The following is a 115,014-nucleotide window of genomic DNA, read 5'->3' as shown; positions in this document are numbered from 1 at the left end:
TCGTCAACACTTATTTTCACAAATCTGTCATATCAGTCAAAAACGCCCCTAAAAGCAAAGGCCGCCCCCTAGGGGGCGGCCTTTAATACCCTTCTACTTATTACAAGCTAGGGAAGGCGAACTGCGAGGCTTCATGGCTGGCACGCTGCGGCCAGCGCTGAGTGATCGCCTTGCGACGGGTATAGAAGCGCACGCCGTCCGGACCGTAGGCATGCAGGTCGCCAAACAGCGAACGCTTCCAACCACCGAAGCTGTGGTAAGCCACAGGTACCGGCAGCGGTACGTTGACGCCCACCATCCCGACTTCGATCTCGTCACAGAACAGACGCGCCGCTTCACCGTCACGGGTAAAGATGCAGGTACCGTTGCCATACTCGTGATCGTTGATCAGTTGCATGGCCTCTTCCAGACTGTTCACCCGCACGACGCACAGCACCGGCCCGAAGATCTCTTCTTTATAGATACGCATTTCCGGGGTGACGTTATCGAACAGGCAGCCACCAAGGAAGAAGCCTTCTTCATGCCCCGGCACGCTCAGGCCACGGCCGTCGACTACCAGCTTCGCGCCCGCCTTCACACCATCCTCGACATAACCGCTGACCTTGTCCCGCGCCTGACCTGTGACCAGCGGCCCCATGTCCAGGCCACAGGAAGTGCCGGCACCAATTTTCAGCGCCTTGATCTGCGGTACCAGCTTGGCTACCAACGCATCGGCCACCTGGTCGCCGACACACACGGCAACCGAGATCGCCATGCAGCGCTCGCCGCAGGAACCGTAGGCCGCGCCCATCAGGGCACTGACCGCGTTATCCAGGTCGGCATCCGGCATCAGCACGGCGTGGTTCTTCGCCCCGCCCAGCGCCTGCACGCGTTTGCCGCGCTTGGTGCCTTCGGCGTAGATGTATTCGGCAATCGGCGTCGAACCGACGAAGCTCAGTGCCTTGACCTCCGGCGCTTCGATCAGCGCGTCCACCGCGGTCTTGTCGCCGTGCACCACACTCAGCACGCCTTTCGGCAGGCCGGCTTCCAGCAGCAGCTGGGCGATCAGCAGGGTCGAGCTCGGGTCACGCTCGGATGGCTTGAGGATGAAGCAGTTGCCGCAGACGATCGCCAGCGGATACATCCACAGCGGCACCATCGCCGGGAAGTTGAACGGGGTGATGCCGGCAACCACGCCCAGCGGCTGGAAGTCGGACCAGGCATCGATGTTCGGGCCGACGTTGCGGCTGTACTCGCCCTTGAGGATTTCTGGAGCGGCACAGGCGAACTCGACGTTTTCAATACCACGCTTGAGCTCACCGGCGGCGTCTTCCAGGGTCTTGCCGTGTTCTTCGCTGATCAACTGGGCGATGCGCGATTCATTCTGCTCCAGCAGTTGCTTGAAGCGGAACATCACCTGGGCACGCTTGGCCGGCGGTGTGTTGCGCCAGGCCGGGAAGGCCGCCTTGGCGGCATCGATGGCGCTCTGGATAGTTTCGCGGCTGGCCAGCGGCAGCTTGTGGATCGCCTGACCGGTGGACGGGTTGAACACATCGACCGCGCGACCGCTCTCGGTCACCAGTTCACCATTGATCAAATGCGGGATAACGCTCATCGGGGAACTCCTGAAGTTGTCCACAGGCGCCCGCCCAGGGGCGCCTGCTGTTGGTACTTATATAGAGGGAGGAATCAGTCGAGCTTGTTCAGCACTTCGCCGACGGCATCGAACAGACGGTCCAGATCCTGCGGCTTGCTGTTGAAGGTCGGGCCGAACTGCAGGGTGTCACCGCCGAAACGTACGTAGAAACCGGCTTTCCACAGGGCCATGCCCGCTTCGAACGGACGCACGATGGCGTCGCCATCCCGTGGGGCAATCTGGATGGCACCGGCCAGGCCGTAGTTACGGATGTCGATGACGTTCTTCGTGCCCTTGATGCCGTGCAGTGCCTTCTCGAAATGCGGCGCCACCTCAGCGACGCTCTGCACCAGGTTTTCCTTCTGCAGCAGATCCAGTGCCGCCAGGCCGGCCGCACAGGCCACCGGGTGCGCCGAGTAGGTGTAGCCGTGGGGGAATTCCACTGCGTATTCAGGAGTCGGCTGATTCATGAAGGTCTGGTAGATCTCGGAGCTGGCAATCACCGCGCCCATCGGAATCGCGCCGTTGGTGACTTGCTTGGCGATGCACATCAGGTCCGGGGTCACGCCAAAGCTGTCGGCACCGAACATCTTGCCGGTACGACCGAAACCGGTGATCACTTCGTCGAACACCAGCAGGATGTTGTGCTGGTCGCAGATTTCCCGCAGGCGCTTGAGGTAACCCTGTGGCGGCACCAGCACGCCAGCGGAACCGGCCAGAGGCTCGACGAACACCGCGGCGATGTTGGAGGCGTCATGCAGTTCGATCAGCTTGAGCAGCTCGTCGGCCAGGGCGATACCGCCCTGCTCCGGAATGCCACGGGAGAACGCGTTGCTTGCCAGCAGGGTGTGCGGCAGGTGGTCGACATCCATCATCGCCTGGCCGAACAGTTTACGGTTGCCATTGACCCCGCCGAGGCTGGTGCCGGCAATGTTCACGCCGTGGTAGCCACGGGCACGGCCGATCATTTTGGTCTTGGTCGACTGGCCTTTCAGGCGCCAGTAGGCACGCACCATTTTCACCGCGGTATCGGCGCATTCGGAACCGGAGTCGGTGAAGAACACATGGTTCAGGTTGCCCGGGGTCAGCGCGGTGATTTTCTCGGCCAGCCGGAACGACAGCGGGTGACCATACTGGAAGCCCGGTGAGTAATCGAGGGTGCCCAATTGCTTGGCCACCGCTTCCTGGATTTCCTTGCGGGTGTGGCCGGCACCACAGGTCCACAGGCCGGACAGCGAGTCATAAACCTTGCGGCCCTTGTCGTCGACCAGCCAGCTGCCTTCGGCGGCGACGATCAGACGTGGATCGCGCTGGAAGTTGCGGTTGGCGGTGTAGGGCATCCAGTGAGCATCGAGCTTGAGCTGGCTGGCCAGGGAAGCTGGAGCGTTTTCATGCATGTTCATGGGGCAAAACCTCGCAGGGCAATAAGCGGCGCAGGGATCGGAAAGCGTTGTTGCAGCTAAGTTGCCACGGCTATAAAGTCGGTGAAATCCAACTTTTATAACCTTCAGGCAGTGGTTCACTAAACTATGAGCAGCCGTCGCGCCGACCCGCTGGCACAAGTCAGCGACTTTGATATCCGCCTGCTGCGGATCTTTCGCAGCGTGGTCGAGTGCGGTGGCTTCTCCGCCGCGGAAACCGTGCTCGGCATCGGTCGCTCGGCCATCAGCCAGCAGATGAGCGACCTCGAGCAACGCCTGGGCCTGCGCCTGTGCCAACGTGGACGCGCCGGCTTTTCACTGACCGAAGAAGGGCGCGAGGTGTATCAATCGGCCCTGCAGCTGTTGAGCGCCCTGGAAAGCTTTCGCACCGAGGTCAACGGCCTGCACCGCCACCTGCGTGGCGAACTGATCATCGGCCTGACCGACAACCTGGTCACCCTGCCCCACATGCGCATCACCCATGCCCTGGCTCAACTGAAGGAGCGCGGTCCGGACGTGCAGATCCAGATCCGCATGATTGCTCCCAACGAAGTCGAACAAGGGGTGCTCGACGGACGCCTGCATGTCGGCGTGGTGCCCCAGGCCAGCGCCTTGTCCGGGCTGGAATACCAGCCGCTGTACAGCGAACGCTCACTGCTTTACTGCGCCGTCGGCCATCCGCTGTTTTATGTCGACGACAAGCAACTGGATGATCGGCGCCTCAACGAACAGGACGCCATCGCCCCGACCTTCCGCCTGCCCGCCGAGATCCAGGCCCATTACCAGGCGCTCAATTGCACCGCCAGCGCTTCGGATCGTGAAGGCATGGCGTTCCTGATCCTCACCGGACGCTACATCGGTTACCTGCCGGACCACTACGCCAGCCTCTGGGTCCAGCAAGGGCGACTGCGCGCCCTCAAACCCGCTTCACGTTTTTATGACCTGAGCCTGGCATCGGTCACACGCAAGGGTCGTCGCCCCCATTTGGTGCTGGAAAGCTTCCTGGACAGCCTGGCGGCCACCCGCTGAAAAAACAGAAAATGCCATCAAAGCCCCACACTTATTGGCTTACAGCGGGGATAACTCACAATAACCTGAGCAGATGGACAGCTTTTTGCAGAGCACTAGGACCTTGAACCCTCAGCCCTGAGTTCCCAGTCCATGCAGCCAGACACCTCCAGCCAAAGCGATCTGATCTACGGTCTCGACGATCGCCCGAAACCCCTCGCCGCGATACTCGCCGCCCTGCAGCATGTGCTGGCGAGCTTCGTCGGCATCATCACCCCACCGCTGGTGATCGGCTCGACCCTGGGCCTGGGCGCCCACCTGCCCTACCTGATCAGCATGGCGCTGATGGTTTCCGGCGTCGGTACCTTCATCCAGGCGCGTCGGCCATTCGGGATCGGCGCGGGGATGATCTGCCTGCAAGGCACCAGCTTCGCCTTCCTCGGCGCGGTGCTGTCCGCGGGTTTTCTGGTCAAGCAACGGGGCGGCAGCCCGGAAGACATCCTGGCGATGATTTTCGGTGTGTGCTTTTTCGGCGCGGCGGTGCAGATCCTCCTGAGTCGCTTCATCGGCCAATTGCGCCGGGTCATCACCCCGCTGGTCACCGGCATCGTGATCACCCTGATCGGCGTCAGCCTGATCAAGGTCGGCATCACCGACCTGGGCGGTGGCTTCAATGCCGCGGACTTCGGCGCCCCCGGCAATCTGGCGCTGGGGCTGTTCGTGCTGTTGACGATCATCCTGCTGAACCGCTCGAACACGCCCTGGGTACGGCTGTCGGCGATCATCATCGGCCTGGCCCTGGGCAGCCTCGCCGCCTGGTTCAGCGGCAAGCTGGCGCCCCAGGCATTGCCCGACCTGCCGCTGATCAGTCTGCCGACACCCTTCCGCTTCGGTTTCAGCTTCGACTGGACGGCGTTCCTGCCCGTGGCACTGATCTACCTGATCAGCACCATCGAAACCGTCGGCGACCTGACCGCCAACTGCATGCTCGCCCGCCAGCCCATCAGCGGCCCTTCTTATATAAGCCGGCTCAAGGGCGGCATTCTCGGCGACGGCGTCAGTTGCATGATCGCCGCGACCTTCAGCGCCTTCCCCAACACCACCTTCGCCCAGAACAACGGGGTGATTCAGCTGACCGGCGTAGCCAGCCGCCATGTCGGCCTGTACATCGGCCTGTTGCTGTTTTGCCTGGGCCTGTTTCCATTGATCGGCGCGGTGCTGCAGCAAATCCCCAAGCCGGTGCTGGGCGGCGCCACCCTGGTGATGTTCGGCAGCGTCGCCGCAGCCGGCGTGCGCATCCTCGCCCAGGCGCCGCTGGACCGACGCAGCATGCTGATCATCGCCACCTCCTTCGGCGTCGGCCTGGGGATCGCGGCGCAACCGAACCTGCTGCATTTGTTGCCCAAGGTGGTGCAGAACCTGTTCGATTCGGCGATCACCAGCGGCGGCCTGACCGCGATCCTCATGTGCCTGTTGCTGCCGGAAGACCGGGCTGCGCTGCGTGACGCAAATCCGGCTCGCGAAAGCGACACCCTGGAACCGCTTTGAGGGTTTTCTGCCCATTAAGGCTTGTCTGAGGCCTGTGGGTGCGCTATCAACGCACTGCTTGCACCCACAGAACAGCTCGGAAACGCCTATGACCCTTGAAGTCCCAGCCCACGCCGGCCCTCAAACCGCCAAGCCCGCCAGCCGTATTCGCCAGAAAAACGAAGAAGCGATCATCAAGGCCGCCGAAGACGAGTTCGCCCGTCACGGTTTCAAAGGCACCAGCATGAACACCATCGCGCAGAATGCCGGCCTGCCCAAGGCCAACCTGCACTACTACTTCACCAACAAGCTTGGGCTGTATGTCGCGGTGTTGAGCAACATCCTCGAGTTGTGGGACAGCACCTTCAACACCCTGACCGCCGAGGACGATCCGGCCGAAGCGCTGACCCGCTACATCCGCGCCAAGATGGAGTTCTCCCGGCGCCAGCCCCAGGCCTCGCGGATCTTCGCCATGGAGATCATCAGCGGCGGCGAATGCCTCAGCGAATACTTCAGCCAGGATTATCGTGCCTGGTTCCAGGGGCGCGCCGCGGTGTTCCAGGCCTGGATCGACGCCGGCAAAATGGACCCGGTGGACCCGGTGCACCTGATCTTCCTGCTGTGGGGCAGCACCCAGCACTACGCCGACTTCGCCACCCAGATCTGCCGCGTCACCGGTCGCAGCAAGCTGACCAAGCAGGACATGGAAGACGCCGGCAACAACCTGATCCGCATCATCCTCAAGGGTTGCGGCCTCAAGCCTGCCTTATAAAGAACACAGCGCATGCCCTTTACCCTCGCCGGCCTTTGCGAATACCGCGAAGAGATTCGCAAAAGCCGCTTTATCGCCCTCGCCGCTCCGATCAACAGCGCGGCCGAGGCCCAAGCCTTTATCGAACAGCACAGCGATCTCAACGCCTCCCACAACTGCTGGGCCTGGAAATTCGCCGACCAATACCGCAGCAGCGACGATGGTGAGCCTGGCGGCACCGCCGGCCGGCCGATCCTCGCGGCCATCGAAGCCCAGGACTGCGATCAGGTCGCGGTGCTGGTGATTCGCTGGTACGGCGGCATTCAACTGGGCACCGGCGGCCTGGCCCGCGCCTATGGCGGCAGCGCCAACAAGTGCCTGCAAGGCGCCGAACGCATCGAGCTGGTCAGCCGGGTAGCCCTGCGTTGCGCCTGCAGCTTCAGCGAACTGGCCCTGGTCAAGCTGCGGGTCGCCGAACTCGGCGGGCTGCTGGTCAAGGAACAATTCACGGCCAACGGCGTGGAGCTGCAACTGGCCCTGGGCGAAAGCCAGATTGCCACCTTGCAAAGCCAGCTGGCCGACCTGAGTCGCGGGCGCATCCTCTTGCAGCGCTGAGTGCACCAACACCGCACTCACGTCTCGAAATCTTCCTGTGCACAGCGGCCCGGTGGATAGCCGACTTGCCCACACCTGCTGTGTACCCGGCTGTGGATAACCTGAGCACACTTGCCTGTAACCCTTTTGCAACGTGGCTTTGCGGCGGTTGTTCACTTTTCAGCCAATCGGCCGCCATAAATACATTTTTCAAGCTAAAACAGTAAGTTAGCTCTGTTTATCGCCTTTAGAAGAAAGCCACACAGTGCTTATGCCCGACCTTTGGGCTTGCGCACAAATACTGTGGAGCAAGCTGTGGATAACCCGTGCAAGGCTGCGCCAGCCGCCGATACGGCAAGGCTTGCAGGCTGCTGATCACTTTTCGACCAACCTTGCGTGGGCAAAACCGCCACCCTTTCAAACACCCTGCCCCGAACTGGTGCCAGGTGCCGGTGCAGTGGACGACCTGAAGGTGCACAAGACCGCGGTCCATCGCGGCCCGGACGCTTTCCTGACTCACTGGCCAGGAAATTGCTTTATCCACAGGCATAACGTTCAGCGACCCGAGTCCGTCATGCCCAACCCCGTTCCCATCCCCGATGCAACACCCCGCCTGCAACTGCGCAGGATCACCAAGCGTTATCCCGGTTGCCTGGCCAACGACGGGATCGACCTGAGCATCCAGCCCGGGGAAATCCATGCCCTGCTCGGTGAAAACGGCGCCGGCAAAAGCACCCTGATGAAGATCATCTACGGGGTGACCCAGGCCGACTCGGGCGAGCTGATCTGGCAAGGGCAGCGTCAGCTGATGCGCAATCCGGCCCAGGCGCGCAGCCTGGGGATCGGCATGGTGTTCCAGCATTTCTCGTTGTTCGAGACCCTGAGCGTGGCGCAGAACATTGCCTTGGCCATGGGCGCCGCGGCCGGTACGCCGAAGCAACTGGAGCCGAAGATTCGCCAGGTTTCGCAGCGCTACGGCATGGCCCTGGAGCCGGAACGCCTGGTGCACAGCCTGTCCATCGGCGAACGCCAGCGGGTGGAAATCATTCGCTGCCTGATGCAGGACATCCGCCTGCTGATCCTCGACGAACCGACCTCGGTGCTGACGCCCCAGGAAGCCGATGAGCTGTTCGTCACCCTGCGCCGCCTAGCCAGCGAGGGCTGCAGCATTCTGTTCATCAGCCACAAGCTCGGCGAAGTCCGCGCCCTGTGCCACAGCGCCACGGTACTGCGCGGCGGCCGGGTTGCCGGGCACTGCATACCGGCCGAATGCTCGGACCAGGAACTGGCGGGGCTGATGGTCGGCGAAGCCGCGGGCCTGATCACCGACTACCCGAAGGCCAGGGGCGGCGACGCCTTCCTGCAGGTCCAGAAGTTGTCCTGGCCCAATCCGGACCCGTTCGGCTGCTCGCTCAAGGACATCGACTTGGAGGTGCGCAGCGGGGAAATCGTCGGCATCGCCGGGGTCGCCGGCAACGGCCAGGATGAACTGCTGGCCCTGCTCAGCGGCGAACAGCGCCTTGATCGTGCCGCGGCTGCCACCTTGCGCTTCGCCGGTCAGTACGTCGCCCACCTACGCCCCGATACCCGCCGTGGGCTGGGACTGGCGTTCGTCCCGGCCGAGCGCCTGGGCCACGGCGCCGTGCCGGAACTGAGCCTGGCGGACAACGCCCTGTTGACCGCCTTCCAGCAAGGGCTGGTGAGCAAAGGCCTGATCCAGCGCGACAAGGTGCTGGCCCTGGCCGAAGACATCATCCGCCGCTTCGCGGTGAAAACCCCGGACAGCCAGACCGCCGCCCGCAGCCTGTCCGGCGGCAATCTGCAGAAATTCATCCTCGGCCGGGAAATCCTCCAGCACCCCAGGCTGCTGATCGCCGCGCACCCGACCTGGGGCGTCGACGTCGGCGCCGCCGCGACTATCCACCGGGCCTTGGTGGCCCTGCGCGATGCGGGGGCGGCGATCCTGGTGATCTCCGAAGACCTAGACGAACTGTTCCAGATCAGCGATCGCCTGGCGGCCCTGTGCAGCGGTCGCCTGTCGGCGCTCAAGGCCACCGCGGACACCAGCCCGGTCGAAGTCGGCGGCTGGATGGCCGGCCAGTTCGATGCCCCCGCCCACTCATCTGCTCAGCCGGCGTAACGGAGTTCTTTATTTATGCTGCTTTCCCTCGAACCCCGCGGCCAGCAATCGCGCCTGATGCTCTGGTGCTCGCCGCTGCTGGCTGCCGCCCTGACCCTGGGCTGCGGCTCGCTGCTGTTTGTCGCCCTGGGCCACGACCCGCTGGAAACCCTGCACACCTTGCTGATCGCCCCAATCAGCGACCTGTACGGCGTCTCCGAACTACTGGTCAAGGCACTGCCGATCCTGCTCTGCGCCCTCGGCCTGGCCGTGGCCTATCAGGCACGGATCTGGAACATCGGCGCCGAAGGCCAGTTGCTGCTCGGCGCCCTGGCCGGCAGCGCCCTGGCGGTGAACATCATCGACCTGCAAAGCCGCTGGGCGCTGGTGCTGATCCTGTTCACCGGCACCCTGGCCGGTGCCGCCTGGGCCGGGCTCACCGCCTGGTTGCGCACCCACTTCAACGCCAATGAAATCCTCACCAGCATCATGCTCAACTACATCGCCCTGAACCTGCTGCTGTATTGCGTGCACGGGCCGTTGAAAGACCCGGCCGGGTTCAACTTCCCCGAGTCGGCGATGTTCGGCGATGCCAGCCGCCTGCCGCTGCTCCTGGAAGATGGCCGGGTGCACGCCGGGGTGTATTTCGCCCTGCTGGCCCTGGTGGCGGTGTGGGTGCTGCTGCAAAAGAGCTTCGTCGGTTTCCAAATCAAGGTGCTGGGCCTGGACAAACGCGCCGCCGGCTTCGTCGGTTTTCGCGAGAGGCGCCTGATCTGGCTGGCGCTGCTGATCAGCGGTGGGCTGGCCGGCCTGGCCGGGGTGTGCGAAGTCACCGGCCCCATCGGCCAGCTGGTGCCCCAGGTGTCCCCCGGCTACGGCTATGCGGCGATCACCGTGGCCTTTCTCGGCCGCCTGCACCCCATCGGCATTCTGTTTTCCAGCCTGCTGATGGCGCTGCTGTACATCGGTGGCGAGAACGCGCAGATGAGCCTCAACCTGCCGCAAGCCATCACCCAGTTGTTCCAGGGCATGATGCTGTTCTTCCTGCTGGCCAGTGACGTGCTGATTCTCTATCGGCCGCGCCTGAACCTGCGTTGGGCACGTCGCGCCACCACCCCTTCCGTGCAGGCAGGAGCGCTGTGATGGACATCGATCTGTTGAGCAATATTTTCTACGCCATGATCCGCTGCGGCACGCCGCTGCTGCTGGTGGCCCTGGGCGAGCTGATCTGCGAGAAGAGCGGCGTCCTCAACCTCGGCCAGGAAGGCATGATGCTGTTTGGTGCGGCGATAGGTTTTATCGTCGCCCTGAGCAGCGGCAACCTGTGGCTCGGCGTGCTGCTGGCGATGCTCGCCGGGATGCTGCTGTCGGCGCTGTTCGCCCTGGTGGCGCTGGTGTTCAACGCCAATCAGGTGGCCACCGGCCTGGCCCTGACCATCTTTGGTGTCGGGCTGTCGAGTTTCGTCGGCGCCAGTTGGGTCGGTAAACCGCTGGCCGGATTCGAGCCCATGGCGATTCCGCTGCTGAGCGAGATCCCGCTGATCGGGCGCATGCTGTTTGCCCAGGACCTGCTGGTCTACCTGTCCTTTGCCCTGTTCGCCGGGGTGGCCTGGGTGATCCTGAAAAGCCGGGTCGGCCTGATCATCCAGGCGGTCGGCGAAAACCCCGATGCGGCCAGCGCCATGGGCCTGCCGGTGCTGCGGGTACGCACCCTGGCGGTGCTGTTCGGCGGCGCCATGGCCGGCTTGGCCGGGGCTTACCTGTCCCTGGCCTACACACCGATGTGGGCGGAAAACATGAGCGCCGGTCGCGGCTGGATCGCCCTGGCGCTGGTGGTGTTCGCCAGCTGGCGGGTGTGGCGCCTGCTGCTCGGCGCCTACCTGTTCGGCCTCGCCAGCATCCTGCATCTGGTGGCGCAAGGGCTGGGCCTGGCGATTCCCTCGAACCTGCTGGCGATGCTGCCGTATGCCGCGACCATCCTGGTGCTGGTACTGCTGTCCCGGGATGCGCTGCGCACCCGCCTGTATGCGCCGGTGTCGCTGGGGCAGCCGTGGCAGGCGGGGCGTTAGGCGGCGTCCATACGGACGTTATCGCGGGCAATCGAGCGTCGACCGGCCGCTCCTACAGAGGCTGATGGCTGGCGATGGGCTCCCGCTCACCCACCGGCCACAACTGCGCCGCCGCCCAGGCCAGTTCGAAAAACAGGATCACGCCGATCAAGGCCGTGCCGCCCTGGGCCAGGGCGTAGATCTGCCAGGTGGAGAACAGTAGCCGCCCGACAGCGTCGTAACGCCCGAAGGCCAGCTGCGGATCGCGAATGCGCAGCACCGACCAGACGCAGACGATCGAGCCCATCAGGTTGACCATCAGCATATGCATGGGCTCGAACGGCGGCAGTTCGCCGGGCAGGTTGAAGGCCTGACTCCACTGCTGCATCAGCCCGTGCAGGGCGAGAAAGCTCCAGGGAGTGACAAAGGCAGCAGTGACGATCAGGTCGTACCAACCGCTGGCCCGCACCAATTGACGGTATTGCGCTGTGCTCCACATAAAAGGCCGCTCCGGCTATTCAAGGAGCACACAGGCTAAAGCCTGGAGTATGCTCCAGGGTCAAGCCCTTCCGAGACTCCAGCATGCGCATCGGTGAACTTGCCCAGGCCTGCGCCGTCAGCCGCGACACCCTGCGTTTCTACGAGCAGCGCGGATTGATCGCGGCGCAACGCACCGCCAACGGCTATCGTGATTACCCCAGCGACATGGTGCAGCTGGTGCTCTACATCAAGACCGCGCAACGCCTGGGCTTCAGCCTCGGCGAGATTGGCAACAGCGTTGCCGCGCTGTGGCAGTCGAGCGATCCGGACAGCGCGGTGACGCAACTGCTGCAAGACAAACTGACGCTGATCGAGACCCGTATCAGCGAACTGGGCGAGTTGCGCCAGGAGCTGCAACAACGGCTCGGCCAGCGTTGCCCATTAAATCCATGATCTTCACTCATCAAGGAATTCCTGCATGTCTACGCCAAAAACCGCACTGATCATCGGCGCCTCCAGAGGCCTGGGCCTGGGCCTGGTGCAACGTCTGCTGGACGATGGCTGGCAGGTCACCGCCACCGTGCGCAACCCGCAAAAAGCCGAGGCGCTCAAGGCCCTGGGGCCGGTCCGCATCGAACAGCTGGACATGGACGATCAGCAGGCGGTGATCGCCCTGAACCAGAAGCTCAAAGGCGAAGTGTTCGACCTGCTGTTCGTCAACGCCGGGGTCAAGGGGCCGGACGACCAGACGCCGGGCAAGGCGACCCTGGCGGAAGTCGGCCAGCTGTTCTTCACCAACGCCGTGGCGCCGATCAACCTGGCCCAGCGTTTCGCCCCGCAGATCCGCCCGGACAGTGGTGTGCTGGCGTTCATGAGTTCGGTGCTGGGCAGCGTGACCATGCCCGACGCGCCGGAGCTGGCGCTGTACAAGGCCAGCAAGGCAGCGCTGAATTCCATGACCAACAGCTTCGTGACCCAGCTCGAGCAGAAGCTCACCGTGCTGTCGCTGCACCCGGGCTGGGTGAAAACCGACATGGGTGGCGAAGGCGCGGACATCGACGTCGAGACCAGCACCCGCGGCCTGATCGAGCAGATCAATGCCTATACCGGCAAGGGCGGGCACCATTTCGTGAACTACAGGGGCGAAACCATTCCTTGGTAAGCGGCGCCTGAAGGTATGCATCGCGGGCAAGCCTCGCTCCTACAGAGGACGAACTTGCCCGCGATAGACCGCAACGCGGTCTCGCCGTAAACTGCACCCGCGTCGATCCTGACGCCCCTGGATCAGCAGACAGGGCAACACTGAGCTGGCTAACCTGAACCCACTTTCAGAGGAGCCGGCCACCATGCCTGCGACCCGTACCTGGTTAAAAAATCCCCTCGCCATTTTCACTGGCAATGCCCTCGACGCCCGTGGCGGCCTGGTGCTGCAAGACAGCCTGATCGTCGAAGTGCTCGGCGCCGGCCAGCAACCTGCCCAGCCCTGTGGACAGGTCTTCGATGCCCGCGAGCATGTGCTGCTGCCGGGGCTGATCAACACCCATCACCACTTCTATCAGACCCTGACCCGCGCCTGGGCGCCGGTGGTCAACCAGCCGCTGTTTCCCTGGCTGAAAACCCTGTACCCGGTCTGGGCCCGGCTGACCCCGGAGAAACTCGCCCTGGCCAGTAAAGTGGCGTTGGCCGAATTGCTGCTGTCCGGCTGCACCACCGCCGCCGACCACCACTACCTGTTCCCCGAGGGCCTGGAAAACGCCATCGACGTGCAGGTGGCCAGCGTGCGCGAACTGGGCATGCGCGCCATGCTCACCCGCGGTTCCATGAGCCTCGGCGAAGCGGATGGCGGCCTGCCGCCGCAGCAGACCGTGCAACAGGGCGAGGTGATTCTCGCCGACAGCCAGCGGTTGATCGCCGACTACCACGAACGCGGCGCCGGCGCGCAGATCCAGATCGCCCTGGCGCCCTGCTCGCCGTTCTCGGTGACCCCGCAGATCATGGCGGCCAGCGCCGAACTGGCGGAAAAAGTCGACGTGCGCCTGCATACCCACCTGGCGGAAACCCTCGACGAGGAAGACTTCTGCCTGCAACGTTTCGGCCTGCGCACCGTGGACTACCTGGACAGCGTCGGCTGGCTCGGCCCGCGGACCTGGCTGGCCCACGGCATCCATTTCAACCCGGATGAAATTGCCCGCCTCGGCGCGGCCGGGACCGGCATCTGCCATTGCCCGAGTTCCAACATGCGCCTGGCCTCGGGCATCTGCCCAACCCTGGAGCTGACCGACGCCGGCGCGCCTGTGGGCCTGGGCGTGGATGGTTCGGCCTCGAACGACGCCTCCAACATGATTCTCGAAACCCGTCAGGCCCTGTACCTGCAGCGCCTGCGTTACGGTGCCGAGAAGATCACCCCGGAGTTGGTACTGGGCTGGGCCACCCAGGGTTCGGCACGGTTGCTGGGGCGCAACGATATCGGCGAACTGGCCGTGGGCAAGCAGGCCGACCTGGCGCTGTTCAAGCTCGATGAACTGCGCTTCTCCGGCAGCCATGATCCGTTGTCGGCGTTGCTGCTGTGCGGCGCGGACCGGGCGGACCGGGTGATGGTCGGCGGTCAGTGGCGGGTGATCGATGGGCAGGTCGAGGGCCTGGACCTGAAGGGGTTGATTGCCAATCACAGCCAGGCGGCCCGGCAGTTGATTAGCGGCGTCTGATCGAACGCCATCGCCGGCAAGCCTCGCTCCATGCATCTGCAGGAGCGAGGCTTGCCCGCGAAGCTTTTAAAGGCCCAGCAACGACAACATGATAAAGGTCGCGAACAGCACGAAGTGAGTCATGCCTTCGATGGCATTGGTCTCACCGTCGTTGAGGTTGATCGCGCTGACGATCAGGGTGATGAAGATCATCACGGTCTGCACCGGGGTCATCGCCATCTGGAACGGCTGGCCGGTGTAGAGCGCCATGGCTTCCATCACCGGCACCGTCAGGATCACCGTCGACAACGACGCCCCCAACGCAATATTGACCACCGACTGCATGCGATTGGCTAACGCTGCGCGCAGGGCCGTGAGAATTTCCGGCGCCGCGGAAATCGCCGCCACCAGGATCGCCGTGATCACCGGCGGCGCGCCTGTGCCTTCCAGCCCCAGGTCGAGGGTCTTGGACATCACCTCCGCCAAGGCGCCGATCAACACCACGCCGAACACCAGGGTGGCGATGGAAAACGCCAGGCTGACAGGCGCTGGCTGATCTTCCGTCGGTTCTTTCTTGCGGCGTTTTTCCGGGTAGCTGTAGCTGAAGAAGTAGCTGTGGGCGCCGACCTGCATGCGCAGGAACAGGGTGTACAACAGCACCATGGCGCCAATGGTGAAGGCCGAGTAGAGCTTCCATTTCGACTCGGGAATGAACTCCGGCACCACCATTGACACGCCCATGGCGGTGAGGATCATCACGCTGTAGGAACGGGCCGAGTCGTCGTTGTAGGCCTGTTCGCCATGCTTGATCCCGCCCATCAGCGCGGCCAGGCCGAGGATGCCGTTGATGTCGAGCATCACCGCCGAATAGATGGTGTCGCGTACCAGGGTCGGTGAGGCCTCGTTGCTCATCATGATCGCCAGGATCACCACTTCCACCAGGACCGCGGCGAGGGTCAGGATCATGGTGCCGTAGGGGTCGCCGACCTTCTCGGCCAGCAGCTCGGCGTGATGGGCGACGCGCATCGAGGCGGCGACGATGAAACCGATCAGCACCAACCCGCAGATCAGCGCCACGCCCTGGCCGCTGTTGAGCAGCGCATGCTCCAACGGATAGGCAACCAGCGCCGCGAGCAGCGCCAGCAACAGAAAACTTTCTTGCTTGAGTGAAGTGAACATTGCAGTCCTTTGACCGGATAAATCGAGCAGTAAGAGATGAGCTAAGGACTGCATGGAGTCACTAACGTTTCGTTACACCTTAGTGCACCAAGGGTTGGCATGGAGTGGGCGTGGCGCACTGGGTTGGCTCTTGGGCGGCCTTGAGATTGAGCGCGGGCAAGCCTCGCTCCTACAGGATTTACGCCATGCCGGATCCCGTGATCGCCGCGACTCTGTAGGAGCGAGGCTTGCCCGCGAAGGCCTCACCCCGGCCCCCGAAGATTTTGTTGTCCTGTTGGTCAGCTATTTGCATTGAGCCATTCCAGCCTCGCCCCACAACAAAATGGAGTCCGGATTCATGCATAAACGTCCGTTGCAAAAACTGCTGTGCGCCCTCACTGCGGCCATCGGTCTGAGCGTCTCGCTGAGTGCCAGCGCCGCCGATCCGTTGAAGGTCGGCTTCGTCTATATCGGCCCGATCGGCGACCACGGCTGGACCTATCAGCATGAACAGGGGCGCCTGGCGCTGGTGGAGAAATTCGGCGACCGGATCAAGACCAACTACGTGGAGAACGTCGCCGAAGGCGCCGACGCCGAGCGGGTGATCCGCAACATGGCCAAGGACCAGTACGACCTGATCTTCACCACCTCCTTCGGCTACATGAACCCGACCCTGAAAGTCGCCAAGCAGTTTCCCAAAACCACCTTCGAACACGCCACCGGCTACAAGCAGGACAAGAACCTCGGCACCTACCTGGCCCGCACCTATGAAGGTCGCTACGTCGGCGGCTTCCTCGCGGCGAAGATGACCAAGAGCAAGAAGGTCGGCTACATCGCCTCCTTCCCGATCCCGGAAGTGATCCGCGACATCAACGCCATCCAACTGGCCCTGAACAAATACAACCCGGGCACCGAGATCAAGGTGGTGTGGGTCAACTCCTGGTTCGACCCGGGCAAGGAAGCCGACGCCGCCAACGCCCTGATCGACCAGGGCGCCGACGTGATCTTCCAGCACACCGACAGCCCGGCGCCGATCCAGGCCGCCGAACGCCGTGGCGTGTATGCCGTGGGCTACGCCTCGGACATGGCCCACTTCGGGCCCAAAGCGGTGCTGACCTCCATCGTCAACAACTGGGGCCCGCACTACATCCAGGCCACCCAGGGCGTGCTCGAGCACAGCTGGAAATCCCAGGACTACTGGGGCGGCCTGAAGGAAGGCACGGTCCAATTGCCGATCAGCGACCTGGTGCCGGCCGAGGTCAAGCGTGAGGCCGAGCAGATCATCGCCGACATCAAGAGCGGCGCCTTCCACCCGTTCACCGGGCCGATCAAGGATCAGGCCGGCGTGGAAAAACTCGCCGCCGGGGTCAGCGCCAGCAATGCAGAGCTAGCGTCGATGAACTATTACGTGGAAGGCATGAAGGCCGACATTCCGAAATGACTCGCCTGTAGCCGCTGCCGCAGGCTGCGCCAAGGTCCGAAGGACCTTTGCTCGATCTCAAGAGCACGCCCCCTCCGGGGTCGATCGCAGCCTGCGGCAGCGGCTACAGGGCAGTGGCTACCTTGAGAGCATTTATATGAACCAGCTTCCAATCATCGACATCAGCCCGCTCTACGGCGACGACGCCCACGGCTGGAACAGCGTTGCCCAGCAGATCGACCGCGCCTGCCGCGAATGGGGTTTTTTCTATATCAAGGGCCACCCGATCACCTCCGCACGCATCGGCCAGTTACTCGACGCCGCCCGGCAGTTCTTCGCCCTGCCGGCCGCCGAGAAACTCAAGATCGATATCACCCAGACCCGCCACCATCGCGGCTACGGCGCGATCGCCACCGAGCAACTGGACCCGGACAAGCCCAGCGACCTCAAGGAAACCTTCGACATGGGCCTGCACCTGCCGGCCGAACATCCCGAGGTGCTCGCGGAAAAACCGCTGCGCGGCAGCAACCGGCACCCGGATATCGCCGGCTGGGAAACGTTGATGGAGCAGCACTACCTGGACATGCAGGCCCTGGCCCAAACCCTGCTGCGGGCCATGACCCTGGCCCTGGGCATCGAGCGCGACTTTTTCGACAGTCGCTTCAAGGAGCCGGTCAGCGTCCTGCGCCTGATCCATTACCCGCCGCGACACACCGCCAGCAGCGACGAGCAGCAAGGCGCCGGCGCCCACACCGACTACGGCTGCATCACCCTGCTCTACCAGGACAGCGCCGGCGGCCTGCAGGTGCGCAACGTCCAGGGCCAGTGGATCGACGCCCCGCCCATCGAAGGTACCTTCGTGGTCAACCTCGGCGACATGATGGCGCGCTGGAGCAACGATCGTTACCTGTCGACGCCGCACCGGGTGATCAGCCCGCTGGGGGTGGACCGCTACTCGATGCCGTTCTTCGCCGAGCCCCATCCGGATACCCGCATCGAATGCCTGCCCGGCTGCCAGGATGCCGAGCATCCGCCGAAGTACCCGGCCACCACCTGCGCCGAATTCCTCTTGTCGCGGTTTGCCGATACCTATGCCTATCGCCGGGAACTGCAAGCGTCCTGATCGCCCGGTTGGTCAGGTTTTGCCGAATAGTCCGCGTGCGCCTGTAGAATGCCAGCCCTTATGGGCGCGATGAAATCTGACGCGCCCGCGCAGCCCTGGGAAAACCTGGGGCCGGCGCCTGTCATCACACCTTGCGGTTGGCTTTTCGCCGCAGGATGATGGAGCGCAACACGTTCACGCAGCGCTCGACTGCACCTGATGAGATCACACCCATGTACGACTGGCTGAACGCCTTGCCCAAGGCCGAACTGCACCTGCACCTCGAAGGATCCCTCGAGCCCGAGCTGCTGTTCGCCCTGGCCGAACGCAACAAGATCGCCCTGCCCTGGAGCGATGTGGAAACCCTGCGCAAGGCTTATGCCTTCAACAACCTGCAAGAGTTCCTCGACCTGTACTACCAGGGCGCGGGCGTACTGCGCACCTCCCAGGATTTCTACGACCTGACCTGGGCCTACCTGCTGCGCTGCAAAGCGCAGAACGTCATCCACACCGAACCCTTCTTCGATCCGCAGACCCACACCGATCGCGGCATTCCTTTCGAAGTGGTGCTCAACGGCATCGCCAGCGCACTGAAGGATGGCGAGCAGCAACTGGGCATCACCAGCGGCCTGATCCTCAGCTTCCTGCGCCACCTGAGCGAAGACGAAGCGCAGAAAACCCTCGACCAGGCGCTGCCGTTCCGCGAAGCCTTTGTCGCGGTCGGCCTGGACAGTTCGGAAATGGGCCACCCGCCGAGCAAGTTCCAGCGGGTGTTCGATCGTGCCCGCAGCGAAGGTTTCCTCACTGTGGCCCACGCTGGTGAAGAAGGCCCGCCCGAGTACATCTGGGAAGCCCTCGACCTGCTGAAGATCCAGCGCATCGACCACGGCGTGCGCGCCTTCGAGGACGAGCGGCTGATGCAGCGCATCATCGACGAGCAGATCCCGCTGACCGTCTGCCCGCTGTCGAACACCAAGCTCTGCGTGTTCGATCACATGTCGCAGCACAACATCCTCGAGATGCTCGAGCGTGGAGTGAAGGTCACCGTGAACTCCGATGACCCGGCCTACTTCGGCGGCTACGTCACCGAGAATTTCCACGCCCTGTACACCCACCTGGGCATGACCCAGGATCAGGCCAAGCGCCTGGCGCAGAACAGCCTGGATGCGCGGCTGGTCAAGCCGTAAACCCCATCGCGGGCAACCTGCCCGCGATAACCCTGTAGCCGCTGCCGAAGGCTGCGAAAAGGCTCGAAGAGCCTTCCGAGGCTCTCAAGAGCGGCGCCCGCTACGCGGTCGATCGCAGCCTGCGGCAGCGGCTACGGGTCAAACGCCGACTTCGCTCAACTCCTCCAGCGTCTTGCCCCGGGTCTCCATCCCGAACAGCCAGACCACCGCCGCGGCGACCGCGAAACACAGCGCGCCCAGGGCGAACACCCCACCCTGCCCGGTCATCGGGAACACCACGCCGGTCACCAAAGGCCCGAGCAGCGAACCGATGCGCCCCACCGCCGAGGCGAACCCGGAACCGGTAGCCCGCGCCGAGGTGGGATACAACTCGGGCGTGTAGGTGTAGAGCACCGCCCACATGCCGAACAGGAAGAACTGCATCAACAGGCCGGAGCTGATCAACAGCGCCACGTTGCCGCCGAACACCGCGCTCTGCCCGTAGAAAAACGCCATGACCCCACCGCCCAGCAGGGTGATCACGCACACCGGCTTGCGCCCCCAGAGTTCCACCAGCCAGGCGGCCATGAGGAAGCCGGGAATCCCGCCGAGGGAAATCAGCACCGTGTAGTACACCGACTGGGTCACGGCGAAACCCGACTGCTGCAGCAAGGCACTGAGCCACGAGGTCAGGCCATAAAAACCCAGCAGGGCAAAGAACCACACGCTCCAGATCATCATCGTGCGTTGGCGATAGAGCGGCGACCAGATCTCGCGCAAGGCCGAGAAGAAATGCCCCGGCACGCTTTCCACCCGCGGCAGGCGCACCGGCTCGGGCAGATCCGCGCGCTGCAACGAGGCGCGGACCTTATCCTCGATCCGCCGCAGCACCTGGTCGGCATCGGCGTGCCGCCCGGCCTGCTCCAGCCAGCGGGGCGACTCGGGAATGAAGAAACGGATCGCCAGCACGAACACCGCCGGGATCGCCAGGACCAGGAAGATGTCGCGCCAGCCGATCAGTGGCAGCAGGAAGTAGGAGAGCACGCCCGCCGCGACGAAGCCCAGCGGCCAGAAGCCGTCCATCAAGGCGATATAGCGCCCGCGCCGCTTGGCCGGGATCATCTCCGACAACATCGACTGGGCAATGGGAAACTCCATGCCCATACCGATCCCCAGCAGCACCCGGAACAGGGTCAGGCTGTCCACCGTCTGCGCCGTGGAGCACAGGTAACTGGCGATGCCCCAGAGCACGATGCTCCACTGGAACACCGGCTTGCGCCCGAAGCGGTCGGCGAGCATGCCCGACAGTGATGCGCCGACCACCATGCCGAAGAAACTCGAACTGGCCAGCAGGCCGGCCTGGGCTGTGCTCAAGCCGAACTCGGCTTTGATCGAGCCGAGCAGGAAGGTCATCATCGCCAGGTCCATGGAGTCGAAGAAAAACGCCAGGGCGATGATGATGAAAATGACTCGGTGATAACCGCTGATGGGCAAGCGTTCCAGACGCTCCGCCGCACTGTATCCCTGACTTGCCATGCCCCGTCCCCCCGATTGAATGGTCTGCAATCGAGTGTGCAAGATCGACGCCGCCGCTCAGTGCTGGATACGACCTGCCCGCACCCTGCAACGACGCCGCCGGCCAGGGTCAGTGATCGGCGTGGGTGGGCTTGGGGTAGTGCACGGAAATTTCAGCGCAGCGCGCCTGCAACATGTCCCGCAGCAGCTTCACCGGTTTGCTCAGCTGCGCCCGATGGGCGCACAACAGGTTCAGCGGTGCCCGTTCGCAGCGCAGCTCCGGCATCAGCACCTTGAGCCGCCCGGCCAGCACATCGGCCGCCACGTCGAGCCAGGACTTGTAGGCAATGCCCCGCCCCGCCACCGCCCACAGGCGCACCACATCGGCATCGTCGCTGAAGCGATCGCCGCTGACCGTCAGGCCGACCTCGCGCTTGCCGTCATGGAAACTCCAGTGGTCGTGCACCCGGCTGCCGAGCATGTAGAGCAGGCAATTGTGCTGGGCCAGTTGCTCCAACTGACGCGGCTCGCCATGGCGGGCCAGGTAGTCGGGGGCGGCCACCAGCACCCGGCGGTTCTGCGGCGCGACCGGCAGGGCCACCAGGCTGGAGTCTTCCGGTTCGCCGTAACGCAGGGCGATGTCCACCGGTTGGCGAAACAGGTCGGCAATGCGGTCGCCCAGCAGCAGGCGCACCGTGAGTTTGGGATGCTCCAGCTGGAACTGGTCGAGCCAGGGCAACAACAGGTTGCGGCCGAAATCCGAAGGCGCGGACAGCTGGAGAACGCCGCTGACCTGGTCCTGCCCGCTGGCCAGCAGGCGCCGCCCTTCCTCCAAATTGCTCAGGGCCGCGCGGGCGTATTCAAGAAACCCTTCGCCCTCGGCGGTCAGGCGCAGGCTGCGGGTCGAACGCGCCAGCAGCCGGGCGCCGAGTTGCTGCTCGATACGCTTGAGGGCGGCGCTGGCCACCGCCGCCGACAGGTCCATGACCCGCGCCGCGGCGGACAGGCTGCCGAGGTCGGCGGCGCGCACGAACAATTGCAGGTCATCGAATCGCAGCATCTGGTTCACCGGGCATTATCAAAAAAATATTGAAAGAGACTGCTGTTTTAGCCGGTTTTATCTGCCAGGGAAATGGCCAATGATCAGCGCACTCTCACACCAGCCCGTCATAACCGCCCTGAAGGACACCGCCATGTCGCAAGCCTTTACAGCCATCGCCACCCTTGTCGCAAAGAGCGGCCAGCAGGCCCTGCTCAAACGCGAACTCACAGCCCTGGTGCAACCGAGCCGTGAAGAAGCCGGCTGCCAGTACTACAACCTGCACCAGGATGCCGAAGACCCAGGCACCTTTTATGTACTGGAGCGCTGGGACGATGAGGCGGCCCTGGAGTTTCACAACGCCACGGCGCACTTCCAGCATTTTCTCAGCCAGACCCGCGAAGCAATCGAGCATTTCGAAATCAAGCGCCTGCTGCTGATCCCCTGACCCAACCTTTATCTTCATCAGGAAAACTCACCATGAAAGCCATCGCCTACTACGCCTCCCTGCCGATCAACGATCCCCTGTCCCTGCAAGACATCGAACTGCCGGAACCAGTCGCCGGCCCGCGCGACCTGCTGGTGGAAGTCAAAGCCATCTCGGTCAACCCGGTGGACACCAAGGTCCGCCAGAACGTCCAGCCTGAAGGCGGCGCCGCCAAGGTGCTGGGCTGGGACGTGGCCGGGGTGGTCAAGGCGGTGGGCAGCGAAGTCAGCCTGTTCAAGGCCGGCGACAAGGTGTTCTACGCCGGCTCGATCGCCCGCGCCGGTGGCAACAGCGAACTGCATGTGGTGGACGAACGCATCGTCGGCCATATGCCCAAGAGCCTGGGTTTCGCCGAAGCCGCCGCCCTGCCGCTGACCGCGATCACCGCCTGGGAACTGCTGTTCGAGCGCCTGCAGATCGCCGAAGGCCAGGCCGATCAGCAACAGAGCCTGTTGATCGTCGGCGCGGCCGGCGGCGTCGGTTCGATCCTCACCCAACTGGCCAGCCAGCTCACCGGTCTCAAGGTCATAGGCACTGCCTCGCGCGCCGAAACCCAGGGCTGGGTGCGGGAGCTGGGCGCCGACCTGGTGATCGACCACAGCCAGCCATTGAGCCAGGAGCTGAAGAAGGCCGGCCAGGCCAGCGTCACCCATGTGGCCAGCCTGACCCAGACCGACGCGCACCTGGACGAACTGGTCGAGGCCCTCGCGCCACAGGGTCGGCTGGCGCTGATCGACGATCCGAAAACCCTCGACGTGACCAAGCTCAAGCGCAAGAGCCTGTCGCTGCACTGGGAGTTCATGTACACCCGCTCGCTGTTCGAGACCGCGGACATGCAGGAGCAGCACAAGCTGCTCAATCGAGTCGCCGAGCTGATCGATGCCGGCACCTTGAAGACCACCCTCGGCGAGCACTTCGGCACCATCAACGCGGCCAACCTGCGGCGTGCTCACGCCTTGCTGGAAAGCGGCAAGGCCAAAGGCAAGATCGTGCTGGAAGGGTTCTGAGGCAGGGATCGGACGGCGTCCTGCCGGCTCCGGAAAGGGGCAGGATGCCGTCAGTCCGACAGTTGATCCTTGTCATACTTGTGACCGTATTCGGGTCTACACTGGGGGCCTTTGCAGTGCAAATCTTTTACCCGAGGAGGTCAGCAATGAAGATCCTGATAAAAGAATTGGCAAAATCCCAAGGCACCCAATGGCAGGTTCAACTCGACCAACATGCGGTAACTTTCCGCAGCGAGGCCGAAGCCCGAGCCTTCGCCAATACGCTGGAAACGCGTTTGCACGCCCCCCATCGATTCCCCGAAAGCCAACAGCGCGCCGCCAGCTGATTACAGCTGAGCGGCTTGCAGCGCCCTGGCGTTCTGCAATTTCCGGGTGACCATCGCCAGCGTCACCACCAGAATCCCACACAGGCTGATGACCGTCGCCATCGGCACGGCGCTGCCGTCGTGCAGCACGCCCACCAGCGCCGCGGCGCCGGCCGCCACGCTGAACTGCAGGCAGCCGAGCATCGCCGAGGCACTGCCGGCCCGTGCGCCCTGACCGTTCATGGCACAGGCCGAGGCATTGGGAATGATGCAACCCAGGCTGGCGATGCAGATGAACAGCGGCACCAGCAGCGGCCAGAGTTGTGCCGGGTGCAACGAGCTGACAGCGAGCAGCGCCAGGCCACCCAGCAGATAGATCCACACCGTGCGCGCCAACAGGAACGCAGGACCGCGCTTGGCCAGCAATCGCGCATTGATCTGCGCCACCAGGATGAAGCCGCCGGCGTTGATCCCGAAGAACCAGCCGAAGTGCTCGGCCGGCACACCGTAGAGTTTGATAAAGACGAAAGGCGAACCGGCGATGTAGGCGAACATCCCGGCGATGGCAATGCCCCCGGTCAGGGCATGGCCGAGAAACACCCGGTCAGCCAGCAGCCGACCGTATTGGCGCAAAGCCCCGGACAACGGCTGGCGCGGCACCTGGGCCGGCAGGCTTTCCGGCAAGCCCAGCGCCACCGCCAGGCCGGCCAGGGCGCTGAACAGGGTCAGCATGATGAAGATCGACTGCCAGCCGTAGAGATTCACCAGCAGGCCGCCGAGCATCGGCGCCAGGATCGGCGCCAGGCCCATCACCAGCATCAGCTGGGAAAACACCTTGGCCGAACCCACCGCATCGCACTTGTCGCTGACCACCGCCCGGGAAATCACCATGCCCGCGCAGCCACCGAGCGCCTGGACGAAGCGCGCACCGATCAGCCATTCCAGGTTCGGCGCGTAGGCACAGGCCAGGGACGCCAGGGTGAACAGCCCCACCCCGACCAGCAACGGGATGCGCCGGCCAAAGCGGTCGGCCACGGGGCCGTAGGCCAACTGGCCGATGGACAGGCCGAGGAAGTAGGCCGCCAGGGTCAGCTGGACGTGTTTTTCATCGGTGCCAAAGGCCAGCGCCATCGCCGGGAACGCCGGCAGATAGAAGTCGATGGCCAGAGGACCGAAGGCGCTCAAGGCGCCGAGAATCAGGATTGTGCGAAGGTTCATCAGGCATCCAGGTGCGGGTCGGTCGGCAGTCCGACAGTTTATCCGCGCTTGGAGGCCTTGAACATTCCGATAGGTCGCTAACTATTAAAAAGACCAGGTAAATCCGTCAGGCCAGCTTGACCGCATAGCCTTCTTCGCTGATCAGGCTGATCACCTCGTCGGCGGACAAGCGGCTTTCCACACCCACTTCCCTGGCCCCGAGATCGACCTTGACGCTGGCCGCCGGATCCTTGCTCTGCACCGCCTGAGTGATGGCCCGGACGCAGTGACCGCAGGACATTCCTTCGACATTGAACACTTGCATGACGCTTCTCCTGTTGTGAGGGTTATCGCCAGTCTTGGCCTTGCCACCATGGCAAGGTCAAGTTCCGGATACATCTGCCGGGCTGGCAATAGTCCACGCGCTCGGCCAAGCTTCACCCTCAATGACACGACACTAGGAGATTCAGCCATGCGCTGGTCGGTTATCAGCCTGTTCAGCCTCCTCGGCCTGATCGCGGCCACCCCTTCGGTCAACGCCGCCGGCGAGGACTACGGCGTCCTGATCATTTCCCGGGAACGGCTGGAAGTTGCCACGTCCTGCGAAATCGGCCTGTACATCCAGGACCAGCTGGCGGGCCGGCTGTTCCAGGAACAAGCCACGTCCTTCAACCTGCCGCCGGGAAAAGTCTCGCTGCGCCTGAAACTGCTGCCGGGGCAGATGCCGGGCTGCAACCCGGGCATGCTCGCGCCGGGCTCCCAGGACATCAGCCTCAAGGCCGGCGACGTGCTGAAGTTCCGCATCGCCATGAGCCCGTCGGGCCTGCACCTCCAGCGTACCGGCCTGGGATATTGAGACACCGGGTCGTCGCCTGCGCCCTTTCCCTCCCCGGAACCGGCACGGGCGACGATCCGGGCTTCGCCCACCCCCGAGACAGATTGAAGCACCCCGCACCATGGCGCTTGACCTTGCCAGCATGGCAAGGTTGATCCTGTAGACAACCGTTTACAGGGAGTGTCAGTGATGTCCGAATCAACCACTTTTGACCTGCCGATTGCCGGCATGACCTGCGCCAGCTGCGCCGGGCGCGTGGAACGCGCCTTGAGCAAGGTCGCGGGCGCCATGGCCGTCAGCGTCAACCTCGCCACCGAACAGGCCCGTGTCCAGGCGCCCAGCGACAGCCTGCCGGCGCTGATGGCCGCCGTGCAGGATGCCGGCTACAGCGTGCCGGCCCATAGCCTGGAACTGAACATCGGCGGCATGACCTGCGCCTCCTGCGTCGGCCGCGTGGAACGTGCGCTGAGCAAGGTGGCCGGGGTCACCCGGGTCAGCGTCAACCAGGCCAACGAACGCGCGCACGTCGATCTGCTGGGCCAGGTCGATAGCGCCGACTTGATCGCCGCCATCGACAAGGCCGGCTACTCCGCCACCCTGTGGCAGGCCGAACACCCCGAGCGCGACGATCAGCAGCAACGCCTGCAGCGCGAACGCTGGTCCCTGGTGCTGGCGATCTTGCTGGCCCTGCCGCTGGTACTGCCCATGGTGGTGCAACCCTTTGGCCTGCACTGGATGCTGCCGGCCTGGGCGCAGTTCGTCCTGGCCACACCGGTGCAATTCATCTTCGGTGCGCGTTTTTATGTCGCCGCCTGGAAAGCCGTGCGCGCCGGTGCCGGCAACATGGACCTGCTGGTGGCCCTGGGCACCAGCGCCGGTTATGGCTTGAGCCTGTACCAGTGGGCCATCACCCCCGCCGGCGGCATGCCGCACCTGTACTTCGAGGCCTCGGCCGTGGTGATCGCCCTGGTGCTGCTGGGCAAGTACCTGGAAAGCCGCGCCAAGCGCCAGACCGCCAGCGCCATCCGCGCCCTCGAAGCCTTGCGCCCGGAACGGGCGATCCTGGTCGTCGATGGCCGTGAGCGGGACGTGGCGATCAGCACCCTGCGCCTGAATGACCTGGTGCTGGTCAAGCCCGGCGAGCGCTTCCCGGTGGACGGTGAAGTAGTCGAGGGCCAGAGCCATGCCGACGAAGCCCTGATCAGCGGCGAAAGCCTGCCGGTCCCTAAACAACCTGGCGACAAAGTCACCGGCGGCGCCATCAATGGCGAAGGCCGGCTGCTGGTGCGGACCCTGGCCCTCGGCGCAGAAACCGTACTGGCGCGCATCATCCGCCTGGTGGAAGACGCCCAGGCCGGCAAGGCGCCGATCCAGAAGCTGGTGGACCGGGTCAGCCAGGTGTTCGTGCCGGCGGTACTGGTGCTGGCCCTGGCGACGCTGATCGGCTGGTGGCTGTATGGCGCGCCGCTGGAAACCGCGCTGATCAATGCGGTCGCGGTACTGGTCATCGCCTGTCCCTGCGCGCTGGGGCTGGCCACGCCGACCGCTATCATGGCCGGCACCGGCGTCGCCGCCCGCCACGGGATCCTGATCAAGGACGCCGAGGCCCTGGAGCGCGCCCATGAAGTCAGCGCCGTGGTGTTCGACAAGACCGGCACCCTGACCTCCGGCACGCCGCGCATCGCCCACCTGGATGCGGTCGATGGCGACGAAGACCGCCTGCTGCAACTGGCCGGCGCCCTGCAACGCGGCAGCGAACACCCGCTGGCCAAGGCCGTTCTCGACCTGTGCGCCGAACGCCAGCTGGCGGTGGCCGATGTCAGCGCCAGCCAGTCCCTGACCGGTCGCGGCATCGCCGGCACCCTGGACGGCCGCCAACTGGCCCTGGGCAACCGGCGCCTGCTGGAAGAAAGCGGCTTGCAAGCCGGCGACCTGGCAGCCTCGGCCCAGGCCTGGGAAACCGAAGGCCGCACCCTGTCCTGGCTGATCGAACAACAGCCGCAACCCCGTGTACTGGGCCTGTTCGCGTTTGGCGACACCCTCAAGCCCGGCGCCCTGCAAGCGGTGCAACAACTGGGCGCGCGCCATATCGGCAGCCACCTGCTGACCGGCGACAACCGCGGCAGCGCCAAGGTGGTCGCCGAGGCCCTGGGCATCACCAACGTGCACGCCGAAGTGCTGCCGGCCGACAAGGCCGCCACGGTCGCCGAACTGAAAAAGACCGGCGTGGTGGCGATGGTCGGCGACGGCATCAACGACGCCCCGGCCCTGGCCGCCGCCGATATCGGCATCGCCATGGGCGGCGGTACCGATGTGGCGATGCACGCGGCGGGGATCACCCTGATGCGCGGCGACCCGCGACTGGTGCCGGCCGCCCTGGAGATCAGCCGCAAGACCTACGCGAAAATCCGCCAGAACCTGTTCTGGGCCTTCGTCTACAACCTGATCGGCATTCCGCTGGCGGCGTTCGGCCTGCTCAACCCGGTGCTGGCCGGAGCGGCCATGGCGCTGTCCAGCGTCAGCGTGGTGAGCAATGCGCTACTGTTGAAAACCTGGAAACCCAACGACCCGGAGGACGCCCGATGAACATCGGCCAAGCAGCCCGCAAGAGCGGCCTGAGCGCCAAGATGATCCGCTACTACGAGTCCATCGGCCTGCTCAGGCCGGCCCATCGCAGCGACAGCGGCTACCGCCTGTACGGTGACGACGACCTGCACAGCCTGGCCTTTATCAAGCGCTCGCGGGACCTGGGGTTTTCCCTAGAGGAAGTGGGCAAGCTGCTGACCCTGTGGCAAGACCGCCAGCGCGCCAGCGCCGATGTCAAAGCCCTGGCCCGCCAGCACATCGACGAGCTCAACCGGAAAATCGCCGAGCTGGCCGGGTTGCGCGACACCCTGCAGGATCTGGTAAAGCACTGCCACGGCGACCACCGCCCGGATTGTCCGATTCTCAAGGACCTTGCTTCGGGCGGGTGCTGCGCGTGATGTAGTCGCTGCCACAGGCTGTGATCGGCCTGAGCGGCATTCCGTGCGAAGAGGACGTGTTCTTCAAGATCGCTGGAAGGCTCTTCGAGCCTTATCGCAGCCTGCGGCAGCGGCTACGTGATTCACGGGCACAAAAAATCCGGCCAAGGCCGGATTTTTTGTGCCTGTGAATCACTGCATCCAGGGCGGAGGCGGTGGCTCCTCGGACTTGGTCGGTGACGCGTCGTCGGCCATGCGCATGGCCTGGCGCCGCTCCTCGTCCAGGCGCGCCGCCTCGATTTCCCGCAGCACGCCGCCAACATCCGCCAGTTCTTCCGGATCGTCGAACTCGCCGGTCAACACGCTGGCCGGGTGCAGGGTGCCGGCTTCGTACAGCGCCCACATCTCCTTGGCGTAACGGGTGCACTTGAGCTCCGGGGCAAAGCGCCCGAAGTAGGACGCCATGTTGCCGACATCCCGCTCCAGCATGCTGAAGGCGTGGTTGTTGCCCGCAGCATCCACCGCCTGGGGCAGGTCGATGATCACCGGGCCATCGGGGGTCAGCAGCACGTTGAACTCGGACAGGTCACCGTGCACCAGGCCGGTACACAGCATCAGCACGATCTGGGAAATCAGGAAGGCGTGATATTCGCGGGCCTGATCCGGCTCCAGCACCACGTCATTCAGGCGCGGCGCGGCATCGCCGTACTCATCCGCCACCAACTCCATCAGCAGCACGCCTTCGAGGAAGTCGAACGGCTTGGGCACCCGCACGCCGGCGTTGGCCAGGCGGAACAGCGCCGCCACTTCGGCGTTCTGCCAGGCGTCTTCGGCCTCCTTGCGGCCGAACTTGGACCCCTTGGCCATCGCGCGAGCCTGACGGCTGTTGCGCACCTTGCGGCCTTCCTGATACTCGGCCGCCTGACGAAAACTTCGTTTGTTCGCCTCCTTGTAAACCTTGGCGCAACGTAATTCGTTGCCGCAGCGCACCACATAAACAGCTGCTTCTTTACCACTCATGAGTGGGCGCAGCACCTCGTCGACCAGACCGTCCTCGATCAGGGGTTCAATGCGTTTTGGAGTCTTCATCAGCTTTTATCAGGGGTCCTTTATTACCAAACACGCGAATGTCACTCGTTATACGGCAATCCTCGCACCACGGGGAGAGGTTACCGACCTACGACAGTGCGGATGCACTCAATGTGCCAGGTCAACCCATCATATCGACAGGCTCGACCGACCAGGATCATAGCCGAGTGCTCACCATCTGCTCGTCGCCGAAAGCCAAGACACAGGAGACAGAAGCTGACGAGCGCTTCGCGCTCGATCGCGAGCAAGGGCTGCCCAACCCGGGCCCTCAGCGCTCGACAATCGCCGTCACACCCTGGCCACCGGCGGCGCAGATCGAAATCAGGCCACGTCCCTTCCCCGCCACCTCCAGCAGCTTCGCCAGGTTGGCGACAATGCGCCCGCCGGTGGCGGCGAACGGATGCCCGGCGGCCAGCGAACTGCCTTTGACATTCAGCCGGCTGCGGTCAATGGAACCCAAGGGCGCGTCCAGCCCCAGGCGGCTCTTGCAGTAATCCCCATCCTCCCAGGCCTTGAGCGTGCACAGCACCTGCGCGGCGAAAGCCTCATGGATTTCGTAGTAATCGAAGTCCTGCAGCGTCAGACCGTTGCGCGCCAGCAAGCGCGGCACCGCGTAGACCGGGGCCATCAGCAGCCCTTCCGCGCCGTGGACGAAGTCCACCGCCGCCGCCTCGCCGTCGCGCAAATAAGCCAGGATCGGCAAGCCACGTTCCTTCGCCCATTCCTCGCTGCCCAACAGCACCAGGGACGCGCCATCGGTCAGCGGCGTGGAGTTGCCCGCGGTCAGGGTGCCCTTGTCGCTGCGTTCGAACACTGGCTGCAGTGACGCCAGCTTTTCCAGGGTCAGGTCCGGACGCAGATTGTTGTCGCGGGTCAGGCCGAGAAAGGGAGTCATCAGATCGTCGTGCCAGCCCTCGGCATAGGCGGCGGCCATTTTCTGATGGCTCTCCAGCGCTAGTTGATCCTGCTCGTCGCGGGGAATGTTCCAGGTCTGTGCCATCAGCTCGCAGTGCTGGCCCATGGACAAGCCGGTACGCGGCTCGCCATTGCGCGGCAGTTCCGGCTTGAGGTGCTGGGGTCGCAGTTGCAGGAAGGTCTTGAGTTTGTCGCCCAGGGTCTTGCCGCGGTTGGCCTGCAGCAGGATCTTGCGCAGCCCTTCGTTGACCCCGATCGGTGCGTCCGAGGTGGTATCGACGCCGCCGGCAATGCCGCAGTCGATCTGCCCCAGGGCGATCTTGTTGGCCACCAGCAACGCCGCTTCCAGGCCGGTGCCGCAGGCTTGCTGGATATCGTAGGCCGGGGTGGTCGGCGACAGCCGCGAGCCGAGCACGCATTCGCGGGTCAGGTTGAAATCCCGGGAATGCTTGAGCACCGCGCCAGCGGCCACCTCGCCCATGCGCAGGCCGTGCAGGCGGTAGCGTTCGATCAGGCCTTCCAGGGCCGCGGTCAGCATCGCCTGGTTGCTCGCGGTGGCGTAAGGCCCATTGGAACGGGCAAAGGGGATGCGGTTGCCGCCGATAATCGCAACACGACGCAGCTGAGTCATGGAAAGCTCCCTATTCTGTGAATGGCACAACCGACAAGCGTAGGTTCTGTACGAAAAGTCGCCGAGCGGCGATCAGGCAAGGCAAAAACAGGCGAGGAAGCGGAGTGTAGGGGCCTACATGAGCATTCCGAGCCTGTTTTTAACGCAGCATGATCGACGCGCAGGCAGTTTACGTACAGAACCTAGGTTGTATCTCATGGATCGAACGACCTAAGGCCCCTCGTGGTCCACACTTTGAACCCCAGTTCCTGGAGAGTGTTCCATGTCAGATCGCTACATCGACTTCGCCAACTCGTCCATCGGCCACCGCCTGGTCGGGGCCCTTGGCCTGCCGTCGCCGGTGCGTCTGGAGCGCTGGCAGGCCGGCCGCATGCGTCCGGTCGAGGGGGCGCTGCTGATCGGCGGCGGCCCGCTGACCCAACAGGTCGGCACCATCGCCCCGCGGCTGACCGAGAGCATCTACAGCTACGGCACCGATCCGACCCTCGCCACCGCCTGGATTCCCGGCCACGGCCCCAGGCTCAAGGCCGTGGTGTTCGACGCCAGCGACCTCCTGCAGACCGACCAGCTCAAGCAATTGCGCGAATTTTTCCAGCCGCTGATGAAAAACCTCGAGCCCAGCGCACACCTGGTGATCCTCGGCCGCGCCCCGGAAACCCTCGGCGATCCGTTCGCCGCCAGCGCCCAGCGTGCCCTGGAGGGCTTCAGCCGTTCCCTGGCCAAGGAGCTGCGCAGCGGCGCCACCCTGCAATTGCTGTATGTCGGTGACGGTGCCGAAAGCCAGCTGGAAGGCGCGCTGCGCTTCTTCCTCTCGCCGAAAAGCGCTTACATCTCAGGCCAGGCGATCCGCCTGAACCCCTGCGCCACCCAGGTCCAGGACTGGACCCGGCCCCTGGCCGGCGCGCGAGCACTGGTCACCGGCGCGGCGCGCGGCATCGGCGCCTCGATCGCCGAGACCCTGGCCCGGGATGGCGCCCAGGTGGTGCTGCTGGACGTGCCCGCCGCCAAGACCGATCTCGAAGCCCTGGCCGCGCGCCTGGGCGGCCACGCGATCACCCTGGATATCTGCGCCGAAGACGCCGCGCCGCGACTGGTGGAACAGTTGCCGGACGGCATCGATATCCTGGTACACAACGCCGGGATCACCCGCGACAAGACCCTGGCCAACATGACTCCGGAATTCTGGGACGCGGTGCTGGCGGTCAACCTCAACGCCCCGCAGGTGCTGACCAAGGCGCTGCTGGACAGCGGCACCCTGCACGACAACGGCCGGGTGATCCTGCTGGCGTCCATCAGCGGCATCGCCGGCAATCGCGGGCAGACCAACTATGCGGCGAGCAAGGCCGGGCTGATCGGCCTGTCCCAGTCCTGGGCTCCGCTGCTGCGGGAGCGCGGCATCAGCATCAACGCGGTGGCCCCGGGTTTTATCGAAACCCAGATGACCGCGCACATTCCGTTCGCCCTGCGCGAGGCCGGGCGGCGCATGAGTTCGCTGGGGCAAGGCGGCCTGCCGCAGGACGTCGCCGAAGCCGTGGCCTGGCTCGGCCAGCCGGGCAGCGGCGCGGTCACCGGGCAAGCGCTGCGAATCTGTGGGCAAAGCGTATTGGGAGCCTGAACATGAGCCTGCAATGGAATGAGCTGGATACCCCGCCGAACCTGCCCGAGCTGTACTGGAAGGCCGCAACCCGCCGCAAAATCACCGGCACCGAGCTGCCTGAATATGGCCTGCGCCGCCAGGTGAGCGTGCAACCGGCGAAGCTTGCGGCCTATCGCCAGGTCTGCGGTTTTGCCGAGAACGGCCTGCTGCCGCCGACCTATCCCCACGTGCTGGCGTTCGCCCTGCAGATGCAATTACTGACCGCCAAGGACTTCCCCTTCCCGCTACTGGGGTTGATCCATCTGGCCAACCGCATTCGCATCCTGCGGCCCATGGGTGGGGTCGGCGACCTGAGGGTCGGGGTGCGTGTGGACAACTTGCAGCCCCATGCCAAAGGCGCGGTGTTCGATCTGTTGACCAGCGTCGACGACGCCCTCGGGCCTCTGTGGGAAGCACAAAGCCGGATGCTCTGTCGGGGCGTGAAACTGTCGGGCGAAGCCCAGGCGGAAGAGCCCCAGGGCGAGGCCAGCCTCAGCGAGCTGATGCGCTGGCAAGCTCCCGCCGATATCGGCCGGCGTTACGCCCGGGTATCCGGCGACTACAACCCGATTCACCTGAGCGCGGTGAGCGCCAGAATGTTCGGCTTCCCCCGGGCCATCGCCCACGGTCTGTGGAACAAGGCGCGAACCCTGGCGGCGTTGAGCGAGCATTTGCCGGCGGCCAATATCGAGATCGCCGTGGACTTCAGAAAGCCGGTGCGCCTGCCCAGCGAGGTGTGCCTGCTGGCAAGCGCCGCGGGTTCGAGCGGTGACCTGCGCCTGACCGGCACGGGCGACCTGGAGCATATGAGCGGGCATTGGCAACCGCTGGCCTGAGCCCGCTTCAACCGCGACGAATCAGGAACACCCCCGCCAGGATCAGCACCAGCCCGGCAATCTTGCCGAGGCTGATGGGTGCCTCGCGAAAACCCGCCCAACCGAAATGGTCCAGCGCCAGGGCCATGCCCAACTGCCCGGCGAGCACTAGAGCCATGAACAGCATGGCGCCGATCCGCGGGCCGGCGAAAGCCGCGGTGGCAATGAAAAACGCCCCCAGCAGGCCGCCGCACCAGTGCCACCAGGTCAGGCTTTTCAAGGCACTCAGGCCGGGCACTTCGCGCTGGGCCATGGCCAGGATCAGCAAGGCCGCAGTACCGACAAAAAACGAGATCAGCGCCGCCGCCAGCACGCTGGAAACCTGCTTGGCCAATTGACCGTTGATTCCCGCTTGCAGGGGTAGGAAAGCACCGGCAATCACCGGCAGGCAAAGCAGCCACCAGACAGGGGCAGGCATAAAGTTTCTCCATAAAAAAGCCAGGCTGCGGATTATAAGGCAAGTTGACGCCAAATCCGTGACGGGGCCGCCAGACAATTAATTGTATATATATAACTTTCGTCAAAGCGCCCAGAGACCCTGCAAATAAAAAACACAAAGCACTGATTAGCAAGGATTTAATAAAAACACTTCCTCCCACCACACCTTTGGTATTAGTCCCTCCGCAGGAACGAAAACAGCCGATATATAAGTTGTTAATACCAAGTTGAGAATGGTGAAAAAAAGTACTTGGACCTTTTATAGCGACAACGGACGAAAACATCTCCAGCAACAGAACTGGGGAGTTATCGAAAACAACAAAACGTTGTAACAGGTGCAAGGAATCTCACTCATGAAAACTCAAGTCTGGTTGAAAACAAGCACAGCACTGGCCCTGATCCTGGCCCTTGGCCTGACCGGCTGCAGCAGCGGCGGTGGCGGTCACAAGAGCAGCTCCGGCAGCTCCTCGCCTGACAGCGCGGCAGGTACCGACAGCGGTGCCGGTGGTTCTGGCGGGTCCGGCGACGGTTCGGGCGGTACTGGCGGAACCGGTGGCGGTACCGCAGGCACAGGCGGAACCGACGGAACAGGTGGTGGCACCGCAGGCACAGGCGGGACCGGTGGAATTGGCGGCGGTACGGGTGGCACAGGTGGGACCGGCGGCGGCACTGCAGGGACGGGTGGCACAGGTGGCGGTACAGGTGGAGGTGGCGGCACCGATCCGACCAACCCAACGGATCCGACCGACCCGACTACACCTAGCACCACCCCGTTGGTCACCTCGACCCTGGTGTCTGACCTCGGTACCACCATCAGCGGCGTCGGTGATGGTGTCAGCACCCTCAGCAGCGCGCTGGCCCCACTTCCAGTAGTCGGTGGTGTACTGCAAAGCGCGGTGAACACCACCGGCAATGTGGTCGACACCCTAGGCGATGGCCTGACCAACGGCCTCGGCCAACTGGGCAGCGATCCACTGGCCTTGAGCAAGACCACGGCCATAGTCGGCAACGTGGTGACAGATGTCGGCGGTGGCGTCTCGGACCTCAGCGGCAAATTGAGCACCGCGACCAGCAGCATTCCCCTGGTCGGCGGTGTGGTCACCAAAGTGGCCCCGGTACTCGATGGCGTCGGTGACAAGGTCACCATGCTGGGCAACACCCTGACCGGTGTCACCAGCAGCGGTCCGTTGGGCTCGCTGACCAACAGTGTGGGCAACAATGCCCTGGTCCCGATAGTGACTTTGACCGAAGGCCTGACCGGCAAGGTGGCCAGTGCCACAGGTCTGAGCGCCCCGGTCGGCGGCCTGATCGACAAGGTGGCGACGACCGTCGACGGCCTGGGCGACAAGGTCACCGTCGCCGGTAATGGCAATCCATTGACCAACACCCTGGGCGGCACCCTGAACAACGTTGCCACCACTCTTGGCGATACCGGGGGCCTGGCTACCACGACCGCTCCGGGCACCGGTGGCGGAACCATCGGCGGCGCCGGCCTGCTGGAAACCGTCGGCGGTGCGGTGGTCAACCTGGGTAACGGCTTGAATGCCGGCAACACCAATACAGTGGTCAGTGCCGCGGGTGTAAGTGGAGCCTCGGTCGGCAACGTAGTGGCCTCGGTGGGTGGCGCCCTGGGCGGCACCGGTGTGGCCAATGTCGGCGCCACTGCGCCACTGGCCGGCGTCGGCGCCACGGTCGGTGCGGCGTTGAACCCGGTCACCACTACCGTCACCGGCCTGACCCAGCAAGTAGGCGCCACAACCGGAGTGGACAGCCCCGTCGCTGGTCTGCTCACCCAGGTAGGCGGCGCCGTCAGCACGGTAGGCACCAGCATCACGGCCAGCGCCCCCTACCCTGTGGTGAGTACCGTCGGCCAGACCGTCAACACCCTGGGCGCTACCGTTGCCACGGTCGGGACCCTGGTCGACGGTGGCACCACCAGCGGCAGCGGGACCACGGGTACCACCGGCGCACTGGGCGGTGTACTCGGTGGCTTGACCGGAGCCCTGGGCGGCAGCCGATAAGCGTTTTGCACCTGGCCGATTCGACGGCCCTACCTACAGCGCCTACGCTTGGTTGGAGACGAGGGATTCGATTGAGTCTCTCGTCTTTTTCTTGTCTGGAGCATGACGGTTGCAGTACTTGATCAAGGCCAAGACCCTGACAAGCGCCGCCGACTGAAGTACCTCTCGCGTTGCTGTGACTTGACCATGGAGTGTCCTATGCGCGCTTTGGCTCCCTTGCTGTTAGTCTCGCTTTGCTCATACGTCCACGCCGAAAACCTTCCCAGCTTTCTCAATAGCAACGAAACCATCCGCAACCTGCCGGTGCCCAACCTGCCGGCCGACGCCTATCGCCCCACGACCCCGGCGCCCAAGCTGGCGCCACCCACGGTGCCCCAGGCCCAGCCCCTGATGATGGGCACCACCATCAACGTCAGCACGGTGCAGATCGAAGGCGGCACCCTCTACCCGCTGAACGAGCTGGCGGAGATCTACAAGCCGCTGATCGGCCATGAAAGCACCCTGGGGCAACTGATCGAAGCCACCCGGGAAATCACCCGTCGCTACCAGCAGGACGGCTACCTGTTGTCCTATGCATTCCTGCCGCAACAGAGCTTCGACCAGGGCACCGTGCGCGTGGTCCTGGTGGAGGGCTATATCAAGGACTATCAACTGCAGGGCGATATCGGCCCGGTCTCGGCCTACCTCGACAAACTGGTGGCAAAACTCAAGGCCGAACGGCCGCTGACCCGCAAGACCTTCGAGCACTACACCACCCTGATGAGCCGCATTCCCGGGGTCACCCTGCAAGCCCAGGTGCCGCCACCGGGAACCACCGACGGCGCGGCCTACCTGATTGCCCAGGCCAGCCGCAAACCCTTCACCAGCAGCCTCAGCACCACCGACGACAACCGCAATGGCCTGCAGGCCCTGTTGGCGGTCAGCAGCAACTCACAGACCTCCATGGGTGAGCAGGTGACCCTCAGCGGTCTGTTCCCACCGGGGGACGATCACGAGCACTACTACCGCCTGGACTACAACCAGTTTCTCAATGACGAAGGCACCCAACTGAGCCTGTACGGCACGCGCTACCGCGCCGACCCGGGGACCAATGTGCGGCTCGACAACGGCCTCGAACTCAAGCCCCATCGGGAGAACGATCGCTACTCCATAGGCTTGAGCCACCCGGTCATCGCCGCGCCCAACGAGCTGCTGATCCTGGGTTCGCGCCTGTATGCGGTCAACGACAAGACCCGCTATCAAGTGGTGGGTTATCCGCAGAGCGTCGAACTGAAAACCAATATTCGCGCCCTGGCCTTCGAGGGTGACTGGCGCAAGGCCAACGAACGCCAACTGCGAATTCTCAGTGCTGGGGTGTACCAGGGGCTGGACGCCCTGGGCGCGAAAACCAACGATGACCTGTATGACCTGGACTTCTTCCGCGTGCGCCTGTCCGGCGTGCAGAGCGACAAGTTCTTCGACAACTGGCAAGGGGTGCTGTCGGCGGCCCTGTACTGGAGTCGCGACAACCTGCCCGACAGCGAGCGCGCGGTGTTCGGCGGGCAGAACTTCGGCCGCGGTTACCCCGACGACCAGGCGTCCGGCGATAAGGGCTGGGGCGCGGCCTACGAGGTGAACTACAGCTTCAATCGCGAAGACCGCTGGTTGCGAATCCTCCAGCCATACGTGGTGCTGGATCGCTCGCGGACCTGGTTCAACGAACTGCCGGTCAAGGGCAACAGCCTGTCATCGGCCGCCGTCGGCCTGCGCTTTGGCGACGCCAAGTACTACAACATCTCCCTCGAAGCGGCCAAGCCTATGTCCGATGAAGCGCTGGACACCCATAACCGCCGCCCGCGCTACACCCTGAGTTTCAGCTACCAGCTGTAAGAAGCCCCTCAAGCCAAACGAAAACGACCCGCTCGAAGGCGGGTCGTTTTGTTCAGGCGAGCATCAGAAGTCGTAGCGCACCTTGGCGGTGAAGGTGTCGGCAGAGAAGTCGGTCTTGGTCAGGTAGTTGTACGAACCGCCCAGGCTCCAGGCACCGACGCGATAGGTCGCTCCCAGGCTCGTTTCATAACTGTCGCGTACCGGCGATGCACCGCTGGTGGTGAATGGCGTGCCCCCCAGGACAAAGGTCGAGGTGGTGCTGGCCTTGTCAGCGATGAAGTCGTGCCAGGCCATGACCCTGGCTTCCGGCTCCAGGCTGCCCCGGCCCAGATCGAACGCGGCAGCCAGACGCGCGCCGATGCCCAGCTCGCCCACTTCATAACGCTGGCTGGCGACATTCAAGGCCGCCGAGCTGCCTTTTTCCCGGTACGAATCGATCATCACGTTGGCGTAACGGGCGCCGATCTGCGGTTCGAGCAGCAGGTGCCGGTCAAGGCGCAGGCTGTAGCCGGCCAGGGCATTGACGCCGAAGATTTCACTGTCGTAATTGCCCTTGGCGCGGGTGCCGGCGACGTAGCGTTTGGACTCGTTGTCGCTCCAGCCGTACATCAACGAAGCGTCGACGAAGAAGTTGTCGTGGCTCCAGTCGCCATACAGGGTCAAGGCATGGCCGGTGACATCGGTCTTGTTACCACTGGAGGATTTCACGTCGCTGTCCAGGTAGCTGTAGGCCAGGCCCAATGTGGTGTCGGCGTTGAGCTGGCCATCGGCACCCACGGCGATCCCGTGGCTGTTGGCGTCATAACCCTCGACGCCCTTGCGGCTGTCCTGGTCGGCGTCACTGGACAGCGCCTGGAGCCACACGCCCTTCTCGGCCAGCACGTCGCCCGAAGACAAGCCATTGCGAGCGCTGCTGGAGCGGTTGGTGATCACGTTGTTGACCAGGTTCTGGCCGCTGGTGGCGGCATGAATCACGCCACGACTGACATCCGGGCCCAGGGTCTCGGAGAGCCTGGCCAGCTCGGTATCCGAGGAGGCGCTGGCAAAGGCGCGGAACACCGGATCGTTTTCATCGAGCCGTGTCATCAGGCTGTTCGCCAGCGGCTTGATGGCGTTCGCGGCGTTTTGCGAGCCGTCCGCCTGGATGATGTTCTCCTCGACCACCGCCGCGTTCTTGGTGGTGACCAGCGCCTTCAGGTCATTGCCTTCGATGCCGAAGCTTTTGACTTCCAGCAACGCGGACGACGACACCACATTGGCGTTCTGCGGGTCTTCCCAACTGCCGGTGTTGATCAGGGTGTAGCGTGTGCCATCGGCACCGGTACGGAAATCGTTGGAGCGTGCCGCCAGCTCTACGCGGCTTCCCTCGCTGAAATAGGTCGCGCCCGTGACCTTGAGGATCGGCGTCGTGGGGTTGGTATCCTTGTCCAGCAGCAAGCGCAGGGTGGCGGTCGAAGAGTCCAGGTCGAGCCCACCATCGAGGGTGGTTTGCGCACGCAGCAACGTCAGGCGGCCGCCATCGATGTCCACGTAGCCGGCACGAATGGTCGAGCCGTCGAAGGACACATCGCCTTTGACCAGCACACCGGAAAGCCCGAGCAGATCACCTTTGACCTGGCCGCCCCGCCAGTAGAAATAAGCGTTCTTCTGGTCAGCCTGGATCGCCGCGGTGCCCCCTTCGATCAGGCCGGAGGTCTGGGTGATGGAGAACTGCGGAGCAGTGCTGGCGAAGCTGATCAGATGTACGCCGATACCATCGGCAGCAATCGTGCCGCTGTTTTTGATAGCGCTGGAAGCACCGATAGTTGAGCCGCTGGCGGTGGCATTTTCGATTTCGATGCCCTTGGCGTTCTGTCCACGCGCAGTGATAGTGCCGGTATTGTCGATGCCGGTTTGGGTCGCGAACATCAACAGCCCGTAGGCGTCCTCGCCCTTGACCGCAATCGTTCCCTTGTTCAGCACCTGGCCGGTGATGCTCGACTGGTAGAGATCCACACCCACGGCACTCGGGGCCGACACAAAAATATCGCCTTCGTTGATCAGGTTGCCACCGATGCGGCTGCCGAAATGCAGGATGCCGTTCGGCAAGACAGACGTATCCAGACCGTCGATCCGGACCGAACCGCGGTTGATGAAATCGCCGGCAAAGGTCGAAGCAGTCGCCGCCTGGGAAGCGAAGAGCAACCCGGCCTGGGTCGAGCCGCTGCTGAAGTTGACCGCCCCCTCATTGATAAAACTGCCCTGGACCGTCAGCCCCCTGAAATCCGCGCCGGTGTTCTGCGAGCTCCCGCTCAACAGCACATTGCCGAAGGTCTGCAGCGTGCTGTTCAAGGCACCGCCACCGAGGTCGTAGTTCAGGTCCGCCGCCATCGACGATGGTGCATGGGTCGCGGCGGCAGCCACAGACAGCGCCAACAACGAGCGGCGCAGGAATGAAGTATTCAATGGGATATCCCTTCCAGAAACACGGACGACAGGTTTCAGCAGGCGCGCCGGCGTCTTTCAGGCATCCCTACCGGCTTGTCGGCAAACGCCCGGACAAGCGGCGGCAAATGTACAGGAGCCATCATTGTGACACTATCAAAAAGTCAAACTGACAGCGCCAAAAGCCGGGCGCTTGGAAGGGCGGGAAGGTTCAGGGATTGACCAGGTGGATGCGCGGTTGCGGGAACAGGGTGTTCAGGGTTTCCAGCAGGCGCACGTGGTAGATGGGTTTGCGGAACAGGTCCAGCACTTGAAGGCGCAGCAGGTCGCTGACGTCATCCATGTCGGCATGACCCGAGGTGACGATCACCGGCAGGTGTTGGCGGGACGTGTGATCGCGCAGTCGCCTGATCAGCGACAGGCCACTCTCCTCCGGCATGCGCAGGTCGGTGATGACCAGCGCAATGTCCGGGTGTTGAGTGAGATGGGCCAGGGCGAGCTTGACCGAGGTCGCGGTGAAGCAGCAGAAGCCTTCGCCTTCCAGCAGCTCGGCCAGCTCGAGCAGAGCGTCCTCTTCATCGTCCACGAGAAGAAGCTGCTGGCGTGGAAACGAAGAGGAGCTCATGGGCAATACCTGAAAGTCTGCGTACTGAGGGTATCGACGCCTCGATAAAGCCTTGAGGACCTGTGTTACTAGCTACCACCACTAGGAGCAGCAGCGGTAGTGTCGCCCTCCAACGCCCCTTGCAGGGTCGTGAAGGTGTTGGTGATAGCGCTCGAAATGTCGGGTACGAATGCCGCGATGGCCACGGCCACCATGCCGGCGATAAGTGCGTATTCGATCCCTGACGCCCCCTCGTTGTTCTTGAGGAAACGCAGGAGCCGGGAGGCCAGAAGGGTGATCCATTGGGTAGCGAGAATGAAGAACATCTAATTTCTCCTCAATGCATCGGGTGTTGCAGCGTTGCAACATGATTCCCCTGTGCCACCACAGCATTGTCAACAAACTTCCAGCCAACAACTGTAAGAACTGATTAATCATTAAGTATTAGTTCGGCCCTTTGACGTCAAAAAAACGCGACATCGGACAGAGGTGCGGATGAACCCAGTTATTTTCTCAGCAGTAATGGCGTTTTGTTGCAGCTGTTCTACCTTCAAATAGCGAAATAGTTGCATGTTCATAGCTGCCTGATTGCGAAATTGGCTCGTTGGAATTTGCGAGTCGGTGATGCAGCGGGAAAGGGAGAGCCGTCATGAACAGTCGTATCACTATGGGGTTGGCTGGGGTGTTTCTGGTGGGGGCCCTCATTGCCGGTTACTGGGGTGTGGCATTGAGTCGTCGGCCCGCAGCGGAACCTGTAGCGCAGCCTTCCCCCGCCATCGTGCAAACCGTCACTGCCTCCGCCGAAGATGCGACCCGCCAACCCGTCGCGGTGCTGGTACGCGACATACCTCCGTTCGTTCCCATCAAGGCCGCCGATGTCGCTCTGGAACGGCTGCGCACTGCCCCCGCCGGTAGCCTCAAAAGCCTCGATCAGGTCATCGGACGTACTCCATGGCGGGCACTGTCGGCGGGGACCTGGCTGAGCGAGGAAAGCTTCGAAGCCGGTGGCAGCGTGGCCCGCATGATCCGTCCCGATGAGCGCGCCCTGGCGGTCGCGGTAGACGAAGTCATCGGCGCCAGCGGGCAGCTGAGCCCTGGCGACTACGTCGATGTGCTGCTGTTCCTGCGCCAGGACAGCAACAACCTGCTGCCCTCGGCCCAGGTCGTGGTACCGGCCCTGCGAGTGCTTGGCATCGGTGAGCAACTGGGCCTGACCAACGATGGCAAGCCGGGCTCGCCGCCCGCGAGTCCCGAGGAAAAACTCAAACAGGATCAGCGTCGCCTGAACGCGCGCAGCGTGTTGCTGGCCGTCCCGGAACCCTTGCTGAGCCGCTTGATGCTCGCGGCTCAAGCCGGCGTTCTGCGCCTGGCGGTACGCAGCGCCGACGAGAAACGCCTGGCGCATTACTGGGCGGGCAAAAAAAGCGCGTCGAAGCAGCTGCAAAACCTCGACAGGTCGTTGATCCAGTTCAACCAGCTGGCCCTGTCCACGCCCCCTCCCTCCAGCGCCAGAACGTTCGACGCCGCAGCGCGTCGCGCCCAGATAGAAGTCATACGCGGCATCGAAGCGAGCCAACAAACACCCTGATCATGCAAGGACACTTCTTCATGTCCAATGATTGCCAGCCCCTGTGCAAAGGCCTGATCCGGGCCCTGATGTCGAGCGGTGTACCTGTCCAGGGCGACGTGCCGCTGCGCAACCATGACCCGGACTGGTACTCCCTGGAAAACCGCAACTTCAATCAACGCAGTGGGCTATCGCAATGAGTCAGAACCTGAGCCAGACCTTCCTCGCGATCACCCGCAACGGCACCGACCTGGAATGGTTGCAAGGCGCCCTGGCGCCACTCGGGCAGGTGGTCAGTGCGGGCAGCGGCAGCCTCGACGAGTTGCTGGCGCTGGTGGATGTAACGTGCGCCAGCCTGGTCTTCGTCGGCCTCGATCGCGAGCATGTGGTCACCCAGGCGGCGCTGATCGAGGGCGCTCTGGAGGCCAAGCCGATGTTGGCCATCGTCGCCCTGGGCGACGGCATGGACAACCAACTGGTACTCAACGCCATGCGCGCCGGGGCCCGCGATTTCGTGGCCTACGGCTCGCGCTCCAGCGAGGTGGCCGGCCTGGTACGGCGCCTGAGCAAACGCCTGCCCCAGGTCACGCCGAGCACCCAGCTCGGCGGCCTGACCGTGCTCTACGGCACCCAGAGCGATGCCGATGGCGCCCTGCTCGCCAGCCACCTGGCGCTGGTGGTACAGAAGAGCGGCCAGCAGACCCTGCTGCTCGACCTGGGCCTGCCGCGCGGCGACAGCCTGGCGCTGCTGGGGCTGGAAAGTTCGTTCCACTTCGGCGATGCCTTGCGCCATCTGCGACGCCTGGATACGACCCTGATCGACAGTGCCTTCACCAGCACCGAAGCCGGGCTGCGGATCCTGGCCTATGCCGACCATGACGAGCCGCTGGAGCGCACCAGCGCCGCCGAGTTGTACATGCTGCTCAGCGCCTTGCGCCAGCACTTCCAGCACATAGTGGTGAACCTCACCGGCCAACCGGACAGCGAAGCCCTGCGTACCTTCGTCGGCCATTGCGACAAGTTGCTCTGGTACACCGACCAGAGCGTGCTCGACTGCCGCCGCAACCTCGCGGTGCTCAACCTCTGGCGCGAAAAAGGCATGAAGCTGGAACACGCCCGCCTTCTGCTCGACCGCTACCTGCGTGGGGTCGCGCCAGATGCGGAAACCCTGGGCAAGACCTTTGCCCTGGAAGTGATCGCGGTCCTGGCCTATAGCCCCGAGGTCCGTCTCAACGCGAAAAACCAGGGCGTCACGCTGTTCGAACTGGCCCCTCGCGAAGGCCTGACCCAAGCCCTGAAGACCCTCGGCGAGCGCCTGGCCAGACGCTCCCAAGGGCTGCCCACGGCAAAGCCCGGCTGGTTCGAGCGCCTCAGGGGAAGTAGATGAGCAGAGAAAAACTTTTCGGCGCCCAGCCCCACAACACGGTCGGCAACACCGATCACGAGGGCCTGAAGCTGGTGCTGCATCGCTACGTCATCGACGCCATCGAAGAGTCGGGGAAAAACCTGCTGGAAGGTTCGCGCCAGGCGTTGGCGCACTTCATTACCGACAAGGTGGCCGAGTACATCTCCCGCCTGCACCTGGCAATTTCCCGCTATGAAATGGAGCGCCTGGCCGAAGAACTGGTGGATGAACTCACCGGTTTCGGCCCGCTGGAAGTGTTGCTGCGCGACCCGGCGGTGACCGAGATCCTGGTCAATGGCCCGCACCGGGTGTTCGTCGAGCGCGATGGCGTGCTGCACCAGAGCGACCTGCGTTTCATCGATGCGCACCATGTGGAGCGGGTCATGCAACGCATCCTCGCGCCCCTGGGCCGACGCCTCGACGAGTCCTCGCCCATGGTCGATGCGCGGATGCCCGACGGTAGCCGGGTCAACGCGATCATCCCGCCGATCGCCCTGGATGGCCCCTGCCTGTCGATCCGCAAATTCCGCAAGGACATGCTCAAGAGCAGCGACCTGATGGCCATGCAGACCATCGACCAGGCGATCTTCGAATTCGTCCAGGAGGCCGTGGGCAAGCGTTGCAACATCCTGATCAGCGGCGGCACCGGCACCGGCAAGACCACCCTGCTGAATATTCTCAGCCAGTTGATCAACCCTCACGAGCGCCTGGTGACCATCGAGGACGTGGCCGAACTGCAACTGGGCCATCCCCATGTGGTGCGCCTGGAAACCCGCCCGCCGAACGCCGAAGGGCATGGCGAGGTCAAGGCCAGCGACCTGATCCGCAACGCCCTGCGCATGCGCCCGGACCGGATCATCCTCGGCGAGATCCGTGGCGTCGAAGTACTCGATGTGCTGACGGCGATGAACACCGGCCACGACGGTTCCATGAGCACCGTGCACGCCAACAATGCCCAGGATGCCCTGCTGCGCCTGGAAACCCTGGTGGGCCTGACCGGGCGCCAGGTGGCCGAACGCACCCTGCGGCAGATGATCTGCGCGGCCCTGGACGTGGTGATTCAACTGACGCGCCTGCCCGATGGCCGGCGCTGCGTCAGCGAGGTGGTGGAAGTGGTCGGCGTGCGCGAGAACATTTACGTCACCAACACCCTGTTCCGTCTGAACCGACGTAGCGGTTTCGGCTTTCTGCGCGAAGCGGCCAACCCCGCTGGCGACAAGCTGCGACGCGACGCCGACCTGCCCGTCAACTGAGCCAGGGAGCGCCACCGCATGCTAGGTCCCGTGCTGCTTGCCCTCCTGTGCCTGACCCTGCTGGGGCTGTCGGGCTGGATGTTCTACAGCGGCCTGCGCCAGGCCCGCACTGCCCGGGTGCTCGACCGCCTGGCCCAGGGGCAACCGCAACCGAGCGTGGAAAAGACCTCCTGGAACCGACTCGAAAGGGCCTTTCTGCGCGCCGGCCTCGGTCGTCCCACCGAACGCCTGGGGCTATGGCTGGTGGTCTGGGCGGTGGGCTGCATACTCGGGTATGGGCTGGGCAAATGGCCGGGGCTGCTCGCCCTGCTCGTCGCACCGCCCCTGCTGCTGCGCCTGTATATCAGCTGGCTGTACCGGCGGCGCCTCAAGCGCATGATCGAACAGCTGCCGCCATTGCTCGACCATGCCGTGCGCAGCCTCAAGTCGGGACGCACCCTGGCCGACGCGGTGCTGGGTGGCATCGAGGCCGCCGACAATCCGTTGCAGCACGCCATGGGCCGGGTCCAACGCAACGTGCAGCTGGGGGTCAACCTGCCGGATGCGGTGGCGGACTTCGCCGAATTGTACGAGCGCGATGAACTGCGCCTGTTCGCCCTCGGGCTCAAGGTCAATCACCGCTATGGCGGCAATGCCAGCGAGCTGCTGGAAAACCTGATCAAGCTGATCCGCGAACGCGACCAGGCCGCCCGGCAACTGCGCGCCATGACCGGCGAAACCCGTATCACCGCGATGGTCCTCGCGGCCCTGCCGGTGTCACTGGCCGGCTATTTCCTGATAGCCAACCCGACCTACCTGATGAGCATGTGGAACCAGAGCGGGGGCCGGATGATGCTGCTGGCCGCCTTCGGTTTGCAGATCGTCGGCAGTGCGCTGCTCTGGCGCATGCTGCGGAGTGTTTGACATGGCAGCCTTGCTGATCAGCGCACTGTTGTTTCTCGCCGCCATGCTGCTGATGCTGAGCAGCTTGCTGGAACAGCGTCGGCGAACTCGTCAGGTGACCGAACGCCTGCAGGGGCACCTGGCGCGCGACAACAGGCTCGGCAACTGGCTGCACCTGCTGGGCGACAGCAAGATCGGCCAGCACGCGGTCAGGCTCGACAACGAAACCCAGTTGCTGCTCAACCGCCTGGGCTGGCGCAGCGCGCGGCAACGCTCACTGTTCGCCGCCTGCCAGATCGGCGTACCCGTGCTCGCCCTGGGCCTGACCCTGGTGATCCAGGGGGTGTTTTTCCCGGCGGCGAAAAACCACTGGGTCGCCCCGGTGTTCGCTCTGAGCATCGGCTACCTGCTGCCCAAGCGTCTGTTGGCCATGGCCGCCAGCAGACGGCAGAAACAACTGGCGGTCGATATCTCCACCTTCATTCCCCTGGTGCGCATCCTGTTCGAGTCGGGCATGGCGGTGGAACAGGCTCTGCGGGTGTTGAGCAAGGACGCGCAGAAACTGCTGCCGGCCCTGACCCAGGAGCTGCGTATGGTACTGGCCCGGGTGGATTCCGGCCTGGAACTGGGGGAAGAACTGAACAAGTCCGCACGGCTGCTGGCCGTCGATGAGTTCACCGACACCTGTGTGATCCTGCAACAACTGATCCACCAGGGCGGTGGGGCGATGAAGTCGTTGCAGTCGCTCAAGCTGCTGCTCGATGACCGGCGCCTGACGCGCCTGCAGGAATACATCTCGAAGATGTCGGCGAAAATGTCCGTCGTGATGATGCTGTTTCTCTTCCCGGCGTTGCTGATCGTCCTCGCCGGACCTGGTGTCAGCGCCATTGCCCGGGCTTTCGCCCAATAGATAGAAGGAAGCAGCGGCTCACACTGAATGGCAAAAGTCGGCATGCAGGACGCAACAAACCCTCGGTGCCGGGGTTTGCTGCGCGTTGAAAGGCGTCAGTGTGCGGTCACGCGCTGGCGCAACCCCGAGTTGCTGGGTGCCAGCGCCAACGCCAGCTGGGTACGGTTGTGCATATGGGTCAGACGCAGCACCTGGGACACGTAGAGCTTCACGGTGTTTTCCGTGATCCCCAGTTCACAGGCGATCTGGTAGTTGGTCTGCCCCTTGCCTACCAGGCGGGCCACATCCAGTTGCCGGGGCGATAGCTGGCTGAAGATCGCCGGGATTTCGATCTGCTCCACCTCGCCACCCTGGTCCGACGCCTGTGTCGTCGGTGATGCGAGTGGTGCGCGACGTACTTTGTCCAGGTCCTGGTAAAGGTCGTCGATGGATTCGGAAAGGAACTGCAGCTTCTGGTTCAGATGCCCCAGCTGCAGGTTTTTCTGCCGCTCCTGCAACGCCGCCTCCTGGCGTTGCAGGCCAGCCAGCAGCTCATCGAGGTCGATCGGTTTCTGGTAGTAGTCGGCGATGCCGGCGCGCAGGGCCTTGATCACATCCTGCTTGTCGGCCTGGCCGGTGAGCATGATGGCTTCGAAGACCCGATGCTTGCCGGCGATACGCTGCAGTTCCTGCACCAACTGGATGCCATCGAGATCGGGCATGTGCAGGTCGCACAGTACCAGGCCGATTTCGGCATCTTCATTGAACTGCTGGATCGCCTGACGGCTGGACTCACAAGGGACACAGCGATAACCGCTGCCTTCAAGAAACTCGCAAAGCTCTTCGACTATCAGCGACTGGTCGTCGACCACGAGTACTTTGATGCGGGATATAAGCTTGTTCACGCGCAACTCCATGCCTGGCAAGCCCAAGACGAATGCTCCTGCCCTGCCGCGTCCACCTCGGGCAGGTACAGAATAAACGTAGACTACTTTCCGACTATGTACATAGAGATAGATGGCACGACGACTAGCGGGTCCACAGCAGGGTCAGGGCCATGCCGATAAGGACAAAAGGTGCAAAGGCATAGGTTTGCCCCTGCCGCGGATCGAGGTGGCGCAAGGACCTTGCCAGCGGTTGGTCGACAGCGGGCAACAGCCTGGGCGCGAGCAGCCACCACAGGCCGCTGGCCAACGCGGCACCGATGAAGGTGCCCAACAGGTGCAAAGGGTCGGACGCCAGCCCCAGGGCCGCCAGGAGCTTCACGTCGCCGCCGCCCATCCGGCCCAGCACATAGCCCGGCACGGTCAGCAGCAACGCCAGCAACAGCGCCTTGCCCCCTTGTATCGCGTCGGCGCCCAGCCAGGTGTTGCCGGCCCATAGCAAGTAACCCAGCGCCAGCAGCGCGACCCCCAGGGTCAAGCCGTTGGCGAGATGACGCTGGCGGATATCCTGCACCGCACACAGCCCCAGCCAAGCCAATAGAATCCAATGCTGCATCGGTTAAAAAACATCCCTTCTGGCTGAATGACTCTATGCTGACATGACCTACTAGCAGTCAGGGTAGACGCCGCCGTGAAAGTGAACCTGCCTGGAAAACAAAAAGGTGCCGTGGCCATCGAATTCGCCATGGTCTTCATCATCTTTTTCGCCGTGTTTTATGGCCTGGTCAGCTACAGCGTGCCGCTTTTGATGGTGCAGTCCTTCAACAAGGCCACTGCCGAAGCGGTGCGGCGCAGCGTCGCCCTGGACCCCACCATGCCCGGTTATGACGCCGCCCTGATAGCACGCGCGAAGAACACCTTGCGCGAGCAACTGACCTGGATTCCGGAGGCCTTCGACTTCGACGCCAACAGCGCCAGCGATGCCACCGTGACTTACGCCGGCGGCCTGCTCACGGTGCGGGTCCACTACTCCAGCGACAAGCTCAGACAGGTCATCCCCTTCCTGGTGCTGCCGGGCCTGGGCAGCGTGCCCGCCCTGCCAGCGAACCTCAGCGCTCAGTCGAGTCTGCAATTTTGAGCTCGGGCGACAAACTCCTCGGGCGTTTTCTCGGCCGAACGACGCCCCAGGCGCTTCCTCCCGCGTCGCCCCTGGCCACGCCCGGGGTCGGCCTGCTGGTGCATCTGGACCACAATGCCCAGGTGCTGCAAATGACCGGCCCGCTACGCCACGCCCTGGCTCAGCCGCCGTCCGCCGAAGGGCCGGCGCCACTGCTGGATTACCTGCTGGCGCACAGCGCGCTGAGTGTCGAAGGCACCCCTGGCGACTGGCAGGGGCACGTACTCGACCTGGACTTCCATGGCGCTGGCGGGCAAACCCTGCACCTGCGCGGCTGGGTACAACCCTCCACCCAAGGCTGGCTCCTGCACCTGCTGGACATCGGCGACCTGTTGCTGGAACGCCAGCAGGCGCAGCAACGCCAGGACTGCCAGCAGTTCGCCGCGCAGATCAGCGAGCAACTGCGCCTGTGCAGCCTCTTCCGCCTGCCCGAGGTGCTGCATGAGCAACTCCATGCCCTGGCCCAGCACTGGCATATCCCCTGCCTCGCCCTGGCGCTGCTCGACGACCAGGAACAGGGCTGGCATATCCATGGTGTGTATCAGGCCCCCGATGCCCCACAGCTGTGGCACAAGGACCAGGTGCTGGGCACCGGGCTGGACAGCTTGAACGGCAATGCCCCGCAAGCGCTGACCTTCACTCAAGGCCTCGGCGACCATCCGCGCCTGCAACGTGCGTTCGGCAACAGCGAGGGTTTTGTCGTGCCCTTTCGCGACGATCACGGCGTCGCGGCCTGGCTGCTCTGCGGTTTCTACCCGGTGCGCCAGCTGGCACCGCAATTGAGCGAACGGGATTGGCTGCAATTGAGCGCCGCCCTGGCCGGGCCCTTGCTCGGACGCCTGCGCGAACAGCAACACCATCACCAGCTGGAGCGCCTGGAGGCCTTGCAAGGCTTGCTCGGCACCGGTTGGTGGGAGCTGTTCCCGCAGGGCAACGAGATCCAGCTGGCACCGCAGCTGGCCCTCAACCTGCTGCTGGAACCCCAGACCCGGCGCTTGTCGCTGCAGGCCTGGCTGGCCCTGATCCATCCCGCCGATCGCCAGGAGTTGAGCAGCCGCCTGCAGGAGTTGCGACAGGGTAAACCCCTACTGCTCTGCGTAAGGTTGCAGCGGGCTGACCCGCAGTTGCCGGCCATCTGGTACCGCCTACAGGGGCAGGCCCTGGGCATTGGCCAGAACCAGCGTTTTGTCGGTTTCATGCTGGATATCAGCGACATCAAGAACCAGGAACAACAGGCAGCCGCGGCCCACGCCCGGCTGGACAACCTGATCGCTCATTCGCCGGCGGTGATCTATGTCCAGCGCTATGTCGAGGGCGCGCTGCAGCCGACATTTTTCAGCGACAGCCTGCAGCCGCTGCTCGGCTGGAGCCTGAACGACTGCAACGACGGCGCCCTGGCAGAACGGGTGCATGCCGACGACCGTGACCGCTACTTCGAGCGCAACCGGCAACTGCTGCGCGAAGGCGCGGTGCGCAGCCGCTACCGCCTGCTCGACAGCCGTGGCGAATACCACTGGGTGCTCGACGAGGCCAGGCTGCTGCGCGACGACCTGGGCATGCCGGTCGAGGCCGTCGGCCTGTGGCTGGACGTCACCGACGCCACCCTGGCCGCCGAGCAGATACGACTCAGCGAGGAGCGCTACCGGATCCTGGTGGAAGACTCCCCCGCAATGATCTGCCGCTACCTGCCCGACCTGACCCTGACCTTCGGCAACCGGCCCCTGGCGACCTACCTGGAATGCCCGCCCGAACAACTGGCCGGGGCCAACCTCGGTGACTGGCTGTCCGCCGAACAACACACCGCCTTCGTGCAGCGCATCCGCCAGCTGACCCCGGAATTTCCGGTCAGCACCGCGGAAATCAACCTGCAACTGCCGGGGCGCGAACATGCCTGGTGGGTCTGGTCCGACCGCGGGGTATTCGATGCGCAAGGTCGTCTGCGGGAGATCCAGGCCGTCGGCCGCGACAACACCGAAGTCCGCCGCTCCCAGCTGCAACTGATGCAAAGCGCGAAGATGGCCACCCTGGGTGAAATGGCCACCGGGTTGGCCCATGAAATCAACCAGCCGCTGAATGTCATGCGCATGGCCATCGTCAACGTGCTCAAGCGCCTGAACAACGGCGAGGTGCAGCTCGACTACCTGCAGGACAAGCTCAAACGCATCGATGCCCAGGTCCAGCGGGCCGGCCGGGTGGTGGACCATATGCGGGTGTTTGGCCGCAGCTCGGAGATCGAGCAACAACCTTTCGACCCGGCCCAGGCGGTGGAAGGCTGCCTGTCGCTGCTGGCCGACGGCATGCGCGGCAAGGGCGTTGAATTGCGCATCGCGCCAATCGACTTCAAGGTGCAGGTCCGGGGGCATGTCGATCAGCTTGAGCAAGTCTTGATCAACCTGCTGGTCAATGCCCGGGATGCGCTGCTCGGCCGGCGCGAGCAGGATCCGGACTGGCGGCCCTGGATCGCGGTACGCGCCGAACATGACCCTCAGCGGGTGCGGCTGCTGGTCAAAGACAATGCCGGCGGCATCGACCCACGCCTGCTGGAGCGCATCTTCGAGCCCTTCTTTACCACCAAGCCAGTCGGCGTGGGCACCGGGCTCGGGCTCTCGGTGAGCTACGGCATAGTCGAGAACATGGGCGGACGCCTGAGCGTCAGCAACACCGACGTAGGCGCCTGTTTCTGCATCGAACTGCCGTTGGTACAGAGCGATCAGAGCACCAGATAAGCCCGACCGGTCTGGCCGCAACTGAGGTTGGCGCCCACCTCGACCTTACCCAGATCGATGCCCAGCACCGCCAGGACATTGTTCAGCAGCGGGTCCAGCAAGGGGCCGAGCAAGGTACCGATAGCGGTGGCCAGCAGGCTGACCACGCTGTTCAATGCCGTCAGCAAGGTATTGAGCACCACGCCGAGCAGACTGCCGATGGTGGGCGAATGCGGAGTCAGAGAGATGCCGGTCAGCGACTCGCGCAGGCTGCTGACCACATTGGCCGCGGTCACGCTGTGCCAATCGTCGTCCGCCAGTTCCTGCTTCATTTTCGGTGGATTGATGAAGGTGAAATTTGGCTCGTGGGTGCCAGCGATCGAGGTGTCGATCATCACCTCGCTGCCGCCGCCGGCAAACGAGACGCGCGCCCCGCAAGGGCCAGACAGCCCCTGGCAGGTCCTCGCGCCGATATCCACCAGCGGCAAGGGGCTCACGCTGACCTGAGCGGTCGAAGACGCCCAGTTGCTGGCGTCCACCCGACCGACCTTGAGCTTGACCGCGGAGGTGGTGGTGTCGACGGAAAGGCTGTTGTTGCTGTCGCTGACGCAGGTATAGCCGGTGACATGACTGTCGCCGGCCGCCACTTCGAGGCTGACATCCAGGTTCGCGCCGTTCGGCAGGATCATCAGGTCAGTCTTTACACAAGGGCCACCGAGCACACAGCTGAGATTGGCGCTGAGTACCGTATTGAGGGTGACCACCACCGGCAACAGCAGGGTATTCACCGCCTGCAACACGCTGTTGATCAGCGAGAGATCCACGCTCAGCAACGCACGCACCTGGGCGGTACGCACATAGATGCGATTGGGCCCCAGCGGGTCGGCGGCGGCCAATTCCGGGTTGCCGATGGCGAACTCGGGAGGTGACACAATCTTGACCCGGGTGGTGACGCCCGCCAGCCCCAACACACTCACTGGCAGCGTGACAGCCGCGGCGCTCTGGCTGCTGGCCAGTTGCAGGAATGCCTCGACCAGGCTCAGCAGCTGGACGTTGGCATCCAGCCCGGAGTCCTCGGTGCCGGTCTGCAACTTCAACAGGTCACCCAGTTTCACCGGAACGGTATTGATGGCAGCTGCCTTGATGCTGCCCAGGGCCGTCAGGACCTCGGCGGTGGCGCCGTTCTTCTGGGCCACGGCGATGCTGGTCTGGATCAGTTGAGTGACGTCGGTATCGACGTCGAGCAGTTCACTGTAGTTTCCGGCGCTCACATCCAGGTCAATGGCCAGTTGATTCAGGTAGCTCAGCAGGCTGATGTCGGTATCGACCAGGCCTTGCCAACCGAGCAGGCTGACATTGATCGCGCTACCCGCGAGGCCGCCGAGGGCCCCGTTCAACAGATTGAGATCGACCAGCGTGCTGCGAATCGTCAATTGCGCCAGCGGCGGTTTGGGTTGGGCTGCTACAGCCGAGGCACTCAACGAGGTCGTGGCGCTGACGGGATTGTCGGAAAACAGATTGGTTACGCCGAGGGCGATGCTGGTGGGCACCCTCTCACTGACCACCACCCGGATGGCGCTGGCCTGGCTGGCGTTGGGGCTGAAGGTGCGCAGGTTGTCGGCACCGGTCTGCAGCGAGCCACAGGTGGCTGTCAGCGGTCTGTCGTCTCCCACCGCAAAACCGTTGCGCACCGCGCTTTCTTTGGCGAAGGCCGCCGCGCTGAGTCCCGCCTGGCAATTGCCGCCCCGCGCCACCGCTTCCAGCGCGGCGTTATCGGCCACTCGCTGCAACTCACGCTGATCCAGATACAGGCGTCCGCTGTCGACCACCACCAGCGTGCACAACACCGCCGTGCCCAACGCCAACGCCCCTATCAGACCAATAGCGCCACGCTGCCGAGCCGGTCCGGAAAACTGCGTGCGGGGAAACATGGAGCACTCCTTTGCCGGCGCACTGCCGGGCGCAACCTCCGCTGGGTGAAAGGAGTGTAGTCAAGGCTGGAACACAACGCTGGCGACTTGCCAGCGCTGTGCCTGGAAAGTGGGCCGTGTGGGGCGAGAGCCTGTGTATCCCTCGCCCCGTTGCGGAAATGCAGCGACTTATTTGGGCGGATAGTTCGCCAGGATCCGGCCGACAGTCTCCCTGATCGCCGAGCTGCGATCGGCGGGGTTCGGTGTGCTGCTGAGTATCTGCTCGTCGCTGCCGCGCCACACCAGCTTGCCGTCCTTGCCATCGAGCAGGTCGATCTGGATGGTGGCGACCTTGTAGGTGATGTTGCGGGTTTCGTTGTACATCGGCGCGCCCCAGTAGCCGTTCCACGGGCCACCCCAGCCGCCGCCGTAATTGGTGGTGACCTGCTGCTGGCGGTTCTCGACGATCAGGTAAGTCTGAACGTTGAGATCAGCCTTTTTGCCCGCCGCGGCCGGACGCAGGCCGCGCTGGTCCAGTTGGTCGCTGACCGCCTGGCGGATGCGCTGTTCGGTCAGGTCGCTCTTGATCCGCGGATCGTCGGGGCGGTATTGCAGGGCGGGTTCCTTGAAGCTCCAGCTGCGATAGGCAGCGAAGTCGCGACTGGCGTCGAAGTCATGGTTGACCTGGTTGGCGGCGCAGGCGCTGAGCAGCGCGGCCAGGGCCAGTGAAGCAAGAGGGCGGAACATGATGTGTCTCCAGAAGAGCAAATGCACCTGAAGGGATGTCGCTAGGTCTGTACGAAAGTTGGCGAGCGAAGCCTGTTTTTAACCCAGCCCATCGCGCAGCTTCGTACGGAGCCTAACTAGGAGGATACGCCGCCATGGCCTTTTCCACAGCCTCGCGCAACGCATCGGCGCGCTCGCTCAGGCTGCCCTGGCTCGAGGTTTCTGCGCTGGCGCTCCACACCGGCTGGCCGCTGCCGCCGTCGAACAGGTTGACCCGTACCACCACGACTTCCACCTCGTAGGTACGCACCACAGGCACGGTGTTGTACATGCCGTAGCCGGGGCCATAGCGGTTGTAGCCATATCCACCGTAACCATAACCATAGTCGTCCTGCACCTGGCGCAGGCGCTTTTCCAGGTGCAGGTCGGCGCTGACCCACAGGTCCGCCGGGCGGTTGTCGTGCAGCGGGCGCAGGCCGCGCTGGTCGAGGGCGTTGCTGACCGCCTCGGCGACCTGCGCCGAATCGGCCCAGGCCGAGCCATTGGGCAAGCGCCCGTCGCGCCAGGCCCAGCTGCGATAGCGGCCATAGTCGCGCTGGGGCGCCGGATAGGCGCTGCGGTCGAAGGTGCCGGCCGCCTGCGGGGGCGCCGGCGGCAGTGGATTGGAACTGGCGACATAGGGGTTGGGGCTCTGGCAGGCCACCAGCCCCAGGGACATCACAAGCAAACCAGCGTGGCGTTTCATTTCGGGCTCCGCTCAAACCGGACGGCAAATCCAGTGCAGGTAACGCCCAAGCCCGGCAAAGCTTGGGTGACGACGATAGGCCAATTCCATTTCCAACAAATCCAGCAACTCGGCGCGGGCCTGGAACTCCACTGGCATGTAGTCGTGGAAAACCCGTACCCCACTCTGGGTTTCGACCTGCCACAAGCCGTCGAGTTGCGCCGCCAGCTCCCGTGGATCAAGGGGTTGTTGCGGGGTCAGGCTCTGCTTCTCGCCGGCCATGTCGTTCTTGCGCATCTTGCGAAAGTGGCCCTTGAGCAGGTTGCGATAGATCAGCGCATCGCGGTTGTAGAAGGCCAGCGACAGCCAGCCGTCCTTGGTGGTCAGTTGATGCAGCACCGGCAGGATCGCGTGGGGCTCGGCCAGCCATTCCAGCACCGCATGGCACAGCACCAGGTCGTAGGGTTCGGTGAGCTGGCCCAGCAGGTCCTGCCAGGGCGCCTGGATAAAGGTCGCCTGCTGGCCGGCCTCGGCGAAGCGCTGACGGGCGCCTTCGAGCATCGGTTCGGCCGGCTCGGCCAGGGTCACCTGGTGGCCACGCTGGGCCAGCCACAACGACATGTGCCCCAGCCCGGCGCCGATATCCAGCACCCGCAGCGGCCGGTCCGGCAAGGCTTCGGCCAGGTCGGCCTGGAGCACCGCCAGGCGGATCGCGCCCTTGGCGCCGCCGTAGATCTTTTCCGCGAAACGGGTCGCCAGCTGGTCGAAATGACGGTCGCTCATCAGCTGAACCGCCGTTCGCTGTCGGCCAGCTTGCTGCGCACCACCTGCTCCAGGTCCAGCCCCAGCTCGCTGCACAGCAGCAACAGGTACAGCACGATGTCACCGACCTCCTGGCCGGCGTGGGCCAGCTTGTCCGCCGGCAGCTGCCGCGACTGGTCTTCGCTCAGCCACTGGAAGATTTCCACCAGCTCGGCCATCTCCACGCTGGCGGCCATGGCGAGGTTCTTCGGGCTGTGAAATTGCCGCCAGTCATTGCGGTCGCGAATGGCGTGCAGGCGTTGGGTCAGTTCGTCTAGGTTCATCGGGGTCTCCTGAAGGCGTATAGCTTCGGGGGGATGGCGAATGAAGGCAAGGCCCGCACCGCCCCCTCAGTCGATAACGCTGAACTCGACCCGCGCCGTCTGCCCGCCTTCGTCCAGCACGCTCAGTTGATAAGGCCCCAAGCGTTCGAAGCTGGCGTTGATACTGTCCTGGTTGGCACTCTCGCCCAGCGGCTCGCCGTTGACGAACCACCAGCGCCGGCCGCTGCCGCCCAGGGCCGACAGCTTGAGCCGCAGCAGTTCCTGGCTGGCCGCCGGGCGACGCAAGCGATCGCCCTCGCGCACGCCGACGATGGACAAGGGCGCCGCTGCCGCCAGGACCGGCCCCGGGCACTCCGGGTCGTTGGCCGGCAGGCGCGCTTCACGCCGTTCGATGCGCGGCAGCCAGGGCTCCAGCGGCGCCGGCCACAGCGCGATATCCCGCGCCTGCGCCCCTGGGCACTTGGCGTCGACCCGCAGGCCCTTGGCATTGACCCAGACTTTTTCCAGCAGGCCGACACCCAGGGGTTGATCCGCCGCCTGCAAGGTCGGCGGCGTGGTGCCGTCCAGGGTCCAGGCGAAACGCTGGCGGCGGCAGTTCGGATCGCTGCGGCTCATGGGCTGGCCCAACGGCCAACAGATCGCCGCCACCCCGACATTCATCGGCACCGGCTGCACCGGCGCGCTGATACCGCGCTGGCTATCGCGGTTGATCAGCACATCGTGCACTTGCAGCATCAAGGGCGCCGCCGAGGCCAGGCCGAACTGGCCCGGCACCGGGGTGCCGTCCGGGCGGCCGATCCAGATGCCGATCAGGTAGCGCGGCCCGACGCCAATCGCCCAGGCATCGCGAAAACCGTAACTGGTGCCGGTCTTCCAGGCCAGCACCGGGCGCTGCACCAGCTCGGCCCGCGGGTCGCGGTCCGGGCGCGCCTGGCCGCTGAGAATGCGCCGCACGATCCACGCCGAACCGGGGGACAGCAAGGGCCGCTCGCGCAACTCATCGTCCGGTTGCAGGCGGATGCTGGCGCTCTTGCCGCCACGGGCAAAGGCGCTGTAGCCGCTGACCAGGTCCTCCAGGCGGCTGCCGGCGCCGCCGAGAATCAGCGCCAGGTTCGGATCCGCCAACGCCGGCAGGGTCAGGGGCATGCCGCCGATGCGCATCTCGGCAGCAAAACGTTTCGGCCCGTAGGCTTCCAGCAGTTGCACCGCCGGCAGGTTCAGCGAGGTGGCCAGGGCCGTGCTGGCCGACACCGCGCCGCTGAAGCCCATGGAGAAGTTGCCCGGCCGGTAGTCGCCATAGCGCCGGGGCACGTCCTGCAGCAGCGATTCGGAATGGATCAGCCCGGCATCCAGCGCCATGCCATAGAGGAAGGGCTTGAGGGTCGAGCCCGGCGAGCGCATGGCGCTGATCATGTCCACATGGCCGAAGCGCCGCGCATCGTTGATATCCACCGAGCCCAGGTAGGCGCGCACGGCCATGGTCTGCGCCTCGACCACCAGGATCGCCGCCGAGGTGTGTTCCGGCAGCCGCGCGCGCCAGCCCAGCAGCAGGTCTTCCAGGCGCCGTTGCAGGTTGGCGTCCAGGGTGGTGCGGATCAGCGGCGGGCTGTCCGGACGGTTCAGCCGCCGCGCCAGCAAGGGCGCCAGGCTCGGCTCCAGGCGCGGCGCCAGCAACAAAGGTTCCTGCAAGGCTTCGTCCACCGCCGACTGCGGCCAGACCTGGAACTGCGCCAGGCGTTGCAGCACCTTGTCCCGGGCCGCCTGTGCCCGCGCGGCATGCCGGTCCGGGCGCAGCCGGCTCGGCGCTTGGGGCAGCACCGCCAGCAGCGCGGCTTCGGCGTGGGTCAGGTGCTGCGGCGACTTGCCCAGATAAGCCCAGCTGGCCGCGGCCACCCCTTGCAGGGTGCCGCCGAACGGCGCGCGGTTGAGGTAGAGCGTGAGGATCTGCTGTTTGCTCAGGTGCCATTCCAGCTGCGCGGTGCGCCACAGCTGGCGCAGCTTGCCGTGCCAGGTCCGCGAATGCGGGTCGAGCAGGCGCGCCACCTGCATCGACAGGGTGCTGCCGCCGGACAACACCCGCCCGCCCGTGAGGTTCTGCCAGGCAGCGCGCGCCAGCGCCATCGGGTTGACCCCGGGATGGCTGTAGAACCAGCGGTCTTCGTAGGTCAGCAGCGCGTCCAGGTAGTAAGGCGAGACTTCGTCGGTGCGCACCGGATACCGCCAGACCCCATTGGCATCGGCGAAGCGCCACAGTGGCGTGCCATCCTCGGCCAGCACCACCCGCGCCAGGTCATCCTTGGGCAGCGGTAGCGGCCAGATGCGGTCGGCCAGCCAGAGCACAGCCCACAGCAGCAACAGGCCGCCCAGCACAATCCGCAGGACTCGCCAGCCACGGCGGCCGCCCGGTTGCGCCGATGGCAAGTCGGGTGACCTGGCCTGGCCGGATATTCGCCCCCAGAAACTGCGCAGGCGCGATACAACTAATCGAAAAATCAAACCCGCGAACCTCTATGCTTGGAACGGAACTCGCCAGCGCGATCGATGGCCAAAGGCTCAGGTCTGGCAAGCACGCCAACTTTTTCATCAGGATGCACGCATGCAGGTAGAAAGCTTCTTTGAATGGCTCGGCCAGGCGCTGGGCTCGGTCATACGGTTTATCGTCGACGGCCTCAGCGGTCTGTTCAACGCCCTGACGAACGCCGGCGGCAACTTTATCGACGGCCTGTCGCGGGCGCTGGGCATGGACACTTCGGTCATCAGCATCATCACCCTGATCCTCGGGCTGATGCTGCTGTACTCGGCGGTCCGCGCCTTCATGCGCGCCTCGATCGTCACGGGCATCATCTGGCTGCTGCTGGGGCTGTGGCTGCTGAGCTGGGTGGTGCACTGACCGATAGTCGACCGCTATGCGGTCGGATCGCGAGCAAGCTTGCTCCTACAGGAGGAACGAGCTTGCCGCGATACCCCTTCAACGTCCCTTGATCACCATCTCCGGCAGGGTTTCACCCACGGCCTGCCAGTTCGGCCGGTACATCGACTCCACTTGCGGCGGCGGCACACGATAGGTGCCGGGCGTGACCGCGCGTGCCAGGTACAGCAGGTGCGTGACGCTGTCGTAGCCGTCCAGGTTCAGCGCCGCCACGTAGCGGTCATCGCGGAATTCCTGGTGCTTGAGGCTGGCGTTCTGCATCGACTCGCGCCATTCCTTGACCTGGCTGCTGGCGTTTTCCAGGCTGGCGGCGCTCTGTGCCAGGTTCTGGTTTTCCAGTTCCAGGCCGGCCGGCAGCAGGTCCACCACCAGGGCATCCGGCACCCGTTGCTTGGCGCTGACCGCCAGGTGCACCAGCACCAGGTCGCCGCTGCCCAGGGCCCGCAGGTCCAGTGGCTGGCCGTTCATCCCCAGGTATTCGCGACGAATGCTCAGGTTCTCGCCACCGGCCAGCGGCGCATGCTGTGGATAACCGGAAATGGTCAGTTGCTGGTACACCGGCTCACTGCCTTGATTGCGCACCGACAACGGCGACGCCAGCAACGCGCCTTGCAGCTTCAGGCCCGGCTGGCCGTTGTTCAGCTCGCGGCTTTCGGCGCCGCTGCTCAGTTGCGCGGTCCAGTTGGCTTCCGGCTTGCCCAGCAGGCCACGGCCGGCGAGGAACAGCGAGTTGCGCTCCTGGGTCGACAGGTACGGGCTGGCCGCCAGTTGGTCGGACAGCTCGAACAGCCGCTCCTCGCGCTTGCCCTGGGCCAGGTCGTTCTCTTCCAGCAGCGCCAGGATCAGCGCCTGATCCCGTAGCGGGCTGCCGTAGTCGGCCAGCCAATCCTTGCTGTTGCGCGAGGCCGCAAGGCCCGCGGTCAAGGCCTGCTCGGCCCGTGGCTGGTCGCCCATTTTCTGCAGGGCGATAGCCAGTTGCACCAGCGGCAGGCCGGAGCGGGCATCGGTACGCCGTTCGAACAGGCTGCGCAACGCGCCCAGCGGCGCCTGTTGACTGCGCGCCAGCACCAACCCGGCGTAGGCCTGCACGGTAAAGCGCGTGTGCTCGGCGTTTTCGCTGTAGTTGACCTCGATCAGGTTGCGCTCCTGCAGGTAACGCAGCAGGCGCTCGTTGGCCTTCTTCAGCGCCTCGGCCGGCACCGCGAAGCCCTGGTCGCGGGCCCGCAGCAGGAAGTCGGTGACGTAGGCGGTCAGCCAGTATTCCTCTTCGCCGTCCGCGCCCCATAGGCCGAAGCTGCCGTTGTAGCGCTGCATGCCCAGCAGGCGTTCGATGCCCAGTTCGATCTTGCGCTTGCGCTCGGCATCCGGCTCGCCTTCCAGACCCAGGCGTTTCAGGCTGACGGCATCGGCGTACAGCGCCGGGTACAGGCCGCTGGTGGTCTGCTCCAGGCAGCCATAGGGGTACGCCTTGAGTGCGCGAATCTGTTCGCCGAGGTTCAACGGCGGCCGGCTCGACAGGCTCAGCAACGCTTCCCGCCCGGCCGGTTCGAACGCCGCCAGCTCGCCTTCCGGCAGGCTCCACGGCTGATCCTTGAGCACCGCGCGGTAATGCCTGAGCAACGCCGGATAGGCCGGTCGCACGCCCAGGGTCCATTCGCGGCTGAACGGCGGCAGGCTCTCGCCGGGAAGATCCAGGCCATTGACCAGCACCTTGACCTTGCCCTGGCCGAAGCCGCCCAGCGCCCGCACCGGGATACGCAGCGTGGTGCGCTGGCCCTGGGTCAGCTGCACGCTCTGATGGGTCTCGTTGACCAGCGCCAGCTGGCCTTCGGCGCTCAGTTGCACATCGAGTTTCTGCGCCTTGCCCGACAGGTTGGACAGGTCCAGCGCCAGGGTAGTCTGGTCGCCGCCGGCGAGGAAACGCGGCGCCGACAGCTCGGCGATCAGCGGCGCGGCGATCACCGTCTTGCCTTCGGCCATGCCATAGCGCTCGTCGGTCCAGGCCTGGGCCATCAGGCGCAGCTCGCCATTGAAGTCAGGAATGTCGACGCTGACTTCGCCTTCGCCCTGCTCGTTGAGGGTCACCGGTGCGCTTTGCAGGGCGACGATGGTGACGCTGGTGTCCGGACGCTTGCCGCCCTTGGCCAATGCGGCGTCACCACCGAAGGCCAGGCTGGCCAGGCGGCCCTGGCCGGCTTCGATCAACTGGCCGTAGATATCCAGCTGGTCGGCGCCATAGGCCTTGCGCCCGAACAGGCTGGAGTACGGGTCCGGGGTCGGGTATTCGGTGATGTTGAGGATGCCCACGTCCACCGCCGCCAGCAGCACATGGGCCTGTTTCGGCACGCTGCCATCGGCGTTCTTCGCCTGGATCTTCACCTTGAGCGGCTGCTTGGGGCGCATTTTTTCCGGTGCGCTCAGGGTCAGGCCGAGCTTGCGCTGGGTGCGATCCAGCGGCAGGTGCAATACGCCCACTGCGCGTTTCGGGGTGATGTTGGCCTTGCGTTCGCCGGGACGGATGACCAGCGCACTGACGTACAGGTCGTGCCGCGCCCACTTCGGATCGAGCTTGATCGCATAGCTCTTGCCTTCGGCCGGCACGTCGATTTCCTGCCACCACAACGGACCGTCACTGGACTCCACCAGCAGGTAACCCTTGCCGGCGGCCGGCGGGGTCACCGTGACATTGGCGGTGTCGCCATCACTGTACAGCGGCTTGTCCAGCGCCAGCTTGACCTGGTCGGGGCGCACCGCGCCGCCTTCGGCGTTGTCCTGGGAGCGGTAGCCGGCCCAGAAACGCAGGCTGCTGACCAGCCCGGTCTGCGGGTCTTCGACCTCGACGCGATAAGGGCCCCACTCCACCGGGAAGCTGACCTTCGCGGTAGCGCCGGCCTCGATGCTCAGGGTCTGTTCGTCCTGGGTGAGGAATTTCTCGTTGAAGTGATAACTCCAGCCGTCGCTTTCCGAGTAGTTCCAGTAGTAGTCGCGGCGCTCGCGCACCAGGCGCACCTTGAGGTTGTCCGCGGCCAGCTTCTGGCCTTCGTTGTTGGCCACCAGCAGTTCGAATTCGGCCGGGCCATCGCCGTCGATTTCCCCGCCGTCGAACAGCGCTCGCAGCCCTGGCAACCGGTCCGCCGGCCACACCGGCAGCACCACCCGCCGGGTGATCGGGCGACCGCCCGACTCCTGCAGGCTGCCCTGGACAATCAGCTGCAACGGCGAACGGGCCCCGGCCCATTTGCTTTCCATGGCGATCACTTCTTCGCCGTTTTCATCCAGCGTCGACTCTTCTATTTCCAGGTCCTGGCTCAGCTCTTCTTCGGTGACCGAGCCGAACTGGTAGCCCGGCAGCGCCTTGACCGCCTCGCGCAGCGGCCGCACGTAGATTTGGCCGCTCAGGCGATTGCCGGCGGCCGGGGCGCCATACAGGTAACGACCGTTGATGCTGATCTCGACGGTCTCGTCCGGTTTGAGCGGTGTGTCGCTGCCCTTGAGTTCCAGCGCCAGGCGCTCGGGCAGGAAATCTTCCACGAGGAATTCGTAGAGTTGCGGCTTGCCGTCGCCGAGATCGAACACCAGTTGCCAGCGCCCGGTCGGCGCTTCGCCAGCCAGTTGCAGCTGGTACTGATAGAGCCCCGAGGCATCGGCGTCCCAGACGAACTTGCGGCTGACCTGCTCATCCGGCCGGCGCACCTCGACGCTCACCGGCTGCGGCTTGACCGCATTGCCGTCCTTGTCCCGCAGCAGCGCGTTGAGCAGCACGGTTTCACCCGGGCGATACAGGTCGCGGGGGCCGAACACGAAGAACTGCAACGGATGGGGCTGGGGGCCGCCGATATTGAATTCGGCCAGGTCCAGGGCGGCGCCGTTCAAGCGCAGCAGGCTGGTCTGCTCACCCTGGTGGGCCAGCAGCACTTCGGCTTTCTTCGGCAGCGGCAGCTCGGCATGGCCGCCCTTCTCGGTCTTGCCCTGGCCAAGCACGCGGCCTTCGCCATCCAGGAGCTCCAGGCTGACGCCGTCCAGCGCCTTGCCGCCTTCCAGGGCCTGGGTGAATACATCCAGGCGGTTCTGGTAACGGTGCACCGACAGGCCGATGTCGCTGAGGGTGAACAGGGTGGCCGGTTGCGAATAGTTGTAGGTGCCCGAGGCGCGCATCACCGCCAGGTACACGCCCGGCTGTTGCAGCGGCTTGAGCCCGGCGATCGGCAGCAGCAGGGTTTCCCGGGTATTGCGCGCCGGGTTGAGGTCGAAGCGGCCGCCATACACCAGGTCGGCCATCGGCAACAGCTCGCGGGACTCGTAACTGTGCAGGCTGTTATTGCGCCCCCACTGGGCGAGGAACACCGGCAGTGACTCAGGCTTGATGCGGAAGAACTCGACATCGACCTTGTCGACGTTCAGCGCGATCACCGGCAAGCCTTCGGCGAGTCGGGTCGGCAACAGGGTGCCGCGGCTGGCGAAACCGACCGTGGCCTGCAGGTCGCGGGTTTCCATGCGGCTGACGTACTCGGCGGCCAGGGTCGCGTCGTTCACCCCGCGCAGCCCGGCGTCGACGGTCAGCACCAGTTTGCGCTGCGGCTCGAGGTGGCGCAGGCGCAGCTCCATGAAGTTGTCCGACAGTTCCCAGGCGCCGTCGACCTTGCCGCTCTTGCTGTCCACCAGATGCAGCTTGTCGGCGAACTTCTGCTGCGGGTCCAGGGGCACCGAGAAACTCACCGACAGGGTGCTGGCCCCGTCGAGCTGCACCTCGGACACGTCCACCACGCTCAACTCGCGACCGGCGTAGCGTTGCTTGAGGACTGCGACATCCTGCACGGGCCGGGCCTTGGCCGCGGGCACCGCCGCTGTCGGAGCCGAAGTGGTCGCCGCCTTGTCGGAGGTCGAGGAATCGCAAGCGCTCAGCAAGGCCAGCGCACAGGCCAGGAACAATCCTTTGTTAAGCATGGGGCACTCATAGGCAGGAGTATCGAAGGGTTGAACTATATCTCACCGCCGTCCGGCTGGCTGTGGCGCAGTGCACATTGATCGACAGAGGGCCTATCACCCGCAGCGTATTTGTAGGAGCGAAGCTTGCTCGCGATCAGCCGCGAAGCGGCGCTCTCAAACCCGCGCAGCCCATGAGGGGGTCGGTGAAAGTGCCGACGCCAATCGCGAGCAAGCTTCGCTCCTACAGGATTTGGGGGCGTGATTGGGATGGGATGGGATGGCATGGCCGGGCGGGCAAGCAGCTACAATGCCCGCTCTCAAGGAGCCTGCATGCCCAGCCTGATTTCTGCCTGGCGCCACCGTCCGACCCATGGTCGGGTGTGGGCGCTGGCCGCGCCGATGATTCTTTCCAATATTTCCGTGCCGCTGGTGGCGCTGGTCGACAGCACCGTCATCGGCCATTTGCCCCACGCCCATCAGCTCGGCGCGGTGGCAGTCGGTGCCAGCCTCTATACCTTCCTGGCCTGGGCCATGGGTTTTCTGCGCATGGGCGCCACCGGCTTTGCCGCCCAGGCCGCCGGGCGCGCCGACGGTGCGGCGCTGCGGCAGATCCTGGCGCAAGGCCTGCTGCTGGCGATGGGGCTGGCCTTGCTGCTGGGCGCCATAGGCGTGCCGCTGAGTGGCGTGGCCTTGCAGTTGATGCAGCCTTCGGCCGAGCTGAACGAGATGACCCGGACCTTCTTCCATACCCGCCTGCTTGGGCTGCCGGCGGCATTGGCCAGCATGGCCCTGGTCGGCTGGTTCCTCGGTACCCAGAACGCCCGGGCGCCACTGGCGATCCTGTTGAGCACCAACCTGATCAACATCGCCCTCAACCTGTGGTTCGTGCTGGGCCTGGACTGGGGCGTGGCCGGCTCGGCCAGGGCCTCGGTGATCGCCGAGTGGACCGGCGCGCTGATCGGCCTGGCCATGACCCGCCCGGCCCTGCGCGCCTATCCGGGGCGGATTGCCTGGGCGGCGCTGCAGCGCTGGGCCAGCTGGCGACCCTTGCTGGCGGTCAACCGTGACATCTTCATTCGCAGCCTGGCCCTGCAATCGGTGTTCTTCCTGATCACCGTGCAAGGCGCGCGCCTGGGGGACGCGACCGTGGCCGCCAACGCCCTGCTGCTCAACGGCCTACTGCTGACCGCCCACGCCCTGGACGGCCTGGCCCATGCGGTGGAAGCCCTGTGCGGCCACGCCATCGGCGCCCGCGATCGTCTGGCCCTGCGCCGTTCGCTGGTGGTGGCCGGCGGCTGGTCGCTGCTGGCCAGCATCGGTTTTGCCGTGCTGTTCCTGTGCGCCGGGCACCTGTTCATCGAGATGCAGACCGACATCGCCGAAGTGCGCCAGACCGCCTTCATCTATCTGCCTTACCTCGCCGCCCTGCCGCTGATCGCGGTCTGGAGCTACCTGCTGGACGGCCTGTTCATCGGCGCCACCCGCGCCCGGGAAATGCGCAACGGCATGCTGCTCAGCGTGCTCATCACCCTGCCCTGCGCCTGGGCCTTGCAGGGCCTGGGCAACCACGGCCTGTGGCTGACCTTCCTACTGTTCATGCTGGTGCGCAGCCTGACCCTGCTCGCGTTCGCCCTGGGGCTGCGCCGGCACGACGGCTGGTTCGCTCCGGCCCGCTGAGTATTCCTGCGGGCATAAAAAAACCACCGCTAGCGGTGGTTTTTTCGAACGGTCGACCTATCAGGAAGACAGGTACGACGAGCGGGTCAGGCCCAGACGCAGGGCGTCGAGGAACTGGGTACGCTCGCTGGCGCTGATCTTCGCGCTGGCCACCTTGTCGCGGTAGTGCGTCATCAGCTCTTCCGGCGACAAGTGCACGTAGCGCAGCATGTCTTCGATGGTGTCGTGGGTCTCGATGCCGGCGTGGTACACGGTGCCGTTCGGGTTCTGGTAGATGTTCACCGAGTCGGTATCGCCGAACAGGTTGTGCATGTCGCCGAGGATCTCCTGGTAGGCACCCACCAGGAACACGCCCAGCAGATAGTCCTCACCCTCTTTCAGGCCATGCACCGGCAGGCTGGTCTCGATGCTCTGCTCGTCGACGTACTGGTTGATCTTGCCGTCGGAGTCGCAGGTCAGGTCTTGCAGCACGGCGCGGCGCATCGGCTCTTCGTCCAGGCGATGCAACGGGATGATCGGCAGGACCTGGTCGATGGCCCAGGTGTCCGGCAGGCTCTGGAACACCGAGAAGTTGCAAATGTACTTGTCGGCCAGCTTGTCGTTGAGTTCGTCCAGCACCTGGCGGTGCGAGCGCTGGCGCGCCTTCAGCGAATTGTGCAGGCGCCGGCACACGGCGAAGTAGCACTGCTCGGCCAGGGCTTTTTCGGCCAGGGTCAGCTTGCCGTCGGCGTACTGGGCGGCCACGTCGCTCATGTAGTGGGTGGCGCGCCAGTAGGTTTCGGTGACCATCTCGATATCGGTCGGACCCAGCAGGTCCACCAGCCATTGCACGGTTTCCGGCAGGCTTTCCTTGTTCTCGATCAGCGGCACGTCGTCGTTGTGTTTCTCGACGTCGGTCACCTGCACCACCAGCATGGCGTGGTGCGCGGTCAGCGAGCGGCCGCTCTCGGAGAAGATGTGCGGATGCGGCAGGCTCTGCGCGTCGCAGAACTCCTTGAGCATGCCGACCACGACACCGGCGTAGTCGTCCATGTCGTAGTTGATCGAACTGGCGTTGCGCGAGTGGGTACCGTCGTAGTCCACGCCCAGGCCGCCGCCGACGTCGATGTGATCCACCGGCAGACCGAGGTTGCGCAGTTCGCCGTAGTAACGGATGGCTTCCTTGAAGCCATGCTGGTAGTCCGCCAGGTTGGCGATCTGCGAGCCCATGTGGAAGTGCAGCAGGCGGATGCCCTGGTCCAGGCCGGCGCCGCGGAAACGCTCGACCACCGACAGCAGCTGCGCCGCCGACAGGCCGAACTTGGATTTCTCGCCGCCGGTGTCGGCCCACTTGCTCGACGCCAGGGACGACAGGCGCACGCGCAGGCCGACCTGCGGCTTGACCTTGAGCGAGGCGGCCTCTTCGATCACCAGGCCGACTTCGGATTCTTTCTCGATCACGATGAATACGTTGTGGCCCAGCTTCTGGCCCATCAGCGCCAGGCGGATGAACTCACGGTCCTTGTAACCGTTGCAGACGATGGTGCCGCCTTTCGGCGCCAGCGCCAGCACCGCCAGCAGCTCGGGCTTGGAGCCGGCTTCCAGGCCGATGGAGACGTTCTGGGTGGCGATGATGTTCTCGATCACCGCTTCCTGCTGGTTGACCTTGATCGGGTACAGCGCGGTGTACTTGCTCTGGTATTCCAGGCGCTCGATGTTGGCGTCGAAAGCACCGGTCAGCTGGCGCACGCGGTCCTGCAGGATATCCGGGAAGCGCACCAGCAGCGGCAGGGACAAGCCGCTCTTGCGCAACTCCTCGACTTGTTCGAACAGGTCGATAGGCGAACTGTTCGGGCCGTTCGGACGAACTTCGACGCGACCGGCGTCATTGATCGCGAAATACCCGGCCCCCCAATGGCGAATCCCATAAACACTGCGGCTGTCCGCAACTGTCCATTGGCTGCCATCGTCTTTGCGTGTGCGTCGTACGGACATCGAAGTCCCCTATAAAGAAGTCATAGAGCGCTACCCCGGTCCGGGGCTGGCGCAGTCTAAAGAATGAAAATGACGATTAGCCTGCAACGAGGACGTAGACCTCGTTTACAGCGCTGAGTTTAGAAACCGGTCATGAACAGGCTCTGTGAAAACCATGAAGACGACGGCAACCTGAATCGGATCAGGGCTGCATCAAGTCGGGGGTGGTTTTCACAGAGGCTGCTAGCCGCCGGACTTCTTCGCCTTGAAACCGTGCTTGATCAGCTCTGCCAAGAGTAGCTCGACATGATCGCCCTGGATCTCGATGACGCCGTCTTTCAACGCGCCACCTGTGCCACAACGTTTCTTCAACGTGGTCGCCAGCTCCTTGAGCGCGTCTTCGGCCAACGGCACGCCGGTGATGGTGGTCACCGTCTTGCCGCCACGCCCCTTGCTTTCGCGGCGCACGCGAGCGATGCCGTCGCCGGCAGGGATAACGGTTTGTTTGCAGATGCAGGCTGCCACCGGCTGGCTACAGTCCGGGCAATGTCGACCTGCGTCGGTGGAAAATACCAGGCCACCAAGGGCGGCGAAGGATGCGGCTTTTTTGGCCACCGGCAATCCTCTTGGGAGGACAAAGACTGGTCGAAGCACATGGCCTGTGCCATCGACCGCGAAGCCCCACTCAGGCAGGGGCAGCGCTACTGGACCGACTGTGCTTATAAAGGCAGCGCCGGCTCAGCTTGAAAAAGGTCGCGCAGTGTAACGGCAAAAAGCCGACTTGCTAAGAGCCTAACCGCGCCAATTTATACAACTTTAACGACGCCGCGCCAGATAGCGCTGCAAGGCCGCCAGGGAGTCCGGGCAATAGGGCTTTTCGGCGATTTCCCGCATCACTTCGTCGATCGAAATGAAGCGTGCTTCCAGCACCTCTTCCGGCTGCAGGCACAGAGGCCCGTCCCAGACCGCCGAAAAGGCCGAACACCAGAGGCGATTGCCGGTGTCTTCGAAAAAGAAGTGGTCGTGGGCGGTCAATTCCACCCCGCTCACCCCCAGTTCTTCCTCCAGCTCCCGGGCCGCCGACTCGGCGTAGCTCTCGGTGGCCAGCACCATGCCGCCCGCGGCCACGTCCCAGTAACCGGGGTAGAGGGCCTTGCTCAGGGTGCGCCGATGCACGCACAGCTCACCGGCGGAATTGAACAGCAGGATATAGGTGCCGCGCCCGATCAGGCCGCGTTCGCGCAACTCCGAACGGGCCAGCGCGCCCAGCAACTGGTCTTCGCCATCGACCCAGGCGACTTGTTCGGCATCGGAGGCCGCGCGATGCGCGGCCTCATTGGAGGTAACCACCATGAATCAACCCTGATTGAGCAATTGACGCAAGTCGATGACAGCCGCGTTGGCCCGGGAAATATAGTTGGCCATGACCAGCGAGTGGTTGGCCAGCACGCCGAAGCCGCTGCCGTTGAGAATCATCGGGCTCCACAGCGTTTCCTGGGACGCCTCCAGTTCACGGATGATCTGGCGCACGCTGACGGTAGCGTTCTTTTTGGCCAGCACGTCGGCGAAGTCGACCTCGATGGCGCGCAGCAGGTGCGACAGGGCCCAGGCCTGGCCGCGAGCCTCGTAGAACACGTTGTCGATCTGCATCCAAGGGGTTTCCACCACCTCTTCGTCAACCTGCGGCGACTGGCCCGGCGCCGGGGTTTCGGTTTTCAGCGCGGTGTTGAGCTTGACCCGGCCAACGCTGGCCGACAGGCGCTGGGACAGCGAACCCAGGCGGGTCCCGACGTCACCCAGCCAGTTGTTCAGGTTGTCGGCACGGGCATAGAACAGCGCGCTCTTCTGCTCCGGGTCGGACAGGCGTGCCTGGTAGCGGCTCAGGGAATTGATGCCTTCCTGGTACTCGGACTCGCTGGACGGCAGCACCCAGCTCTTGTTGTCAAAGTTGAAGCGCGGCTCGGCCTTGGCCAGGTCGGCGTCCTCGGCGGACTGCGACTGGGAACGGGCGAAGTCCTTGCGCAAGGCGCGGGTCAGGTCGCGGACCTGCACCAGCACGCCATATTCCCAGCTCGGCATGTTGTCCATCCACAGGCCCGGCGGGAAACGGTCGTTGGAGATATAGCCACCCGGCTTGTTCAGCAGGGTGCCGGCCACGGTCTTGAGGGTTTCCACCGTGGTGTAGCCCACCACCATCTGCTTGCCTTCCTTCTCGGCGACAATCTGCGCGCTTTGCTGGACCGGGAACAGCGACGGCTCCTGGCTCCAGTACCAGCCCAGGGCACCGGCCACCAGCAGGTACAGGGCCAGCAGGGTGCCCAGGGCGCGGCTGAACAGCAGGCCACCAAAGTAGCTGCGTGTCGCCGACTTGGGTTCGGCAGCACGATCCGGCGCGCTGCCCGCGCGGTTCTTCCAGTCCAGCATGGCTATATCCTTTCAATCACTTGGGTTCATCGGTTCGACCACAACCCTACTCCATCGTGCCTCGAACCGAGCGGATTAAAAAACCATCCACCGCACAAGGCGCCACATGCCGGGTGTACATCGAGCGGCCACTATAAATGAAGCACAGTTCAGAACCTATGCGACCAGTCGGTCGGGAACTGAATAAGGTCGCTTTGCAGATTGTTGACGTACGACACTCGTACAATCCATAAGAGGTGCTAGCATAGAGCCACCAGTCGATCTCAGCATGCACCCTAACTAGTAGTCAGGATATGACCGAGCCAGAAGACCCCAGCCGTGAGCGCCTCAAGCACCACTTTGCCCAGCGGGTAATTCACCAGGCTCGTCAGATCCTCGAGATATGGCAGCGCCTGCAGCGCAGCGAATGGTCGACCGCCGACATGTCCGAACTCAGCGAGGCCAACCTGCGCCTGCTGCGTTTCGCCGAACGCTTCGAGCAACCCGAACATACCCAACTGGCGCGCAGCATCAGCGATTCGCTGGAAGCCGTGGACGCCAACCGCGGGCGCCTGAGCAGCGGCCTGATCACCGACCTCAACCGCCTGATGCAACGCCTGTCGCGCACCGGCCTGCGCCATGGCGACCAGTTGGAACAGACCTTCCTGCCGCCCCTGCGCAAGCCGGTCTACGTGATGCTGCAAGACCACGATCGCGGCGAGCGCCTGGCCAAGCAGCTGGAATTCTTCGGCCTCAGCGCCCAGTCCCTGGACAGCATCGCCGCGTTTCGCTCCTCGATGGTCGAGCGCCTGCCCGCGGCGATCGTCATCGACGTCGATTTCTGCGGCAATGGCATGGGCCTGCAACTGGCCGCCGAAGCCCAGGAGGGCCTGGAGCAGAAGCTGCCCCTGCTGTTCTTCAGCCTCCACGAAACCGACACCCCGACCCGCCTGGCCGCCGTGCGCGCCGGCGGCCAGGAGTTCCTCACCGGCACCCTGGAGGCCTCGAGCCTGCTGGAGAAGATCGAGATCCTCACCTGCGTCGCCCAGTATGAGCCTTATAAAGTGCTGATCATCGATGACTCCCGCGCCCAGGCCCTGCACACCGAACGCCTGCTCAACAGCGCCGGGATCATCACCCGGACCCTGATCGAGCCGATCCAGGCCATGGCCGAACTGGCCGACTTCCAGCCGGACCTGATCATTCTCGACATGTACATGCCGGCCTGTACCGGCACCGAACTGGCCAAGGTGATCCGTCATAACGACCGTTATGTCAGCGTGCCGATCATCTACCTGTCGGCCGAAGACGACCTGGACAAGCAGCTGGACGCCATGAGCGAAGGTGGCGACGACTTCCTGACCAAGCCGATCAAGCCGCGCCACCTGATCACCACCGTGCGCAACCGCGCCGCCCGCGCGCGCAACCTCAAGGCGCGTATGGTGCGCGACAGCCTCACCGGGCTGTACAACCACACCCATATCCTGCAACTGCTGGAAGACTGCAGCTTCCGCGCGCGCCGCGAGAACAAGCCGCTGAGCTTCGCCATGCTCGACATCGACCACTTCAAGCGGGTCAACGACAGCCACGGCCACCCCATGGGCGACCGGGTGATCAAGAGCCTGGCGCTGTTCCTCAAGCAACGCCTGCGCAAGACCGACTTCATCGGCCGCTACGGCGGCGAAGAATTCGCCATCGTCATGCCCGACACCGACCTGGAAGCGGCCTGCAAGGTGCTGGATGAAATCCGCCAGCGCTTTGCCGAAATCCACTACCCGGCCCAGCCGCAGGACCTGTGGTGCACCTTCAGCGCTGGGGTGGTCGAACTGCGGGAAGACTCCGACAGCCTGATGATGGCCAGCCAGGCCGACGAAGCGCTCTATCGCGCCAAGGACGGGGGACGCAATCGGGTCCAGGCGGCGCGCCATCAAAGCGCCACTTTTTCACCGGAATCCACCGATTCGGTCATAACCCTGTAATACAAACGCAATAAATTCAGGCGCTTACCATTCAAGTCGTTGGTAGAACGCGATGCGCCTGAAGCTGCTGACCAATCTCAATACCCTGCTATTAGTTGCCGTTTGCCTGGCCCTGGGCGCAACGCTCTGGTGGTCGCAACGCGCCCTCGAGCGCCCCTATCTGTTGATGGAGCGCTACCTGGGCTTGTCCCAGCAGTTCCAGAACCAGGCGGCGCGCAATATCGAGGATTACCTGGCCAGCGGCGACGCCCTGCGCCTGAGCAGCGCCAGCCAGGCCATCGAAACCCTGCAAGCCCAGCTCGGCGAACTGCCCACGGAGCTGGCGCAGAGCCTGCGCCCGAGCCTGTCGGGTCTGGCCGAGTTCAGCAAGACCGACCTGCTGGCCGCCGGCAAACTGGCCGGCGATCCGCAAGCCTTGCTGCTGCAGGCCGAGCGCGAGCTGGGGGCCAGCCTCGAACAACTGAGCCAGTACGCCACCGGGGCGGCCAGCAATCCGAGCGCCGCGACCTACCTGCCGCTGCTGCTGACCGCCTCCCAGCACCTGGGCAAGCTGTCCCTGGCCCGGGAAAAACTGGTGAGCAGCGGCCGCAGCGAGCTGGCCGCCGATGTCGAGCGCGAAGTGAGCAACATGCGCGCCCAGGCCGAGCAACTGGAAGCCCTGCCCTTGCTGGGTGTCGCGGCCAGCAACGAATCGAACACCGATGACTTCGCCGCCATGATGGGCCTGGAGAACACCGAGAAGGCCGCCGTCGAAGACGCCGGCATCGGCCTCAAGCGCGAACTCAACAGCCTGCTCGGCCGCTACCCCGCCGAGCTGAACCGCACCCGCGAACAGATCCAGAAACGCGCCGACCTCAGCGCCGCCACCCACCTGAAAATCACCGCCGTGCAGCAAGCCATTGCCGAATTGGAACCGGTGGTGCGCGCCCAGCATGGGCAGATCCAGAGCGAAGTGCGGCTGATGCAGGGCCTGATGATCGGCCTGATCCTGCTGATCGCCTTGGTCATCGACACCTTGCAGCGCCGACTGGCGCGGGTTCTGACCAACCTGGCGCCGGCCCTGTCGACCTGGGCCGAAGGCGACTTCAGCCGCGACATCCAGCTGGGCCGGACCAACCGCGAACTGCATGACATCGAAGAATCCCTGAACCGTCTGCGCGCCTACCTGGTGGACCTGGTGGGTACCATCCGGCAGAACGCCGAACAGGTCGCCGGCAGCAGCCGCGCCCTGGCGGACCTGAGCACTGGCCTGCACGGCGGCGCCGAGCGCCAGGCCGGCGATACCGCGCAGATCCGCGACGCCTTGGGCGAGCTGGAAGCGACCATCCAGCAAGTCGCCGGCGATGCCAGCCAGGCCGCCGATGCCAGCCGCAGCGCCGGGCTGGCGGTGGAACAGGGGCAGAAAGTGATCGGCCTGAGCCTGACCGGGCTGCATGCCCTGGTCGGTGAAGTGCAGGGCAACGCGCAGATGATCGAGCAACTGGCCGAGGAGTCGGCGACCATCGGCGGCGTGCTCACGGTGATTCGCTCCATTGCCGACCAGACCAACCTGCTGGCCCTGAACGCCGCCATCGAAGCCGCGCGGGCCGGGGAAATGGGCCGCGGCTTCGCCGTGGTCGCCGAGGAAGTGCGCTCCCTGGCCCAGCGCACCGCCGGCGCCACCGCCGAGATCCAGACCCTGATCGCCGGCCTGCAGGCCGCTGCCCGGCAATCGGTGGAAGGCATGCGCGCCCAGGTCGAACATGCCGAAGCCACCGCCAGCCAGGCCCAGGCCGCCGACGGTGCGTTGGATGAAATCGTCGGGGCGATCCAGACCATTTCCGATACCGCCATCCGCATCGCCGATGTCACAGCCCAGCAAAGCGGCGCCGTCAGCGAAATCCGCGACCACAGCGAGCGCATCCATCAACTGGGTGGGGATAATCTGCAACGCATCGGCGAAGGCCGCGAACAAGGCGAGAACCTGCTGGCATTGGGCGGCCAGTTGCATACGGCAGTGCAGGCGTTCCGCGTCTGACTCGAGCCTTATCGCGGGCAAGCCTCGCTCCTACAGATGACGCGAACCTGTAGGAGCGAGGCTTGCCCGCGATCAAAAGCAACCCAGGCCACCCGCCAGCCTGCGAACCCCGCCGCTCTCCGCTATCATGCGCACACCTTCGATTCGCGAGATTGCCATGCGTCGCCTGCTTTGCCTGATGCTGTTTGTGCTTGCCCTGCCGGCGACCGCTGCCGGGCTGCTGGACAGCCGCCCCAGTTCGACCCTGGGCTCGATCAACAACAGCGCCGACTTCCTGCCGGTGCGCGAAGCGTTCCAGCTGAGCCTGCTGCAAAGCACGCCGCAGTCGATCAAGCTGCGTTTCGTCACCACCGAGGGTTATTACCTCTATCGCCACCGCTTCCAGTTCCGCGCCGAGCCCGCCGAGATCGCTCTGGGTGCCGCCCAACTGCCCAAGGGCGAACAGAAACATGACGAGTTTTTCGGCAATGTCGAGGTCTACCACGGCATTGTCGATGTCGAACTGCCGCGCAGCGCCACGGATCAACGGGCCTTTACCCTGGCCGTGACTTACCAGGGCTGCGCCGACAAGGGCCTATGTTATCCACCGGAAACCGAGCGTTTGCAGATCGATGGCGCGGCCTCTTCTGCCAGTGCCTCAAGTGCCGGTAGCCCCGCTACCGACAATGGGAAAACCGGCTGGAGCTGGCGCGAACTGGCGCTGTTCTTCCTCGCCGGCATCGGCCTGACGTTCACCCCCTGCGTCCTGCCAATGCTGCCGATTCTGTCCGGCGTGGTCCTCAAGGGCCAGGTTGGCGGCTGGCGTGGTTTCAATCTGTCGCTGGCCTATGTGTTGCCGATGGCCGCCTGCTTCGCCCTGCTCGGCGCCTTGATGGGGCTGTTCGGCGCCCAGCTCAATTTGCAGGCGCGCCTGCAATCCGCCTGGGTGCTGGTGCCCTTTGCGCTGTTCTTCGCCGTGTTCGCCCTGGCGATGTTCGACGTCTTCGAACTCAAGCTGCCGCGCTTTATCAGCCAGCGTCTGGAACGCATTGCCGGGCGCACCGAAGGCGGCTCGCTGTGGGGCGCGGCGGTTCTCGGGGTGGTGTCCAGCCTGCTGGTATCGCCCTGCGTTTCGGCGCCCCTGGCGGGCGCCCTGCTGTATATCAGCGCCAGCGGCGACGCCTTGGGCGGCGCCCTGAAACTGTTCGCTCTGGGCCTGGGCATGGGCGCACCGCTGTTGCTGGTGGCCACCGGCGGCGCGGCCTGGCTGCCGAAAAGCGGGCCATGGCTGGTCTATGTGAAAAACGCCATTGGCGTGCTGTTGCTCGGCCTGGCGATCGGCCTGCTGAGCCGGGTCTTGCCGGGCCAGATCAGCCTGCTGCTGATTGGCGCGCTGGCGGCGGGTGTCGGTCTGTTTCTCGGCGCCCTGGAGTTTGTCTACAAGGCACCCCGCGCGCGCCTGGCGCAGCTGTGCGGGCTGTTCCTGCTGGTGTATGCCCTGGCCTGCTGGTACGGCGCATTCAGCGGCCAGACCGATCCGCTCAGCCCGCTCGCCCGCCCGCCAGTCGCGACCACCAGCAACAGCCCTGAGAAGAGCAGCGCCGGCCAGTGGCAGACCATCACCACTCCGGAAGAGCTGGACCGGGCCCTGGCCGACGCCCGAAACGCGGGCGCCCCACTGCTCCTCGACTGGTACGCCGACTGGTGCATCAGTTGCAAAGTCATCGAACGCGAGGTGCTCAACGACAGCCAGGTGGTCGAGCGCCTGCAAGGCTATCGCCTGGTTCGCTTCGATATCACCGCCAGCAACCGCGAACAGCGCGCCCTGTTGGACCGTTACCAACTGTTCGGCCCGCCGGCATTGATGTTCTTCGGCAAAGATGGCGTCGAACGTGCCGATGTGCGCGTGGTCGGCGAAATCAGCGCCGCGGACTTCGCCGAACGCATTACCGCAGCGAATGACCGGATTTAGTCAGTTGGTCACATACTTCGCGTAAACATCGGTCATCGTGCTGCCTATTGCAGAGAACTGGACAGTCACAAAGGCTTTGCGGCATAGTCGCCGGGTTCTGAATAATGGCCCACAGATAAAACAAGGAACGGCAGATGGCGACCCTACTGGTGCTTCACGGACCCAACCTGAACCTGCTCGGCACCCGTGAACCGGGGGTCTACGGTGCAGTCACCCTGGCTGAGATCAACCAGGACCTGGAACGCCGGGCTCGCGAGGCCGGCCACCATTTGCTCTACCTGCAAAGCAACGCCGAGTATGAATTGATCGACCGTATCCACGCCGCCCGCGATGAAGGCGTGGACTTCATTCTGATCAATCCAGCAGCTTTTACGCATACAAGTGTCGCATTACGTGACGCGCTGCTGGCGGTGAGCATCCCATTCATCGAAGTGCATTTGTCCAACGTGCACAAACGCGAACCTTTCCGCCATCACTCCTACTTCTCCGACGTTGCGGTGGGAGTGATCTGCGGCCTTGGCGCCAGCGGTTACCGACTGGCCCTGGAGGCCGCACTAGAGCAGCTTGAACAACAAGCTAAACGCCCCTGACCGACCCTTGGGAGTTGATGATTCATGGATATCCGTAAAGTTAAGAAACTGATCGAACTGCTGGAAGAGTCCGGCATCGACGAGCTCGAGATCAAGGAAGGCGAAGAGTCCGTACGCATCAGCCGCCACAGCAAGACTCCAGCCCAGCAGTACTACGCACCGGCACCGATGGCTGCTCCGGCCGCCGCACCTGCCGCTGCCGCTCCGGCCGCCGCTGCTGCACCAGCCGCTCCAGCTGCCCCAGCGCTGAACGGCACCGTTGCCCGTTCGCCGATGGTCGGCACCTTCTACCGCAAATCCTCGCCAACCTCGCCAGCCTTCGTTGAAGTCGGCCAGAGCGTGAAGAAAGGCGACACCCTGTGCATCGTCGAAGCCATGAAGATGATGAACCACATCGAAGCTGAAACCAGCGGTGTGATCGAATCCATCCTCGTCGAAGACGGCCAGCCGGTTGAGTACGACCAACCGCTGTTCACCATCGTTTGAACCGCGGAGAGCCAACGATGTCTGCGAAGTTGGAAAAAGTTCTGATCGCCAACCGCGGTGAAATCGCCCTGCGGATTCTGCGTGCCTGCAAAGAGATGGGTATCAAGACCGTCGCCGTTTATTCCAAGGCCGACAAGGAACTGATGCACCTGGGTCTGGCAGACGAATCCGTCTGCATCGGCCCGGCCTCCGCCGCGCACTCCTACCTGCACATTCCGGCGATCATCGCGGCCGCCGAAGTGACTGGCGCCACCGCCATTCACCCAGGCTACGGCTTCCTCGCGGAAAACGCCGACTTCGCCGAGCAGGTCGAGAACTCCGGCTTCGCCTTCATCGGCCCGAAAGCCGAGACCATTCGCCTGATGGGCGACAAGGTATCGGCCAAGCACGCCATGATCGCTGCCGGCGTACCTACGGTTCCCGGTTCCGACGGCCCGCTGCCGGAAGACGAAGAAACCGCGTTGCGCATCGGCCGTGAAGTCGGCTACCCGGTGATCATCAAGGCCGCTGGCGGCGGCGGTGGTCGCGGCATGCGCGTGGTGCATAAAGAAGAAGACCTGATCTCCTCGGCCAAGCTGACCCGCTCCGAAGCGGGCGCGGCGTTCGGCAACCCGATGGTCTACCTGGAGAAGTTCCTGACCAACCCACGTCACGTGGAAGTCCAGGTGCTGTCCGACGGCCAGGGCAACGCGATCCACCTGGGCGACCGCGACTGCTCCCTGCAGCGTCGTCACCAGAAGGTGCTTGAAGAAGCGCCGGCTCCGGGCATCGACGAAACCGCTCGCCAGGAAGTCTTCGCGCGCTGCGTCAAGGCGTGCATCGACATCGGCTACCGCGGTGCCGGTACCTTCGAGTTCCTGTACGAGAACGGTCGTTTCTACTTCATCGAGATGAACACTCGTGTGCAGGTAGAGCACCCGGTATCGGAAATGGTCACTGGCGTCGACATCGTCAAGGAGATGCTGAGCATCGCCGCTGGCAACAAGCTGTCGATCTCCCAGAAGGACGTAGTCATTCGTGGCCACGCCCTGGAATGCCGGATCAACGCCGAAGACCCGAAAACCTTCATGCCAAGCCCAGGCACGGTCAAGCATTTCCATGCTCCGGGCGGCAATGGCGTACGCGTCGACTCGCACCTGTACAGCGGTTACGCGGTTCCACCGAACTACGATTCGTTGATCGGCAAGCTGATCACTTATGGGGCAACCCGTGAAGAAGCCATGGCGCGCATGCGCAATGCGCTGGACGAAATCGTGGTCGACGGGATCAAGACCAACATCCCGCTGCACCGCGACCTGGTTCGTGACGAAGGCTTCTGCAAAGGTGGTGTGAACATTCACTACCTGGAGCACAAGCTGGCCGGTCAACACTGATCGACACCGCACCAGACCGACAAGGCCGCTTTCGAGCGGCCTTGTCGTTTCTGCCCCTCCTGCAGGAGCGAGCCTGCTCGCGATAGGGCCATCAGCGACAACGCGCATTTTCCTGGTGTTACGCGGCGCCCTTGCAGGCATCTCGAGCAAGCTCGCTCCTACAGAGACGCGGTGTGGGCGAGTGGAAATGGCGCCTGGCGTGTCGTTTTCTGCGCCTCGCTCGCGTAAACTTGCGCGCTTCTCGCAGCCCGCTAGGCTGCACATTACATATTTCAAAGGTGCCCGCCATGCCTTGGCTGCAAGTCCGTCTCGCCATCAGCCCAGAACAAGCCGAAACCTACGAAGACGCTTTTCTCGAAGTCGGCGCCGTTTCGGTGACCTTCATGGACGCCGAGAATCAGCCGATCTTCGAGCCGGAACTCAACACCACCCCGCTGTGGAATCACACCCACCTGCTGGCCCTGTTCGAAGGCGGCACCGAGGCTGCCAGCGTGCTGGCCCACCTCGAACTGCTGACCGGCAGCCCGCTGCCTGAACATCACAGCGAAGTGATCGAAGACCAGGACTGGGAACGCAGCTGGATGGACAACTTCCAGCCGATGCGTTTCGGCCAGCGCCTGTGGATCGTCCCGAGCTGGCACGCCGCTCCCGAGCCGGACGCGGTCAACCTGCTGCTCGATCCGGGCCTGGCCTTCGGCACCGGCACGCACCCGACCACCGCCCTGTGCCTGGAATGGCTCGACGGCCAGGACCTGAAAGACTGCAACGTGCTGGACTTCGGTTGCGGCTCCGGGATCCTGGCGATCGCCGCCCTGCTGCTGGGCGCCAAACAAGCCGTGGGCACTGACATCGATGTGCAGGCGCTGGAAGCCTCCCGCGACAACGCCGGGCGCAACAACATCGCCGAAGAGCTGTTCCCGCTCTATCTGCCGGAAGACCTGCCGCAGGTCCAGGCGGACGTGCTGGTCGCCAACATTCTCGCCGGCCCGCTGGTTTCCCTGGCGCCGCAGCTGTCCCGCCTGGTCAAGAGCGGCGGACGCCTGGCGCTGTCGGGCATCCTCGCCGAACAGGGTGAGGAAGTCGCAGCTGCCTACGCCCAGGACTTCGAGCTGGATCCAATCGCCAACCTCGATGGCTGGGTACGCATCACCGGCCGTCGGCGCTAGAATGGCCGCCTGCATGAACCGGATCGCCGCATGACCGACAGTTTCGTCACCCAGTGCCCGCATTGCCAGACCAGCTTCCGCGTCAGCCACGCTCAGTTGAGCGTGGTCCGGGGCGTGGTGCGCTGCGGCTCGTGCCTGCAGGTGTTCAACGCCGCACGGCAGTTGCTTGAGCAACGCGCTGGCAAGGACGCTGTCGCTGTACCTTCCACACCGGCCACCCCTGCCGAACCGCTGGCCCCGCCGCCACCGCGCGCCATCAGCCAGAAGCAGTGGAGCGCCACCGAGCTTGATTTGGACAGCCTCGACCTGGACGAGGAGCTGGCCAAGCTCGAACAGCGGGAAATCCAGCCGACCAAGGCCTTCGGCCAGGAGCGCGCCTCCAGGGAAGACACCCTCAGCGCCCGCCGCGACCAGCCGGACGCCGAAGAGGAACACTGGCCTGACAGCCTGTTCAGCCAGCCACCCGGCACCAGCGACGACCTCGACGAAAAACCCGAGCAGCCAGCCGTCGACGCCGGCCGTTCCGGGCGTACCGAACCGTCGCTGTCCTTCAACCTGGATGATCTGGAAGACGAGCCCAAGGCGCCCTCCCTGCTCCCGGACGACGACCTGGAGCCCATGCCAGCGCACGGCTCTCTGAAGGCCGACGAGCCCGATGAGATCGAGCCTCCTGCCAGCCCGGCGCCACGCAACAAGCGCGGCCGCGCCGAGCCCGAGGCGCCGGACGCCGTGCTGCTGGACCTGGAAGACGATCCGATCCAGCTGGACTGGCAAAAGCGCCGCTCGCCCTGGGCCCGCCGCCTCCTCTGGAGTTTGTTGATCCTGCTGGCCGCCGCCGGCCTGGCGGGCCAGTACATCGCCTATCACTTCGACGAACTGGCGCGACAGGACCAGTACCGCCCCTGGTTCCAGCAACTGTGCCCGGAACTGGGTTGCACGGTGCCCTCGAAGGTCGATATCGGCCGCATCAAAAGCAGCAACCTGGTGGTGCGCAGCCACCCGGACTTCAGCGGCGCCCTGGTAGTGGATGCGATCATCTACAACCGCGCGCCGTTCTCCCAGCCCTTCCCGCTGCTGGAGCTGCGTTTCGCCGACCTCAACGGCCATCTGATCGCCAGTCGTCGCTTCAAACCCGGCGAATACGTCAAGGGCGAACTCGAAGGCGTGTCGGAAATGCCGCCGCAGACGCCGATCCACATCGCGCTGGACATCCTCGATCCGGGCCCCAAGGCCGTCAACTACAGCCTAAGCTTTCACTCGCCCGAGTAAGACGGGCCATCCGAGCAAAGGCCGCGCTGGATTGACGACGGTTTTCTGACTGCTGCCCTGCGGACCAAACCGTTGGCAATAACAGAATAACTGTTCAGATTTTATCCAATTCAGCCTTTATCCGGTCATCGAGAGCGGGTATCATGCCAACCCTTTTTCGAACTCTCATGATCCGGCCCCACAACAGGGAAGTCCTATGTCGGCGGTACGCATCGGCCCATATACATTGCACAACGGCTTGATTCTCGCCCCCATGGCGGGTGTCACTGACCAGCCCTTTCGTCAGCTTTGCAAGCGGTTGGGTGCAGGCCTTGTAGTCTCGGAAATGGTCACCAGCGACATGAGTTTGTGGAACAGTCGCAAATCGCGTCTGCGCATGATCCACGAGGGCGATCCCGAGCCACGCTCGGTACAGATCGCCGGTGGCGATGCACAGATGCTGGCGGATGCCGCCCGCGCCAACGTCGAGTTGGGCGCACAGATTATTGATATCAACATGGGTTGCCCGGCGAAGAAGGTCTGCAACAAGGCCGCCGGCTCCGCGTTACTGAAAGATGAAGATCTGGTGAACGAGATCCTGCAGGCCGTGGTGGCCGCAGTCGATGTGCCGGTCACCCTGAAGATCCGTACCGGCTGGGACCGGGCGAACAAGAACGGCCTGACGGTGGCGAAGATCGCCGAACAGGCAGGTATCACGGCATTGGCGGTCCATGGCCGGACCCGGGCCGACCTGTACACAGGTGAAGCCGAGTACGACACCATTGCCGCGATCAAGCAGGCTGTGTCGATCCCGGTCTTCGCCAACGGCGATATCGACTCGCCCGAAAAGGCCCGCCACGTCCTCGACGCTACCGGTGCCGACGGGCTGTTGATTGGTCGGGCCGCTCAGGGGCGGCCATGGATTTTTCGTGAGATCGAACATTTTCTGCGTACCGGTCAAACCCTGCCGGCACCTGAGCTGTTCGAGGTGGAACGTATTCTGCTTGAGCATCTGGCCGCGCTGCATGCCTTCTATGGCGATGTCATGGGCGTACGCATTGCTCGCAAGCATGTGGGCTGGTATCTCGCAACTCTGCCGGGCGCCAGGGAGTTTCGCGCCCACTTCAATCGTTTGGAAGATACGGAAGCACAGTGCGCCAACGTTCGTGAGTTCTTTGCCGAGCGTTACAAGAGCCTGGTGACAGGGGACGGAGAGGGGGTGGCCGCATGACGATGATGACCGAGACTTTAGTGAGTGGAACAGCACCCGTGAGCGACAACGTGAATTTGAAACAGCACCTCAATACACCGAGCGAAGAAGGCCAGACCCTTCGCGGGAGTGTCGAGAAGGCGCTGCACAATTATTTCGCCCACCTTGAGGGCGCGGCCGTCACGGACGTGTACAACCTGGTGCTCTCCGAAGTCGAGGCTCCGTTGCTCGAAAGCGTGATGAACTACGTCAAGGGCAACCAGACCAAAGCCAGCGAGCTGCTCGGCCTGAACCGCGGCACCCTGCGCAAGAAACTCAAGCAGTACGATTTGCTGTAAGCATTCAATCAAACCAGAAAGGCGCCCGCGTAAAACCGGTCGCCTTTTTTGCTGACTCCTTTGCTTTTGATGGAAATTGAGATGACCGACCAGACTACCCGCCTGCCGATCCGCCGCGCCTTGATCAGTGTTTCCGACAAGACCGGGATCCTCGAATTCGCCAAGGAGCTGGAAGCCCTGGGCGTGGAGATCCTCTCCACCGGCGGGACCTTCAAACTGCTGCAGGACAACGGCGTGGCCGCAGTGGAAGTCGCGGATTACACCGGTTTCGCGGAAATGATGGACGGCCGGGTGAAGACCCTGCACCCGAAAATCCACGGCGGCATCCTCGGTCGTCGCGGTATCGACGACGCCATCATGAACGAGCACGGCATCAAGCCGATCGACCTGGTAGCGGTCAACCTCTACCCGTTCGAAGCCACCATCTCCAAGCCGGGCTGCGACCTGCCGACCGCCATCGAGAACATCGACATCGGCGGCCCGACCATGGTCCGCTCGGCGGCCAAGAACCACAAAGACGTGGCCATCGTGGTCAACGCCAGCGACTACGGCCAGGTGCTGGAAAGCCTGAAGGCCGGCGGCCTGACCTACGCCCAGCGTTTCGACCTGATGCTCAAGGCCTTCGAACACACCGCGGCCTATGACGGCATGATCGCCAACTACATGGGCACCGTGAACCAGGCGGCCGAAACCCTGACCACCGAAGGCCGCAGCGAATTCCCGCGCACCTTCAACAGCCAGTTCATCAAGGCCCAGGAAATGCGCTACGGCGAGAACCCGCACCAGAGCGCGGCGTTCTACGTGGAAGCCAAGCCTGCCGAAGTCGGCATCGCCACCGCCACCCAGCTGCAAGGCAAGGAACTGTCGTACAACAACGTGGCCGACACCGATGCCGCGCTGGAATGCGTGAAGAGCTTCGTCAAGCCGGCCTGCGTCATCGTCAAGCACGCCAACCCGTGCGGCGTGGCCGTGAGCCCGGACGCTGAAGGCGGTATCCGCCAGGCCTACGAGCTGGCCTACGCCACCGACACCGAGTCGGCATTCGGCGGCATCATCGCCTTCAACCGCGAACTGGACGCCGAGACCGCCAAGGCCATCGTCGAGCGTCAGTTCGTCGAAGTGATCATCGCCCCTTCGGTCAGCGACGAAGCCCGCGCCATCGTTGCCGCCAAGGCCAACGTGCGCCTGCTGGCCTGCGGCCAATGGTCAGCGGACCGCGTTCCAGCCTGGGACTACAAGCGCGTCAACGGTGGCCTGCTGGTGCAGAGCCGCGACATCGGCATGATCGGCGCCGACGACCTGAAAGTGGTGACCAAGCGCGCCCCGACCGAACAGGAAATCCACGACCTGATCTTCGCCTGGAAAGTGGCCAAGTTCGTCAAATCCAACGCCATCGTCTACGCCAAGAACCGTCAGACCATCGGCGTCGGCGCCGGCCAGATGAGCCGCGTGAACTCCGCCCGTATCGCCGCCATCAAGGCTGAACACGCCGGCCTGCAAGTGCAGGGCGCGGTCATGGCGTCCGATGCGTTCTTCCCGTTCCGCGACGGTATCGACAACGCGGCCAAGGTCGGCATCACCGCGGTGATCCAGCCAGGCGGCTCGATGCGCGACAACGAAGTGATCGCCGCCGCCGACGAGGCCGGCATTGCCATGGTCTTCACCGGTATGCGCCACTTCCGCCACTAATACGGCAACGGTCGCACTGACGCCGGCATCTGCTGCGTTGGAGCCCACCCCGATGATGCTCATTGCCAGAAGGCAACTCCGCTCATCGAGGTGGGCTCCGCCTTGCATCTACCGGCGTCATTGCAACCTCCCAGGGCGTGAAGCGCTTTGGGTTTCAAACAGAATTTGCGTCATCCGAGGTTTTTGAAATGAATGTACTGATCATTGGTAGCGGCGGTCGTGAACACGCCCTGGCCTGGAAAGTCGCTCAAGACCCACGGGTCGAGAAAGTCTTCGTTGCCCCGGGCAACGCCGGCACCGCCATCGAAGCCAAGTGCGAGAACGTGGCCATCGACGTATTGGCCCTCGAGCAACTGGCCGACTTCGCCGAGAAGAACGTTTCCCTGACCATCGTCGGTCCGGAAGTCCCGCTGGTGGCCGGCGTGGTCGATCTGTTCCGCTCCCGCGGCCTGGACTGCTTCGGTCCGACCGCTGGCGCGGCCCAGCTGGAAGGTTCGAAAGCCTTCACCAAGGACTTCCTGGCTCGCCACAAGATCCCGACCGCCGACTACCAGAACTTCACCGAGATCGAGCCGGCCCTGGCTTATCTGCGGGAAAAGGGCGCGCCGATCGTGATCAAGGCCGACGGCCTGGCCGCCGGTAAGGGCGTGATCGTCGCCATGACCCTGGCCGAAGCCGAAGACGCCGTGCGCGACATGCTGGCTGGCAATGCCTTCGGCGACGCCGGTTCCCGTGTGGTGATCGAAGAGTTCCTCGACGGCGAGGAAGCCAGCTTCATCGTCATGGTCGACGGCAAGAACGTGCTGCCCATGGCCACCAGCCAGGACCACAAACGCGTCGGCGACGGCGACAGCGGCCCGAACACCGGCGGCATGGGTGCCTACTCCCCGGCCCCGGTGGTCACCGCCGACGTGCACCAGCGCGTGATGGACCAGGTGATCTGGCCGACCGTGCGCGGCATGGCCGACGAAGGTAACGTCTACACCGGTTTCCTGTACGCAGGGCTGATGATCGAAAAGGCCGGCAACCCGAAGGTCATCGAGTTCAACTGCCGCTTCGGCGACCCGGAAACCCAACCGGTGATGCTGCGCCTGCAGTCGAGCCTGGTGCTGCTGGTCGAGGCCGCCCTGGCCCAGGCGCTGGACAAGGTCGAAGCGCAATGGGATCCACGTCCGAGCCTGGGCATCGTCCTGGCCGCCGGCGGCTATCCTGGTGACTACGCCAAAGGCGCGGTGATCGAAGGCCTGGACGCAGCCGCCAAACTGGAAGGCAAAGTCTTCCACGCCGGTACCGCGCTCAAGGACGGTCAAGTGGTAACCTCCGGCGGCCGCGTACTCTGCGCCACCGCCCTGGGCGAAAGCGTGGGTGCCGCCCAGCAGCAGGCTTACCAACTGGCAGCTAAGATCGATTGGCAAGGCTGCTTCTACCGCAAAGACATCGGTTACCGGGCCATTGCCCGCGAGCGTGGCGAAAATCAGGAGTAATCCTGTCTTCCTGTCCGGCAGGGGCCCCAGGCCCTTGCCGGACGGCTCCAGCGCCGCGCATAGTTATAATCTGGCATCAACCTACGAAGGGATTTCGCCGTGCGCTGGCTCAGGACTGCCATAGGTTTCACCGTCACTCTGCTGACCCTGCTCTGCTTGATCCCGGCCCAGGCCGCACAAGGCAGTAACTGGGCCGTTTTGCTCGATGAACAGGCCGACCTGCAACTGAGCGATATCCGCTCCCCGCGCTACACCAATCAATTCAGCCCGATCGAACTGGAGCGCATCACCGCCGCCGAACCCGGAGGCGCGTTATGGCTGCGTTTCAAACTGCAACCGGGCAAGCACGAACAACTGCTGCGGATCTTCGCGCCCGACCTGTCACGTCTGGACATGTATGTGCTGGACGGCGACAACCTGGTCGAACAACTGACCTCCGGCACCCAGCAGCCCCAGGCCGAACGGCCTTTGCCCAGCAGCGACTTCATGCTGCCGCTGCCGCAGAACCAGAAGACCCTCGATGTCTACCTGCGCCTGGTCTCCGACCATCAGCTGCGCCCGTACATCACCCTGCAATCGGCGGTCATGACCGCGGCCAATCAGGGCCAGAGTGTGCTCTACGGCCTGCTGTTCGGCTGCATGGGCATGCTGATGCTGCACAACCTGGTGCGCTACGCCTACACCCGCTCGCGCAGCAGCCTCTGGCTGGCGTCCTGCGAAGCATTGGTCATGCTCAGCCTGGCGCTGATGCTCAACCTGTTCGGCCCCTGGCTGCCGGACTGGCATGCGATACAGACCCCTGGCGCCTACCTGGCGCTGTTGTTTACCACCCCTTGCGGGCTGATGTTCGTCTATCGCTTTTTCGCCCCGCTGGGCCCGCATCCGCTGAACAAGCTGCTGCTGGTCGATATCCTGATGGTCGGCCTGTGCAGCCTGTTGCTGCTGTTCGTCGATTCGCTGCCGCTGAACCTCATCACTTACGGCCTGGTGGCCCTGGTCGGCCTGAGCATGCTGTTCATCGCCGGTTATCACTGGCACAAAGGCTACCGACCGGCGCGCTACTTCGTAGCCGGCATGGGCATCTTCAACATCGGCGCGCTGATCGTGCTGCCGGCGCTGCTGGGGCTGACCATGGTCGCGCCCCAGGGGCTGATCATCACCCTGCTGGTGACCATGTGCCTGAGCGGGTGGGCGATGAGCATCGCCCTGGGCGAGCGCCAGCGCAGCATCACCGAGGATGAATTCAGCGTCAGCCGCGACCTCGCCGCCAGCAACGCCGAGGTCAATGCCAAGGCCGAGTTCCTGGCGAAGATCAGCCACGAAATCCGCACACCGATGAACGGCGTGCTGGGCATGACCGAACTGCTGCTGGGCACGCCGCTGTCGGTCAAGCAGCGCGACTACGTGCAGACCATCCACAGCGCCGGCAACGAGCTGCTGACCCTGATCAACGAGATCCTCGACATCTCCAAGCTCGAGTCCGGGCAAATCGAGCTGGACGATGTGCAGTTCGACCTCAATGCCCTGATCGAAGACTGCCTGAGTATTTTCCGCGCCAAGGCCGAGCAGCAGAATGTCGAGCTGATCAGCTTCATCCAGCCGCAGGTGCCGCGGGTGATCAGCGGTGACCCGACCCGCTTGCGCCAGGCCATGCTCAGCCTGCTGGAAAACGCCCTGAAGAAGACCGACGAAGGCGAGGTCCTGGTAGTCGTCGCGCTGGACGAGCGCACCAGCAAACCGCGCCTGCGCATCGCCGTGCAGGACAGCGGCCAGCCGATGGAAGCCGAAGAGCGCGATGCCCTGCTGCATTCGGAACTGCACAGCAAGAACTTCCTCGCCAGCACCCGCCTGGGCGGCAATCTCGGCCTGGTCATCGCCCGCCAGCTGATCCTGCTGATGCATGGCGAGTTCGGGATCAAGACCAGCGCCAACCAGGGCAGCACCCTGTGGCTGACCCTGCCGCTGGACCCTGAGCGCCTGGAGCATCCGACCTCCGACCTGGATGGCCCGCTGCAAGGGGCGCGGGTGCTGGTGGTGGACGACAACGACACCTGCCGCAAGGTCCTGGTGCAGCAATGCAGCGCCTGGGGCCTGAACGTCAGCGCCGTGCCTTCGGGCAAGGAAGCCCTGGCCCTGCTGCGCACCAAGGCGCACCTGCGCGACTACTTCGACGTGGTGCTGCTCGACCAGAACATGCCCGGCATGACCGGCATGCAACTGGCGGCCAAGATCAAGGAAGACCCGAGCCTGAACCACGACATCCTGCTGATCATGCTCACCGGCATCAGCAACGCGCCGAGCAAGGTCATCGCGCGTAACGCCGGGGTCAAGCGCATCCTCGCCAAGCCGGTGGCCGGCTATACACTCAAGACCACCCTGGCCGACGAGCTGACCCAGCGCAACAAGGGCCAGTTCGTGCCGCACCAGCCCCATGCGCTGAGCGGGGTTCCAGTGCCGGTCAAGGTACCGAGCGACTTCCGCATCCTGGTCGCCGAGGACAACAGCATTTCCACCAAGGTGATTCGCGGCATGCTCGGCAAGCTCAACCTGCAACCCGATACCGCGAGCAACGGCGAGGAAGCCCTGCAAGCGATGAAAGCCCAGCGCTACGACCTGGTGCTGATGGACTGCGAGATGCCGATCCTCGACGGTTTCTCCGCCACCCAGCAGCTGCGGGCCTGGGAAGTTGGCAACCAGCGCGTGCGCACGCCAGTGGTGGCGCTGACCGCGCACATCCTCACCGAGCACAAGGAACGCGCGCGGCAGGCCGGCATGGACGGGCACATGGCCAAGCCGGTGGAGCTGTCGCAACTGCGCGAGTTGATCGAACACTGGGTGGCGCAGCGCGACTTGCAGAACCGCACTACGGCGCAACCGTCCTGAGCCGACAGCACGGCAAACGCCTGTTAAACTCCGCTCGCCCTCCCTCGCTGTGAGTTTGCGCCATGCTCCATGTGCTGTTCAGCGTGTACCTGAAGATGCTGGTGCTCTACAGCCCCTTCTTCGTCCTGTCCTGCTTCATCAGCCTGACTCGCGGCTACTCCAACAAGGAGCGTCGGCGCCTGGCATGGAACGTCGCCTTGGCGACCCTGGCCTCCAGCGTGCTGCTGTATCTGTTCGGACGGGTGATCTTCAGCGTGTTCGGCATCACCGTGGATGCCTTCCGCATCGGCGCGGGCAGCGTGCTGTTCATCTCGGCGCTGGGCATGGCCCAGGGCAAGTCGGCGATCCAGACCGACAACGTGCAGCAGGACGTGACCATAGTACCGCTGACCATCCCGCTGACCGTCGGCCCCGGCACCATCGGCGCCCTGCTGGTGATGGGCGTAGGCCAGCCGCACTGGGACGACAAACTCACCGCGATCCTCAGCATCGCCCTGGCCAGCTTCACGGTCGGCGTGGTGCTCTATCTGTCAAACCGCATCGAGCGGATCCTGGGCGAGCAAGGCTTGCAGATCGTCAGCCGCTTGATGGGGTTGTTCGTCTGCGCGCTGGCGGCGCAGATCATCTTTACCGGGGTCAAGGGCTACCTGGGTTAAAGGCAGTTGCAAGCGGCAAGCTACAAGCTGCAAGAACGAGCGGGCTCACTGGAGACAGTGAGCCTGTGCTGTTTCTGGGGTAGGGATTTTTTAAGCATCCAGGCGCCACTGCAAGGCATCCAGGGCGTCGCAGCCGTCTTGTAGCAACAGGTGGGCGGCGTTGACGAAGTGGCTCAGGTCGCGCTCGCTCACGCCTTTGAGGCTCAGGCAGTTGAGGCTGTGCATCAGATCCCGCGAGGCCTTGATGCGCTGTACCGCACCGCCATGCAGATCGGCTGCGGGCGCGTTGCGGTCGAGGTGGAACACCGGGGTGGGGGTGAGATTGCTTTGTAGGGGGATGAAGTCCGTCACGGGTATATCTCCATAGGTTGCTGAAGAACAACCACCCCGAGCGGCTAAACAAAAGGGTGGCAGCTGTACGAGGGTTAGCCGACCGGGTGCAGTCTATGAAAAACCCGGCACACCCGAAGGTGTCCCGCGCACAGCTGCCATAGAAGGTGCCATGCAGCAAAAAGCGCCAGCATGGTAATGGATGGCGCTTTAGCATTCATAGAGATGCTTTCCGACCGGCTAAGATCGGCCGCCGATGCGTCGGCGACCGGGCAACTATGGCTTCGCAAAAAATCAGCGGCAACCGTCAAAGTGTTGCCATTACCTTCCGCAGAACCAGACTTGCCGCACATACCGGGGGCGACCCTATTCCTCCTGTAGCCGCTGCCAGGCCGGCCGGTAGGCCGCCTCGCGTTGTTTTTGATCTGAACGCCCCGTTAACCACGATGGCCGAGCGCAGGCATTGATCCGTGGGTAACCCGGCAGGACGCCGGGTTAGCCGCACTGGGCCAGGGACGGCCCATTGCGGCGGCCCACGGATCAATGCCGGAGTGAGGGCACACCGAGCCTAGGCGAGGTGCCAAGTGGTGGGGCAAGAGCGTTTTGCTTACTTTTGCGCTTTTCAAAAGTGAGCCGCCGTAAGGGCGGAACCCTAAGTGGCCGTTACCGCAGCAATGGATATGTACACCGTCCAAAATCGCTTGCGCAGCCACCACCGTCATCGCGGGCAAGCCTCGCTCCTACAGAAGCCTGCAAAACACCGCCCCTAAGCCGGCGCTACGGATACCAGCGCGGCGTATACACCCACTCCCCGCCTCCAGCCTTGGGGAATACGCAGGTGGTGGAAGACCCCACCAACACCATGGTGCGCATATCCACCTGCTCCGGGGTCAAGTCGCCGAGGGTGGTGACCCGCAGGGTCTGCCCCGGACGGCCGATATCCCGCCCCAGAACGACCGGAGTCTCCGGCGTGCGGTGCTGGCGCACGATCTCCAGTGCACGACCCAGTTGCCAGGGGCGCGAACGCGAGATCGGGTTGTAGAACGCCAGGGCCAGGTCGGCCTGGGACGCCAGGTCCAGGCGTTTTTCGATGATTGCCCAGGGCTTGAGGTTGTCCGACAGCGACAGCACACAGAAGTCATGCCCCAAAGGCGCACCGGCCTGCGCCGCGGTGGCCAGGGACGCGGAAACCCCGGGAAGGATCTCCAGCTCCACCTGATGCCAGCCCGGCTCGCTGGATTCGTGTAGCGCTTCCAGTACCGCTGCGGCCATGGCGAAGACACCCGGGTCGCCGGAGGACACCACCACCACCGAGCGGCCTTGGGCGGCGAGTTCGAAGGCGTGGCGCGCACGCTGCATTTCTTCGCGATTGTCGGTGCAATGCATGACCTGGTCGGCACGGAACGGACCGGCCATGCGCACATAGGTTTCGTAGCCGAGGATGTCGTTGGCCCGCGCCAGTTCGGCTTTCACCGCCGGCACCATCAGTTCGGCGGCGCCAGGGCCCAGGCCGATCACTGCCAGGCGACCACGGGGGCGGCCGATCTGCTGCGGGTCCAGCGGCTGGCTGGCCACGGCAATGGCGATGTCTTCACCCACGCTCAGCGGCGGCAGCAGTTGCGGCACAGCCTGTTGCGCCAGCTCGGCGACGCTGTTGGCCGCCGAGGCAAAACGCAGGGGCACGCCCAGCTCGGCGGCGGCTTCACGCAGGACCGGGCTGGTCATGTCGTTGTCAGCGGCCAGCAGGCAGGCGACGGATTGCACGGCGATCTGCTTCTGGTGCAAAGCATCCCGCAGCGCATCGGCGCCAGTGATCTTGCCGTTGCAGGCAATCAGCACGCTGCGCGGGTAGATCAGCAGCTCGTTGGCGGCGGGCTCGCACTCAGCCGAGCCGACGCGGATGGTCAGCCGGGCTTGCTGGTCCTGCGGCAACCGGGCCTCGGCCAGCCAGGGCGCGGCACCTTCGATGCGCACGCTTTCACCGCCCAGCAGGTCGGAGACGAAACGCTTGCCCAGCTCCAGATCGCCCAGGGCATAGCCGCTGGGTGGGTTGAGCAGGCAGGTACCGAAGCGCAGTTCGCCGCTGGTGGTGATGGCCGCTGCCACGCCCAGCCCGGCGGCGATTTCCCGGGCCATGACGTTCACCCCGCCCAGGCCACCGAGCAACGGCACCACGGCGCTGCCGTCCTCGGCCACGGCCAGCACCGGCGGCTCCGCGCCCTTCTCCAGCAGCAGCGGGGCCAGGGTACGGATGACGATGCCCGCGGCGCACAGGGCGATGATCGGCGTGTCCTGTTGATACAGCTGGCGCAGGGTCGCGCCGAACTCCTGGTACGGCCGGTCGGCGCCCTCGACCCGTTCGGCCAGGCCGTGGATCAGCGCGTCCGGGTACAGCTGTTGAAGTTTGCGCGCAGTTGCCAGGCTGCCTTGGCCAAGGATGACGATGGCCGGTGCGGAACGGACCGTCATCCTTGCCACCTTTCGCCGGGCACGATGATCAGCGAGAAATACGGCGAAGACATCGGCTCCACTTCATCCAGCGGCACGATCTTCTGGTTGGCCATGGTCGCCCGCTCGACGTACAGCGCGCGCTCGGCCAGGCCCAGTTCTTCGAGCACCTGGCGCACCTTGGGGAAGTTGCGCCCCAGCTTCATTACCACCGCCGCATCGGCGTCGGCCAAACGACGCTTGAGTTCGTCATGGGGTAGCACCCCGGACAGCACCGACAGGCTCTGGTTGCGGTACACCAGTGGCGCACCCAACACGGAGGCGCCACCGAGCATCGAGCACACCCCCGGCACCACTTCGGCCTCATAACGCTCGGCCAGGCGGTCGTGCAGGTACATGTAGGAGCCGTAGAAGAACGGGTCGCCTTCGCAGATCACCGCCACGTCGCGGCCGGCGTCCAGGTGTTCGGCCAGCTGCTCGCTGGCGCTGTCGTAGAAGTCGCTGATCACTTGTTCGTAGGACAGCGGCGCCGGCAGCACTTCGGTAGTTACCGGGTAGACCAGCGGCAACAGGGTCTGTGCGCCTTGCAGGTGCGCTTCGATGATGCCGAAGGCATTGCCCTTTTTGCCCTTGGCGACGAAGTACGCCACCACCGGCGATTCGCGCAGCAGGCGCAGGGCCTTGAGGGTAATCAGCTCCGGATCACCGGGGCCGACGCCCAGGCCGATCAAACGTCCAGGTTGCTGCATCATTCGATCTCCGTGGCCAGGGCGTTGACGGCGGCGGCGGCCATGGCGCTGCCGCCCAGGCGACCTTGCATGATCACAAAAGGCACGCCGCGGCTGTCGGCGGCGAGCATCGCCTTGGACTCTGCCGCGCCGACGAAGCCTACCGGGAAGCCGAGGATCAGCGCCGGTTTCGGCGCGCCGGCGTCGAGCATTTCCAGCAGGTAGAACAGCGCGGTCGGGGCGTTGCCGATCACCACCACGCTGCCTTCCAGGTACGGCCGCCACAGCTCCAGGGCCACCGCCGAGCGGGTGTTGCCCAGCTCGCGGGCCAGCTCCGGCACGCGCTCGTCGCGCAGGGTGCAGATCACCTGATTGTTCGCCGGCAGACGGGCGCGGGTAATGCCTTCGGACACCATGCGCGCATCGCAGAGGATCGGCGCACCGGCGGCCAGGGCAGCGCGTCCGGCCCGGCCCGCGCCTTCGGAGAATTGCAGACCGTCGATGGCATCGACCATGCCGCAGGCATGGATCACCCGCACCGCGAGTTTTTCCAGGTCCGCGGGGATGCGATCGAGCCTAGCCTCCTCGCGAATGATCGCGAAGGAGTTGCGATAGATCTCCTGACCGTCGCGGATGTAATCAATCATCAAGGGTGCTCCGTGGGCGGGCATCAAGCAATGCGCCGGCCGCTTCAAGGGAAAGGTTGCGTGCGTGCAGCGTGCCGAAACCCGGCTGCGCGGCATCGCGAAAATAGAGGTCGTAACGACCGGGGGCGACGGCCAGCAAGGTGGCCGGTGCCACATGGGCGGCGGCGCAGGAACGCGAGCAGCCGGACAGGTGGACGTCCAGGCGCTGGCCGTGGCGCTGGAGCAAGGCGGCCAGCTTTACCGCGTCGCCCTTGGTGTCGGCCAGGGCCTTGCCGCAGCCGCTGGAACCGGTGCAGGCAATCAGGTGGGCCAGGGTCTGCTGTGGCGAACAGAGAAACCCCAGCTGTTGCAGGCAGCGCGTGACTTCATCTGCGTCCTCGACCCGCAGATTTGGCAGCAGCAGGCTTTGCCAGGGGGTGAACCTCAGGCTGCCGTCGCCCCATTGCTCGGCCAGCTGCGCCGCGCCGCGCACCATCAGCGGGTCCAGCCGCCCCAGGGGCGTGACGGCGCCGACATAGACCCGGCCTGCTTGCCGCTGTGGATAAGTACCGATATGCAGCGGCTCGGAAGGGGCCACGCGCTGCCAATCGCCCACCCTGATCACCGGCCCCGGCAAGCGCGCGGACACCTGCGCCAGCAGCGCGTCCGCCGAGTGCTCCGCCAACAGCTGGCGCATGCGGGTCTGTTCGGGGCGGGCCAGGTCGAGAAACAGCTCCAGCACCGCCACCACCAGGGCCAGCCCATCCTCCAGCGCCACGCTGGCCAGGGGCAGGTCCCCAGGGCAACCGGCCAGGCCGAAGGCCAGCCAGGGCTCGCCCGCGCCTTCGAACGCCGAGAGCCACAGGTCATGGGGATGTTCCAGCATGGCCAGGGCTTCGCCACCGTCGAGCTGCACGGCGAACTTGGGCGACAACTCATGAAAACGCGGATGGCTCTGCAAGGTGGCGAGAATCTGCCCGGCCAAGGGACGGGTGTCGATGATCATCTGCCGGTCGATCCCGGCCGTGGGGCTGAGCATCAGGTTGCGCACATCGTCGCCGGCCGCGGTGGCCGGTCCCAGGCCGGCGGCCAGCAGATCGGCGATCAGCGCCTGATGCTCGGCGCCAATGCCGCGGATCTGCAGGTTGGCGCGGTTGGTCGCCTCGATCACCCCGTCGGCATAACGCTCGGCCGCATCGGCCACCGCGCGGGCCTGGGCCGCGCTGATCGCCCCGCCGGCCAGCTTGATCCGGCAGATACCGCCGTCCAGTGCCGGGACGATACGCAGCAACCCCGGACAGGCCGAGGGGCGTAAGGCGGTGGACATCGGGCGTTCGTTCAAGGAGGTGACCGGCTGTGTGGGAAAGGCGCTTCGCGGGCGAAGGCGCGGTATTATGCCTGCTTTGTCCGAAGGCATGAAAAGCCTGCCTGTCGGAAGAACAGGTTTTACCCTCGAGGAATAGCGATGTCGCCCTGGCTGACAGTAGTGGGAATCGGTGAAGACGGCTTCAAGGGCCTGGGCAAGAACGCCCGGCGCGCCCTGCTGGGCGCTTCGCGGATCGTCGGCGGCCAGCGGCAACTGGACCTGTTGCCGGTGTGCATCCGCGGCGAGCGGCAGTTGTGGCCGAGCCCCTTCTCACTGGAACCGGTACTGGCCAAGCGGGGCGAGCCGGTGTGCGTGCTGGCCAGCGGCGACCCGATGCTGTTCGGTGTCGGCGCCAGCCTGGCACGCCAGGTGGCCCAGGAGGAAATGCACGTCCTGCCCTCGCCCTCCTCTTATTCACTGGCGGCCGCGCGCCTGGGCTGGCCGCTGCAAGAGGTGGTGACGCTCTCGGTGGTCGCCCGACCCGTAGCGGCCCTCAGCGCCCAGCTGTTCAGCGGCGTGCGCCTGCTGGTTCTGAGCAATGACGGCCTCAGCCCCTCGGCCATCGCCGCGCTGTTGCGCGAACGCGGCTTCGGCCCGAGCCGGCTCAGCGTGCTCGAGCATCTGGGCGGCGAAGCCGAACGGCGGACCGACGGCACCGCCAACGACTGGAGCGACCCGGCCATCGCCGACCTCAATCTGGTGGCCATCGAATGCCTGGCCGAGCCCGATACGCTGCGTCTGTCGCGCCTGGCCGGCTTGCCGGACTCGGCCTTCCAGCACGACGGCCAGTTGACCAAGCGCGATGTCCGCGCCATTACCCTGGCCCGCCTGGCACCTGTTCCTGGTGAACTGCTGTGGGATGTCGGCGCCGGCAGCGGCTCGATCGGCATCGAATGGATGCGCGCACACCCCAGTTGCCGGGCCCTGGCCATCGAAGCCGACCCAGGCCGCCAGCAACTGATCGAACACAACCGTGACGCTCTCGGCGTGCCCGGCCTGCACCTGATTCGCGGCAGCGCGCCGCAAGCCCTGGACGGCCTGGAAGCCCCGGACGCGATCTTCATCGGCGGCGGCGTGACCCGCCCCGGCGTGCTCGACACCTGCTGGGCCCGGCTCAAGCCCGGTGGCCGGCTGGTGGCCAACGCCGTGACCCTGCAAAGCGAAACGACCCTGATGGCCTGGCGCGAACGCCATGGCGGCGAGCTGACCCGCATCCATGTCGCCCAAGCCCTGCCGCTGGGGGATTTCGACACCTGGCGCCAGGCGCTGCCCATTACCTTGCTCGACCTCGTCAAACCGCTATGAGCGCCCTGCCCTCCCCTGTAGGAGCGAGCTTTCTCGCGATCCAGACCACGCGGTCCGTCTGGCGGACGCTATCGCGAGCAAGCTCGCTCCTACACAAGGCCGCGCAACATGCGTGAAGAAACGGCGGAGCAACCCGCCCCGCTGCGCAGCGGCCTGACCACCGGCAGTTGCGCCACCGCCACCAGCCTGGCGGCAGCGCGCCTGTTGCTCGAAGGCACCAGCGCCGATGCGGTGGAGATCGTCCTGCCCAAGGGCAAGCAGGTGCAGATGCGCCTGGAGTTCTGCCGCCTTACCGACAACGGCGCCGAAGCCGGCACGATCAAGGATGCCGGCGACGACCCTGACGTGACCCACGGCGCCCTGCTCTATTCCCAGGTGCGCCTGAGCCCGGACAGCGGCATTCGTTTCATCGCCGGCAAAGGCGTGGGCACCGTGACCCGCCCCGGCCTGGTGCTGGGTGTGGGCGAGCCGGCGATCAATCCAGTGCCGCGCCGGATGATCAGCGAGCACCTGGCAACGCTGGCCCGGGAACGGGGCTACCAGGGCGGCTTCGAGGTCACGGTCAACGTCGAGGACGGCGAAGCCCTGGCGCTGAAAACCATGAACCCGCGGCTGGGCATTCTCGGCGGCCTGTCGATCCTCGGCACCAGCGGCATCGTGCGGCCGTTTTCCTGCGCGGCCTATATCGCCTCGATCCACCAGGGTATCGATGTCGCCAAGACCAACGGCTACCTGCACATTGCCGCCTGTACCGGCAACGCCAGCGAAGACACCATGCGCCGCGTCTACGACCTGCCGGAAATCGCCCTGATCGAAATGGGCGACTTTGTCGGCGCCGTACTCAAGCACCTGCGCAAAGTGCCGGTGGACAAGCTCAGCCTGTGCGGCGGTTTCGGCAAGATCAGCAAGCTCGCGGCCGGGCACATGGACCTGCACAGCCGCCATTCCAGCATCGACCTGCCGCAACTGGCCGAATGGGCCGCGGCGGTCGGCGCCGACCAGGCGCTGCAAAACGCCATCCGTGGCGCCAACACCAGCCAGCAGGCGCTGGCCATGGCCAGCGCCGCCGGCATCGCCCTGGGCGACGCGGTGTGCCAGCACGCCCTTAACTTCGCTCGCAGCGTGGTGCCGCCACAGGTCCAGGTCGAAGTCTTCGCCATCGATCGCCAGGGCGGCATTGTCGGCCATGCCGGAGCCTTTCGATGAAACGCATATTGTTGCTAGGTGGCGTGACCGAGGCCCTGGCCATCGCCCGGACCCTGGGGCCGGAGCACATCTATAGCCTGGCGGGTATCGGGCGCGTGCCCGCTGACCTGAACTGCCAGGTGCGGGTCGGCGGATACGGCGGCGTCGAGGGCCTGGCCCAGTTCATCCGCGAGCAAGGCATCGAGCTGCTGCTGGACGCCACTCATCCCTACGCCGCCCGGATCAGCCAGAACGCCGCCACGGCCGCGCGGCTGTGTGACATCCCCTGCTGGGCCCTGCGCCGACCGGCCTGGCAAGCGCAGGCCGGTGACGACTGGCGCGAAGTTGGCGACTGGGCCGAACTGGTCCAGGCACTCCAACCCTTCAAGCGCCCGCTGTTCACCCTGGGTCGGGAGCCCTTGCAGCATCTGCATGAGATCCCCGCCGAGCAGTTCTGGACCCTGCGCGCCCTCGACCAGTACCCCGGCAATGAGCGGTGCGAAGTGATTGGTGCACGCGGCCCCTTCCTGATCGACAGCGAACGCGAACTGTTCGAACGCCGCCGCATCGACGTGCTGATCAGCAAGAACAGCGGCAGCAGCGCCACCGAACCCAAGCTGGAAGTGGCGCGCGAGCGTGGGGTGCCAGTGCTGATCCTGCAGCGGCCGCCATTGCCACCCGTCGATCGGGAATTCCATGACCCGGGCGAGTTGCTCCAGGCCCTGCACTGACCTCCTGGCCGCGCAAAAGCGCGGCCGATACATCGAGTTACCAAGCCATCCGACATTCCCCGCTGAACGGCAAGGCGCAGCCCCGGCCGCCGCGCCACGGTGCCTTCACGTATTGAAGACAGAGGAAACACTTGCGGCGTTGGCCACGAACAGGCTTTGCGGCACGATCAAAGGCCTATCCATATAGTAACTTATTTGTTACCTTTAAGGCCGGCGATGATCACAGTCGAGGAATACCAGCAAGAGAACCAGCGCAGCCCCTTCGGTCGCTGGTTCGAAACGCTGGATACCCAGGCAGCCGTCAAGGTTTCCACCGCGCTGCTACGCCTGGAAATGGGCAACACGTCCAACATCAAGTGGTTCGACGGGCTTGGCGAATACCGCATCGATTGGGGCCCGGGCTACAGAATCTACCTGATCCAGGAAGGCCGGCACCTGGTGATCCTGTTTGGCGGTGGCGACAAGTCCACCCAGCAGGCAGACATCAGGCAGGCGAAAAAACTGATCGCCGAATTCCATCACCGCAAGAAGGCCGAACTGAAAACGAGGTGACACCCATGGCACTGACTCGAAGCTTCAAGCACAGCATTGCCGAACGCGCCGAGCGCGACCCGGCGTTTTCCCAGGCGCTGCTGGACGAGGCTGCTACGCTGTTTCTCAACGGCGAACCGGAGATGTCGCGGATCATTCTGCGCGACCTGATCAACGCCACCGTCGGCTTCGAAGCGCTGGCCCGGGAGACCGCCAAGCCGAGCAAGAGCCTGCATCGCATGCTGTCCGCCAGCGGCAACCCGAGCATGGACAACCTGGCCGCGATCTTTGCCGCCATCCGCGCCAAGCTCGGGGTTGCCATCGAGGTCCGCGCGGTACCGGCTCACTGAGGAACGGCCGCGCTGCGACACCACACCGCACGACGCCTTTTTACTTATCCACAGCGATCAGGCTAAATACCCCCTGTTCGCTCAACCTGACGGATCGTCACCATGTCCCGACAACAGCTCGCATTTGCCTGGATCGCCTGCTTCGCAGTGCTGTTCAACATGCTTGCCATGCCGCTTTCGGGAGCCATGCAGCAGACCGACCGAGCGCCTGCCGAGCAGCTGTTGTGGGGCAGTTTCTGTTCCTCCAGCGGCACCAAGCTGGTGGCGATCTCCCTGGGCAAGCTGGAACAGCAAGCCCCGCAGAACGACGATCACTCCACCATGCAGCACTGCTGGTGCTGTTCCGGCTCGGCGCCCCTGGTCGCCCTGCCAGGCCATGCGCCACAGTTGTATTTCGCCCGTTTCGAGTCCAACCGCAGCGTCGCGCCCCCCGCGCTGGTCATGCCCACGCCGCGCCAGCAATGGCCGAGCCTCAATCCCCGCGCCTCGCCTCTGGTCTGATTCCACCTCGCAATTGATCTGCGTGTTGAATCGTTCTGGAGAACTGCCATGTTGAAATCCGTACAGGCCTTGCAAGCTCTGCTGCTGGCCGCCCTGCTGTTGCCCGCTGGTTTTGCCGCCGCCCATGAATACAAGGCCGGCGAGTTGCAGATCGCCCACCCCTGGTCGCAGGAGCTGCCGCCCAATGCACCGACGGTGGCGGCCTATTTCGTCATTCACAACACCGGCAAGAATGCCGACCGCCTGCTCGGCGTCGACTCGCCGATCTCGGGCAAGGCCGAGCTGCATGAACATGTGCAGCAGGGCGACCTGATGAAGATGCAGCAGGTACCCAACGTGGCGATTGCCCCAGGCGAAACCGTCACCTTCGCGCCCATGGCCTATCACGTGATGCTGCTGGAGCTCAAAGACCGCAGCCTGCTCGGCGACGGCAAGCGCTTCCCGCTGACCCTGCACTTCGAGAAGTCCGGCGACGTCACGGTCGAGGTGGCGGTGCAGAAGCAGGCGCCCGCGGGCACCCAGGAACACATGCACGCCCAGTAAGTACCGGCCGTCATTACCGTGAACTCCCCGCGCTCGCCTGGCACCCGGCGATCCGTGCGCACGCCCCTGAAAGTACGGCGCGGCAGCTGGATCAGCCTGTTCGCCATGCTGATGATCTTTATCGGTCCGCTGATTTCCCAGTCGATGCCGATGGATCAAGCCATGCCAATGAACATGTCCATGTCGATGGACATGAACATGGGCGAGCCCGGCTGCCACGGTGAAAACCCGCACGGCGCAGAGCACGGCAAGGTCCAGGGCGAACAGCATGCGCTCTGGGAAAAGTGCGGTTATTGCAGCCTGCTGTTCAACTGCCCGGCACTGCCTGGCAGCCTGTCGTTCACCGCGCTCGACAACTCACCGTCCAGCCACTTCCTCACCCCCTCGCCGCGCCTGGGCCATGCCCGGCAGACGGTGTTCCCCGGCGCCCGGACCCGCGCCCCGCCAGTCATTGCGTAACCCCCTCAACCGCACTTCACCCGGCCGACTGTAGAAAAGACAGCCGCAGGCTGCTGGCCGTGTTGTTTACGAAATGATTGATGGAACCTTTATGTCCAGGTTTTCTGCTGACACTCGCCTGTGCTCTGCCCAGGCCCCCGCTACCTTTGCCCTGAACGAACCTCGCGTACGTTTCAGCCATGCCATCGCCGTACTGTGCGGCGCCCTGCTCACGCCACTGGCCCTGGCGGCCGAACAGCCGGTGGATCACAGCCAGCACGGCGAAGAACTGAGCCCGACGGTGATCACCGCCATCGCCCCCAGCTCGCCACTGACCGTGGTCACCAACCCCAAGGATCCGCGCCAACCGGTCCCGGCCAGCGATGGCGGCGACTACCTCAAGACCATCCCCGGCTTCGCCCTGGTGCGCAACGGCGGCACCAACGGCGACCCGGTGCTGCGCGGCATGTTCGGCTCGCGCCTGAACATCCTCACCAACGGCGGCATGATGCTCGGCGCCTGTCCCGGCCGCATGGACGCGCCGACCTCCTACATCTCGCCGGAAACCTACGACAAGCTGACGGTGATCAAGGGCCCGCAAACCGTGCTCTGGGGTCCGGGCGCTTCGGCCGGGACCATCCTCTTCGACCGTGAGCCGGAAAACTTCGGCGAGCTGGGTACCCGGGTCAACGCCAGCATCCTGGCCGGCTCCAACGGCCGCTTCGACAAGGTGGTGGATGCCGCCGCCGGCGGGCCGCTGGGCTACGTGCGGGTGATCGGCAACCAGGCCCATTCCGACGACTACAAGGACGGCAACAACGACACCGTGCCGTCGCGCTACGAAAAGTGGAACGGTGACATCGCCCTGGGCTGGACCCCGGACGCCGACACCCTGCTGGAACTCACCGCCGGCAAGGGCGACGGCGAAGCGCGTTACGCCGGGCGTGGCATGGACGGTTCGCAGTTCAAGCGTGAAAGCCTGGGACTGCGTTTCGAGCGCTCCAACATCGGCGAGGTGCTGGATAAGGTCGAGGCGCAGGTTTACTACAACTACGCCGACCACGTGATGGACAACTACAGCCTGCGCACGCCGTCCGGCACCGGGATGATGGCCAGCAACGTCGATCGCCGCACCCTCGGCGCGCGGATCAAGGCCACCTGGCGCTGGGCCGATGTGCAGTTGATCAGCGGTATCGATGCGCAGACCAACGAGCACCGCCAGCGCCAAGGCATGGGTATCGACACCTACAAGGACCAGCCACGCACCAAGGACGCCGACTTCCACAACTACGGCGCGTTCGGCGAGCTGACCTGGTACGCCGCGGACCGCGACCGGCTGATCAGCGGCGCCCGGGTGGACCGCGCTTCGGCCAAGGATTACCGCCAGACCATCGGCTCCGGAATGATGACCCGGCCCAACCCGACCGCCGGCGATACCCGCGCCGACACCCTGCCCAGCGGTTTCATCCGCTACGAGCATGACCTGGCCGACAGCCCGACCACGGTCTATGCCGGTCTCGGTCACGCGCAACGCTTCCCGGACTACTGGGAGCTGTTCTCGCCGAAGATGGGCCCGGCCGGCTCGGTCAATGCCTTCGATTCGATCAAGCCGGAAAAGACCACCCAGCTCGACTTCGGCCTGCAATACAAGACCGCGGAACTGGAAGCCTGGGCCTCGGGCTACATCGGCCAGGTGCGCGACTACATCCTGTTCAACTACCGCCCGGGAATGATGGGCATGACCTCGCAAGCCGAGAACATCGACGCGCGCATCATGGGCGGCGAGCTCGGCGCGGCCTACAAGCTGACCGACAACTGGAAGGCCGACGCCACCCTGGCCTACGCCTGGGGCAAGAACAGCAGCGACGGCACGCCACTGCCGCAGATGCCGCCGCTGGACGCCCGCTTCGGCCTGACCTACAGCGAGGACAACTGGAGTGCCGGCGCCCTGTGGCGGGTGGTGGCGGCGCAAAACCGCATCGACGAAAACAAGGGCAACGTGGTCGGCAAGGACTTCGGCAAGAGCGGTGGCTTCGGCGTGTTCTCGCTCAACGGCGCCTATCGGATCAACAAGAACCTGAAGGTCAGCACCGGCGTCGACAACCTGTTCGGCAAGGCTTACGCCGAGCACCTGAACCTGGCCGGCAACGCCGGGTTCGGCTACCCGGCCAATGACCCGCAAGCCATCAACGAGCCGGGGCGCACGCTCTGGACCAAGGTGGACTTGAGCTTCTAAACACAACAAGAAATGGAGCCGCTGCCGACAGGCTGCGAAAAGATCCGCAGGATCTTCACGATGTCGATCGTTGCGTTCGATCGCAGCCTTCGGCAGCGGCTACAGAGACAATTGCCCATGCGGAGCGTTCCCTGATGAGCCAACCCAAAGTGTCTTTCTACAACCTGGCCTGGCGCTGGCATTTCTACGCCGGGCTGTTCGTAGCCCCTTTCATGGTGATGCTGTCCCTGACCGGGATCATCTACCTGTTCAAACCCCAGCTCGACCACCTGATGTATGACAACCTGCTGCAGGTGCCGGCGGGACACCACATTCTCAGCGCCGATGAGCAGCTCCGGCGGGTCCAGGCCGCTTATCCCCAGGGCCACGTCAAACAGTACCTGCCGCCGCTCGAAGCCGGGCGCAGCGCGCAGTTCGTGGTGCAGAAGGAAGGCGGCGAACTCAATGTGTTCGTCGACCCTTACCACGGCACTATCCTTGGCGAGCAGGACGCCAAGAACAATCTGCAGGCCATCGCCCGAGCCATTCATGGCGAGCTGATGATCGGCCCCCTCGGCGACCGCCTGGTAGAGCTGGCGGCGAGTTGGGGCATCGTCCTGGTGGTGTCCGGGCTGTACCTGTGGTGGCCGCGCGGAAAGTCTTCGGCCGGGGTGTTGTGGCCACGCCTGGGCAGCCGCGGCCGCGTGCTATGGCGCGACCTGCATGCTGTGGTCGGCTTCTGGGGCGCGGCGTTCCTGCTGCTGATGCTGCTCAGCGGCATGACCTGGACCGGCTTCTGGGGCAAGCAGTACGCCGAGCTGTGGAACCGCTTTCCGGCGGCGATGTGGAATGACGTACCCAAGTCCGACCAGCAGGCCGGCGAGCTCAACACCGCCAGCCGCCAGACCGTGCCCTGGGCCATGGAGAACACACCGATGCCGATGTCCGGCGACCACGCCGAACACATGGCCCACGGCGCCATGCACGAAGGTCCGGCGGCGCCCGTGATCAGCCTGCAGCAGGTGCAGGACATCGCCACCCAGCGCCAGGTCGAAGCCGGTTACAGCATCACCTTGCCGACCACCGCCAGCGGCGTGTTCACCATTGCCGTGTTCGCCGACGACCCGCGCAACGACGCCACCCTGCATGTCGACCAATACACCGGCAAAGTCCTGGCCGATGTGCGCTGGGAGCAGTACAGCAACGTCGCCCGCGCCACCGAAGTCGGGGTGATGCTGCACGAAGGCAAGATGTTCGGCCCGTTCAACCAGATCGTGGTGCTGCTGATCTGCCTGATGATCCTGCTGAGCGCCGTCAGCGGCCTGGTGATCTGGTGGAAGCGCCGCCCCCAGGGGCGTCTCGGCGTACCGCCGCTGCGCCACGACCTGCCGAAATGGAAAACCGCGATGGCGATCATGCTGGCGCTGGCCGTGGCCTTTCCCCTGGTCGGGGCCTCGCTGGTGGCCGTGTGGCTGCTGGATCGCTTGCTGCTGTCGCGCTGGAACCGCTCGGCTGAATCGGCCTCATCTTCATCATGAATCAGGCGAGATGCGCGGTTTAGAGGGATCTGTAGACTTCTGTCGCTTCAATTTCCGACATGCATAATGTTACTTTATAACACTTGCATGTATGATCCCTGCTCGCGGCCACCAAGGCCGCGGGTATTCCTCCCGAAGAAGCGATTCAACCGCCCCAATGAACTGCCCCTCAATAAATAGGTACCTCGTGTCCAGCCTCTGCCTGCTGGCCCTGAATCACTCCGCCCAGGCCGACGACGCGCCCCTGACGCTGCCCACCGGCACCATCAGCGCGCCCGCCCTCGACGCGCAGGACATCAGCCTGCAAACCCCGACCAGCGCCGGTTCGCGCCTGGGGCTGAGCGCCCTGGAAACCCCGGCCAGCACCGAGAGCCTGAGCGGCGAGCGCATTCGCCAGCGGGGCGACCGCAGCGTGCAGGACGCGGTGTCGCGCAGTACCGGGATCAGCCGCACCGGCACCCCGGGCGACGGCGGCACTTCGTTGTCGGCCCGTGGCTTTACCGGCCAGGGTTCAGTGATGCAGTTGTATGACGGCAATCGCCTGTACAGCGGCATGGGCACTGTGACCTTCCCGGTGGACACCTGGTCGGTGGAACGGGTGGATGTGCTGCGCGGCCCGGCTTCGGTGCTGTATGGCGAAGGCGCCACCGGCGCGGTGGTCAACGTGATTCCGAAGAAACCCTTCGCCGGCGAAATCGAAAACCACCTGCGCCTCGGCTACGGCTCCTACGACAGCCAGCAGCAGGCCCTCGACAGCGGCGGCTCGCTGAGCGACACCCTGAGCTATCGCCTGAACCTCAACCGCCTGCGCGGCAACGGCTGGATCGATCGCGGCGACAGCGCCAGCGACTTCATCAGCGCGGCGCTGCGCTGGCAGGCCACGGACGACCTGGCGTTCACCCTCGCCCATGACTACGGCGACCAACAGCCGATGAACTATTTCGGCACCCCGCTGATCAATGGCCGCCTCCATGAGGGCCTGCGGGACAAGAACTACAACATCGGCAACGACAAGCAGCACTACAACGATCAGTGGACGCGCCTGACCAGCGAGTGGCAGCTCTCCGACACGGTCAGCGCCAGCAACGAGCTGTATTACCTCAAGGCCCAGCGCCGCTGGCAGAACGCCGAAAACTATAACTGGGACACCGCCGGCCAGCAGTTGCTGCGCAGCGGCAACTTCGCCATCAAGCACCAGCAGGAGCAGGTCGGCGATCGCCAGACCTTCACCTTCAAGCACAGCCTGTTCGGCCTCGACAGCCAGACCCTGACCGGGGTCGACTACAACCGCATCCGCTTCCAGCTCAACAGCAACAAGCCGTTCGAAGATGCACTAACGGGTGGCCAGCCGCTGGATCTGCAACACCCGGACAAGGGGCATTTCGACAGCGCCTCGGCCTATCGCCCGCAGTTCCAGAGCACCACCAAGCAGATGTCGGCCTTTGCCGAAAACCGCACCCAACTGAGTGAGCGCTGGTCGCTGGTGACAGGCATACGCCGCGACTACGTGCAGGTGGATCGCGACGACCTGGTGGACGGCAGCCGTAACGACAAGACCCTGACCGGCAACAACTGGAAGGCCGGCCTGGTGTTCGCCCTGACACCGGACACTTCGTTCTACGGCCAGTACGCCACCAGTACCGACGGTGTCGGCGGCCTGATTTCCCTGAGCCCGAGCCAGCAGCAATACGACCTGGCCCGCGCCCGGCAGAGCGAGATCGGCCTCAAGCAGATGTTCTGGGACCAGCGCGGCGAATGGACCCTGGCGGCCTATCACATCGTCAAGAAGAAGCTGCTGACCGACGACCCGGGCAACCCGACGCTCAAGCAGCAAGTCGGCCAGCAGTCGTCCCGCGGCCTGGAAGCCAGCCTCGAGCTGCAACTGCCCCACGCCTGGCAACTGCAAGCCAACGCCGCCATCGTCAAGGCCCAGTACGACGACTTCGAAGAGCAGGTCGGCAACCAGTTCGTCTCGCGCAGCGGCAATCGCCCGGTGGACGTGCCGCGGCGCACCGCCAACCTGTGGCTGAACAAGGCCGTGACCGATAAGCTGCGAGCCGGCGCCGGGGTGCGTTATGTCGATGCCCGTTACGCCGACCTGGCCAACCGCAACAAGCTGCCCAGCTACACAGTGGTCGATGCGGTGCTGTCGTGGAAAGCCCTGCGCAACACCACCTTCGGTTTGCAGCTGAACAATCTGTTCGACCGGCAGTACGCGCAAAGCCAATACAATGAGGGCCAGCAGTGGATCCTCGGTGAACCGCGATCGTTTTTCGTGACCGCCGATTATCAGTTCTAAGCCGATGGCCCCATCGCGGGCAAGCCTCGCTCCTACAGAGCGGGCGGCGATCCGACTTGCCCGCGACGACGCCTGTCGCATCACCCCGTATTCAAGAGCAACCGCATGACCTCGCTGAATCTCACCAACCTGGCCTGGACGCCCCTGGGCCAGGGCCGCTGTCATCACCAGTTCCAGCTGCGTGAGGCCAGCCTGCGAGTGGCGCCGGGGGAGTTCGTCGGCCTGATCGGCCCCAACGGCAGCGGCAAGACCAGCCTGCTGCGTTGCAGCTATCGCTTCAGCCGGCCGGACCAGGGCGAAGTCCGGCTCGATCACTACAACGTCTGGAAGCAGACGCCGCGCTGGTGCGCGCAACGCATCGCCGTGGTGTTGCAGGAGTTTCCCGATGCCTTCGGCCTGACCGTCGAAGAAGTGGTCGCCATGGGCCGCACGCCGCACAAGGGCCTGTTCGACGGCGACAGCGCCGCAGACCGCGCCATCGCCCGCCAGGCGCTGGAGTCGGTGGGCCTGCTGGGCTTCGAGGCGCATGCGTTCGCCACCCTGTCCGGCGGAGAAAAGCAGCGGGTGATCCTGGCCCGCGCCCTGGCCCAGCAACCGCAACTGCTGATCCTCGACGAGCCGACCAACCACCTCGACCCGCGCTACCAACTAGAGCTGCTGCAACGGGTCAAGCGCCTGGGCATCGGCACCCTTGCCAGCATCCACGACCTGAACCTCGCCGCCGCCTTCTGCGACCGCCTGTACGTGATCGATCACGGGCGCATCGTTGCCAGTGGCACGCCGGCCGAAGTGCTGACCCGCGAACTGCTGCAGCAGGTATTCGGCGTCCAGGCCCTGGTCGACCAACACCCGCTGTCCGGCTACCCACGAATCACCTGGATAACCCAACCATGATCCCGCACTTCCTGTTTCGCTCCAGCCTGTGCCTGGCCCTGTCGCTGCTCGCCGGCCAGGCCCTTGCCGAAGCCACCCGTTACCCGCTGACCGTCCACAGTTGCAACCGCGAGGTGACCTTCAAGGAGGCGCCGAAACACGCCCTGAGCCACGACATCAACATGACCCAGATGATGCTCGCCCTCGGCCTCAAGTCGCGCATGGTCGGCTACAGCGGCATCAGCGGCTGGAAGGCGGTGACGCCCGAGATGCGGAGCATCCTCGACGGCCTGCCGGAGCTGGCGGCCAAGTACCCGTCGGTGGAAACCCTGCTCGACGCCAATGTCGATTTCTTCTTCGCCGGCTGGGACTACGGCATGCGCGTCGGCGGCGACCTGACCCCGCAGACCCTGACCCCGCTGGGCATCAATGTGCTGGAGCTGACCGAGTCCTGCGCCTTCGTGATGAAGCGCCCGCCGGCCAGCCTCGACGACACCTACAACGACCTGCGCAACCTGGGGCGGATCTTCGATGTGCAGGACCGCGCCAACCAGTTGATCGCCGACATGCAGCAACAGGTCGCCACTATCCAGCAGGACCTGCCCACGGAAAAACCGCGGGTGTTCCTCTACGACAGCGGCGAAGACCGCGCCATGACCTCCGGCCGCCTGGGCATGCCCCAGGCGCTGATCGACGCCGCTGGTGGACGCAACATCCTCGACGATGTGGAGGCCAGCTGGACCCGGGTCAATTGGGAAACCGTGGTCGAGCGCAACCCGCAGGTGATAGTGATCGTCGACTACAGCGAAATCACGGCCGAACAGAAGCAGCAGTTCCTGCTGGACAACAAGGCCCTGCAATCGGTGGACGCAATCCGCAACCAGCGTTTTATCGTGATCCCCTACGTGCAGGCCACGCCGGGCATCGATAACGTCGAAGCGGTGCAAACCCTGGCCAAGGGTTTCCACGGCGCATGATCGATCGTCGTTATGCCTTGCTGCTGACTGCCCTCGGTGCGTTGCTGCTGGCGTCCTGCGTGCTGTCCCTGGGTTTTGGTTCGGCGCGGGTGCCGGTGGACGTGGTCTGGCGCATCCTGCTGCACAAGGCCCTCGGCCTGGGCGAGGTGGACTGGAGCGTCGGGCAGGAACATATCGTCTGGCTGATCCGCGTGCCGCGCATGCTGCTCGGCGCCCTGGTCGGCGCCGGGCTGGCCTTGATCGGCGCGGTGCTGCAAGCGGTGACGCGCAATCCGCTGGCCGATCCGCACCTGCTCGGTGTGACCTCCGGCGCCACCCTGGGCGCGGTGATCGTGGTGCTGCATGTGGGTGAAATCGTCGGCCTGCTGACCCTGCCCATCGCTGCCTTTATCGGCGCCCTGGCGAGCATGCTGCTAGTGCTCGGCATCGCCGCGCGCCATGGCCGGCTCGACAGCGATCGCCTGCTGCTGTGCGGGGTGGCGGTGTCCTTCGTGATGATGGCGGTGGCCAACCTGCTGCTGTTCATGGGTGACCACCGCGCCAGCTCGGCGGTGATGTTCTGGATGCTTGGCGGGCTGGGCCTGGCGCGCTGGGAACTGCTCGCGGTGCCGGCGGCCAGCGTAGTGCTCGGGCTGGTCTTGCTGCTGGGCATGGCGCGGCCGTTGAACGCGCTGATGGCTGGCGAGCAGACCGCCGTGACCCTCGGTTTGAATGCCCGCAACGTGCGGCTGCGGGTGTTCCTGATCGCTTCGCTGATGACCGGGGTGCTGGTGTCCATCAGCGGTTCCATCGGCTTCGTCGGGCTGATGGTGCCGCATATCGCCCGGCGTCTGGTCGGTGCCGAGCATCGTCGGCTGTTGCCGGTGTGCGTGCTGCTGGGCAGTGTGTTCCTGGTCTGGGTCGATGTCGCCGCCCGCACCCTGATCGCCCCCGAAGACCTGCCCATAGGCGTGGCCACGGCGGCCATTGGCGGGTTGTTTTTCATCGGCCTGATGCGCCGCCGCTGAAAGGCTGTGTAGGAGCGAGCGGGCAGCGATCCGACTTGCCCGCGATGGCGATCGTCAGGCCGAAAACGTACTCCTTGAGGACGTTATCGCGGGCAAGCCTCGCTCCTACAGAAAAGCCACACCGGGTTGCCTCCACCCGGCACCAACGAAGCGCATTGGCCCGCACCAAAGACGCCTGATGGCCCCGCAATGGTGCGCCAGCTTTCTCCCCCACTCCGTAAAAGCGACGTTTTCATGCCCTGTGCCGACTAGGCACACCCCTTGCAAAACAGCCCTTCAGTAGTCCGCATCTGCCAACCAAGAAAATTCATAAGTTCATGGAGATCGCACAATGAAGCGTCGCAGCTTGATCAAGGCTTTCACACTCACGGCAAGCATTGCCGCGATGGGCATGACCTGGACCGTCCAGGCCGCCGAGACCATCAAGGTCGGTATCCTGCATTCGCTGTCGGGGACCATGGCGATCTCCGAAACCTCGCTCAAGGACATGGCGCTGATGACCATTGACGAGATCAACGCCAAGGGCGGCGTCAACGGTAAAAAGCTCGAGGCGGTGGTGGTCGACCCGGCGTCGAACTGGCCGCTGTTCGCCGAGAAAGGCCGGCAGCTGCTGACTCAGGACAAGGTCGCCGTGGTGTTCGGCTGCTGGACCTCGGTGTCGCGCAAGTCGGTGCTGCCGGTGTTCGAGGAACTCAACGGCCTGCTGTTCTACCCGGTGCAATACGAAGGCGAAGAGATGTCGCCGAACGTGTTCTACACCGGCGCGGCGCCTAACCAGCAGGCGATCCCGGCGGTGGAGTACCTGATGAGCGAAGACGGCGGCAGCGCCAAGCGCTTCTTCCTGCTCGGCACCGACTATGTCTACCCGCGCACCACCAACAAGATCCTGCGCTCCTTCCTGCATTCCAAAGGCGTGGCCGACAAGGACATCGAAGAGGTCTACACCCCGTTCGGCCACAGCGACTATCAGACCATCGTCGCCAACATCAAGAAGTTCTCCGCCGGCGGCAAGACCGCGGTCATCTCCACCGTCAACGGCGACTCCAACGTACCGTTCTACAAGGAGCTGGCCAACCAGGGCCTGAAAGCCACCGACGTACCGGTGGTGGCCTTCTCCGTGGGCGAGGAAGAACTGCGCGGCATCGACACCAAGCCGCTGGTGGGCAACCTCGCGGCCTGGAACTACTTCGAGTCCGTGGAGAACCCGGTGAACCAGAAGTTCGTCGCCGACTGGAAAGCCTACGCCAAGGCCAAGAAGCTGCCGGGCGCGGATAAAGCCGTGACCAACGACCCGATGGAAGCCACCTACGTCGGCATCCACATGTGGGCCCAGGCGGTGGAAAAAGCCAAGTCCACCGACGTCGACAAGGTCCGCGAAGCCCTGGCCGGCCAGACCTTCGCCGCGCCGTCGGGCTACACCCTGACCATGGACAAGACCAACCACCACCTGCACAAGCCGGTGATGATCGGCGAGATCCAGCCGGACGGTCAGTTCAGCGTGGTCTGGCAGACCGAAGGCCCGATCCGCGCCCAGCCGTGGAGCCCGTTCATCCCGGGCAACGACAAGAAGCCGGATTACGCGGTGAAGAGCAACTAAGCAACGGATGGAAGTCGGGCGCCAATACCACGCCCGACACAACCTCTGTAGCCGCTGCCGCAGGCTGCGCCAGGTCCGAAGGACCTTGAGGCTCTCAAGAGCACGTCCTCTGCGAGGCCGATCGCAGCCTGCGCAGCGGCTACAGAATCACGCACATCCGCGTAAGGCCACTGATATGCCCACTGCCCTCTACCGTTTCATTCTCGCCTGCCTGCTGTTGCTGCCATTGGCCGCCAGGGCCGGCGATGCCGAAGACTTCGTCGCGGCCAATCCCACGCAACAGGCCAGGCTCCTGGAAAGCTGGGCCGCACAGCCCGCCCCGGCGCGCCTCGAACTGCTCGGTGCCTTGCAGCAAGGCCAGCTGAACATTGCCGGTGAAACCAAGACCCTGCGCCTGAACAATCGCCTGCGCGGTCTGATCGACACCGCCATGGCCAGCCACCAACTGTTCGCCGCCGACGCCGGCATCCGTCTGGCCGCCGCGCAGCAGTTGCAGAAAAGCGCCAAGCCGGCGCAGTTGAAATTCCTCGATGCCAGCCTGGCCGCCGAACAGGACCAGGGCGTGCATGACGCCCTGAGCCTGGCCCTGGCCAACCTGCAACTGGTGGACAGCGACCCGGCCGTGCGCCTGGCCGCGGTACGCCTGCTGGGTGAAACCGGCGACCCGCTGGCCCGCACCCGCCTCGAAGGCCTGCTCGAACCCGGTGTGGAAGCCGATGCTGGGGTGCGCACCGCCGCCGAAACCAGCCTGGCCCAGGTCAAGCGCAAGCTGCTGGTGGGCGAAGTGCTCGGCCAGGCCTTCAGCGGCATGTCCCTGGGCTCGATCCTGCTGCTGGCGGCCCTGGGCCTGGCGATCACCTTCGGCCTGCTCGGGGTGATCAACATGGCCCACGGCGAGATGCTGATGCTCGGCGCCTACTCCACCTACATGGTGCAGTTGCTGTTCCAGCGCTACGCCCCGCAGGCCATCGAGTTCTACCCGCTGATCGCGCTGCCGGTGGCGTTCTTCGTCACCGCCGGCATCGGCATGGCCCTGGAGCGCACGGTGATCCGCCATCTCTACGGCCGGCCGCTGGAAACCCTGCTCGCCACCTGGGGCATCAGCCTGATGCTGATCCAGCTGGTGCGCCTGGTGTTCGGCGCGCAGAACGTCGAGGTGTCGAACCCGGCCTGGCTGTCGGGCGGGATCCAGGTGCTGCCCAACCTGGTGCTGCCCTACAACCGCATCGTGATCATCGCCTTCGCGCTGTTTGTCGTCGTACTCACTTGGCTGCTGCTGAACAAGACCCGCCTGGGCCTGAACGTGCGCGCGGTCACCCAGAACCGCAACATGGCCGCCTGCTGCGGCGTGCCCACCGGACGGGTAGACATGCTCGCCTTCGGACTCGGCTCCGGCATCGCCGGCCTCGGTGGCGTGGCCCTGAGCCAGATCGGCAACGTCGGCCCGGACCTGGGCCAGAGCTACATCATCGACTCGTTCCTGGTGGTGGTGCTCGGCGGCGTCGGCCAGCTGGCCGGTAGCGTGTTCGCCGCGTTCGGCCTGGGGATAGCCAACAAGATTCTCGAACCGCAGATCGGCGCCGTGCTCGGCAAGATCCTGATCCTCGCGCTGATCATTCTGTTTATCCAGAAACGTCCGCAAGGCCTCTTCGCACTCAAGGGACGGGTGATCGACTGATGAACCAGCCTCTACTAGTAACCGCTACGCAAAAGGCCGGGCCCAAGGTCTCCGTCGCCGTCGGCGCGCTGATCCTGGTGGTGCTGCTGGCCCTGCCGCTGCTCTCGCTGCTGGCGCCGGACAACCCGCTGCACGTCTCGGCCTACACCCTGACCCTGGTGGGCAAGATCCTCTGCTACGCCATAGTCGCCCTGGCCCTGGACCTGGTCTGGGGCTATGCCGGGCTACTGTCCCTGGGCCATGGCCTGTTCTTCGCCCTCGGCGGCTACGCCATGGGCATGTACCTGATGCGCCAGGCCGCGGGGGACAGCCTGCCAGCGTTCATGACCTTCCTTTCGTGGAGCGAATTGCCCTGGTACTGGAGCGGCACCGGCAGCTTCCTCTGGGCGATGTGCCTGGTGGTCCTGGCGCCAGGCTTGCTGGCATTGGTGTTCGGTTTCTTCGCCTTCCGCTCGCGGATCAAGGGCGTGTATTTCTCGATCATGACCCAGGCCCTGACCTTCGCCGGCATGCTCCTGTTCTTTCGCAACGAGACCGGCTTTGGCGGCAACAACGGCTTCACCAACTTCCGCACCATCCTCGGCTTCGGCATCACCGAGCCGGGCACCCGCGCGGTGCTGTTCCTGGCCACCGTGCTGTTGCTGGTGGCCAGCCTGTACATCGGCTGGCGCCTGGCCCGGAGCAAGTTCGGCCGGGTGCTGACCGCGCTGCGCGATGCCGAGAACCGCCTGATGTTCTGCGGCTACGACCCGCGCGGCTTCAAGCTGTTCGTCTGGGTGCTGAGCGCGGTGCTCTGCGGCCTGGCCGGCGCCCTGTACGTGCCCCAGGTGGGCATCATCAACCCCAGCGAAATGTCGCCGACCAACTCCATCGAGGCCGCCGTGTGGGTCGCCCTGGGCGGTCGCGGCACACTGATCGGCCCACTGCTCGGCGCCGGCGTGGTCAACGGCATGAAGAGCTGGTTCACCGTGGCCTTCCCGGAATACTGGCTGTTCTTCCTCGGCGCGCTGTTTATCGTCGTGACCCTGTACCTGCCCAAGGGCGTGATCGGCTTGCTGAAGAAAAGGGGCGAATCATGAGAATCACACCGACGGCCGACTTCATGCTCGAACCCATTCTCGAGCCTTCGACTCTTGATGCAAATCGGGACGCCGGCGCCAGCCGCGACGCCATAGGCCTCGGCCAGGCCGCCGGCAAGGGCCTGAACACCCGCCACGGCACCATCCTGACCCTGGAAGACATCAGCGTCAGCTTCGACGGTTTCAAGGCGCTCAACGACCTCAACCTGTACATCGGCGTCGGCGAGCTGCGCTGCATCATCGGCCCCAACGGTGCGGGCAAGACCACCCTGATGGACGTGATCACCGGCAAGACCCGGCCCACCCACGGCAAGGCCTGGTTCGGCGAAACCCTGAACCTGACGCAGATGAGCGAGGTGCAGATCGCCCAGGCCGGCATCGGCCGCAAGTTCCAGAAGCCCACGGTGTTCGAAGCCCTGAGCGTGTTCGAAAACCTGGAGCTGGCACAGAAGACCGACAAGTCGGTGTGGGCCAGCCTGCGGGCGAAACTCTCCGGCGAGCAGAAAGACCGCATCGACGAAGTGCTGGAAACCATTCGCCTGACGGCCTCGGTGGAGCGCCAGGCCGGCCTGCTGTCCCACGGCCAGAAGCAGTTCCTGGAAATCGGCATGCTGCTGATGCAGGACCCGCAACTGCTGCTGCTCGACGAGCCGGTGGCGGGCATGACCGATGCCGAGACCGAGTTCACCGCCGAGCTGTTCAAGCGCCTGGCGGGCAAGCACTCGCTGATGGTGGTGGAGCACGATATGGGCTTCGTCGGCTCGATCGCCGACCACGTCACCGTGCTGCACCAGGGCAGCGTGCTGGCCGAAGGGTCGCTGGAACAGGTGCAGGCCGATGAGCGCGTTGTTGAAGTTTATTTGGGGAGATGAATCGGCCAGCTTCAAGCCGCAAGCTTCAAGCGGCAAGTGAACAGCAAAGCCATGCACCTCGCTCTTACTTGCAGCTTGAAGCTTGCCGCTTGAAGCCCTAATAACGGAGTTCCAATGCTACAGGTCCAACACCTTCATCAGTACTACGGCGGTAGCCACATCCTGCGGGGCCTGAGCTTCGAGGCGAAGGTCGGCGAAGTCACCTGCCTGCTCGGGCGCAACGGGGTGGGCAAGACCACCCTGCTCAAATGCCTGATGGGCCTGCTGCCGGCCAGGGAAGGCGCGGTGAACTGGGAAGGCCAGGCCATCACCGCCTACAAGCCCCATCAGCGGGTGCATGCCGGCATCGCCTACGTGCCACAGGGCCGGGAGATATTCGGCCGCCTGACCGTGGAAGAAAACCTGCTGATGGGTTTGTCGCGTTTCCCCGGCTCCGAAGCCAAGGAAGTGCCGGCCTTCATCTACGAGCTGTTCCCGGTGCTGCTGCAAATGAAACAGCGGCGCGGCGGCGACCTGTCCGGCGGCCAGCAACAACAATTGGCCATCGGCCGGGCCCTGGCCAGCCGGCCGCGGCTGCTGATCCTCGACGAGCCCACCGAGGGCATCCAGCCGTCGGTGATCAAGGAAATCGGCGCAGTGATCAAGAAACTCGCGGCACGCGGCGACATGGCGATCCTCCTGGTGGAACA

At 64.5% G+C, this 115,014-nt stretch carries 98 protein-coding genes (1 of these 98 cut by a window edge); 66 read left to right on the top strand and 32 right to left on the bottom strand.

Translation table 11 applies throughout. From position 1 onward, the window contains the following. Positions 1-100: 100 nt before the first annotated feature. Both J4D52_RS01495 and J4D52_RS01490 read right to left on the bottom strand, forming a co-directional pair. On the bottom strand, positions 101-1,594 hold the full coding sequence (locus tag J4D52_RS01495) for a CoA-acylating methylmalonate-semialdehyde dehydrogenase (protein ID WP_025807895.1): 1,494 nt from the start codon (positions 1,592-1,594) through the stop codon (positions 101-103). Positions 1,595-1,668: 74 nt separating this feature from the next. Continuing rightward, complete coding sequence (locus J4D52_RS01490; RefSeq protein WP_063428184.1) at positions 1,669-3,018, bottom strand: aspartate aminotransferase family protein; 1,350 nt, start codon at positions 3,016-3,018, stop codon at positions 1,669-1,671. A 126-nt stretch (positions 3,019-3,144) separates the two neighbouring features. Here J4D52_RS01490 and J4D52_RS01485 point away from each other — a divergent pair, with 126 nt between their 5' ends. From J4D52_RS01485 to J4D52_RS01455, 7 genes are all read left to right on the top strand, one after another. Beyond that, positions 3,145-4,065, top strand: a complete 921-nt coding sequence (locus J4D52_RS01485) for a LysR family transcriptional regulator (protein ID WP_009046837.1) — start codon at positions 3,145-3,147, stop codon at positions 4,063-4,065. Between the two features lie 132 nt (positions 4,066-4,197). After that, positions 4,198-5,592 carry a uracil-xanthine permease family protein gene (locus tag J4D52_RS01480; RefSeq protein ID WP_063428182.1) on the top strand — a complete coding sequence of 465 codons (1,395 nt, stop codon included), beginning with the start codon at positions 4,198-4,200 and terminating at the stop codon, positions 5,590-5,592. 88 nt (positions 5,593-5,680) lie between these two features. Then, positions 5,681-6,343 (top strand): TetR/AcrR family transcriptional regulator, encoded by a 663-nt coding sequence (locus J4D52_RS01475; protein ID WP_007930696.1) that lies wholly within the window; start codon positions 5,681-5,683, stop codon positions 6,341-6,343. Positions 6,344-6,355: 12 nt separating this feature from the next. Next, complete coding sequence (locus tag J4D52_RS01470) at positions 6,356-6,937, top strand: YigZ family protein (RefSeq protein ID WP_102676008.1); 582 nt, start codon at positions 6,356-6,358, stop codon at positions 6,935-6,937. Between the two features lie 553 nt (positions 6,938-7,490). After that, the gene (locus tag J4D52_RS01465; protein ID WP_102676007.1) at positions 7,491-9,056 is read left to right on the top strand and encodes an ABC transporter ATP-binding protein; all 1,566 of its coding nucleotides are present in this window, start codon (positions 7,491-7,493) and stop codon (positions 9,054-9,056) included. Between the two features lie 15 nt (positions 9,057-9,071). Beyond that, the gene (locus J4D52_RS01460) at positions 9,072-10,178 is read left to right on the top strand and encodes an ABC transporter permease (RefSeq protein ID WP_102676006.1); all 1,107 of its coding nucleotides are present in this window, start codon (positions 9,072-9,074) and stop codon (positions 10,176-10,178) included. Further along, the gene (locus J4D52_RS01455; RefSeq protein WP_102676005.1) at positions 10,178-11,104 is read left to right on the top strand and encodes an ABC transporter permease; all 927 of its coding nucleotides are present in this window, start codon (positions 10,178-10,180) and stop codon (positions 11,102-11,104) included. The genes J4D52_RS01460 and J4D52_RS01455 overlap by 1 nt, the downstream gene beginning before the upstream one ends. Positions 11,105-11,156: 52 nt before the next feature. On the opposite strand, the gene J4D52_RS01450 is transcribed toward J4D52_RS01455, so the two are convergent. Continuing rightward, positions 11,157-11,582, bottom strand: coding sequence for a hypothetical protein (locus tag J4D52_RS01450; RefSeq protein ID WP_025807910.1), 426 nt, complete (start codon positions 11,580-11,582; stop codon positions 11,157-11,159). Between the two features lie 83 nt (positions 11,583-11,665). Between J4D52_RS01450 and J4D52_RS01445 the strand changes: the two genes are divergently transcribed. The 3 genes from J4D52_RS01445 (at position 11,666) to J4D52_RS01435 (ending at position 14,268) form a co-directional block, all read left to right on the top strand. Continuing rightward, complete coding sequence (locus J4D52_RS01445) at positions 11,666-12,016, top strand: MerR family transcriptional regulator (protein ID WP_102676004.1); 351 nt, start codon at positions 11,666-11,668, stop codon at positions 12,014-12,016. A gap of 25 nt (positions 12,017-12,041) precedes the next feature. Then, positions 12,042-12,725 (top strand): SDR family oxidoreductase, encoded by a 684-nt coding sequence (locus J4D52_RS01440; RefSeq protein WP_102676003.1) that lies wholly within the window; start codon positions 12,042-12,044, stop codon positions 12,723-12,725. 184 nt (positions 12,726-12,909) lie between these two features. Further along, the gene (locus tag J4D52_RS01435) at positions 12,910-14,268 is read left to right on the top strand and encodes an 8-oxoguanine deaminase (protein WP_102676002.1); all 1,359 of its coding nucleotides are present in this window, start codon (positions 12,910-12,912) and stop codon (positions 14,266-14,268) included. 66 nt (positions 14,269-14,334) lie between these two features. Here J4D52_RS01435 and J4D52_RS01430 read toward each other — a convergent pair whose 3' ends face one another. Next, positions 14,335-15,426: a calcium:proton antiporter gene (locus tag J4D52_RS01430; RefSeq protein WP_063428172.1), complete on the bottom strand. Its 1,092-nt coding sequence runs from the start codon at positions 15,424-15,426 to the stop codon at positions 14,335-14,337. Positions 15,427-15,763: 337 nt separating this feature from the next. On the opposite strand from J4D52_RS01430, the gene J4D52_RS01425 reads away from it, so the two are divergent. The 3 genes from J4D52_RS01425 (at position 15,764) to J4D52_RS01415 (ending at position 19,114) form a co-directional block, all read left to right on the top strand. Further along, a complete protein-coding gene (locus J4D52_RS01425) occupies positions 15,764-16,846 on the top strand; it encodes a BMP family ABC transporter substrate-binding protein (protein WP_102676001.1) in 1,083 nt (360 codons plus the stop codon). Positions 16,847-16,982: 136 nt separating this feature from the next. Next, positions 16,983-17,948 (top strand): 2-oxoglutarate and iron-dependent oxygenase domain-containing protein, encoded by a 966-nt coding sequence (locus tag J4D52_RS01420; protein WP_102676000.1) that lies wholly within the window; start codon positions 16,983-16,985, stop codon positions 17,946-17,948. Positions 17,949-18,160: 212 nt separating this feature from the next. Continuing rightward, positions 18,161-19,114 (top strand): adenosine deaminase, encoded by a 954-nt coding sequence (locus J4D52_RS01415; RefSeq protein ID WP_025807919.1) that lies wholly within the window; start codon positions 18,161-18,163, stop codon positions 19,112-19,114. A 138-nt stretch (positions 19,115-19,252) separates the two neighbouring features. On the opposite strand, the gene J4D52_RS01410 is transcribed toward J4D52_RS01415, so the two are convergent. Both J4D52_RS01410 and J4D52_RS01405 read right to left on the bottom strand, forming a co-directional pair. Continuing rightward, positions 19,253-20,629 carry an MFS transporter gene (locus J4D52_RS01410; RefSeq protein WP_063428166.1) on the bottom strand — a complete coding sequence of 459 codons (1,377 nt, stop codon included), beginning with the start codon at positions 20,627-20,629 and terminating at the stop codon, positions 19,253-19,255. A gap of 109 nt (positions 20,630-20,738) precedes the next feature. After that, positions 20,739-21,668 (bottom strand): LysR family transcriptional regulator, encoded by a 930-nt coding sequence (locus tag J4D52_RS01405; RefSeq protein WP_063428194.1) that lies wholly within the window; start codon positions 21,666-21,668, stop codon positions 20,739-20,741. 133 nt (positions 21,669-21,801) lie between these two features. Here J4D52_RS01405 and J4D52_RS01400 point away from each other — a divergent pair, with 133 nt between their 5' ends. From J4D52_RS01400 to J4D52_RS01390, 3 genes are all read left to right on the top strand, one after another. Beyond that, a complete protein-coding gene (locus tag J4D52_RS01400; RefSeq protein WP_025807922.1) occupies positions 21,802-22,095 on the top strand; it encodes a putative quinol monooxygenase in 294 nt (97 codons plus the stop codon). 32 nt (positions 22,096-22,127) lie between these two features. Then, positions 22,128-23,141, top strand: a complete 1,014-nt coding sequence (locus tag J4D52_RS01395) for a zinc-binding alcohol dehydrogenase family protein (RefSeq protein WP_102675999.1) — start codon at positions 22,128-22,130, stop codon at positions 23,139-23,141. A gap of 146 nt (positions 23,142-23,287) precedes the next feature. Next, positions 23,288-23,467 carry a hypothetical protein gene (locus J4D52_RS01390; protein ID WP_025807924.1) on the top strand — a complete coding sequence of 60 codons (180 nt, stop codon included), beginning with the start codon at positions 23,288-23,290 and terminating at the stop codon, positions 23,465-23,467. Here the strand turns inward: J4D52_RS01390 and J4D52_RS01385 are convergent, their stop codons facing one another. Together J4D52_RS01385 and J4D52_RS01380 are read right to left on the bottom strand one after the other, a co-directional pair. Continuing rightward, on the bottom strand, positions 23,468-24,664 hold the full coding sequence (locus tag J4D52_RS01385) for a multidrug effflux MFS transporter (RefSeq protein WP_025807925.1): 1,197 nt from the start codon (positions 24,662-24,664) through the stop codon (positions 23,468-23,470). A gap of 106 nt (positions 24,665-24,770) precedes the next feature. Beyond that, positions 24,771-24,968: a heavy-metal-associated domain-containing protein gene (locus tag J4D52_RS01380; protein WP_007923288.1), complete on the bottom strand. Its 198-nt coding sequence runs from the start codon at positions 24,966-24,968 to the stop codon at positions 24,771-24,773. A gap of 147 nt (positions 24,969-25,115) precedes the next feature. Between J4D52_RS01380 and J4D52_RS01375 the strand changes: the two genes are divergently transcribed. From J4D52_RS01375 to cueR, 3 genes are all read left to right on the top strand, one after another. Then, positions 25,116-25,499, top strand: coding sequence for a hypothetical protein (locus J4D52_RS01375; RefSeq protein ID WP_025807926.1), 384 nt, complete (start codon positions 25,116-25,118; stop codon positions 25,497-25,499). Between the two features lie 168 nt (positions 25,500-25,667). After that, positions 25,668-28,064, top strand: a complete 2,397-nt coding sequence (locus J4D52_RS01370) for a heavy metal translocating P-type ATPase (RefSeq protein WP_102675998.1) — start codon at positions 25,668-25,670, stop codon at positions 28,062-28,064. Then, on the top strand, positions 28,061-28,462 hold the full coding sequence (gene cueR, locus J4D52_RS01365) for a Cu(I)-responsive transcriptional regulator (protein ID WP_016703798.1): 402 nt from the start codon (positions 28,061-28,063) through the stop codon (positions 28,460-28,462). Before J4D52_RS01370 ends, cueR begins: the two co-directional genes overlap by 4 nt. 171 nt (positions 28,463-28,633) lie before the next feature. Here cueR and J4D52_RS01360 read toward each other — a convergent pair whose 3' ends face one another. Together J4D52_RS01360 and J4D52_RS01355 are read right to left on the bottom strand one after the other, a co-directional pair. Further along, positions 28,634-29,530 (bottom strand): PA4780 family RIO1-like protein kinase, encoded by an 897-nt coding sequence (locus J4D52_RS01360; protein WP_102675997.1) that lies wholly within the window; start codon positions 29,528-29,530, stop codon positions 28,634-28,636. 268 nt (positions 29,531-29,798) lie between these two features. After that, a complete protein-coding gene (locus J4D52_RS01355; RefSeq protein ID WP_025807929.1) occupies positions 29,799-31,076 on the bottom strand; it encodes an acetyl-CoA C-acetyltransferase in 1,278 nt (425 codons plus the stop codon). A gap of 262 nt (positions 31,077-31,338) precedes the next feature. Between J4D52_RS01355 and J4D52_RS01350 the strand changes: the two genes are divergently transcribed. Both J4D52_RS01350 and J4D52_RS01345 read left to right on the top strand, forming a co-directional pair. After that, positions 31,339-32,691 (top strand): 3-oxoacyl-ACP reductase, encoded by a 1,353-nt coding sequence (locus tag J4D52_RS01350; RefSeq protein WP_063428158.1) that lies wholly within the window; start codon positions 31,339-31,341, stop codon positions 32,689-32,691. Positions 32,692-32,693: 2 nt separating this feature from the next. After that, a complete protein-coding gene (locus tag J4D52_RS01345; protein ID WP_063428156.1) occupies positions 32,694-33,548 on the top strand; it encodes a MaoC/PaaZ C-terminal domain-containing protein in 855 nt (284 codons plus the stop codon). Positions 33,549-33,555: 7 nt separating this feature from the next. Here the strand turns inward: J4D52_RS01345 and J4D52_RS01340 are convergent, their stop codons facing one another. After that, positions 33,556-34,005: a DMT family transporter gene (locus J4D52_RS01340; protein ID WP_025807932.1), complete on the bottom strand. Its 450-nt coding sequence runs from the start codon at positions 34,003-34,005 to the stop codon at positions 33,556-33,558. 373 nt (positions 34,006-34,378) lie between these two features. Between J4D52_RS01340 and J4D52_RS01335 the strand changes: the two genes are divergently transcribed. Together J4D52_RS01335 and J4D52_RS01330 are read left to right on the top strand one after the other, a co-directional pair. Then, positions 34,379-36,046, top strand: a complete 1,668-nt coding sequence (locus J4D52_RS01335; protein WP_063428148.1) for a collagen-like triple helix repeat-containing protein — start codon at positions 34,379-34,381, stop codon at positions 36,044-36,046. Positions 36,047-36,244: 198 nt separating this feature from the next. Further along, the gene (locus J4D52_RS01330) at positions 36,245-37,915 is read left to right on the top strand and encodes a ShlB/FhaC/HecB family hemolysin secretion/activation protein (protein ID WP_063428146.1); all 1,671 of its coding nucleotides are present in this window, start codon (positions 36,245-36,247) and stop codon (positions 37,913-37,915) included. A 63-nt stretch (positions 37,916-37,978) separates the two neighbouring features. On the opposite strand, the gene J4D52_RS01325 is transcribed toward J4D52_RS01330, so the two are convergent. The 3 genes from J4D52_RS01325 to J4D52_RS01315 form a co-directional block, all read right to left on the bottom strand. Beyond that, positions 37,979-40,360, bottom strand: coding sequence for an autotransporter outer membrane beta-barrel domain-containing protein (locus J4D52_RS01325; protein ID WP_063428144.1), 2,382 nt, complete (start codon positions 40,358-40,360; stop codon positions 37,979-37,981). A 190-nt stretch (positions 40,361-40,550) separates the two neighbouring features. After that, positions 40,551-40,964, bottom strand: coding sequence for a response regulator (locus J4D52_RS01320; protein WP_025807936.1), 414 nt, complete (start codon positions 40,962-40,964; stop codon positions 40,551-40,553). Between the two features lie 68 nt (positions 40,965-41,032). Continuing rightward, the gene (locus J4D52_RS01315) at positions 41,033-41,269 is read right to left on the bottom strand and encodes a Flp family type IVb pilin (protein ID WP_063428143.1); all 237 of its coding nucleotides are present in this window, start codon (positions 41,267-41,269) and stop codon (positions 41,033-41,035) included. Positions 41,270-41,592: 323 nt separating this feature from the next. Between J4D52_RS01315 and cpaB the strand changes: the two genes are divergently transcribed. The 6 genes from cpaB to J4D52_RS01285 are packed head-to-tail and all read left to right on the top strand — an operon-like array spanning position 41,593 to position 46,960. Next, positions 41,593-42,531 (top strand): Flp pilus assembly protein CpaB, encoded by a 939-nt coding sequence (gene cpaB / locus J4D52_RS01310; RefSeq protein WP_063428141.1) that lies wholly within the window; start codon positions 41,593-41,595, stop codon positions 42,529-42,531. A 20-nt stretch (positions 42,532-42,551) separates the two neighbouring features. Next, a complete protein-coding gene (locus J4D52_RS01305) occupies positions 42,552-42,710 on the top strand; it encodes a hypothetical protein (protein WP_164485745.1) in 159 nt (52 codons plus the stop codon). Continuing rightward, positions 42,707-43,897 (top strand): pilus assembly protein, encoded by a 1,191-nt coding sequence (locus J4D52_RS01300; RefSeq protein ID WP_063428139.1) that lies wholly within the window; start codon positions 42,707-42,709, stop codon positions 43,895-43,897. Before J4D52_RS01305 ends, J4D52_RS01300 begins: the two co-directional genes overlap by 4 nt. Next, positions 43,894-45,168 carry a CpaF family protein gene (locus J4D52_RS01295; protein ID WP_102675996.1) on the top strand — a complete coding sequence of 425 codons (1,275 nt, stop codon included), beginning with the start codon at positions 43,894-43,896 and terminating at the stop codon, positions 45,166-45,168. The genes J4D52_RS01300 and J4D52_RS01295 overlap by 4 nt, the downstream gene beginning before the upstream one ends. A gap of 18 nt (positions 45,169-45,186) precedes the next feature. After that, the gene (locus tag J4D52_RS01290) at positions 45,187-46,071 is read left to right on the top strand and encodes a type II secretion system F family protein (protein WP_102675995.1); all 885 of its coding nucleotides are present in this window, start codon (positions 45,187-45,189) and stop codon (positions 46,069-46,071) included. Between the two features lies 1 nt (position 46,072). After that, positions 46,073-46,960 carry a type II secretion system F family protein gene (locus tag J4D52_RS01285; protein WP_102675994.1) on the top strand — a complete coding sequence of 296 codons (888 nt, stop codon included), beginning with the start codon at positions 46,073-46,075 and terminating at the stop codon, positions 46,958-46,960. A gap of 95 nt (positions 46,961-47,055) precedes the next feature. On the opposite strand, the gene J4D52_RS01280 is transcribed toward J4D52_RS01285, so the two are convergent. Both J4D52_RS01280 and J4D52_RS01275 read right to left on the bottom strand, forming a co-directional pair. Next, complete coding sequence (locus tag J4D52_RS01280) at positions 47,056-47,844, bottom strand: response regulator transcription factor (protein WP_025807945.1); 789 nt, start codon at positions 47,842-47,844, stop codon at positions 47,056-47,058. Positions 47,845-47,968: 124 nt separating this feature from the next. Further along, positions 47,969-48,439 carry a prepilin peptidase gene (locus J4D52_RS01275; RefSeq protein ID WP_053277286.1) on the bottom strand — a complete coding sequence of 157 codons (471 nt, stop codon included), beginning with the start codon at positions 48,437-48,439 and terminating at the stop codon, positions 47,969-47,971. A gap of 75 nt (positions 48,440-48,514) precedes the next feature. Between J4D52_RS01275 and J4D52_RS01270 the strand changes: the two genes are divergently transcribed. Next, positions 48,515-48,961, top strand: coding sequence for a TadE/TadG family type IV pilus assembly protein (locus tag J4D52_RS01270; protein ID WP_102675993.1), 447 nt, complete (start codon positions 48,515-48,517; stop codon positions 48,959-48,961). Continuing rightward, positions 48,958-51,726 (top strand): PAS domain-containing sensor histidine kinase, encoded by a 2,769-nt coding sequence (locus J4D52_RS01265; RefSeq protein ID WP_102675992.1) that lies wholly within the window; start codon positions 48,958-48,960, stop codon positions 51,724-51,726. The genes J4D52_RS01270 and J4D52_RS01265 overlap by 4 nt, the downstream gene beginning before the upstream one ends. On the opposite strand, the gene J4D52_RS01260 is transcribed toward J4D52_RS01265, so the two are convergent. The 6 genes from J4D52_RS01260 to pbpC form a co-directional block, all read right to left on the bottom strand. Then, the gene (locus J4D52_RS01260; RefSeq protein WP_102675991.1) at positions 51,711-53,636 is read right to left on the bottom strand and encodes a TadG family pilus assembly protein; all 1,926 of its coding nucleotides are present in this window, start codon (positions 53,634-53,636) and stop codon (positions 51,711-51,713) included. The genes J4D52_RS01265 and J4D52_RS01260 overlap by 16 nt on opposite strands. Before the next feature lie 168 nt (positions 53,637-53,804). After that, complete coding sequence (locus tag J4D52_RS01255; protein ID WP_102675990.1) at positions 53,805-54,362, bottom strand: DUF4136 domain-containing protein; 558 nt, start codon at positions 54,360-54,362, stop codon at positions 53,805-53,807. 112 nt (positions 54,363-54,474) lie between these two features. Then, a complete protein-coding gene (locus J4D52_RS01250; RefSeq protein WP_102675989.1) occupies positions 54,475-55,086 on the bottom strand; it encodes a DUF4136 domain-containing protein in 612 nt (203 codons plus the stop codon). 12 nt (positions 55,087-55,098) lie between these two features. After that, complete coding sequence (locus tag J4D52_RS01245; RefSeq protein ID WP_063428127.1) at positions 55,099-55,848, bottom strand: methyltransferase; 750 nt, start codon at positions 55,846-55,848, stop codon at positions 55,099-55,101. Beyond that, positions 55,848-56,150 (bottom strand): MazG-like family protein, encoded by a 303-nt coding sequence (locus tag J4D52_RS01240; RefSeq protein ID WP_009041990.1) that lies wholly within the window; start codon positions 56,148-56,150, stop codon positions 55,848-55,850. Before J4D52_RS01240 ends, J4D52_RS01245 begins: the two co-directional genes overlap by 1 nt. 66 nt (positions 56,151-56,216) lie before the next feature. Then, positions 56,217-58,571: a peptidoglycan glycosyltransferase PbpC gene (gene pbpC, locus J4D52_RS01235; protein ID WP_219736128.1), complete on the bottom strand. Its 2,355-nt coding sequence runs from the start codon at positions 58,569-58,571 to the stop codon at positions 56,217-56,219. A gap of 175 nt (positions 58,572-58,746) precedes the next feature. On the opposite strand from pbpC, the gene J4D52_RS01230 reads away from it, so the two are divergent. Continuing rightward, the gene (locus J4D52_RS01230) at positions 58,747-59,040 is read left to right on the top strand and encodes a hypothetical protein (protein ID WP_102675988.1); all 294 of its coding nucleotides are present in this window, start codon (positions 58,747-58,749) and stop codon (positions 59,038-59,040) included. 78 nt (positions 59,041-59,118) lie between these two features. On the opposite strand, the gene J4D52_RS01225 is transcribed toward J4D52_RS01230, so the two are convergent. Next, positions 59,119-64,023 (bottom strand): alpha-2-macroglobulin, encoded by a 4,905-nt coding sequence (locus tag J4D52_RS01225; RefSeq protein ID WP_102675987.1) that lies wholly within the window; start codon positions 64,021-64,023, stop codon positions 59,119-59,121. A 312-nt stretch (positions 64,024-64,335) separates the two neighbouring features. Between J4D52_RS01225 and J4D52_RS01220 the strand changes: the two genes are divergently transcribed. Further along, on the top strand, positions 64,336-65,682 hold the full coding sequence (locus tag J4D52_RS01220) for an MATE family efflux transporter (RefSeq protein ID WP_063428124.1): 1,347 nt from the start codon (positions 64,336-64,338) through the stop codon (positions 65,680-65,682). Positions 65,683-65,742: 60 nt separating this feature from the next. On the opposite strand, the gene speA is transcribed toward J4D52_RS01220, so the two are convergent. The 4 genes from speA to J4D52_RS01200 form a co-directional block, all read right to left on the bottom strand. Then, positions 65,743-67,656 carry an arginine decarboxylase gene (gene speA / locus J4D52_RS01215; protein ID WP_025807958.1) on the bottom strand — a complete coding sequence of 638 codons (1,914 nt, stop codon included), beginning with the start codon at positions 67,654-67,656 and terminating at the stop codon, positions 65,743-65,745. 222 nt (positions 67,657-67,878) lie between these two features. Next, positions 67,879-68,250 (bottom strand): translation initiation factor Sui1, encoded by a 372-nt coding sequence (locus J4D52_RS01210; RefSeq protein WP_007921638.1) that lies wholly within the window; start codon positions 68,248-68,250, stop codon positions 67,879-67,881. A 201-nt stretch (positions 68,251-68,451) separates the two neighbouring features. Next, positions 68,452-68,988: an NUDIX hydrolase gene (locus J4D52_RS01205; protein ID WP_102675986.1), complete on the bottom strand. Its 537-nt coding sequence runs from the start codon at positions 68,986-68,988 to the stop codon at positions 68,452-68,454. A 3-nt stretch (positions 68,989-68,991) separates the two neighbouring features. Then, the gene (locus J4D52_RS01200) at positions 68,992-70,059 is read right to left on the bottom strand and encodes a DUF2333 family protein (protein WP_102675985.1); all 1,068 of its coding nucleotides are present in this window, start codon (positions 70,057-70,059) and stop codon (positions 68,992-68,994) included. Between the two features lie 293 nt (positions 70,060-70,352). Between J4D52_RS01200 and J4D52_RS01195 the strand changes: the two genes are divergently transcribed. From J4D52_RS01195 to J4D52_RS01130, 14 genes are all read left to right on the top strand, one after another. Then, positions 70,353-72,017, top strand: coding sequence for a PleD family two-component system response regulator (locus J4D52_RS01195; protein WP_102675984.1), 1,665 nt, complete (start codon positions 70,353-70,355; stop codon positions 72,015-72,017). Positions 72,018-73,485: 1,468 nt separating this feature from the next. Further along, positions 73,486-74,034, top strand: a complete 549-nt coding sequence (locus J4D52_RS30680; protein WP_404940395.1) for a methyl-accepting chemotaxis protein — start codon at positions 73,486-73,488, stop codon at positions 74,032-74,034. 157 nt (positions 74,035-74,191) lie between these two features. After that, positions 74,192-75,985: a protein-disulfide reductase DsbD gene (locus J4D52_RS01185; protein WP_102675982.1), complete on the top strand. Its 1,794-nt coding sequence runs from the start codon at positions 74,192-74,194 to the stop codon at positions 75,983-75,985. Between the two features lie 134 nt (positions 75,986-76,119). Next, complete coding sequence (aroQ, locus tag J4D52_RS01180) at positions 76,120-76,575, top strand: type II 3-dehydroquinate dehydratase (RefSeq protein ID WP_007921644.1); 456 nt, start codon at positions 76,120-76,122, stop codon at positions 76,573-76,575. Between the two features lie 24 nt (positions 76,576-76,599). Next, the gene (accB, locus tag J4D52_RS01175) at positions 76,600-77,061 is read left to right on the top strand and encodes an acetyl-CoA carboxylase biotin carboxyl carrier protein (protein ID WP_009046774.1); all 462 of its coding nucleotides are present in this window, start codon (positions 76,600-76,602) and stop codon (positions 77,059-77,061) included. Between the two features lie 17 nt (positions 77,062-77,078). Then, a complete protein-coding gene (gene accC, locus J4D52_RS01170; protein WP_025807967.1) occupies positions 77,079-78,434 on the top strand; it encodes an acetyl-CoA carboxylase biotin carboxylase subunit in 1,356 nt (451 codons plus the stop codon). 287 nt (positions 78,435-78,721) lie between these two features. Further along, positions 78,722-79,600, top strand: coding sequence for a 50S ribosomal protein L11 methyltransferase (gene prmA, locus J4D52_RS01165; protein ID WP_102675981.1), 879 nt, complete (start codon positions 78,722-78,724; stop codon positions 79,598-79,600). Between the two features lie 30 nt (positions 79,601-79,630). Continuing rightward, positions 79,631-80,869 carry a DUF3426 domain-containing protein gene (locus tag J4D52_RS01160; protein WP_102675980.1) on the top strand — a complete coding sequence of 413 codons (1,239 nt, stop codon included), beginning with the start codon at positions 79,631-79,633 and terminating at the stop codon, positions 80,867-80,869. 196 nt (positions 80,870-81,065) lie between these two features. Beyond that, positions 81,066-82,079: a tRNA dihydrouridine synthase DusB gene (gene dusB, locus J4D52_RS01155; RefSeq protein ID WP_097305756.1), complete on the top strand. Its 1,014-nt coding sequence runs from the start codon at positions 81,066-81,068 to the stop codon at positions 82,077-82,079. After that, on the top strand, positions 82,076-82,396 hold the full coding sequence (fis, locus tag J4D52_RS01150; protein ID WP_007921650.1) for a DNA-binding transcriptional regulator Fis: 321 nt from the start codon (positions 82,076-82,078) through the stop codon (positions 82,394-82,396). The genes dusB and fis overlap by 4 nt, the downstream gene beginning before the upstream one ends. Positions 82,397-82,477: 81 nt before the next feature. Beyond that, positions 82,478-84,085: a bifunctional phosphoribosylaminoimidazolecarboxamide formyltransferase/IMP cyclohydrolase gene (purH, locus tag J4D52_RS01145; protein ID WP_025807973.1), complete on the top strand. Its 1,608-nt coding sequence runs from the start codon at positions 82,478-82,480 to the stop codon at positions 84,083-84,085. Between the two features lie 188 nt (positions 84,086-84,273). Next, positions 84,274-85,569: a phosphoribosylamine--glycine ligase gene (gene purD / locus J4D52_RS01140; RefSeq protein WP_102675979.1), complete on the top strand. Its 1,296-nt coding sequence runs from the start codon at positions 84,274-84,276 to the stop codon at positions 85,567-85,569. Between the two features lie 99 nt (positions 85,570-85,668). Next, complete coding sequence (locus J4D52_RS01135; protein ID WP_102675978.1) at positions 85,669-88,452, top strand: hybrid sensor histidine kinase/response regulator; 2,784 nt, start codon at positions 85,669-85,671, stop codon at positions 88,450-88,452. A gap of 62 nt (positions 88,453-88,514) precedes the next feature. Further along, complete coding sequence (locus J4D52_RS01130; RefSeq protein ID WP_009046767.1) at positions 88,515-89,108, top strand: MarC family protein; 594 nt, start codon at positions 88,515-88,517, stop codon at positions 89,106-89,108. A gap of 90 nt (positions 89,109-89,198) precedes the next feature. On the opposite strand, the gene J4D52_RS01125 is transcribed toward J4D52_RS01130, so the two are convergent. The 5 genes from J4D52_RS01125 to cobG form a co-directional block, all read right to left on the bottom strand. Then, entirely contained in the window at positions 89,199-89,459 is a 261-nt protein-coding gene (locus J4D52_RS01125; RefSeq protein WP_016703770.1) for a hypothetical protein, read from the bottom strand. A gap of 756 nt (positions 89,460-90,215) precedes the next feature. Further along, positions 90,216-91,907 (bottom strand): precorrin-3B C(17)-methyltransferase, encoded by a 1,692-nt coding sequence (gene cobJ / locus J4D52_RS01120; RefSeq protein ID WP_102675977.1) that lies wholly within the window; start codon positions 91,905-91,907, stop codon positions 90,216-90,218. Continuing rightward, the gene (locus J4D52_RS01115; protein ID WP_025807979.1) at positions 91,904-92,635 is read right to left on the bottom strand and encodes a precorrin-2 C(20)-methyltransferase; all 732 of its coding nucleotides are present in this window, start codon (positions 92,633-92,635) and stop codon (positions 91,904-91,906) included. Before J4D52_RS01115 ends, cobJ begins: the two co-directional genes overlap by 4 nt. Then, positions 92,635-93,261, bottom strand: coding sequence for a precorrin-8X methylmutase (locus J4D52_RS01110; RefSeq protein ID WP_063428096.1), 627 nt, complete (start codon positions 93,259-93,261; stop codon positions 92,635-92,637). Before J4D52_RS01110 ends, J4D52_RS01115 begins: the two co-directional genes overlap by 1 nt. Further along, positions 93,254-94,567, bottom strand: coding sequence for a precorrin-3B synthase (gene cobG / locus J4D52_RS01105; RefSeq protein WP_305887513.1), 1,314 nt, complete (start codon positions 94,565-94,567; stop codon positions 93,254-93,256). Before cobG ends, J4D52_RS01110 begins: the two co-directional genes overlap by 8 nt. A 138-nt stretch (positions 94,568-94,705) precedes the next feature. Between cobG and cbiE the strand changes: the two genes are divergently transcribed. The 19 genes from cbiE to urtE form a co-directional block, all read left to right on the top strand. Further along, positions 94,706-95,911 carry a precorrin-6y C5,15-methyltransferase (decarboxylating) subunit CbiE gene (gene cbiE, locus J4D52_RS01100; protein WP_102675975.1) on the top strand — a complete coding sequence of 402 codons (1,206 nt, stop codon included), beginning with the start codon at positions 94,706-94,708 and terminating at the stop codon, positions 95,909-95,911. A 108-nt stretch (positions 95,912-96,019) separates the two neighbouring features. After that, the gene (locus J4D52_RS01095) at positions 96,020-97,117 is read left to right on the top strand and encodes a cobalt-precorrin-5B (C(1))-methyltransferase (RefSeq protein ID WP_063428089.1); all 1,098 of its coding nucleotides are present in this window, start codon (positions 96,020-96,022) and stop codon (positions 97,115-97,117) included. Continuing rightward, complete coding sequence (locus J4D52_RS01090; protein WP_102675974.1) at positions 97,114-97,827, top strand: cobalt-precorrin-6A reductase; 714 nt, start codon at positions 97,114-97,116, stop codon at positions 97,825-97,827. Before J4D52_RS01095 ends, J4D52_RS01090 begins: the two co-directional genes overlap by 4 nt. A 216-nt stretch (positions 97,828-98,043) precedes the next feature. Beyond that, complete coding sequence (locus tag J4D52_RS01085; RefSeq protein ID WP_009041967.1) at positions 98,044-98,379, top strand: type II toxin-antitoxin system RelE/ParE family toxin; 336 nt, start codon at positions 98,044-98,046, stop codon at positions 98,377-98,379. A 5-nt stretch (positions 98,380-98,384) separates the two neighbouring features. Further along, positions 98,385-98,708, top strand: coding sequence for a DNA-binding protein (locus tag J4D52_RS01080; protein ID WP_009046758.1), 324 nt, complete (start codon positions 98,385-98,387; stop codon positions 98,706-98,708). Positions 98,709-98,810: 102 nt separating this feature from the next. Then, complete coding sequence (locus tag J4D52_RS01075; protein ID WP_102675973.1) at positions 98,811-99,209, top strand: DUF2946 domain-containing protein; 399 nt, start codon at positions 98,811-98,813, stop codon at positions 99,207-99,209. Between the two features lie 48 nt (positions 99,210-99,257). Beyond that, positions 99,258-99,752: a copper chaperone PCu(A)C gene (locus J4D52_RS01070; RefSeq protein WP_063428085.1), complete on the top strand. Its 495-nt coding sequence runs from the start codon at positions 99,258-99,260 to the stop codon at positions 99,750-99,752. Between the two features lie 54 nt (positions 99,753-99,806). Next, complete coding sequence (locus tag J4D52_RS01065) at positions 99,807-100,211, top strand: DUF2946 domain-containing protein (protein WP_102675972.1); 405 nt, start codon at positions 99,807-99,809, stop codon at positions 100,209-100,211. Between the two features lie 91 nt (positions 100,212-100,302). After that, positions 100,303-102,426 carry a TonB-dependent copper receptor gene (locus J4D52_RS01060; RefSeq protein ID WP_102675971.1) on the top strand — a complete coding sequence of 708 codons (2,124 nt, stop codon included), beginning with the start codon at positions 100,303-100,305 and terminating at the stop codon, positions 102,424-102,426. A 134-nt stretch (positions 102,427-102,560) separates the two neighbouring features. Beyond that, positions 102,561-103,943 carry a PepSY domain-containing protein gene (locus J4D52_RS01055; protein WP_102675970.1) on the top strand — a complete coding sequence of 461 codons (1,383 nt, stop codon included), beginning with the start codon at positions 102,561-102,563 and terminating at the stop codon, positions 103,941-103,943. A 172-nt stretch (positions 103,944-104,115) separates the two neighbouring features. Then, on the top strand, positions 104,116-106,242 hold the full coding sequence (locus tag J4D52_RS01050; protein WP_102676009.1) for a TonB-dependent siderophore receptor: 2,127 nt from the start codon (positions 104,116-104,118) through the stop codon (positions 106,240-106,242). A 105-nt stretch (positions 106,243-106,347) separates the two neighbouring features. Then, positions 106,348-107,136, top strand: coding sequence for an ABC transporter ATP-binding protein (locus J4D52_RS01045; protein WP_025807994.1), 789 nt, complete (start codon positions 106,348-106,350; stop codon positions 107,134-107,136). Then, positions 107,133-108,092, top strand: a complete 960-nt coding sequence (locus J4D52_RS01040) for an ABC transporter substrate-binding protein (RefSeq protein ID WP_102675969.1) — start codon at positions 107,133-107,135, stop codon at positions 108,090-108,092. Before J4D52_RS01045 ends, J4D52_RS01040 begins: the two co-directional genes overlap by 4 nt. After that, the gene (locus tag J4D52_RS01035; RefSeq protein WP_102675968.1) at positions 108,089-109,099 is read left to right on the top strand and encodes an iron ABC transporter permease; all 1,011 of its coding nucleotides are present in this window, start codon (positions 108,089-108,091) and stop codon (positions 109,097-109,099) included. The genes J4D52_RS01040 and J4D52_RS01035 overlap by 4 nt, the downstream gene beginning before the upstream one ends. Before the next feature lie 331 nt (positions 109,100-109,430). Continuing rightward, positions 109,431-110,696 (top strand): urea ABC transporter substrate-binding protein, encoded by a 1,266-nt coding sequence (gene urtA / locus J4D52_RS01030; RefSeq protein ID WP_053277252.1) that lies wholly within the window; start codon positions 109,431-109,433, stop codon positions 110,694-110,696. A gap of 175 nt (positions 110,697-110,871) precedes the next feature. After that, positions 110,872-112,374, top strand: coding sequence for an urea ABC transporter permease subunit UrtB (gene urtB, locus J4D52_RS01025; protein WP_102675967.1), 1,503 nt, complete (start codon positions 110,872-110,874; stop codon positions 112,372-112,374). Next, positions 112,374-113,453 (top strand): urea ABC transporter permease subunit UrtC, encoded by a 1,080-nt coding sequence (gene urtC / locus J4D52_RS01020; RefSeq protein ID WP_102675966.1) that lies wholly within the window; start codon positions 112,374-112,376, stop codon positions 113,451-113,453. The genes urtB and urtC overlap by 1 nt, the downstream gene beginning before the upstream one ends. Next, the gene (gene urtD / locus J4D52_RS01015; protein WP_102675965.1) at positions 113,450-114,325 is read left to right on the top strand and encodes an urea ABC transporter ATP-binding protein UrtD; all 876 of its coding nucleotides are present in this window, start codon (positions 113,450-113,452) and stop codon (positions 114,323-114,325) included. The genes urtC and urtD overlap by 4 nt, the downstream gene beginning before the upstream one ends. Before the next feature lie 114 nt (positions 114,326-114,439). After that, positions 114,440-115,014, top strand: partial view of an urea ABC transporter ATP-binding subunit UrtE gene (urtE, locus tag J4D52_RS01010; RefSeq protein WP_102675964.1) — the 5' portion only. It continues 124 nt past the right edge of the window; the window shows 575 of its 699 coding nt (coding positions 1-575); the start codon lies at positions 114,440-114,442; the stop codon falls past the right edge of the window.

Origin of the sequence: Pseudomonas sp. GW460-12-10-14-TSB1, from assembly GCF_017349775.1 — a bacterium.
GTDB lineage: Bacteria > Pseudomonadota > Gammaproteobacteria > Pseudomonadales > Pseudomonadaceae > Aquipseudomonas > Aquipseudomonas piscium.
Note: the sequence above shows the minus strand (reverse complement) of the source record. Positions and strands in the feature narration are given on the sequence as shown.

What these genes read in the sequence shown, in the direction of transcription:
- J4D52_RS01495 (WP_025807895.1), bottom strand. Translation starts at nt 1,594, where the DNA reads ATGAGCGTTATCCCGCATTTGATCAATGGTGAACTGGTGACCGAGAGC.
- J4D52_RS01490 (WP_063428184.1), bottom strand. Translation starts at nt 3,018, where the DNA reads ATGAACATGCATGAAAACGCTCCAGCTTCCCTGGCCAGCCAGCTCAAG.
- J4D52_RS01485 (WP_009046837.1), top strand. Translation starts at nt 3,145, where the DNA reads ATGAGCAGCCGTCGCGCCGACCCGCTGGCACAAGTCAGCGACTTTGAT.
- J4D52_RS01480 (WP_063428182.1), top strand. Translation starts at nt 4,198, where the DNA reads ATGCAGCCAGACACCTCCAGCCAAAGCGATCTGATCTACGGTCTCGAC.
- J4D52_RS01475 (WP_007930696.1), top strand. Translation starts at nt 5,681, where the DNA reads ATGACCCTTGAAGTCCCAGCCCACGCCGGCCCTCAAACCGCCAAGCCC.
- J4D52_RS01470 (WP_102676008.1), top strand. Translation starts at nt 6,356, where the DNA reads ATGCCCTTTACCCTCGCCGGCCTTTGCGAATACCGCGAAGAGATTCGC.
- J4D52_RS01465 (WP_102676007.1), top strand. Translation starts at nt 7,491, where the DNA reads ATGCCCAACCCCGTTCCCATCCCCGATGCAACACCCCGCCTGCAACTG.
- J4D52_RS01460 (WP_102676006.1), top strand. Translation starts at nt 9,072, where the DNA reads ATGCTGCTTTCCCTCGAACCCCGCGGCCAGCAATCGCGCCTGATGCTC.
- J4D52_RS01455 (WP_102676005.1), top strand. Translation starts at nt 10,178, where the DNA reads ATGGACATCGATCTGTTGAGCAATATTTTCTACGCCATGATCCGCTGC.
- J4D52_RS01450 (WP_025807910.1), bottom strand. Translation starts at nt 11,582, where the DNA reads ATGTGGAGCACAGCGCAATACCGTCAATTGGTGCGGGCCAGCGGTTGG.
- J4D52_RS01445 (WP_102676004.1), top strand. Translation starts at nt 11,666, where the DNA reads ATGCGCATCGGTGAACTTGCCCAGGCCTGCGCCGTCAGCCGCGACACC.
- J4D52_RS01440 (WP_102676003.1), top strand. Translation starts at nt 12,042, where the DNA reads ATGTCTACGCCAAAAACCGCACTGATCATCGGCGCCTCCAGAGGCCTG.
- J4D52_RS01435 (WP_102676002.1), top strand. Translation starts at nt 12,910, where the DNA reads ATGCCTGCGACCCGTACCTGGTTAAAAAATCCCCTCGCCATTTTCACT.
- J4D52_RS01430 (WP_063428172.1), bottom strand. Translation starts at nt 15,426, where the DNA reads ATGTTCACTTCACTCAAGCAAGAAAGTTTTCTGTTGCTGGCGCTGCTC.
- J4D52_RS01425 (WP_102676001.1), top strand. Translation starts at nt 15,764, where the DNA reads ATGCATAAACGTCCGTTGCAAAAACTGCTGTGCGCCCTCACTGCGGCC.
- J4D52_RS01420 (WP_102676000.1), top strand. Translation starts at nt 16,983, where the DNA reads ATGAACCAGCTTCCAATCATCGACATCAGCCCGCTCTACGGCGACGAC.
- J4D52_RS01415 (WP_025807919.1), top strand. Translation starts at nt 18,161, where the DNA reads ATGTACGACTGGCTGAACGCCTTGCCCAAGGCCGAACTGCACCTGCAC.
- J4D52_RS01410 (WP_063428166.1), bottom strand. Translation starts at nt 20,629, where the DNA reads ATGGCAAGTCAGGGATACAGTGCGGCGGAGCGTCTGGAACGCTTGCCC.
- J4D52_RS01405 (WP_063428194.1), bottom strand. Translation starts at nt 21,668, where the DNA reads ATGCTGCGATTCGATGACCTGCAATTGTTCGTGCGCGCCGCCGACCTC.
- J4D52_RS01400 (WP_025807922.1), top strand. Translation starts at nt 21,802, where the DNA reads ATGTCGCAAGCCTTTACAGCCATCGCCACCCTTGTCGCAAAGAGCGGC.
- J4D52_RS01395 (WP_102675999.1), top strand. Translation starts at nt 22,128, where the DNA reads ATGAAAGCCATCGCCTACTACGCCTCCCTGCCGATCAACGATCCCCTG.
- J4D52_RS01390 (WP_025807924.1), top strand. Translation starts at nt 23,288, where the DNA reads ATGAAGATCCTGATAAAAGAATTGGCAAAATCCCAAGGCACCCAATGG.
- J4D52_RS01385 (WP_025807925.1), bottom strand. Translation starts at nt 24,664, where the DNA reads ATGAACCTTCGCACAATCCTGATTCTCGGCGCCTTGAGCGCCTTCGGT.
- J4D52_RS01380 (WP_007923288.1), bottom strand. Translation starts at nt 24,968, where the DNA reads ATGCAAGTGTTCAATGTCGAAGGAATGTCCTGCGGTCACTGCGTCCGG.
- J4D52_RS01375 (WP_025807926.1), top strand. Translation starts at nt 25,116, where the DNA reads ATGCGCTGGTCGGTTATCAGCCTGTTCAGCCTCCTCGGCCTGATCGCG.
- J4D52_RS01370 (WP_102675998.1), top strand. Translation starts at nt 25,668, where the DNA reads ATGTCCGAATCAACCACTTTTGACCTGCCGATTGCCGGCATGACCTGC.
- cueR (WP_016703798.1), top strand. Translation starts at nt 28,061, where the DNA reads ATGAACATCGGCCAAGCAGCCCGCAAGAGCGGCCTGAGCGCCAAGATG.
- J4D52_RS01360 (WP_102675997.1), bottom strand. Translation starts at nt 29,530, where the DNA reads ATGAAGACTCCAAAACGCATTGAACCCCTGATCGAGGACGGTCTGGTC.
- J4D52_RS01355 (WP_025807929.1), bottom strand. Translation starts at nt 31,076, where the DNA reads ATGACTCAGCTGCGTCGTGTTGCGATTATCGGCGGCAACCGCATCCCC.
- J4D52_RS01350 (WP_063428158.1), top strand. Translation starts at nt 31,339, where the DNA reads ATGTCAGATCGCTACATCGACTTCGCCAACTCGTCCATCGGCCACCGC.
- J4D52_RS01345 (WP_063428156.1), top strand. Translation starts at nt 32,694, where the DNA reads ATGAGCCTGCAATGGAATGAGCTGGATACCCCGCCGAACCTGCCCGAG.
- J4D52_RS01340 (WP_025807932.1), bottom strand. Translation starts at nt 34,005, where the DNA reads ATGCCTGCCCCTGTCTGGTGGCTGCTTTGCCTGCCGGTGATTGCCGGT.
- J4D52_RS01335 (WP_063428148.1), top strand. Translation starts at nt 34,379, where the DNA reads ATGAAAACTCAAGTCTGGTTGAAAACAAGCACAGCACTGGCCCTGATC.
- J4D52_RS01330 (WP_063428146.1), top strand. Translation starts at nt 36,245, where the DNA reads ATGCGCGCTTTGGCTCCCTTGCTGTTAGTCTCGCTTTGCTCATACGTC.
- J4D52_RS01320 (WP_025807936.1), bottom strand. Translation starts at nt 40,964, where the DNA reads ATGAGCTCCTCTTCGTTTCCACGCCAGCAGCTTCTTCTCGTGGACGAT.
- J4D52_RS01315 (WP_063428143.1), bottom strand. Translation starts at nt 41,269, where the DNA reads ATGTTCTTCATTCTCGCTACCCAATGGATCACCCTTCTGGCCTCCCGG.
- cpaB (WP_063428141.1), top strand. Translation starts at nt 41,593, where the DNA reads ATGAACAGTCGTATCACTATGGGGTTGGCTGGGGTGTTTCTGGTGGGG.
- J4D52_RS01305 (WP_164485745.1), top strand. Translation starts at nt 42,552, where the DNA reads ATGTCCAATGATTGCCAGCCCCTGTGCAAAGGCCTGATCCGGGCCCTG.
- J4D52_RS01300 (WP_063428139.1), top strand. Translation starts at nt 42,707, where the DNA reads ATGAGTCAGAACCTGAGCCAGACCTTCCTCGCGATCACCCGCAACGGC.
- J4D52_RS01295 (WP_102675996.1), top strand. Translation starts at nt 43,894, where the DNA reads ATGAGCAGAGAAAAACTTTTCGGCGCCCAGCCCCACAACACGGTCGGC.
- J4D52_RS01290 (WP_102675995.1), top strand. Translation starts at nt 45,187, where the DNA reads ATGCTAGGTCCCGTGCTGCTTGCCCTCCTGTGCCTGACCCTGCTGGGG.
- J4D52_RS01285 (WP_102675994.1), top strand. Translation starts at nt 46,073, where the DNA reads ATGGCAGCCTTGCTGATCAGCGCACTGTTGTTTCTCGCCGCCATGCTG.
- J4D52_RS01275 (WP_053277286.1), bottom strand. Translation starts at nt 48,439, where the DNA reads ATGCAGCATTGGATTCTATTGGCTTGGCTGGGGCTGTGTGCGGTGCAG.
- J4D52_RS01260 (WP_102675991.1), bottom strand. Translation starts at nt 53,636, where the DNA reads ATGTTTCCCCGCACGCAGTTTTCCGGACCGGCTCGGCAGCGTGGCGCT.
- J4D52_RS01255 (WP_102675990.1), bottom strand. Translation starts at nt 54,362, where the DNA reads ATGTTCCGCCCTCTTGCTTCACTGGCCCTGGCCGCGCTGCTCAGCGCC.
- J4D52_RS01250 (WP_102675989.1), bottom strand. Translation starts at nt 55,086, where the DNA reads ATGAAACGCCACGCTGGTTTGCTTGTGATGTCCCTGGGGCTGGTGGCC.
- J4D52_RS01245 (WP_063428127.1), bottom strand. Translation starts at nt 55,848, where the DNA reads ATGAGCGACCGTCATTTCGACCAGCTGGCGACCCGTTTCGCGGAAAAG.
- J4D52_RS01240 (WP_009041990.1), bottom strand. Translation starts at nt 56,150, where the DNA reads ATGAACCTAGACGAACTGACCCAACGCCTGCACGCCATTCGCGACCGC.
- J4D52_RS01230 (WP_102675988.1), top strand. Translation starts at nt 58,747, where the DNA reads ATGCAGGTAGAAAGCTTCTTTGAATGGCTCGGCCAGGCGCTGGGCTCG.
- J4D52_RS01225 (WP_102675987.1), bottom strand. Translation starts at nt 64,023, where the DNA reads ATGCTTAACAAAGGATTGTTCCTGGCCTGTGCGCTGGCCTTGCTGAGC.
- J4D52_RS01220 (WP_063428124.1), top strand. Translation starts at nt 64,336, where the DNA reads ATGCCCAGCCTGATTTCTGCCTGGCGCCACCGTCCGACCCATGGTCGG.
- speA (WP_025807958.1), bottom strand. Translation starts at nt 67,656, where the DNA reads ATGTCCGTACGACGCACACGCAAAGACGATGGCAGCCAATGGACAGTT.
- J4D52_RS01205 (WP_102675986.1), bottom strand. Translation starts at nt 68,988, where the DNA reads ATGGTGGTTACCTCCAATGAGGCCGCGCATCGCGCGGCCTCCGATGCC.
- J4D52_RS01200 (WP_102675985.1), bottom strand. Translation starts at nt 70,059, where the DNA reads ATGCTGGACTGGAAGAACCGCGCGGGCAGCGCGCCGGATCGTGCTGCC.
- J4D52_RS01195 (WP_102675984.1), top strand. Translation starts at nt 70,353, where the DNA reads ATGACCGAGCCAGAAGACCCCAGCCGTGAGCGCCTCAAGCACCACTTT.
- J4D52_RS30680 (WP_404940395.1), top strand. Translation starts at nt 73,486, where the DNA reads ATGATCGAGCAACTGGCCGAGGAGTCGGCGACCATCGGCGGCGTGCTC.
- J4D52_RS01185 (WP_102675982.1), top strand. Translation starts at nt 74,192, where the DNA reads ATGCGTCGCCTGCTTTGCCTGATGCTGTTTGTGCTTGCCCTGCCGGCG.
- aroQ (WP_007921644.1), top strand. Translation starts at nt 76,120, where the DNA reads ATGGCGACCCTACTGGTGCTTCACGGACCCAACCTGAACCTGCTCGGC.
- accB (WP_009046774.1), top strand. Translation starts at nt 76,600, where the DNA reads ATGGATATCCGTAAAGTTAAGAAACTGATCGAACTGCTGGAAGAGTCC.
- accC (WP_025807967.1), top strand. Translation starts at nt 77,079, where the DNA reads ATGTCTGCGAAGTTGGAAAAAGTTCTGATCGCCAACCGCGGTGAAATC.
- prmA (WP_102675981.1), top strand. Translation starts at nt 78,722, where the DNA reads ATGCCTTGGCTGCAAGTCCGTCTCGCCATCAGCCCAGAACAAGCCGAA.
- J4D52_RS01160 (WP_102675980.1), top strand. Translation starts at nt 79,631, where the DNA reads ATGACCGACAGTTTCGTCACCCAGTGCCCGCATTGCCAGACCAGCTTC.
- dusB (WP_097305756.1), top strand. Translation starts at nt 81,066, where the DNA reads ATGTCGGCGGTACGCATCGGCCCATATACATTGCACAACGGCTTGATT.
- fis (WP_007921650.1), top strand. Translation starts at nt 82,076, where the DNA reads ATGACGATGATGACCGAGACTTTAGTGAGTGGAACAGCACCCGTGAGC.
- purH (WP_025807973.1), top strand. Translation starts at nt 82,478, where the DNA reads ATGACCGACCAGACTACCCGCCTGCCGATCCGCCGCGCCTTGATCAGT.
- purD (WP_102675979.1), top strand. Translation starts at nt 84,274, where the DNA reads ATGAATGTACTGATCATTGGTAGCGGCGGTCGTGAACACGCCCTGGCC.
- J4D52_RS01130 (WP_009046767.1), top strand. Translation starts at nt 88,515, where the DNA reads ATGCTCCATGTGCTGTTCAGCGTGTACCTGAAGATGCTGGTGCTCTAC.
- cobJ (WP_102675977.1), bottom strand. Translation starts at nt 91,907, where the DNA reads ATGACGGTCCGTTCCGCACCGGCCATCGTCATCCTTGGCCAAGGCAGC.
- J4D52_RS01115 (WP_025807979.1), bottom strand. Translation starts at nt 92,635, where the DNA reads ATGCAGCAACCTGGACGTTTGATCGGCCTGGGCGTCGGCCCCGGTGAT.
- J4D52_RS01110 (WP_063428096.1), bottom strand. Translation starts at nt 93,261, where the DNA reads ATGATTGATTACATCCGCGACGGTCAGGAGATCTATCGCAACTCCTTC.
- cobG (WP_305887513.1), bottom strand. Translation starts at nt 94,567, where the DNA reads ATGTCCACCGCCTTACGCCCCTCGGCCTGTCCGGGGTTGCTGCGTATC.
- cbiE (WP_102675975.1), top strand. Translation starts at nt 94,706, where the DNA reads ATGTCGCCCTGGCTGACAGTAGTGGGAATCGGTGAAGACGGCTTCAAG.
- J4D52_RS01095 (WP_063428089.1), top strand. Translation starts at nt 96,020, where the DNA reads ATGCGTGAAGAAACGGCGGAGCAACCCGCCCCGCTGCGCAGCGGCCTG.
- J4D52_RS01090 (WP_102675974.1), top strand. Translation starts at nt 97,114, where the DNA reads ATGAAACGCATATTGTTGCTAGGTGGCGTGACCGAGGCCCTGGCCATC.
- J4D52_RS01085 (WP_009041967.1), top strand. Translation starts at nt 98,044, where the DNA reads ATGATCACAGTCGAGGAATACCAGCAAGAGAACCAGCGCAGCCCCTTC.
- J4D52_RS01080 (WP_009046758.1), top strand. Translation starts at nt 98,385, where the DNA reads ATGGCACTGACTCGAAGCTTCAAGCACAGCATTGCCGAACGCGCCGAG.
- J4D52_RS01075 (WP_102675973.1), top strand. Translation starts at nt 98,811, where the DNA reads ATGTCCCGACAACAGCTCGCATTTGCCTGGATCGCCTGCTTCGCAGTG.
- J4D52_RS01070 (WP_063428085.1), top strand. Translation starts at nt 99,258, where the DNA reads ATGTTGAAATCCGTACAGGCCTTGCAAGCTCTGCTGCTGGCCGCCCTG.
- J4D52_RS01060 (WP_102675971.1), top strand. Translation starts at nt 100,303, where the DNA reads ATGTCCAGGTTTTCTGCTGACACTCGCCTGTGCTCTGCCCAGGCCCCC.
- J4D52_RS01055 (WP_102675970.1), top strand. Translation starts at nt 102,561, where the DNA reads ATGAGCCAACCCAAAGTGTCTTTCTACAACCTGGCCTGGCGCTGGCAT.
- J4D52_RS01045 (WP_025807994.1), top strand. Translation starts at nt 106,348, where the DNA reads ATGACCTCGCTGAATCTCACCAACCTGGCCTGGACGCCCCTGGGCCAG.
- J4D52_RS01040 (WP_102675969.1), top strand. Translation starts at nt 107,133, where the DNA reads ATGATCCCGCACTTCCTGTTTCGCTCCAGCCTGTGCCTGGCCCTGTCG.
- J4D52_RS01035 (WP_102675968.1), top strand. Translation starts at nt 108,089, where the DNA reads ATGATCGATCGTCGTTATGCCTTGCTGCTGACTGCCCTCGGTGCGTTG.
- urtA (WP_053277252.1), top strand. Translation starts at nt 109,431, where the DNA reads ATGAAGCGTCGCAGCTTGATCAAGGCTTTCACACTCACGGCAAGCATT.
- urtB (WP_102675967.1), top strand. Translation starts at nt 110,872, where the DNA reads ATGCCCACTGCCCTCTACCGTTTCATTCTCGCCTGCCTGCTGTTGCTG.
- urtC (WP_102675966.1), top strand. Translation starts at nt 112,374, where the DNA reads ATGAACCAGCCTCTACTAGTAACCGCTACGCAAAAGGCCGGGCCCAAG.
- urtD (WP_102675965.1), top strand. Translation starts at nt 113,450, where the DNA reads ATGAGAATCACACCGACGGCCGACTTCATGCTCGAACCCATTCTCGAG.